Genomic DNA, 115343 nt, shown 5'->3' on the forward strand with positions numbered 1-115343 from the left:
GCTCCGTCCGTTACGACGAGCTGCTGGCGAAGAACCCCGAGAAGGCCGTCGAGAAGGCCATCAAGGGCATGATCCCCAAGAACACCCTGGGCCGTCAGGTGCTCTCGAAGCTGAAGGTCTACTCGGGCGACCAGCACCCGCACGCTGCCCAGCAGCCGGTGCCGTTCGAGATCACCCAGGTCGCGCAGTAGTTCCGGCCACCCCCTAAGACTGAACAGAATCTGAGGAGAATCGTGGCCGAGACCACCGTTGAGCAGCCGGTCGAAGAGACCGAGGTTGTCGACATCGAGAGCTACACCACCGAGTCCGAGGTCCCCGTCGAGGGCGAGTACACCTCCGAGTCGGTGGCGTCCCGCTTCGGCGAGCCGCAGCCGGCCGCCGGCCTGGGCCGTCGCAAGAACGCCATCGCCCGCGTCCGGATCGTCCCGGGCACCGGCAAGTGGAAGATCAACGGCCGCACCCTTGAGGACTACTTCCCCAACAAGGTGCACCAGCAGGAAGTCAACGAGCCCTTCAAGGTGCTCGAGCTCGAGGGCCGCTACGACGTCATCGCCCGTATCTCGGGTGGCGGTGTCTCCGGTCAGGCCGGTGCGCTCCGTCTGGGTGTCGCCCGTGCGCTGAACGAGGCCGACGTCGACAACAACCGCGGCGCGCTCAAGAAGGCCGGCTTCCTCAAGCGCGACGACCGTGCGGTCGAGCGCAAGAAGGCCGGTCTCAAGAAGGCCCGTAAGGCCCCGCAGTACAGCAAGCGCTAATCGCTGCCTGCTTCGTACGACCGTTCGCCCCGGCGGCACGCTGTGTGCCGCCGGGGCGTTCGTTTATCACGGCCAGGGGCGTATAACGACACAAGGCGCTCAAAGGCTTGCGTGATTGGATGCTTATCGAAACTGACCCTTTGTCGGTTTCCTGAGTCTCTTCAAGCCTCTTCAGGCTTCTTCGAGAATTGCGAATGTTCGGAGGACACCAGTGGGACGACTCTTCGGCACGGACGGCGTGCGCGGTGTCGCCAACGCGGATCTGACGGCTGAGCTCGCGCTCGGCCTCTCTGTCGCGGCGGCACACGTACTGGCCGAGGCGGGCACGTTCGAGGGCCACCGGCCGGTGGCGGTCGTCGGGCGGGATCCGCGCGCGTCCGGGGAGTTCCTGGAGGCCGCCGTGGTCGCGGGCCTGGCCAGCGCGGGCGTGGACGTCCTGCTTGTCGGTGTGCTGCCCACCCCCGCGGTGGCGCACCTCACCGGCGCGCTGGGCGCCGACCTCGGCGTGATGCTCTCCGCCAGCCACAACGCCATGCCGGACAACGGCATCAAGTTCTTCGCCCGTGGTGGTCACAAGCTGGCCGACGATCTCGAGGACCGGATCGAGGCCGTCTACGAGGAGCACCGCACCGGCGCTCCCTGGGACCGGCCCACCGGTGCGGGCGTCGGCCGCGTGACGTCGTACGGCGAAGGCGCCGACCAGTACGTCGCCCATCTGATGAGCGTGCTTCCGAACCGGCTCGACGGGATCAAGGTCGTCCTCGACGAGGCGCACGGTGCCGCCGCCCGGGTCTCGCCCGACGCGTTCACGCGGGCCGGGGCCGAGATCATCACGATCGGTGCCGAGCCGGACGGGCTCAACATCAACGACGGCTGCGGCTCCACGCACCTGGCGAAGCTCCGGGCCGCTGTCGTCGAGCACGGCGCCGATCTCGGTATCGCGCACGACGGTGACGCCGACCGCTGCCTCGCCGTGGACCACACTGGTGCCGAGGTGGACGGCGACCAGATCCTGGCCGTACTCGCGCTGGCGATGCGGGAGCGTTCCGCACTGCGCTCCGACACCGTTGTCGCGACGGTCATGTCCAACCTGGGCTTCAAGCTGGCCATGGAACGCGAGGGGCTGTCCTTCGTGCAGACCGCGGTCGGCGACCGCTACGTCCTGGAGGAGATGAAGGAGCACGGCTACGCCCTCGGCGGCGAGCAGTCCGGGCACGTCATCATCCTGGACCACGCGACCACCGGTGACGGCACGCTGACCGGGCTGCTGCTGGCGGCGCGGGTCGCGCAGACGGGCCGTACGCTCCAGGACCTCGCGTCCGTCATGGAGCGGCTGCCGCAGGTGCTCGTGAATGTTCCGGACGTCGACAGGGCGCGGGTGAAGACCTCCGCCGAGCTGGCCACCGCGGTGGCCGAGGCCGAGCGTGAACTGGGTGCCACCGGGCGGGTGTTGCTGCGTCCGTCGGGGACCGAGCCGCTGGTGCGGGTCATGGTGGAGGCGGCTGACATCGAGCAGGCGCGGTCGGTCGCGGGGCGGCTCGCCGACGCGGTGAAGTCCGCGCTCGGGTAGCGGCCGGGGGTTGTGCCGGTGGGGAGCCGCGGCCGTGCGTGACTGGTCGCGCGGTTCCCCGCCCCCCTCAAGGGGTGCTCGGCCGACCGGCGTTGTGGCGCTGCCGCTGCCTGGTCCAGAAGTACTTCTGGGCCAGCAGGGTGAGGGTGCCCGCGAGGACGATCCCGAGCAGGTTCAGGAGCAGTTGCTCGGTGGAGCCCCAGGCCTGGTGGTACTCGCCGTACGCGAAGGCGACCGCGGCGTTCGAGGCGGCCGGGACCGTGGTCACCGAGATCGCCACGCCGACCAGGGCCCCCGACTTCGCCGAGGTGAGGGAGAGGGTGCCGGCGACGCCCGCGAGGACGGCCACGACGAAGGAGAACGCGTCGGGCCGGTAGATGAAGTTGGTGTTCGGGCGCTCGGCGTCCAGCTTGACCGCGCTGAACAGGTCCACCGCGTCCATGAGGTACGTGAAGCCGACCGTTACCAGCAGGGCGACCGCGAAGCCCACCAGGAGCGCGACCAGCGAGCGCAGGGCGAGGCGCGGGGCCCGCTGGACCAGGGCCGTGCAGAAGCCCGCCAGCGGGCCGAACTCCGGGCCCACCGCCATCGCGCCCACGATCAGGATCGCGTTGTCGAGGACGACCCCGCAGGCCGCGATCATCGTGGCGAGCGTGAGGAAGGCGACGTACGTTATCGACAGCGTCGACTCCTCGTGCGTCGCGCCCTCCAGGTGCTCCCACAGCACCGCGTCCGCGCCCTCGCCCGGTGCCTCGTCCTCCGCGTCGGCGGCGCGCTTCGACAGCGACAGGTCGATGTTCTCGACGGCGATCGAGCCGGTCCTGTCGAGGCCCAACCGGCGGAGCCCGGCGATCAGTTCGTCGCCGGCCTCGCGGGCGACGTCGCACATCACGACATCTCCCGCGGGGTTGCGGGCGGCGCCCGGCAGCACGACCAGGTGGGTGGTGCCGACCGTGCTCTCGATCAGACGGACCACGTCGTCGGTCGTGCCGGACGGGGTGATCAGACGCAGGTGCAGCATGGCCGCAGCGTAGCCGTCACAGTTTGCGCAGGCTCAGGCGCTGCACCTTGTGGTCGGGGCCCTTGCGGACGACGAGGGCGGCCCGGCCGCGGGTCGGGGCCACGTTCTCCAGCAGGTTCACCTTGTTGATGGTCCGCCAGGTCGTGCGCGCGTAGTCGAGCGCCTCGTCCTCGGAGACCTGGGTGTACCTGCGGAAGTACGAGGACGGGTTCTGGAAGGCGGTGGCGCGCAGCTTGCGGAAGCGGTTCAGGTACCAGCGCTCGATGTCCTCGGGGCGGGCGTCGACGTACACGCTGAAGTCGAAGTAGTCGGCGAGTCCGACGCGGGTGCGGCCGTCCTTGCCCGGCAGGGCGGGCTGGAGCACGTTCAGGCCCTCGACGATCAGGATGTCCGGGCGGCGGACCGTGAGCTTCTGGCCGGGGACGATGTCGTAGATCAGGTGGGAGTAGACCGGGGCCGTCACCTCGTCCTTGCCCGCCTTGATGTCGGCGACGAAGCGGGTGAGCGCGCGGCGGTCGTACGACTCGGGGAATCCCTTCCGCGACATCAGGCCGCGGGCCTCGAGCTCCTTGGTGGGGAGGAGGAACCCGTCCGTCGTCACCAGTTCGACGCGCGGGTGTTCGGGCCAGCGGGACAGGAGGGCCTGGAGAAGGCGGGCGACGGTGGACTTCCCGACCGCCACCGAGCCGGCGACCCCGATGACGAACGGGGTGCCGGACTGGGAGCCCTGCTCGCCGAGGAAGGTGTTCAGCGCGCCGCGCAGGCCGTCGGTCGCTCCCACGTACAGATTGAGGAGGCGCGACAGCGGCAGATAGATGTCCCGTACTTCGTCGAGGTCGATGACGTCGCCCAGGCCGCGCAGCTTCTCGACCTCCTCGGCGTTCAGCGGGAGCGGCGTCTTTTCGCGCAGAGCGCTCCACTCGGCACGGGTGAGGTCGAGGTAGGGAGTCGCCTCCGGCCTGGACCGGTGGGCGCTCCGGGGTATCGAGGAGACCGGAGAGATCACAGTCCATTGTTACGGGAGTTTGAACGGAGCGGCGGGTGGGGTGCGTCACCCTCGTCTTGGTGAGAGCTGTGCGCCAGGTATGGACCGCGGTGGCGGACGGGGATAGCTTCCCGCCATCCGGGAGCGAGCCGCCTCCTGGAACGACCGGGGGGTTGGGGTGGCTTCTGCCATGCGTATCCGTGATGTGCACATCCGCGATCTGTTACGCCGTACACCCGCGTGCCCGCAGCCCGATCTCGCCGGAAAGGTGTGCAGCGAACTCGCCACCGATCTGCCGGACGAGGATCTCGGGGAGGACCTCAACGACTGTCTCGCCCTGTACGAGCTGGGCAGCAAGCCGCGCTGCGAGGAGGTCGAGTACCTCGGCATGGTGCAGGACGCGATCGACCGGATCGCGCGTGGGGACCGGGAGTGAGGCGGGTGTGAGCCGGGAGTGAGCGTGGAGCGGCTGGAAGGTCGCTCAGGAGGCTCGGGTGCCGGGGTACGGCTCGGCGGGGCGGCCGTACCCCGGTGAGAATTTCCGATTTCGGGCACGGACTGCCGTGTTCGGGCGGCTCTCGGCGCCTAGGCTGCCGCTCATGTGCGGAATCGTGGGATACGTGGGGTCGCAGTCGGCGCTCGATGTCGTGATGGCCGGACTGAAGCGGCTCGAGTACCGGGGGTACGACTCGGCGGGCGTCGCCGTGCCGGCGGACGGTGGGATGGCGGCCGCCAAGAAGGCCGGCAAGCTGGTCAATCTGGAGAAGGAACTGGTCGAACGGCCGCTGCCGGCCGGTACGACGGGCATCGGGCACACCCGGTGGGCCACGCACGGGGGGCCGACGGACGCCAACGCGCATCCGCACCTCGACAACGCGGGCCGCGTCGCCGTCGTGCACAACGGGATCATCGAGAACTTCGCCCTGCTGCGGGCCGAGTTGGCCGAGCGGGGCCACGACCTCGCCTCCGAGACGGACACCGAGGTCGTCGCGCATCTGCTCGCCGAGGAGTTCTCGGCGAGCGCCGATCTGGCGGAGGCGATGAGGCTGGTGTGCCGGCGCCTGGAGGGCGCGTTCACGCTGGTCGCGGTGCACGCCGATGAGCCGGACGTGGTCGTGGGGGCCCGGCGGAACTCGCCGCTCGTGGTGGGCGTCGGGGACGGCGAGGCCTTCCTCGCCTCGGACGTGGCCGCGTTCATCGCCCACACGCGGTCGGCGATCGAGCTGGGCCAGGACCAGGTGGTGGAGCTGCGCCGGGACGGGGTGACGGTCACCGGTTTCGACGGCCGACCCGCCGACGTGCGCTCCTATCACGTCGACTGGGACGCCTCGGCGGCGGAAAAGGGCGGCTACGACTACTTCATGCTCAAGGAGATCGCCGAGCAGCCCAAGGCGGTCGCCGACACGCTCCTGGGCCGTATCGACGCGGCCGGCTCGCTGACGCTCGACGAGCTGCGGATCTCGGCCGCCGAGCTGCGCGAGGTCGACAAGGTCGTGATCGTGGCGTGCGGTACGGCCTTCCACGCCGGGTTGATCGCCAAGTACGCCATCGAGCACTGGACGCGGATCCCGTGCGAGGTCGAGCTGGCGAGCGAGTTCCGCTACCGGGACCCGATCCTGGGCGCGCGCTCGCTGGTCATCGCCATCTCGCAGTCCGGCGAGACCATGGACACGCTGATGGCGCTCCGGCACGCCCGCGAGCAGGGCTCCAAGGTGCTGGCGATCTGCAACACCAACGGCTCGACGATCCCGCGCGAGTCGGACGCGGTGCTGTACACGCACGCCGGGCCCGAGGTCGCGGTGGCGTCCACGAAGGCGTTCCTGACGCAGCTCGTCGCCTGCTATCTGGTGGCGCTGTACCTGGGCCAGGTGCGGGGCACCAAGTGGGGCGACGAGATCCAGGCCGTGATCCGCGACCTGTCCCGGATCTCGAACGAGGTCGAGCGGGTCCTGGAGACCATGGAGCCGGTGCGGGAGCTGGCGCGCTCGCTCGCCGACAAGAAGACGGTGCTGTTCCTGGGGCGGCACGTGGGTTATCCGGTGGCCCTGGAGGGCGCCCTGAAGCTCAAGGAACTCGCCTACATGCATGCCGAGGGCTTCGCGGCGGGCGAGCTGAAGCACGGGCCGATCGCGCTGATCGAGGAGGATCTGCCGGTGGTGGTCGTGGTGCCGTCCCCGCGCGGACGGTCCGTGCTGCACGACAAGATCGTCTCCAATATCCAGGAGATCCGGGCGCGGGGTGCGCGCACGATCGTGATCGCGGAGGAGGGCGACGAGACGGTGGTGCCGTACGCCGACCATCTGATCCGGATCCCGGCGACGCCCACGCTCCTTCAGCCGCTCGTCGCCACGGTGCCGCTCCAGGTCTTCGCGTGCGAGCTGGCGACGGCGCGCGGCAACGAGGTGGACCAGCCGCGGAACCTGGCGAAGTCGGTCACCGTGGAGTGAGCGGCGGGGGCGCCGCGGTGCGGGCGGCGGTGGTCGCTGTGGCGTGTGCGGCGTGGTCGCTGTGACGTGAGCGGCGTGAGCGGCGTGAGCGGTGTGTGCGGCGAGTTCGCCGTGGCGTGAGCGGGCGGGGTCGCCCGGAAGGGCCCGTACGTCGCCGTAGGGTGCGGGCATGAGCATTATCGGGGTCGGTATCGACGTGGCGGAGATCGACCGGTTCCGGGCGTCGCTGGAACGGACGCCTGGACTGGCCGACCGCCTGTTCCTGGAACGGGAGTTGCTGCTCCCGAACGGCGAACGCCGGGGCATCGCCTCCCTCGCGGCCCGGTTCGCGGCGAAGGAGGCGGTCGCCAAGGCCCTCGGCGCCCCCGGGGGCCTGTACTGGACCGACGCGGAGGTCTGGGTCGAGGACAGCGGCCGGCCGCGGCTGCGCGTGACGGGCACGGTCGCGGCACGGGCCGCCGAACTCGGCGTGCAGTCCTGGCACGTGTCGCTGAGTCATGACGCGGGGGTGGCTTCGGCGGTGGTGGTGGCCGAGGGGTGACATCGCGCGCTTCGCCCGGCCGTGCGGGAGACTCGGGGGCATGCGTACTGCGTACAGCGTGGAGACGGTGAGGTCGGCGGAGCGTTCGCTCATGGCGAGGCTTCCGGAGGGGGCGCTGATGCAGCGCGCCGCCGCGGGACTGGCCGCGGCCTGCGCCCAGTTGCTCGGCCGGGTGTACGGGCGGCGGATCGTGCTGCTGGTGGGCAGCGGGGACAACGGCGGGGACGCCCTGTATGCCGGAGCCCGGCTGGCCCGGCGCGGAGCGGGTGTCACGGCGGTGCTGCTCGCGGCCGGGCGCGCCCACGCCTCAGGGCTGGCGGCGCTGCGCCGGGCGGGCGGCAGCGTGACGGGGACCGGCCCCGCCGAGGAGCTGATCCGGCGGGCCGACCTCGTGGTCGACGGCATCGTCGGCATCGGCGGCAAGGGCGGACTGCGGCCGGACGCCGCGCTCCTGGCCGAGTCCGTCGAGCGGTCCGGGGCGGCCGTCGTCGCCGTCGACCTGCCCAGTGGCGTCGACGCCGACACCGGCGAGGTGCCGGGCGCGGCCGTGCGGGCCGACCTGACCGTGACCTTCGGGACGCACAAGCCGGGGCTGCTCATCGATCCGGCGCGGGAGTACGCCGGTTCCGTGCGGCTCGTGGACATCGGGCTCGAACTGCCCGACGGGCCCGACCTGGAGGCGTTGCAGCACGCGGACGTGGCGCGGCTGCTGCCGGTGCCGGGGGCCGAGAGCGACAAGTACCGGCGGGGTGTCGTCGGGATCGCGGCCGGGTCGGCGCGGTACCCGGGCGCGGCCGTGCTCGCCGTGGCCGGCGCGCTGCGCGGCGGGGCGGGTGCCGTGCGGTACGTCGGGCCGGCCGGGGACGCCGTGCTCGCCCGCTTCCCGGAGACGCTCGTGTCCGACAAGGGGCCGAAGCAGGCCGGGCGGGTGCAGGCCTGGGTCGTGGGGCCCGGCGCCGGGGACGACGCGCCGGTGGTCGCGGAGGTGCTGGCGGCGGACGTGCCCGTGCTGGTGGACGCGGACGGGCTCCGGCTGGCCGGCCGGGACGCCGTACGCGGCCGTACGGCGCCCACGCTGATGACTCCGCACGCGGGGGAGGCGGCGGCGCTGCTCGGGGTGTCGCGCGAGGAGGTCGAGCGGGCACGGCTCGTCTCGGTACGGGAACTGGCGGGGCGTTATGGAGCGACGGTGCTCCTCAAGGGGTCCACGACGCTGGTGGCGGACTCGGGGGGCGGGGCCGTACGGGTGAATTCGACGGGCACGTCCTGGCTGGCCACCGCGGGGAGCGGGGACGTGCTGTCCGGGCTGGCGGGGTCGCTGCTGGCGGCGGGACTCCCGGCTCTGGACGCGGGAAGCGTGGCGGCGTACCTGCACGGGCTCGCGGGGCGGTACGCGGCGGACGGAGCCCCGATGGGGGCCCACGACCTGGCGGAGACGATCCCGGAGGCCTGGCGCGACGTGCGCGACTGACGCGACGTGCGCGACTGAGCGGGCGGCCTGGGCGGAGGCCGCGCGGTAGGCATGCCGCTGAGCGGGCGCCCTGAGCGGGGGCTGAGCGGTAGGCGGGCGGCCTGGCCGGCGGTTGCGGTGCCGGCCGGGCCGTACGTGCGTGGCTGGGCAGGCGGTTGCGGCGGTGGCCGGGCTGTACGTGCGGGGCCGTGTCGTGCGTGCGGGGCCGTGCCGTGCGTGTGGCCGACTCGGCGGCCGGGGCGTACGTACTTGGCCGCGCAGGTCGCCGGGAGCGGCGTCCGGCGGGGTGTACGGCTGCGTATGGGTGACATCGCCGCGCGGCTTCCCCCGGCGCCCCGCCCCGCCGCGTTCGCTGATTGCATGATCAGCACACGAATGGCGTGCCGCGGTGCCGCGGGACTGCTCGCGGTGGCCACCGCGCTCCCCGCACTGACCGCGTGCGGCGCCGTCGCCCAGCCGCCGCCACCCCCCGCCCCCGGCCCGGGCAGCGAACTCGCCGCACTCGTCCCGGGCGTGCCCCCGGGCCCCCAGCAGCCCTGGCAGGTCGACACGCCCGACCAGGCCCTCCCGCCCCAGGTGTACACACCCCATGCCGAAGAGGACGCCGGCGAGCCGCGGGACGCCGCCCGCGGGGCCGACGCCCTCGTCGAGTACGTCCCCCTCGGCGACGCCGTCGCGCAGCAGGCGTGCAGCAAGCGCACCGGCCCCTACCAGCGTCAGGTCGAGCGGTGGCTGAAGCTCAAGGTCGACGGGAAGCAGTCCGGCGCCGACTGCGTCGCCGTCCGCGCCTTCCAGACCCGCTACAAGATCAAGCCCGCCATCGGCTACGCCGGGCCCGTCACCTGGGCCCACATGCAGCTCCTGTCCGCCCGGAAGAACCCGAACGCCGCCGGGAAGTGCCCGGTGCGCACGTACCGCGTCGCCTGCGTCGACCTGGCGCGTCAGCTCACCTGGGTGCAGAAGGGGCAGAAGGTCGTCTACGGGCCCGTGCCGATGCGCAGCGGACGCGCCGGGTACCGCACCAGGACCGGGTGGTTCACGGTCTACTGGAAGCACAAGAACCACGTGTCCACGATCTACAACACCCCCATGCCGTACAGCCAGTTCTTCAGCGGCGGCCAGGCCTTCCACGCCGTCTACGGCGACATCTACAACCCCAACGGCTCCTGGGGCTGCGTGAACCTGCGGCTCGCCGACGCCCGCACGCTGTGGGGCGTGCTGAAGAAGAACGACCGGGTGTACGTGTGGGGGCGCAGGGCCGGCACATGAGCGGGGCGAGCGGCCGAGAGCCACGGCGCTCGGGGCCTGTCGTACCCCTCTGAGACACTGGGGGCGCGATGACGACAAGAGAGACAGCGCCCCTGCGCGCCCGCGCCGAGATCGACCTGGCGGCCCTGCGGGCCAACGTGCGGACCCTGCGCGCCCACGCGCCCGCCGCGGCCCTCATGGCCGTGGTGAAGTCCGACGCGTACGGCCATGGGGCGATTCCGTGTGCCCGCGCCGCCGTCGAGGCCGGTGCCACCTGGCTGGGCACCGCCACGCCGGAGGAGGCCCTCGCACTGCGCGCGGCCGGGCTGCCGGGGCGCATCATGTGCTGGCTCTGGGTCCCCGGCGGCCCCTGGCGCGAGGCGATCGACGCCGACATCGACCTGGGCGTCAGCGGGCTGTGGGCGCTGCGCGAGGTCGTCGAGGCGGCGGCCGGAGCGGGCGCGCCCGCGCGTGTCCAGCTGAAGGCCGACACCGGGCTCGGGCGCAACGGCTGCCAGCCGGAGGACTGGCCGGGGCTCGTCGCCGAGGCGCTGCGCGCCGAGGCCGCGGGGCTCGTCCGGGTCACCGGCCTCTGGTCGCACCTCGCCTGCGCGGACGAGCCCGGGCACCCCTCCATCGAGGCCCAACTCGCCCTGTTCCGCCAGATGGTGGCGTACGCGGAGCGGCAGGGCGTGCGCCCCGAGGTGCGGCACATCGCCAACTCGCCCGCCACGCTGACCCTGCCGGACAGTCACTTCGACCTCGTCCGTACGGGGATCGCGGTGTACGGCATCTCGCCCAGCCCCGAGCTGGGCGTCCCCGCCGACTTCGGGCTGCGCCCGGTCATGACGCTCGCCGCGTCCCTCGCGCTGGTGAAGCACGTACCGGGCGGTCACGGCGTCAGTTACGGGCATCACTACGTCACCCCGGGCGCCACCACCCTCGGCCTCGTCCCCGTCGGCTACGCGGACGGCATCCCGCGCCACGCCTCCGGTTCCGGGCCCGTCCTGATCGGCGGCAAGTGGCGGACGGTCGCGGGGCGGATCGCGATGGACCAGTTCGTGGTCGACCTGGGCGGCGACGAGCCCGGGGCGGGCGCGGAGGCGGTGCTCTTCGGCCCCGGCGACCGCGGGGAGCCCACGGCGGAGGACTGGGCGAAGGCGGCGGGCACGATCGCGTACGAAATCGTGACCCGGATCGGAACCCGCGTGCCGCGCGTCTACGTGAAGGTGAATAACCAACAAGACGGGGAAGCGAACAGGTAGTCGGTAGTCGATCACGCTGACCCGGGTCATGTGAACGACCATGTGTACACGACACGACGAGCGAAGCCGCCTGGCGAGGAGGAGCGGGACGTGAGCGAGAGCAGCGCGGAGGCCGTGGAGGTCGCGGCGGCCGTCGCGAGCGCGGCCTCGGCCGCCTCCGCCGCCGGGAACTGGCGCAGGGCCGGGATCGCGGGCGCCGCGATAGGCGTGGTGGCCGCGGGTGCCGCCGCCGGTGTCGCCATCGAGCGGCTCACCGTCGGCCGCGGCATGCGCCGCAAGGCCAGGCTCGCGCTCGACTCGGCGGCACCGTACGGCACGCTGCGCGGCACCCCCGCCAAGGCGTACGCGGACGACGGCACCGCGCTGTACTACGAGGTCGACGACGTCGAGCCGGACGCCACGCTCGCGCCGCGCCGCCGCCGGCTGTTCGGGCGCAAGGCCCCGGCCCCGGTCACCGTCGTCTTCAGTCACGGCTACTGCCTCAACCAGGACTCGTGGCACTTCCAGCGGGCCGCGTTGCAGGGTGTGGTGCGCATGGTGCACTGGGACCAGCGCAGCCACGGGCGGTCCGGGCGCGGGGTCGCCCAGGTGCAGGACGGGTCCCCCGTCACCATCGATCAGCTCGGAAACGACCTCAAGGCCGTCATCGACGCGGCCGTGCCCGAGGGGCCGATCGTGCTCGTCGGGCACTCCATGGGCGGCATGACGGTCATGGCCCTCGCCGACCGGTACCCCGAGCTGATCCGCGACCGCGTCGTCGGCGTCGCTCTCGTGGGTACGTCGTCGGGGCGGCTCGGCGAGGTCAACTTCGGGCTGCCCGTCGCGGGCGTCAACGTCGTGCGGCGCGTCCTGCCCCAGGTGCTGAAGGCGCTGGGGCAGCAGGCCGAGCTGGTGGAGCGGGGGCGGCGGGCGACGGCCGACCTGTTCGCGGGGATCATCAAGCGGTACTCGTTCGCGTCCCGGGACGTCGATCCGGCGGTCGAGCGGTTCGCCGAGCGGATGATCGAGGGCACGCCGATCGACGTGGTCGCCGAGTTCTACCCGGCGTTCACCGACCACGACAAGACGGCGGCGCTGGCCAGCTTCACGGAGCTGCCGGTGCTCGTCCTCGCCGGCGTCAAGGACCTGGTGACCCCGAGCGAGCACAGTGAGGCGATCGCCGACCTGCTGCCGGACGCGGAGCTGGTGCTCGTGCCGGACGCCGGACACCTCGTGATGCTGGAACACCCCGAGGTGGTCACGGACCGCCTCGCCGACCTCCTCATGCGCTCGGGTGCGGTCCCCGCAGGAGCTACCGTGGGTGGCTATGGAAGCACCAGCAGCAGCGCGCAACCCGGGTGAGATCGTGTCCGTCGAATTGATCGTCAACGCTCCCGACCAGATGCGGGAGCTGGGCCACCGGCTGGCCAAACTGCTGCGCGCGGGCGACCTCGTGATGCTCAACGGGGAGCTGGGCGCCGGCAAGACGACACTGACGCGCGGCCTCGGCGCGGGGCTCGGGGTCCGGGGCGCGGTCACCTCCCCGACCTTCGTGATCGCGCGTGTACACCCCTCCCTCGGTGACGGTCCGCCCCTGGTCCACGTGGACGCGTACCGCCTGGGCGGCGGACTCGACGAGATGGAGGACCTCGACCTCGACGTCTCGCTGTCCGACTCGGTGATCGTCGTGGAGTGGGGCGAGGGCAAGGTCGAGGAACTGACCGACGACCGGCTGAACGTCGTCATCCACCGTGCCGTCGGTGACACCACCGACGAGGTACGGCATGTCACGGTCACGGGGCTCGGGGAGCGGTGGGCGACCGTGGATCTGGGCGTGCTCTCCGCCTGATCGCACGGCGATCACCAGCAGTCACCAGCAGTCACCAGCAGTCACCAATAGTCATCGGAAGCCACCGGCAGTCACAGGCGCTGACTCCAGGCACTTCCGTCACTCCGGTACGCCCGGTGTTCGTATGTTCGACCTAACGTTCCGACAAGCCGTCGGCAAGATGTTGCGTGCGGCGTCCCCGGCGTGGTCACATGGTATCCAGTTCGTAGTTAGGTCTACCTAACTACGTCCGCCCCCGGCCCTCAGGAGGCGTCCATGCCGGCTTCGGAACGAGACGAGGCGCCGCCGCGCGCGAGCGCCGGGGTGTCGATGCGGGACCTGCTGGCGTCGTGCGCCGCGGCGCGGGCGGTCTCCACGCCGCCACGCGCGCCCGCACCCGTGTCCGTGTCCGCGGTGAAGCCCGTGGAGCTCCGGCGCCCCGAAGCGGCCTGACGGGCGCCGGCCCCTGGTTCCTGACGGGCGCCGGCCCCTGGTTCCTGACGGGCGCTGCTTCCTGGTTCCTGGTGGGCGCTGACCTCTAGTTGATGACGACGACCTTCTGGCTGATCGTCGCGAACTCCCACATCGCGTCGCCGTCCGCGCGGGACTCGCGGATGCCGCCCAGCTTCTTGGTGGGCACGGGCGCGGGTGTCGAGCCGTCGACCGCGGCGCTGAAGCCGATCGTGACGCCCTCGTTCGAAGCGAACCGCACGACGTGCTCGATCGGGGTGCCGTCGGAGCCGGAGACGGCGTTGGAACGGGAGGTCACCGCGTAGGTGGCGGGCAGCGGGTCCACCGTGCCCGGCGTGACCTTGAACGTGCGCTGGACCTTGTTGTTCGCGCCCACCAGCCACACCCGGTCGTCGTCGATCGAGTAGACGACCCGCTCGCCCTTGCCGGAGTCCGCGGGCAGCGCCACCGGGTTCTTCTTGTCGCGGGGTGCCTTCGACTTCACCGCCGAGGGGGACTTGGAGGTGGCCGACCTGCCCAGTGTGTCCGGCACGTTCGCCGACGCCTGAAAGGCGAGGAAGCCGACCACGGCGACGGCCGCCACGGTGAGCCCGGCCACGAATCCCGAGCTGCCCTTAGCCACCTGTGCCCACCTCTCGAACCCCTGCGCGGGTGTACTCGTACGTCTTTGCTGTGACGGTAGCAGCAGGTGTACGGCAGACCGGGTCGGCCGTGCGTTGCGCTCGGGCGCCGTAGGCTGTTTGCGTGCTCTTGCTCGCTCTGGATACCGCCACCCCCGCCGTCACCGTCGCCCTGCACGACGGGACGTCCGTCGTCGCCTCGTCGAGCCAGGTGGACGCGCGTCGGCACGGGGAACTGCTGCTGCCCGCCGTCGACCGGGTCCTCGCCGAGGCGGGCACGCGGCTCGACGCCGTCACCGGCATCGTCGTCGGCGTGGGCCCCGGCCCCTACACCGGGCTGCGCGTCGGCCTGATGACCGCCGACACCTTCGGGCTCGCCCTCGGGGTGCCCGTACATGGCCTGTGCACCCTCGACGGCCTCGCCTACGCCTCCGGCCTCGACGAGCCCTTCGTCGTGGCGACGGACGCGCGCCGCAAGGAGGTCTACTGGGCGCGCTACGACAACGCCCGCACGCGGGTCACCGAGCCCGCCGTGGACCGGCCGGGGGACCTGGACCTGCGTGGTCTGCCCGCGGTCGGCGCCGGCGCGCTGCTCTACCCCGACGCCTTCCCGGACGCCCGCGAGCCCGAGCACCTGTCGGCCGCCGCGCTGGCCTCCCTGGCCGCGGAGAAACTCGCCGCGGGCGAGGAGCTGGAGGCGCCCCGCCCCCTCTACCTGCGCCGGCCGGACGCCCAGGTGCCCAAGAACTACAAGGTGGTCACCCCGAAGTGACGGTCGTGCTGCGCGAGATGCGCTGGTGGGACATCGATCCCGTATTCGAGATGGAGAAGGACCTCTTCCCCGAGGACGCCTGGTCCCGGGGCATGTTCTGGTCCGAGCTGGCCCACTCCCGAGGGGCCGGGGCGACCCGGCGGTACGTCGTGGCCGAGGAGGACGGAAAGATCGTCGGATACGGCGGACTCGTCGCCTCCGGCGAGGTGGGCGACGTACAGACCATCGCCGTCGACCGCGACCACTGGGGCACCGGCCTCGGCGCGACCCTGCTGACCGAGCTGCTGCGGGCCGCGACCGCGTTCGAGTGCGCCGAGGTCCTGCTCGAGTGCCGCGTCGACAACGTCCGCGCCCAGAAGCTCTACGAACGCTTCGGATTCGAGCCCATCGGCTTCCGGCGCGGCTACTACCAGCCGGGGAACGTGGACGCCCTGGTGATGCGGCTCCAGGACCCCTCGACCTCCGTACAAGGAACACAAGGAACCGAGATCAATGGCTGACTCACGCGACGAGCCGCTCGTCCTGGGCATCGAGACGTCCTGCGACGAGACCGGCGTCGGCATTGTCCGCGGCACCACCCTGCTCGCGGACGCCATCGCGTCCAGCGTCGACGAGCACGCCCGCTTCGGCGGTGTGGTGCCCGAGGTCGCCTCCCGTGCGCACCTCGAGGCGATGGTGCCGACCATCCAGCGCGCCCTGAAGGAGGCGGGCGTCTCGGCGAAGGACCTGGACGGCATCGCCGTGACCGCCGGTCCCGGCCTGGCCGGCGCGCTGCTCGTCGGGGTCTCGGCGGCGAAGGCGTACGCCTACGCGCTCGGCAAGCCCCTCTACGGCGTCAACCACCTCGCCTCCCACATCTGCGTCGACCAGCTGGAGCACGGGCCGCTGCCGGAGCCGACCATGGCGCTGCTGGTGTCCGGCGGGCATTCCTCGCTGCTGCTCTCCACGGACATCACCTCCGATGTGCGGCCGATGGGCGCGACCATCGACGACGCGGCGGGCGAGGCCTTCGACAAGATCGCGCGCGTGCTGAACCTGGGCTTCCCGGGCGGTCCGGTCATCGACCGGTACGCGCGCGAGGGCGACCCGAAGGCGATCGCGTTCCCGCGCGGTCTCACCGGGCCGCGCGACCCCGCGTACGACTTCTCCTTCTCCGGTCTGAAGACCGCCGTGGCCCGCTGGATCGAGGCCAAGCGGGCCGCCGGTGAGGAGGTGCCGGTGCGTGACGTCTCCGCGTCCTTCCAGGAGGCGGTGGTGGACGTGCTGACCCGCAAGGCCGTACGCGCCTGCAAGGACGAGGGCGTCGACCACCTCATGATCGGCGGCGGCGTCGCGGCCAACTCGCGGCTGCGCGCGCTCGCCCAGGAGCGGTGCGAGGCCGCCGGGATCCGGCTGCGGGTGCCCCGCCCGAAGCTGTGCACGGACAACGGGGCGATGGTCGCGGCGCTGGGCGCGGAGATGGTGGCGCGGGGGCGTGCCGCCTCCGACTGGGACCTGTCCGCGGACTCGTCGCTGCCGGTGACGGACCCGCACGTGCCCGGGCGCGCGCACACGCATGCGCACACGCACGGCCACGATCACGTGCACGAGGTCAGCAAGGAGAACCTGTACTCGTGACCGTCGCGCTGATGTGGGAGGCCCGGGCGGTCGAGGGCCGCGGCGACGAACTGCTGGCCTGGGTCGAGAAGCAGGACCTCCCGGGACGGCCCCTGCGGCGCGAGGTCCTGCGGGCGCCGCAGGACCGGGTACTGGTGATCACGTGGTGGGATGCCGCGTACGACGCCGAACTGCCGGAACTCCCGGACCCCGACGGGGAGTTGGTGACGCGGACCGTGCACCGGTGGCGGTTCGAGTCGGTGGGTGTGAGCTGACCGGAAGCGGCCGCTGACGCCAGGTGGTACGGCCGTACTGTCGGCGGAGTACGCGGGTCCGGGGTGGACAGTACGGTATTGGTGTCGTGACTCTGGGTGCATGGCACATGACATGGGGTGGTCGGCGCAGGGTGGTGAGCCGGAGTCGTCGGACAGCATGAAGACGTTCGGCGGGTTCGTGCAGGGGCTGCGGGAGCATGCGGGGCTGAGCCGGGAGGAGTTCGGGGCGCGGGTTCATCTGTCCAAGCACTCCGTGGCGTCCATCGAGCTGGGGCGACGGCTGGCGGACGAGCGGTTCGTGGAGCTGGCGGAGGGGGCGCTGGGGGATACGGGGGCGTTGCGCAGGGCGTTTCGGTTCATGGCGCGGCAGCCGGGGTTCGCGGCGTGGTTCAAGGCGTGGGCGCGGCTTGAGCGGGAAGCGGTGAGTCTGGCCACGTACGAATGCCGTCTGGTTCCGGGGTTGTTGCAGCCCGAGCCGTACGCGCGCGTGGTGTTCGGCAACAGCATCCCGCCGCTGTCGGACGAGCAGGTGGAGGCTCAGGCCGTCGCCCGAATGGAACGGCAGCGGATGCTCCGCGAGTGCCCCAACACCTCGTTCAGCTTCGTCATCGACGAGCACATCGTGCGGCGGCGCCTCGGCGGCGTCGAGGTCACTCGGAGCTTGCTGGACCACATGCTTGGGTACGCTCAACTCCGCAACGTGGAGATCCAGATCATGCCGCTGGACTGCGAGGTTCACGCGGGGCTGGACGGTCCGCTCGCCCTGTTGGAGACTCCGGACGGCAGGCGCCTCGCCTACTCGGAGGGGCAGAAAACCGGCCGGTTGATCACCGACGCGAAAGAGGCCGCTGTCCTGCACCGCAGGTATGCAACACTCCGCTCGCAGGCTCTCAGCCCCCTGGACTCCGTCGGCCTGCTGGAGCGCATCGGAGGAGAGCTATGAGCACCACCCAACTGGCGTGGTTCAAGTCCAGCTACAGCGGCACAGAGGGCGATAACTGCATCGAAGTCGCCCTGAACTGGCGCAAGTCCACGTACAGCGGCACCCAGGGCGACAACTGCATCGAAGTCGCCCCCACCCCCACCACCATCCACATCCGCGACTCAAAAGACCTCACCCGCCCCCACCTCGCTCTCACCCCCACCGCCTGGGGCGCTTTCGTCACGCACGCCGCAGCCCAGGCGAACTGACCCTCTCCCGCCGCCCCTGTAACCTTCCCGCCGAGCCCGGTTTTCCGGAAGACTCCTGCAAGGTTTCGGCAACGGAGGTGGGCACGTGGCCCGGGAGAGCATGAAGAACAAGGTGACCATCACCGAGATCGCCCGGCAGGCCGGCGTCTCGGTGCCCACCGTGTCGCGGGTGGTCAACGGCCGCTCCGACGTGTCGCCTCAGACCCGCGCCCGGGTCGAGGACCTGCTGCGTCACCACGGCTACCAGCGCAAGTCGTCCGCCCCGGGCGACCGCGCGGCCCTCATCGACCTGGTGTTCAACGACCTCGACAGCCCCTGGGCCGTGGAGATCATCCGGGGGGTCGAGGAGATCGCGCACGCCTCGGGCGTCGGCACGGTGGTGTCGGCCATCCACGGCGCGTCCGGCTCGGCCCGGCAGTGGATGACCAATCTCCGCGCCCGCGCCTCGGACGGCGTGATCCTCGTGACGTCCGTCCTCGAACCCCGTATGCACGAGGAACTGCGCAGGCTCGGCGTCCCGCTCGTCGTCGTCGACCCGGCCGGCTCGCCCTCCCTGGACGCGCCGACCGTGGGGGCCACCAACTGGGCGGGCGGCCTGGCCGCGACCGAACACCTGCTCGGCCTCGGGCACCGGCGGATCGGGTTCATCGCGGGGCCGCCACGGCTGCTGTGCTCGCGCGCGCGGCTCGACGGCTACCGGGCCGCCCTGGAGGGCGCGGACATCGCGGTCGACGACGCCCTGATCGTGCCGGGCGACTTCTACCACGCGTCGGGATTCGACGGCTGCACCCGACTGCTCGACCTGGCCGAGCCGCCGACCGCGCTGTTCGCCGCCAGTGACCAGATGGCGCTGGGGGCGATCGAGGCGCTGCGGCGCAGGGGGCTGCGGGTGCCGGAGGACATGAGCGTCGTCGGGTTCGACGACCTGCCCGAGGTCCGCTGGTCGGCGCCGCCGCTGACGACCGTCCGTCAGCCGCTGGCGGAGATGGGCAAGCTGGCGACGCGGACGGTGCTCAGGCTCGCGGCCGGTGAGGAGCCCGCGTCGCCCAGGGTCGAGCTGGCCACCGAGCTGGTGCTGCGGGCGAGTACGGCCCCGCGCGGCTGACCTCGCCGCGGGGCCCGTCCGGGCCCCGTCCGGGCCCCGTCACGCGTCCCGTCCGGCTCTCGTCCGGCTTCCGTCCGGGTCTCGATAACACCGGTATTTGTCAGGGCCGTTGACACACCTGTCGTACACCCGTAGCTTCCGTGCGCACTCGACCGATAATTATCGGCTCTCTTCCGGAAGGTGTGCGATGCGAGCGTTGGGCAACACCTCTCTCTCCCGCCGCGGTTTCCTGGCGGCCTCCGCGGCGACCGGAGTGGGCGCGGCCGCGCTGAGCGCGTGCGGCTCCTCCGACAGCGGAAACAGCTCGGGCAAGACCACGATCGAGTGGTGGAACATCACCACCACCGAGCCCGCGAAGAAGCTGTGGGCCCAGCGCGCCAAGGAGTTCGAGGCCGCGCACCCCGACGTGAAGATCAAGATCGTGACGCTGGAGAACGAGGCGTACAAGTCCAAGATGACCGCGCAGACCGCCTCGGGGAAGCTGCCGGACATCTACCACACCTGGGGCGGCGGGGTACTCGAGCAGCAGATCGACGCGGGCCTGGTCGAGGACCTGACCGACCGGGTCTCCTCCTGGACGGACACCTACGTGCCCGCCGCGCTCGCCGCCTACCGGTTCGACAGCAGGACGTACGCCGTTCCCTTCGACATCGGCGCGGTCGGCTTCTGGTACAACAAGGCGCTCTTCAAGCAGGCGGGCATCGACACCCCGCCCACCACCTGGTCCGGCTTCCTCGACGCCGTCAGGTCCCTCAAGTCCGCCGGGATCACGCCCATCGCCCTGGCCGGCAAGGAGAAGTGGCCCGGCATGTACTACTGGGCGTACCTCTCGATGCGTGTCGCGGGGCTCGACGCGATGCACAAGGCCGCCACCGACGCCGACTTCACCGGCGACGGCTTCGTCAAGGCCGGCCAGCACCTCAAGGACCTCGTCGCGCTCCAGCCCTTCCAGAAGGGGTTCCTCGGCGCGGGCTACTCCACGCCCACCGGCGAGGCGGCCGCGATGGGCAACGGCAAGGCGGCCATGGAGCTGATGGGCCAGTGGGCGCCGGTCGTCGAGAAGGACGCGGGCAAGGGTCTCGGCAAGGACCTCGGCTTCTTCTCCTTCCCCGCCGTCGAGGGCGGAAAGGGCGCGCTCACCGAGGTGTTCGGCGGGGGCGGCGGCCACGCGGTGCGCAAGGGCGCGCCCGAGGCGGCGGTGGAGTTCCTGAAGTTCTTCGGCGAGAAGGAGTTCGCCGGAAAACTGGTCAAGGAGACCGGCCTGATACCGGTGTCCAAGGACGCGCGCGGCGCGCTGACGGACCCCAACCTCACCGCTGTGTCGGACGCGCTGAACGCGGCCACCGGCTTCCAGCTCTACCTCGACCAGGCCTACGCCCCCGCCGTCGGCCAGGAGATCAACGACAGCGTCGCCGCGCTCGTCGCCGGCTCCAAGTCCCCGCAGCAGGTGACGCGTTCGGTCACCCAGGTCGCCAAGAGCGAGAAGAGCTAGCGGACGCCGATGACGCACTCGACCCCGTCGCCGCACTCGACCTCTACCCCGTCGCCGCACTCGACCTCTACCCCGCCGGCGTACGTGCCGGACCTCGGCAAGTCCCCGGACCCCGGGCCCGTCTCCCCCCGCGCGGGCGGCCCCGCGCCCGCATCGCGCCGGCTGCGCGACTGGCTCGGCGCCTTCGTCTTCACGGTCCCGGCCCTCATCCTGTTCGGCCTGCTCGTGCTGGTCCCGATGGGCTACGCCATCTACATCAGCTTCTTCGACTGGGGCGGATTCGGCTCGCCCACGGACGTCACGGGGTTCGGCAACTACACCCGGCTCCTCAAGGACCCCGTGTTCCTCGGGGACCTGTGGCGGGGCGGGCTGCTGATCGGCTTCTCCGTCGTCCTCCAGCTGCCGTTCGCCCTCGCCATGGCCGTGCTGCTCAACCAGAAGCTGCGCGGGCGGGCCGTCTACCGGATGCTGTTCTTCGCCCCGTACATCCTGTCCGAGGTCATCACCGGCGTGCTGTTCGGCATGATCTTCGCGCCGGGGGAGGGGCTCGCCGACAAAGTCCTCGGCGCGGTCGGGCTCGACGGCCTCGGCGGGGACTGGTTCGCGGGCCGGAACACGGTTCTGCCCACCCTCTTCCTCGTCATGACCTGGAAGTACTTCGGCTTCCACATGATGCTCCACCTGGCCGGCCTCCAGGGCATCCCGGCCGAACTGCACGAGGCGGGGCGCATCGACGGCGCGGGCACCTGGCAGCGCTTCCGCCACATCACGCTGCCGCTGCTCGCGCCGACCCTGCGGATCAGCGCGTTCCTGTCCGTCGTCTTCTCCATCCAGCTCTTCGACCTGGTCTGGGTGATCACCACCGGCGGCCCCGACCACGCCTCCGAGACGATGGCGATCAGCATGGTCCAGTACGGCTTCAAGCGCTATCAGATGGGCTACGCGAGCGCCATCAGCGTCGTGATGTTCCTGATCAGCCTGGTCTTCGCCCTCGCCTACCAGCGCTTCGTGCTGCGCCGTGACACCGAAGGAGCCATCACCACCATGCGAGCGAACCGATGAGCGCGCCGACGGGACCGACGACAGGACCGACGACAGGACCGACGACGGGTCCGCCGACGAGCGTCGTACGGCGCCGGAGGCTGCGCGCCCTCCCCGTGTACGCGATCCTCTGGGTGGTCGGCGTCTTCATGGTCACCCCGCTCCTGTACGCCATCGTCTCCGGCTTCAAGTCCACCGACCAGCTCTCCGGCAACCCGTTCGGGCTGCCCTCGCCCTGGGTGACCTCGAACTACACGTCCCTGCTCGGCTCGGGGGCGTTCTGGCGGTCCATCGGCAGCAGCACGGTGATCGCGGTGGGAGCCACCCTGGTCACGGTGGTGACCGCGGCCCTCGCCGCGTTCGCCCTGGCCCGGTTCGCCTTCCGCGGGCGGGAGTTCATGTTCACCCTGTTCACGATGGGGCTGATGTTCCCGTTCGCGGTGGCGATCCTGCCGCTGTTCATCCTGCTGCGCACCTTCGGGCTCCTCGACAACCCGTGGGGCGTGATCCTGCCCGAGGCGGCCTTCGGGCTGCCGGTGACGATCATCATCCTGCGCGGCTTCTTCCGGGAGATCCCCGGCGAGCTGGAGGAGGCGGCGACCCTCGACGGCTGCTCCCCCTTCGGCTTCTTCTGGCGCGTCCTGCTGCCGCTGGCCCGGCCCGCCCTCGGCACGGTCTCCGTCCTCGCCATCGTCAGCAGCTGGAACCAGTTCCTGCTGCCGCTGCTGGTCTTCAGCGAGCCCACCTGGTGGACGATCCCGGTCGGCATCCAGCAGTTCCAGGGCCAGTACGCCTCCGACGTGGCCCGCATCTTCGCGTACCTGGTGCTCGCCATGGCGCCCGCCCTGGCCTTCTACGCCGTCGCCGAACGACAGCTGATCGGCGGCATCACGCTCGGCGCGACCAAGGGCTAGGGCCCGTCGTACCCCCGTACAGACGTGAGGAGTTACATGACCCACCCCTGGCAGGACCCCGCTCTGCCCGCAGCCGTCCGCGCCGCCGACCTGCTCGCCCGGATGACCCCCCAGGAGAAGACCGCCCAGCTCTACGGCGTCTGGCCCGGCTCCGACGAGGCACCGGGCGGGGACGTGGCACCGCTCCAGCACGCGCTGTCCGAGGGCGTGGACCTCGCCGGGCTGCTCCCGCACGGCCTCGGCCAGCTCACCCGCCCCTTCGGCACGGCGCCCGTCGACCCGGCCGAGGGCGCCGCCCGGCTCGGGTTCCTCCAGGAACGCATCCGCGCCGCGAACCGCTTCCGGCTGCCCGCCCTCGCCCACGAGGAGTGCCTCACCGGCTTCACCGCCTGGCAGGCGACCATCTTTCCGACACCGCTCGCCTGGGGCGCCAGCTTCGATCCGGACCTGGTGAAGGAGATGGCGGCCGCGATCGGCGCCTCGATGCGGGCCGTGGGCGTGCACCAGGGGCTGGCCCCCGTCCTCGACGTCGTACGGGATCCGCGCTGGGGGCGCACGGAGGAGTCGATCGGCGAGGACCCCTACCTCGTGGCCACCGTCGGCACCGCCTACGTGCAGGGCCTTCAGTCGTCCGGCGTCGTAGCCACGCTCAAGCACCTCGCGGGCTACTCGGCCTCACGCGGCGCCCGCAACCACGCGCCCGCGTCGCTCGGCCCGCGCGAACTGGCCGACGTCATCCTGCCGCCCTTCGAGATGGCGGTACGGGAGGGCGGCGCCCGGTCGGTGATGGCGGCGTACAACGACATCGACGGACTGCCCGCGCACGCGCACCACCGGCTGCTCACCCACCTGCTGCGGGACGAATGGCAGTTCACCGGCACCGTCGTCTCCGACTACTTCGGGGTCTCCTTCCTGGAGTCGGCCCACGGGCTCGCCGACTCCCCGGCCGGGGCGGCGGCGCTCGCGCTCGCGGCCGGGGTGGACGTGGAGCTGCCCGCGGTGCGGTGCTTCGGGGCCGGGCCGTTCGACGAGGAACTGGTGGACCGGGCCGCGCTGCGGGTGCTGACGCAGAAGTGCGAGCTGGGGCTGCTCGACCCGGACTGGGCGCCGCCCGCCACCGAGGCCCCGGTCGACCTGGACCCGCCCCATATGCGGGCGCTGGCACGTCAGTTGGCACAGGAGTCGGTCGTCCTGCTCGCCAACGACCGGGGCCTGCTGCCGCTCGCTCCGGGGGCCCGCCGGATCGCCGTCCTCGGGCCGCACGCCGACGACCCGGCGGCCATGCTCGGCTGCTACACCTTCCCCCGCCATGTCCTCCTGGACCGCCCCGGGGTCCCGATGGGGGTCGCCGTGCCGACGCTGCTGGAGGCGCTGCGCACGGAGCTGCCGGACGCCGAGTTCGTGACCGACCCGGCGGCGGCCGAGGTGTGTGTGGTCGCGGTCGGCGACCGGTCGGGGCTGTTCGGACGCGGCACCTCGGGGGAGGGCTGCGACGCGGCGGACCTCGAACTTCCCGACGGACAGGGCGAGGTGGTGGACCGGGCCCTCGCCTCCGGGACGCCGGTCGTCCTGGTCCTGCTGTCCGGGCGCCCGTACGCGCTCGGGCGCTGGGCGGACCGGTGCGCCGCGGTGGTGCAGGCGTTCTTCCCGGGCGAGGAAGGAGGCCCGGCCGTGGCCGGGGTGCTGTCCGGGCGGGTCAACCCGTCGGGCCGGCTGCCGGTGAGCGTGCCGCGCGGCCCGGCGGGACAGCCGTGGACGTACCTCGCCCCGCCGCTCGGCCGGCACGGCGAGGCGAGCAACCTCGACCCGACCCCCCTGTACCCCTTCGGACACGGGCTGTCGTACACGACGTACGACTGGCAGGCCCCGTCGGTCGACGACGCGTCGTTCCCCACGGACGGCGAGACGACGCTGCGCCTGACGGTCCGCAACACCGGGGAACGGCCCGGCACGGAGGTCGTCCAGCTCTACCTCCACGACCCGGTCGGCAAGGTCGCGCGGCCGGTGGTCCGCTTGGTGGGGTACGCCCGGGTGCCCCTCGAACCCGGCGCGTCGGGGGAGGTCCACTTCACGGTTCCGGCGGACCTGGCCGCGTACACGGGCCCCGACGGCGAGCGGATCGTCGAACCCGGGGCGCTGGAGCTGCGGTTGGGGGTGTCCAGCGCGGACGGGGACGTGCGGTACACGGTGCCGGTGACGCTGACCGGGCCCGAGCGGGTGGTGGGACGGGAGCGGCGGCTGCGGTGCGAGGTGCGGGTGAAGTGAGCGGGGGCGTGCCCTGCCGGGGACGGGGCGGCAGGGCACGGACAGGGGGCCATCGAATGTTTCGCGCCAATCCACGAATGTTCCGAGTGCGCGTACCGCCGCAGGGGGTCCGCCGAGCGTTCACCCAGGCCTACGATCCCGCCCATGAAGCCGGAGAAGTCCGAGAGGCCCGGGAAGCCCGGGAATCCCGAGAAACCCGAGAATCCCGAGAATCCCGTGCAGACACAGTCGATGGCCCGCTCGACCCAGACCGCCACGCTCGCCGAGATCGCCCGCGAGGCCGGCGTGTCGGCGCCGACTGTTTCGAAGGTGCTCAACGGCCGCGCCGACGTCGCCCCGGCGACCCGCGCCCGGGTCGAGGAGCTGCTCCGCTCCTACGGCTACCGCCGCCGCCGGGCCGAGGCCACCCGCTCGCCCCTGATCGACCTGGTCTTCCACGAGCTGGAGAGCGCCTGGGCGATGGAGGTCATCCGAGGGGTGGAGAACGTCGCGCGGGACGAGGGGCTGAGCGTGGTCCTGTCCGAGAGCGCTGGCCGGCTGACCCCCGGCCGGACCTGGGCCGACCAGGTCGCCGCCCGCCGCCCGCACGGTGTGATCCTGGTGCTGTCCGGGCTCGACGAGTCCCAGCGTGCGCTGCTGACCAGCAGATCCATCCCGTTCGTGGTGATGGACCCGGCCGGCGACCCGGGTGACGACGTGCCGTCGATCGGCGCCACCAACTGGCACGGCGGGCTGGCCGCGACCCGGCATCTCGTCGAACTCGGGCACACCAGGATCGGCGCGATCAGCGGGCCCTCGCGGATGATGTGCAGCCGGGCGCGGGTGGACGGCTACCGGGCGGCGCTGGAGACGGCGGGGCTGCCGGTGGATCCGGGGCTGGTCAAGGCGGGGGACTTCCACCACGAGGCCGGCTACCGGCTGGGCCTCGAACTGCTGCGGCGGCCGGACCGCCCCACGGCCGTGTTCGCCGGGAACGACCTCCAGGCGCTGGGCCTGTACGAGGCGGCGCGCGAACTGGGGCTGCGCATCCCGCAGGACCTGAGCGTGGTCGGGTTCGACGATCTGCCGGTGGCGCGCTGGGTGGGGCCGCCGCTGACGACCGTACGGCAGCCGCTGACGGAGATGGCGGAGGCGGCCGCGAAGCTGGTGCTGGAACTGGGGCGGGAGGCGGGGGCCTCGGTGGCGACCAGGGTGGAACTGGCGACGAGTCTGGTGGTGCGCAGCAGTACGGGGGCCGCGCCGGCGCCGGTGTAGGCGCAGGCGTAGGCGTAGGGAACGGACCGTGGCTTCCGCGTGCGTGGTTTCCGTATTCGCCGCTTCCGTATTCGCCGTTCCTGTATTCGCTGTTCCTGTATTCGCTGTTTCCGTATTGACGGGTGAGGCGCGCCCCTCCACACTCTCCGAAGCCAATCGGTTGCACGACCGAAACTTTCGGAGGCACCCGCCATGAGATCTCTGAAAAGATCAGGCTTATCCCCGGCGTCCTTGCTCACCGGCATCGCGGCCCTGGCCGCCCTGCTGGCCGCGGCCCCCGCCGCGCACGCCGCCGACACGCCGCTCCGTGACCTCGCCGCCGCCAAGGGCAAGGTCATCGGTACCGCGGTCACCGGCTCCAAGCTGACCGGCACGTACGGCGACATCGCCGGGGCCCAGTTCAACTCGCTGACCCCCGGCAACGCCATGAAGTGGGGCTCGGTCGAGCCCACCCAGGGCACGTACAACTGGACCGAGGCCGACCAGATCGTCGCCTTCGCGCAGGCCCACAACCAGCAGGTACGCGGGCACACCCTGGTCTGGCACAGCCAGAACCCGAGCTGGCTGACGAACGGCACCTGGACCCCGGCCCAGCTCGGCACGCTGCTCCAGAACCACATCACCACCGAAGTCACCCGCTACCAGGGCAAGCTGGCGGCCTGGGACGTGGTGAACGAGCCGTTCAACGAGGACGGCACCTACCGCTCGACCCTCTGGTACAACGGCCTCGGCTCCGATTACATCGCCCAGGCCCTGACCGCGGCGCGCGCGGCGGACCCGAGCGCGAAGCTCTACATCAACGACTACAACGTCGAGGGCGTCAACGCGAAGAGCACCGCGCTCTACAACCTGGTCAAGTCCCTCAAGGACCGCGGGGTTCCGATCGACGGGGTCGGCCTCCAGGCCCACCTCGTGCTCGGCCAGGTGCCGTCCACGCTCCAGCAGAACATCCAGCGCTTCGCCGACCTCGGGGTGGACGTGGCGATCACGGAGCTGGACATCCGTATGCAGCTGCCCGCCACGGACGCGAAGCTGACGCAGCAGGCGGCCGACTACAAGGCCGTGCTGGACGCGTGCGTGGCGGTGACCCGGTGCGTCGGCGTCACCGTCTGGGGCTTCACGGACTCCGACTCCTGGATCCCGGACGTCTTCTCCGGCTACGGCGCGGCGACGCCGTACGACGAGAACTACGCGCCGAAACCGGCGTACCACGCGATCGCGACGGCACTCGGGGGCACCTCGACACCGCCCACGGGCGCGTGCACGGCGACGTACAGCGTCACGAGCCAGTGGAACGCGGGCTTCACGGGCCAGGTGCGGATCGCCTGTTCCGGGGCCTCCCTGTCGGCGTGGAAGGTGAGCTGGACGTACGGCGCGGGCCAGCAGATCACGCAGGCGTGGAACGCGACGTGCACCCAGTCGGGGACGGCGGTGAGTTGCGCGAACGCCTCCTACAACGGCACCGTCCCGAACGGCGGTTCGGTCACCTTCGGCTTCAACGCGTCATGGAGCGGAAGCAACCCGCTGCCGACAGTGACGCTGGGGTAAGACGCGCCTGAGAAGTCTGAGATTTTCGCAAGAATGCCGGTCACACGTCCCCGCTCGTAATAATTCGGACTTATGTTCCTCCGCGTGACTGGAGAAGACGAGCGCGGGGACGACAACGGGGGCGCGGTCAGACGTCCGGGCCGGCGGTCCCGCCTGCTGAAGGGCGTCGGCATCGCGCTCGCCGGCGGCCTCGTCCTCGGCGCCGCCGGGGCGGGCTGGGCGTACTGGCGTCTGAACCACAACATCAAGAGCGTCGACATCAACAGCGCGCTCGGCGACGACCGCCCGGCGCGGTCGGTGACCTCCCCGTCTCCGGCCGCGTCGGCGTCCGCCTCGGCCACCCCCCTCCCCAGCGGCGCCCTGAACATCCTGGTCCTCGGCTCGGACTCGCGCAGCGGCAAGGCCAACGCGACGCTCGGCGGGGGCGACAGCTCGGGTGCCCGCTCCGACACCGCGATGGTCGTCCACATCGACGAGGGCCGGACGGAGGCGACGGTGGTGAGCATCCCGCGCGACACGCTGGTCACGCGCCCCTCGTGCCCGCTGACGTCGGGCGGTACGACGGCGGTGGCGTACAACGCGATGTTCAACAGCGCGTACGCGGTGGGCGGCCCGGTCTGCGCGGTGAAGACGGTCGAGTCATTGACGAACATCCGCATGGACCACTACCTGGAGATCGACTTCTCCGGCTTCGCCAAGCTGGTGAACGCGCTGGGCGGCGTCACGGTGACCACGGACGAGGACATCGACGACGACAAGAGCCATCTGCACCTCAAGGCGGGCGAGCACCACCTCACCGGCAAGCAGGCGCTGGCCCTCGCCCGCACCCGCCACGGCATAGGCGACGGCAGCGACCTGGGCCGCATAGGACTCCAGCAGAAGCTCGTGAAGGCACTCCTGGACCAGATCGCCTCGACGAACCTCCTGACCGACCCCACCGGCCTCTACAAGGTCGCGGACGCGATCACGGGCAGCCTCACCACGGACACGGGTCTCGACTCCCTGGGCGAACTGATGAACCTGGGCGAGAGCCTGAAGGGCCTGTCGTCGGAGCGGGTCAGCACGGTGATGCTGCCGGTGGCGACGGCCCCCTCGGACCCCAACCGGGTGGTGGCGAAGGAACCGGCGGCGAGCGCGTTGTGGACGTCGCTGCGCTGATCCCCTCCCGTGCGACCTGCGGAAACGCCCCGCGCGGAAAATTCTTCGAAGAATTCCGGCGGCCGTGTCGATCCGCGGGGACCCCGTTCGACGCACAGGTGAGAGGCGGGGAGAGACCCCGTCCGGCAGCCTGGACGGCGGGGACGCGCCCCGCCGTCGTGCCGCAGTCGAAGGAGTCACCATGCCGCGTTACCTGTCGCTCATCCAGATCGACGAGAGCACCGCGCCCGCCGAGGGACCGAGCCCCGAACTGATGCAGCGCATGGGGGAGCTGCTCGAGGAGATCACCAAGGCGGGCGTCATGCTCGACACCGCCGGGCTGACGCCGACCGCCCAGGGGAAGCGAGTGCACTGGGCCGGCGGAGAGCTGTCCGTCACCGACGGGCCCTTCACCGAGTCCAAGGAGGTCGTCGGCGGTTATGCGCTCATGCAGTGCAAGGACATGGCGGAGGCCCTGGAGTGGACCAAGCGGTTCCTGAAGGTGCACGAGGAGCACTGGACCGTGACCTGTGAGGTGCGGGAGATCGCCGAGGGCTGAGCCAGGCGCTGAGCCTGCGCCGGGCCAGGCGCCGAGCCGCGGCTCGAGTCGTGGCTTGGCCCGGCCGTCCCCGTGGGTGTGTGATGGTGGGTTGTGGAACAGCAGCCCACCGCCACCGCCGCCATCGAAGCCACCGTCGAAACCGTCTTCCGCATCGAGTCGCCCCGCATCATCGCCGGCGTCGCCCGGATCGTGCGGGACGTCGGTATCGCCGAGGAACTGGCGCAGGACGCGCTGGTCGCCGCCCTGGAGCAGTGGCCGAGGGACGGGGTGCCCGACAACCCCGGCGCCTGGCTCACGGCCACCGCCAAACATCGCGCCATCGACCTCGTACGCCGCCGGGAGCGCTACGCCCGCAAGCTGGAGGAGGTGGGGCGGGACCTCTCGTCGACCGCCCCGCACCACCTCGACGAGCCGGCCGACCCCGACGACATCGACGACGACCTGCTGCGGCTCGTCTTCACCGCCTGCCACCCCGTGCTGTCCGCCGAGGCCCGCATCGCGCTCACCCTGCGGCTGCTCGGCGGGCTGACCACGCCCGAGATCGCCCGCGCGTTCCTCGCGCCGGAGGCGACCGTCGCCCAGCGCATCGTGCGCGCCAAGCGGACGCTGGCGACGAAGGGGGTCGCCTTCGAGGTCCCGTACGGACCGGAACGCGAAGCCCGGCTGGGCTCGGTCCTGGAGGTCATCTACCTCATCTTCAACGAGGGGTACGCCGCCACCGCCGGCGACGACCTGCTGCGCCCCGCCCTGTGCGAGGACGCGCTCCGACTCGCCCGCGTACTCGCCGAGTTGATGCCCAAGGAGCCCGAGGTGCACGGGCTGGCGGCGCTGCTGGAGCTTCAGGAGTCGCGCGCGGGCGCCCGCACCGGACCGTCCGGCGAGCCGGTCCTCCTCAAGGACCAGAACCGGCTCCGCTGGAACCGGATGCTGATCCGCCGGGGCTTCACCGCGCTCGGACGCGCCAACGCCGTCGCCACCGGCGGCCTCGGCCCGTACGCCCTCCAGGCCGCGATCGCCGCCTGCCACGCCCGGGCCTACGCGTACGAGGACACCGACTGGGCGCAGATCGTCACGCTCTACGGACTCCTCGCGGCCCGCTCCCCGTCCCCCGTCGTCGAGTTGAACCGCGCGGTCGCCGTCTCGATGGCCGAGGGCCCCGGCCCCGCCCTGGAGATCGTCGACGCCCTCGCCGCCGAACCCTCCCTGCGTGACTACCACTTGCTGCCCAGTGTCCGCGGCGACCTGCTCGCCCGCCTCGGCCGTACGACGGAGGCCCGCGCCGAGTTCGCCCGTGCCGCCGCCCTCACCCGCAACGAACGGGAACGGGAGCTGTTGCTGGCCCGGGCGGAAGGGCGCGGGCAGTGAGCGGACAGTTGCCGGCCCGGGCGGAAGGGCGCGGACAGGGCGCGCGCGGACAGGGGGGCGGGCAGCGGAGCGGACAGGGAAGCGCCGGTGCGATGCGCGCACCCGGTTCCCGCTACGGGACCGCCGGGTGCCCGATCAGCATCGTCGGGGCGCCCGCGACCCGGGTCAGGAAGACGGTGGCCGAGTTCGGGCCGTGCGGCTTGACCTTCTTGCGCAGCTCCTCCGGTTCGACGGCCGACCCGCGCTTCTTCACGGTCAGGATCCCGACCTCCCGCTCCCGCAGCAGCACCCTCAGCTTCTTCACGTTGAAGGGGAGCTGGTCGGTGATCTCGTAGGCGGTCGCATACGGCGTCGGGCGCAGTTCGTCCGCCGTGACGTAGGCGATCGTCTCGTCGACGAGGCCGCCGTCCAGCTCCTGGGCGACCTCCGCGACGAGATGCGCCCGGATGACGGCGCCGTCGGGCTCGTACAGATACCGGCCGAGCGGGCGCACCGCGGGGTCCGGCAGGCCGCGGCCGCGCAGGACCCGCGGGCCCGGCAGCAGGGTCGCCCGCACCAGCCCCGGCTCGGTGCCGAACCACAGCACCGCCTCCTTCACGTCCCCGCCGTCCGAGATCCACTCCGCCTCGGCCTCGGCGGGGATCGCCTCGTGGGGGATGCCCGGCGCGATCTTCAGCGCGGCCCGCGGTGCCGCGAGGGCCGTACCGATCGCCCAGGAGAGCGGCGGCGAGTACGCCTCCGGGTCGAAGACACGGCCCCGGCCGCCGCGCCGCGCCGGATCCACGAAGACCGCGTCGTACGGGCCCGGGTCGACCTCCGTGACATCCGCCTCCCGCACCTCGATCAGGTCCGTCAGGCCCAGTTCCCCGGCGTTCGCGCGGGCCACCGCCGCCGTGAGCGGGTCGCGGTCCACCGCCAGGACCCGGATCCCGGCGCGGGCCAGCGCGATCGCGTCGCCGCCGATGCCGCAGCACAGATCGGCCACGGACGTCACCCCCAGCTCCCGAAGCCGCAGCGCCCGGTGCGTCGCCACCGCCGCGCGCGTCGACTGCTCGACCCCGTTCGGGGTGAAGAACATCCGCGCCGCGTCCTCGGCCGCGAACTTCGCCGCCGCCCGCTGCCGCAGCCGCGCCTGTCCGAGGGCCGCCGAGACCAGCTCCGCGGGGTGCTCGCGGCGCAGCCGGGTCGCGACGGCCAGCTCCCGCGCCGGCGCGGTGTCGCGCACCTCGTCGAGCAGGGCGCGGCCTTCAGGGGTGAGCAGGGAGGCGAAGGAGAGGTCGTTCACCCGGCCATTGTCGGCCAGTCGGTGGACGGTGTGCGTCCGGCCGAGGTGTCGGCCCGGCGCGAAGGCCCCGGGCTGCGAGGATCCGGCGCCATGCGACCCGTACGACAAAATGATGAAAAGCGCGCGAAGCGGACGGTGGCGCCCCGGGCTGCCGTCGCCGTGCTCGCCCTGGCGGCCCTCGCCTCCGGCTGCGCCGGCGCGGACAGCCCCGTGCGGCCGGCCCCCGGCCCGCAGCCGCTCAAGGCACCGCCCGCCCGCGCCCTCGACTCGTACGCCTCGAAACTGCGCCTCTCGCTCGCCGCCCGGGCCGCGGCCGCCAAGCGCTGGGGGCTGACGAAGACGCCGCTGACCGCGCCGGCACCCCCGGTCAAGAAGCCGGTGATCACGTTCCGCAAGGGCTTCGAGGTCACGGACGGGGAAGGCCTGCCGCCCGTCTTCACGACCGTCCCGACCAAGGACAAGGTCGTCTTCCTCACCATCGACGACGGCGCCGAGAAGGACCCGGCGTTCCTGCGGATGATGAGCGACCTGAAGATTCCGTACACCGCCTTCCTGAGCAACTACCTCGTCGAGGACGACTACGGGTACTTCCGGGAGATGCGCCGCCAGGGCGTCACCCTCAACAACCACACCCTCACCCACCCCTACCTGCCCGGACTGTCGTACGAGGAGCAGGAGCACGAGATCTGCGGCATGCAGGACATCATGGAGAAGCGGCTCGGCAAGCGGCCCGCGCTCTTCCGGCCGCCCTACGGCAACTACAACGGGGACACCCTGCGCGCCGCCAGGTCCTGCGGCATCAAGTACGCCCCGATCTGGAACGAAGAGGTCTTCGTCGACCACTGGGAGTACCGCGAGACGGACCAGAGCCTGCACCCCGGCGACATCGTGCTCACCCACTTCCGGGGCAAGGAGGACTGGCAGGGCACGATGCCCGACATGATCCGCCGGTTCATGGAGAAGGTCACGGACGAGGGGTACGCGGTGGCCCGCCTGGAGGACTACCTGTGACGGCGCGGCAGCTGGTCGCCGGGCTGCTCGCAGCCACGCTGCTGACCGGCTGCGCCCAGTCCGTCGACCCCATCGAACGGCTGGGCAAGAAAGCGGCGCAGAAAGTGCGCCGACCGCAGGAACCCGGCGCGCAGACATACCGCCGCTGGGGGCTCTCCGCCCCGCTCGCCCCCGCTCCCGCCCCCGACCACCCCCCGTTCCCGGTACGTACCGGCCACCGCGCCCTGCCGCCCGTCGTGGACCGCGTCGCCACCCACGACAAGGTGGTCTTCCTGACGTACGACGTGACCTACGACGGCGGCTACTACGGCGCCGAGAAGGACCCCCGGTTCACCGACATGGTCCGTGAACTGCGGCTGCCGGTCAGCGTGTTCGTCACGGACAGTGAGGTCGGACCGGGGTACGCACACGTCGCGCGCCTCAGGTCGGTCGGCGCGACGGTGCAGAACGGCACCCTCGGCGCCACCTCGCTGCGCGGACTGCCGTACGCGGGGCAGCGCGCCGGGATCTGCGGCGGGCGGGACCGGCTCAGGGCGCGCTTCGGCCGGCGCCCGTACTTCCTGCGGCCGCCGGCCGGCGCGTACGACCGTACGACGCTGCGCGCCGCCGCGGACTGCGGGGTCACGGCGGTGGTGCTGTGGCGGGCGTCGATGCGGGCGGACGGACTTTCCTACCGCGGCCGGGCCCACCGGCTGCACCGCGGTGACATCGTCCTCGCCCACCCCGGGAACCCGGACGGCGACTCCCTGACGACCCTGACGGCACGTCTGCTGCGACGCGTCCAGGCACAGGGGTTCACGGTGGGGCGGCTGGAGGACTATCTCTGATCCGGCGGCGCACAGGGGACGCCCGCCCGGGTCGGGCACGGCGGCAGCGGGGCCGGGTGGGAGAACGCGTACGCGTCGTGCCAGACGTTCAGCGTGAAAAGCAGCACGACGGCGCCGAGGGCCAGGTGCAGCGAGCCCGCGTGGTGACATGCGGCCACCGGCGATGGCATCGCCGTGCGCGAGAGCGGGCTCGGGCTGCCGGGAGTCGGGCCGGTCGTCGGAAAAGTGCGGCACACGGGAGTCGGGCCGGTCGTCGGGTGGGTGCGGCATACGGCAACCGGGGTCGCCGGACATATCCGCACGGTCGTACGGAACTTCCCGCTCCGGGGCGACGTTCTCCGAGCCGAGACCACGTCGTACGCCGCCGGAGACCGGACGGATCGGCGCGCCACGCCGCCGCAATTGGCACTCCGCTTGACCGAGTGCTAACCGCGGTCATAGTCTCAGGTCTGGCACTCCCCACTGGAGAGTGCCAGTAGCGACGGGCAGGTCCGGCACCCGCGACGACGGATCGACCTGGTCGCCACCTCAGACAGTTAACCCCGTGAGATCTCCGAAGGGGGAGGTCGGATCGTGACGACCGCCAGCTCCAAGGTTGCCATCAAGCCGCTCGAGGACCGCATTGTGGTCCAGCCGCTCGACGCCGAGCAGACCACGGCCTCTGGCCTGGTCATCCCGGACACCGCGAAGGAGAAGCCCCAGGAGGGCGTCGTCCTTGCGGTGGGCCCGGGTCGCTTCGAGGACGGTAACCGTCTTCCGCTCGACGTCACCGTCGGCGACGTAGTGCTCTACAGCAAGTACGGCGGCACCGAGGTGAAGTACAACGGCGAGGAGTACCTCGTCCTCTCGGCTCGCGACGTGCTCGCGATCGTCGAGAAGTAATTCATCTCGAAGCATGTGCTGTGAGCTGCGCCCCTGGCCCCCGCGACCATCAACAAGCCGGGCGCCCGGGGCGCAGTTCGTTTTCCCAGGCTTTCACTAGCTTTCCGCAGTTTTCCGAGAGGGCTGAATCGCTCCCATGGCGAAGATCCTGAAGTTCGACGAGGACGCCCGTCGCGCCCTCGAGCGCGGCGTCAACAAGCTTGCCGACACGGTCAAGGTGACGATCGGCCCCAAGGGCCGCAACGTCGTCATCGACAAGAAGTTCGGCGCCCCCACCATCACCAACGACGGTGTCACCATCGCCCGCGAGGTCGAGGTCGAGGACCCGTACGAGAACCTCGGCGCCCAGCTGGTGAAGGAGGTGGCGACCAAGACCAACGACATCGCGGGTGACGGTACGACCACCGCCACCGTGCTGGCCCAGGCGCTCGTCCGCGAGGGCCTGAAGAACGTCGCCGCCGGCGCGTCCCCCGCCCTCCTGAAGAAGGGCATCGACGCCGCGGTCAAGGCTGTGTCCGAGGAGCTCCTCGCGACCGCCCGCCCGATCGACGAGAAGTCCGACATCGCCGCCGTCGCCGGTCTGTCCGCCCAGGACAGCCAGGTCGGCGAGCTCATCGCCGAGGCGATGGACAAGGTCGGCAAGGACGGTGTCATCACCGTCGAGGAGTCCAACACCTTCGGTCTGGAGCTGGACTTCACCGAGGGCATGGCCTTCGACAAGGGCTACCTGTCGCCGTACTTCGTGACGGACCAGGAGCGCATGGAGGCCGTCCTCGAGGACCCGTACATCCTCATCCACCAGGGCAAGATCTCCTCCATCCAGGACCTCCTGCCGCTGCTGGAGAAGGTCATCCAGGCCAACGCCTCCAAGCCGCTGCTGATCATCGCCGAGGACGTCGAGGGCGAGGCACTGTCGACCCTGGTCGTGAACAAGATCCGCGGCACGTTCAACGCGGTCGCGGTCAAGGCCCCCGGCTTCGGTGACCGCCGCAAGGCCATGCTCGGCGACATCGCCACCCTCACCGGCGGTCAGGTCATCGCCGAGGAGGTCGGCCTCAAGCTCGACCAGGTCGGCCTGGACGTGCTGGGCACCGCCCGCCGCGTGACCGTCACCAAGGACGACACCACCATCGTCGACGGTGGCGGCAGCTCCGACGAGGTCGCCGGCCGGATCAACCAGATCAAGGCCGAGATCGAGAACACCGACTCCGACTGGGACCGCGAGAAGCTCCAGGAGCGCCTCGCGAAGCTGGCCGGCGGCGTGTGCGTCATCAAGGTCGGCGCCGCCACCGAGGTGGAGCTGAAGGAGAAGAAGCACCGTCTGGAGGACGCCATCTCCGCGACCCGCGCCGCGGTCGAGGAGGGCATCGTCTCCGGTGGTGGCTCCGCGCTCGTCCACGCCGTGAAGGTCCTGGAGGGCAACCTCGGCAAGACCGGCGACGAGGCCACGGGTGTCGCGGTCGTCCGCCGCGCCGCCGTCGAGCCGCTGCGCTGGATCGCCGAGAACGCCGGCCTCGAGGGCTACGTCATCACCTCCAAGGTCGCCGAGCTCGACAAGGGCCAGGGCTTCAACGCCGCGACCGGCGAGTACGGCGACCTGGTCAAGTCCGGTGTCATCGACCCGGTCAAGGTCACCCGCTCCGCCCTGGAGAACGCCGCGTCCATCGCGTCCCTGCTCCTGACGACCGAGACCCTGGTCGTCGAGAAGCCGGCGGAAGAGGAGGCCGACGCGGGCCACGGCCACGGTCACGGCCACTCGCACTGACGCCAGGCATCACTGACGCCGGCCGGTAAGCGTCACCGAGGCTCGGCATCCCACACGGGGTGCCGGGCCTCAGCGCTGTCCGGAACCACTGGTTCCCGGGCGCGCCGAGCACGGTCCGGGCGTCTAGCTCTCGAGCTCGTCGAGCGCGCCCAACTGGGCCAGCAGCCCCAGCCGGTCGTACTGCCACCACCCCTCGACGATCTTGCCGTCCTCGCCGCACCGGAAGACGGTCGTCCCGGTCATCGTGACCTGCTTGCCGGTCGCCAGGATCCCCATGAAGTCCCCCTTGTGGTCGCCCTTCCAGCTCCACCGGGTGCACACCCGGTCCCCCTCGGCGAGCTGGTCCTCGACGGTGAAGGCGAAGTCGAACCCACGGCGCCACATCTCGATCTCGCGCCGCATCGCGTCCAGCCCGATAGCGTCCTGCTCGTTGGCGGGGTCGTGGTCGTGGTAGTTCTCCGCCATCACGTCGTTGAGCGGCGGCAGTTCGCCCTCGGTGGCCACCTCCAGGAGGAACCTGCGGACGGTCCCCGCGTACAGCTGCTCGTCCCGCACCACGTCCAGATCGGTGAACGTGGGCATCTCGTCGCAGAGCGCCACCATCTCCCGGAAGACGCTGTCGGTCTCCGGGAGGTTCGAGTTCCGCACCGCTTCCTCGTACGACGGGAACTCCACGATCTCCACGATGTGCGACGCGTCGGACCGGTCCTTCCCGATCACGCTGTGCGACGCGGTCCGCTTCCCCTTGGTCCGCTCGACCCATGTGTCCATGAGCCGGTTCATCTCGTCGAACCGACTGGTCTTGCAGTCGATGAGCTGAAGAAATGTCATGACGTCACCTCCGGCCCCCCGGGTCCGGTCGAACACCCCCATTTTCCCACCACAGAGGTGACGCCACCTCTCACTGAGGCCCGTACTTCCGCCCCGTCTTCGAGGAGATCCCGCCCAGCAGCGCCCGCGGGGTCACCTTCACCAGTCCCATCAGCGCCTTGTAGCGCGGGTCCGGAATCGACAGCGACTTGCCCCGGGCCAGATCCGCCAGCGCCGCCGCGACCAGCTTGTCCGCGTCCAGCCACATCCACTTGGGGATGTTGTCCGTGCCCATGCCGGCCCGCTGGTGGAACTCGGTGCGCACAAAGCCGGGGCACAGCGCCATCAGGCGGACGCCGGAGCCGGCCAGGTCCTTCGCCGCGCCCTGGGTGAACTGCACGACCCACGCCTTCGACGCCCCGTAGGTGCCGCGCGGTACGAACGCGGCCACCGAGGCGACGTTCACGACCCCGCCGCGCCCCCGCTCGCGCATCGGCTCCGCCGCCGCGCTCGTCAGCCGCAGCACCGCCTCGCAGTGCACCTTGAGCATCTTCAGCTCGTCGGCCATCGACACGTCGAGGTAGCGGCCCTTGTTGCCGAAGCCCGCGTTGTTGACCAGCAGATCGACCGCGTTCTTGCGGTCGCCCAGCCGGGCGGCCACCGTCTCGATGCCGTCGTCCGTCGCCAGGTCCGCGGTCAGCACCTCCGCCTCGATGCCGTGCCGGTCGTGCAACTCCGTGGCCTGCTCACGCAGTCGCTTGGTGTCACGTGCCACCAGGACGAGGTTGTGCCCGTCCGCCGCCAGCCGCCGCGCGAACGCGGCACCGATTCCCGCGGTCGATCCCGTAATCAGAGCCGTTGTCATGGGCCAAGGTTAGTGACCCGGAGTGCGCCGGTCCGCTCTCCGGGCCCGGCCGTTCGGCAACCGTGACGCGCGGTCGGGTGGCGGGGCGGCCGGGGCTGCCGCCAAGGCCCGTTCGCGGAAGACGAGTTCCACGCCTCGTACGACTCCGCTTCCACCCCTCTTCTACGCCTCGTACTTCTCCACGTACTCCCGGGCCCGCGCGAGTGCCTCCGGATGCAGCGCTTCCGCTGCCGCCAGCAGTCGCGGCAGCAGCTCCCGTTCCGTCGTGACGGCCCGGAACTGGAGCGCCACCGTCACCTCGTGGCCGGGCCGGTGCACGATCTCGACCGGGTCGCCCGCCCGGATCTCACCCGGCTCGACCACCCGCAGATACGCGCCCGGCGCGCCCTTGTGCGTGAACCGCTTGACCCAGCCCCGCTCCCCGAGATGCTCCTGGAAGGTCCGGCACGGAATCCGCCCGGAGGTCACCTCGAGGACCACGTCGGGGCCTATGCGCCAGCGCTCACCGATCCGCGCGCCGGACACGTCGAGCCCCTCGGTGGTGAGGTTCTCGCCGAACACGCCGTTGGGCAGCGCGCGGCCCAGCTCGCGCTCCCAGCCGTCCAGGTCCTCGCGGGCGACCGCGTACACCGCCTGGTGTTCCCCGCCGTGGTGGCGGGTGTCGCACACGGCGTCCCCGGCCACGCCGCTCGCGCCGACCCCCTTGGGCCCGGGCGCCGAGATCCGCACCGGCCCGTCCACCGGGCGCTTGTCGATACCGGTCACGCCCTCCGGCTGGTCCGTGTACTCCACGGCCCGTGCCCGGCCCACGTTCAGCGACAGAAGCATCATGCCCGCACGCTAGGTGACGGGCGGTCAAAGTGTCGACGCGATATTCAGAGGTTGGCCCAAGATGCGCTTATGCTCACAGGGTGATCGAGGCCCGACATCTCCGCGTGCTGCGTGCCGTGGCCGCCACCGGCTCTTTCTCGGCGGCGGGGCGCGAGCTGGGCTGCACCCAGCCCGCCGTCAGCCAGCAGATGAAGGCGCTGGAGTCGTCGGTGGGCACACCGCTGCTGATCCGCACGGGCCGCGAAATGCGCCTGACCCAGGCCGGCGAGGCCCTGGTCCGGCACGCCGCGGGCATCATCGCCGGACTCACGGCGGCCGAGGAAGAGGTCGCCGCCATCGCGGGACTGCGCGCCGGGCGCGTACGTCTCGTCTCGTTCCCCAGCGGCAGTTCGGCGCTCGTCCCGACCGCCCTGGCCGCCCTGCGCGCCGCGCACCCCGGCACCCGGGTCTCCCTGGAGGAGGCCGAACCGCCGCGCTCGGTCGAGATGCTGCGCGAGGGCGACTGCGATGTGGCGCTCGCCTTCCGGTACGAGGGTGCGGCCGGCGCCGAGGAATGGGACGACCTGGTCGTACGCCCCCTGCTCACCGACCGTCTCGTCGGCCTGGTCCCCGAGGGGCACCGGCTGGCCCGGACCGAGTCCGTCGCCATCGCCGACCTCGCCGCGGACCCGTGGATCGCGGGATGCCCGCGCTGCCGCGGTCAGCTCGTCGAGGTGTGCGAGAGCGCCGGCTTCACTCCCCGGATCGACTTCGCGACCGACGACTACCCGGCGGTGGTCGGTCTGGTGAGCGCCGGTCTCGGCGTGGCCGTACTGCCGCAGCTCGCGATCGAGTCCGTACGTCCCAGGGGCGCGCGCACGGTGGCGGTGGAACCGCCGGTGCGGCGGGAGATCGTCGCGCTGACGCTCCCGGATCTGGCCCAGGTGCCCGCGGTGGCGGCGACACTGGACCAGCTGGCAGCGGCCGCAACTCGCTGACCTCCCTCTTCTTCGGGATCAGCGCGCTTCTTCGGGATCCGCGCCCTTCCTTGGGGGACGCCTCGGGAATGCCGCGCACCAAAAATAGGGGCACGCGTGTGCGTACCCGTGTGCAGAAACGTTCCTTCAGTTGTTCGAGGCGGTGTCGCGGCTGTTCGTCGCCGCCGACACCAGCCGGTTCCGCGCCCGCCCCATGAGTTCTTCGCGCTCGTCCTCGGTCAGTCCGCCCCACACGCCGTACGGCTCGCGCACCGCGAGCGCGTGGGCCGCGCACTGCGCGCGCACCGGACATCTCATGCAGACCTCTTTGGCCGAGTTCTCGCGAGCGCTCCGTGCCGCACCGCGCTCACCCTCCGGGTGGAAGAAGAGCGAGCTGTCGACCCCGCGGCAGGCCGCGAGGAGCTGCCAGTCCCAGAGGTCCGCGTTCGGACCGGGAAGGCGAGAGAAATCTGCCATTACGTGTCCCCTTGTCGGCGTTCTGGGCTGCTACCTGCCCACGACCGTACATCTACGATCTAAGGAGATGAAAATATGACTCATTGCGAATCTAGCCCCAGACACCAGCAAACGGGAAGAAAACCGGCTAAATGGGGCACGGGTTGTGATGAAACGTTGAGGGTCCGTCGTGCATGTCTGCACTGTGTCCGCGCCCTCACGTAGAGTGCCGAAGATGGCTCACCGCCCCGTAACTCTTTCGAGTGACCGTCGTTGAGAGTGCGAGGCGGTTGAAGGAACAAGCGCTCGGGCAGGCGGCAGTTTCCGTCGGCGAGTGTCGACCGCACCGGTGACGATTCGTAACCAGCCTGGAGGCTCAAGGTGACGCGCATCAGCTGCGGAGGGCGGCCATGACATCCGTCCTCGTCTGCGACGACTCCCCGCTTGCCCGAGAGGCGCTCCGCCGCGCGGTGGCGACCGTGCCCGGCGTCGAGCGTGTCACGACGGCGGCCAACGGCGAGGAAGTCCTCCGCCGCTGGGGTGCCGACCGTTCGGACCTGATTCTGATGGACGTACGCATGCCCGGTCTGGGCGGTGTCGAGACGGTCCGGCGGCTGCTGTCCGCCGACCCGGGTGCGCGCATCATCATGCTCACCGTCGCCGAGGACCTGGACGGGGTGGCGCTCGCCGTCGCCGCCGGTGCCCGCGGCTATCTACACAAGGACGCCTCGCGCGCCGAACTGCGGGCCACGGTGACGCAGGCGCTCGCCGACCCCACCTGGCGGCTCGCGCCACGCAGACTGCGTTCCGCCGAGATGGGCGCAGCGCCGACGCTCACCGCGCGTGAGATCCAGGTGCTGGAGGGCATGAGTCACGGCCGCTCCAACGCGGAGATCGGCCGTGAGCTGTTCCTCTCCGAGGACACCGTCAAGACGCACGCCCGGCGGCTCTTCAAGAAGCTCGGCGCCTCGGACCGCGCGCACGCCGTGGCGCTCGGTTTCCGGTGGGGCCTGGTCCGTTAGGTGAGCTGTAACGGGGGTGCGGAGATCCCCGCTCACCTCATGGTGGGCGGGGCCGGGCGACGCCGGAGAGGCCCAGGAACACCTTCGGAGCCGTTTGGCAAAGAGGCCCGCCGGGTGCCCGCTGCTCGTTTCGCCGCGGATGCCGCATCCTTGAGGTGTGGAGTTCCTTGGGGACAAGTCGGTCGAGCGGGAGGGGAGGGCGCAGGAGATGAGTTCCGGCGCACCTGCTCATAACGCTTCGGTGCACAACTATGGACGCGGTGCCACGGAGCGGTCGACGCCGAGGCACCATGGACCGATGCGTGACGACGAGACGACGGTGATCGGTGCGCTCGTTCATCGCGCGGTCGACGGCGACGAGCAGGCCACACACGACCTGCTCGCCCGCGTTCACCCATTGGCATTGCGCTACTGCCGCGCCCGTCTGTCCCGGCTTCCGGGCGACGCGCGGCACTTCCAGGAGGACCTGGCGCAGGAGGTGTGCGTCGCGGTGCTCCTGGCGCTGCCGCGCTACAAGGACACCGGCCGCCCGTTCGAGGCGTTCGTCTTCGCCATCGCCGCGCACAAGGTGGCCGACCTTCAGCGCGCCGCGATGCGCCACCCGGGTTCGACGGCCGTGCCGTCCGACGAGATGCCCGAGCGGCCGGACGACTCCCTGGGCCCGGAGGAGCGGGCCCTGCTGAGCAGCGACGCCGAATGGGCCAAGAAACTGCTGGCCAACCTCCCCGAGAACCAGCGCGAGCTGCTCCTGCTGAGGATCGCGGTGGGCCTCACGGCCGAGGAGACGGGCCAGATGTTGGGAATGTCACCCGGTGCGGTCCGGGTCGCGCAGCACAGGGCACTGAGCCGACTGCGTGCGCTGGCCGAGCAGTAGTCGGCCGAGCGGCAGCCGGGTCTCAGGGAGCTGCGCTTCTCGCCGGGGCGGCGCTGCGCCCGTCCCCCACAACGGCGAGCAGTGAGGCGGTGTGGACCGGCGGCGGCGAGCCGTCCCCGTCCGGGCTCGGCGCTTCCCCGCGCGCCGGGGTGAACGGGGGCGCCACCCATCCCGTACGAACCTACGAAGCCGCAGAGCAGTCCAAACCGTGGAATGAGAGAGCCGTGCTTCCCGTTAGCATGGACATCCGCACCGATCAAGGCCATTTGGGGAAGGTGTCATGACTGCCAACGTCGACGGAGTGCCCGCCAAATTCGCGACACTCGGGCTGACCTACGACGACGTGCTGCTGCTGCCGGGCGCGTCGGACATGGCGCCCGACCAGATCGACACCGCTTCGCACGTCTCCAAGAACGTGCGGGTGAACATCCCGCTTCTGTCCGCCGCCATGGACAAGGTCACCGAGGCCCGCATGGCGATCGCGATGGCCCGCCAGGGCGGCGTCGGCGTCCTGCACCGCAACCTGTCCATCGAGGACCAGGCCAACCAGGTCGACCTGGTGAAGCGCTCCGAGTCCGGCATGGTCACCGACCCCATCACCGTGCACCCGGACGCCACGCTCGCCGAGGCCGACGCGATCTGCGCCAAGTTCCGCATCAGCGGCGTCCCGGTCACCGACGGCAACGGCAAGCTGCTCGGCATCGTGACCAACCGCGACATGGCCTTCGAGACGGACCGCTCGCGCCAGGTCCGCGAGGTCATGACGCCGATGCCCCTGGTCACCGGCAAGGTCGGCATCTCCGGCAACGACGCGATGCAGCTGCTGCGCCGCCACAAGATCGAGAAGCTTCCGCTGGTCGACGACGCCGGCATCCTCAAGGGCCTCATCACCGTCAAGGACTTCACCAAGGCGGAGAAGTACCCGAACGCCGCGAAGGACGCCGAGGGGCGCCTGCTCGTCGGTGCGGCCGTCGGTGTGGCCGGTGACGCCTTCGAGCGCGCCCAGGCCCTCATCGAGGCGGGTGTCGACTTCATCGTCGTCGACACCGCGCACGGCCACTCCCGACTGGTCGGCGACATGGTCGCCAAGATCAAGTCCAACTCCGGCGGCGTCGACGTCATCGGCGGCAACATCGCCACCCGCGACGGCGCCCAGGCGCTCATCGACTCCGGTGTCGACGGCATCAAGGTGGGCGTCGGCCCCGGCTCCATCTGTACGACCCGGGTGGTCGCCGGTATCGGCGTACCCCAGGTGACGGCCATCTACGAGGCGTCGCTCGCCGCCAAGGAGGCCGGCGTCCCGGTCATCGGCGACGGTGGCCTCCAGTACTCCGGCGACATCGCGAAGGCCCTGGTCGCGGGCGCCGACACGGTGATGCTCGGTTCGCTGCTCGCGGGCTGCGAGGAGTCGCCGGGCGAGCTGCTGTTCATCAACGGCAAGCAGTTCAAGTCGTACCGCGGCATGGGCTCCCTGGGCGCCATGCAGTCCCGTGGTGAGCAGCGCTCCTTCTCCAAGGACCGCTACTTCCAGGAGGGCGTCGCCTCCGACGAGAAGCTCGTGCCCGAGGGCATCGAGGGCCAGGTGCCCTACCGCGGCCCGCTGTCCGCGGTCGTCCACCAGCTGGTCGGCGGTCTGCGTCAGTCGATGTTCTACGTAGGCGGCCGCACCGTGCCCGAGCTCCAGGACAACGGCCGGTTCGTACGCATCACGTCGGCGGGTCTCAAGGAGAGCCACCCGCACGACATCCAGATGACGGTCGAGGCGCCGAACTACAGCCGTAGCAAGTAGTACTCAGGTAGCAGTTCACGGTATCCACGCACGCGTGAAGCACGGACGAGGGCGGTCCCGGAAGGTTCCGGGGCCGCCCTCGTCGTGGGCGTCGGGGATACTGGGAGGCGCAGAAGCGAAGAGGGAAAGGCCTAAGACGTGACTGAGATCGAGATCGGGCGGGGCAAGCGCGGCCGCCGGGCATACGCCTTCGACGACATCGCCGTCGTCCCCAGCCGCCGTACCCGGGACCCGAAGGAGGTCTCGATCGCCTGGCAGATCGACGCCTACCGCTTCGAGCTGCCCTTCCTGGCCGCTCCCATGGACTCGGTGGTCTCCCCGGCCACGGCGATCCGCATCGGTGAGCTGGGCGGCCTGGGCGTGCTCAACCTCGAAGGCCTGTGGACGCGGTACGAGGACCCGCAGCCGCTGCTGGACGAGATCGCGGAGCTGGACGCGGACACCGCGACCCGCCGCCTCCAGGAGATCTACGCGGCTCCCATCAAGGAGGAGCTGATCGGGCAGCGCATCAAGGAGGTGCGCGACTCGGGCGTGGTCACCGCGGCGGCCCTGTCCCCGCAGCGCACGGCGCAGTTCTCCAAGGCGGTCGTCGACGCGGGCGTGGACATCTTCGTCATCCGCGGTACGACGGTGTCGGCCGAGCACGTCTCGGGTGCCGCCGAGCCGCTGAACCTGAAGCAGTTCATCTACGAGCTCGACGTCCCGGTGATCGTCGGCGGCTGCGCCACGTACACCGCGGCCCTGCACCTGATGCGCACGGGCGCGGCCGGTGTGCTGGTCGGCTTCGGCGGCGGCGCCGCGCACACCACGCGCAACGTGCTGGGCATCCAGGTCCCGATGGCCACGGCGGTCGCCGACGTCGCCGCTGCCCGCCGCGACTACATGGACGAGTCCGGCGGCCGGTACGTGCACGTGATCGCGGACGGCGGCGTCGGCTGGTCCGGCGATCTGCCCAAGGCCATCGCCTGTGGCGCCGACTCGGTGATGATGGGCTCGCCGCTCGCGCGCGCCACGGACGCGCCGGGCAGGGGCCACCACTGGGGCATGGAGGCTGTCAACGAGGAGCTGCCGCGCGGCAAGAAGGTCGACCTCGGCACCGTCGGCACCATCGAGGAGATCCTCACCGGGCCCTCGCACATCCCGGACGGCTCCATGAACATCTTCGGCGCCCTGCGCCGCGCCATGGCCACCACCGGCTACAGCGAGCTCAAGGAGTTCCAGCGCGTCGAGGTGACGGTGGCGGACGCGCAGCACAAGCGGTGACGCCGCGCTCGGCCTGAGAAACGATCGGCCTGAGAAACGAAGGGGGCCTTCACCCTAGATGGGTGAAGGCCCCCTTCGCATGCCCAAGGGCGCAGATGGGGCGCGTTGTGCGGCCGGGGGGCGCAGGGTTGCCTTCGAGGCGAAAGCGGGCCGATCGGCGGGGGTGTGAGCGATAGCGTCCGGGTCGGCGCCCCAGGTTTCTGGAGCGCCCCCTTCCAAGGACACGGTTCCGGACCCCGGCCCTCGGGGCCCGGCCCGATTTCCGACGGACCGTCCACCGGGCTACTGGGCGGTGTCGTGGAAGGGGGCGCCCATGGGACGTCATCGCAAGCCCACCCGCTGGGACCGGATCCGTCTGTGGACGGTGAAGTGCCGGAGGAGGTGGATCTTGCGGATTTTCGGATGGTGAGCGGCCACCCCTATAGAACCTAGGGGTGGACACTCCGTTCACCATTCAGGAGCCTGCCGCGGTAGCCGCCGCGGTGGGCTCCACCTGATCTTCGGCTGGTGAGCGGCCACCCCTACAAAACCTAGGGGTGGACACTCCGTTCACCATTCAGGAGCCTGCCGCAGTACCCCCTGCGGTGGGCTCCACCTGCTTTCTTACGGTACCGACGGCGAGCGCCGGACGCCACCAGCCCCCGCAGCCCGGGCCGCCCCGGGCGCCCCCCTTCACAACCGGTGCGCCGCCCCCGTCGGAGTGGCCCCCCGCGTGTCCAGCAGCAGCTGCGCCTTCACGGACAGGCCCTGGAGGTCGTACGTGCGGTGCTGCTGGAGCAGGATCGTGAGGTCTGCGTCTGCCGCCGCCTCGTAGAGGGAGTCGGCGCGCGGGATCGGGCGGTCGAGGACGCTCCAGGCAGGGACGTGCGGGTCGTGGTAGCTGACGGACGCGCCGAGTTCCATCAGACGCAGCGCGATCTCGTGGGCGGGAGAGCCCTGCTGGTCGGCGAGGTCCTGCTTGTAGGTGACGCCGAGCAACAGCACGCGCGCGCCGCGGGCCGATTTCCCGTGCTCGTTGAGGAGGGTCGCCGCGCGCTGGATGACGTACTGGGGCATGTGGTTGTTGACCTGTTGCGCCAGTTCGACCATCCGGAGGGTGCGCCCCGAGTGGCCGGTCAGGTCCTGGGGGACCGCGTGGCCGCCGACACCGGGGCCCGGGCGGAAGGCCTGGAAGCCGAACGGCTTGGTCTCGGCGCAGCGGATGACGTCCCACAGGTCGACGCCCAAGTCGTTGCAGAGGACAGCCATTTCGTTGACCAGGGCGATGTTGACGTGCCGGTAGTTGGTCTCCAGGAGCTGCACGGTCTCCGCCTCGCGGGGTCCACGCGCGCGTACCACCTTGTCGGTGAGGCGGCCGTAGAACGCGGCGGCCGACTCGGTGCACGCGGGGGTCAGACCCCCGATCACCTTGGGGGTGTTGGCGGAGCCGAAGTCACGGTTTCCCGGATCCACGCGGCTCGGTGAGTACGCGAGGTGGAAGTCACGGCCGGCCCGGAGTCCGGAACCCTCTTCGAGGAGCGGACGGAGGAATTCCTCGGTCGTCCCCGGGTGTACGGGCGATTCCAGGATCACGGTGGTGTGCGGGCGCAACCGGGCCGCGAGGGTGCGGGCGGCGGCCTCCACCTGGCTCAGCTCGAGCGCGCCGGCGGCGCCGCGCGGGGTCGGTGCGCAGATGACGGCGGTGCGTACCCGGCCGAGCTCGGCCGGGTTGGTCGTCGTCCGGAAGCCCCCCGAGAGCATCCGGCGCAGTTCGGCGGCGGTGAGGGAACCCCCCTCGGGGCCGGTCTTGTACCCGACCGTGGGGATACCGGCCGCGACGGCGGCCTGGGCCAGGGGCAGGCCGAGATGACCGAGTCCGATGACGGCGAGATCTGCGGGCATTGCGTGGGCCGTCCTTCCCAGTAGCCGAAGCGGGACAGTCGCGCAAGCCCTGTGGACAGAACGAGCGAGCGCAATGTCAGACTAGGAGTAAATATGACCGATTTGCGGGATTGGTTGGGCGAGTTTCCGTGAGTGTTGTCCACAGGCTGCGGGCGGGTGGTGGCCGAAGACGGGCAACACGGTCAGAATTTGGGCAGGGGGGATGCGAGCCGGGCCTCGCCTTACGGGTGTGGCCGGCGCGACGAACTGCGGGAGGCAGCTGTGAGGACAGCGACACTGGGGCCGGCGGAGCGCGCCGAGTCACTGGCGGGAATGGCCGAGCGCGAGCTGGACGTGCTGGTCGTGGGCGGCGGCGTGGTCGGCGCGGGTACCGCGCTGGACGCCGTGACACGCGGCCTGTCCACAGGCATCGTCGAGGCACGGGACTGGGCGTCCGGCACATCCAGCAGGTCCAGCAAGCTGATACACGGCGGCCTGCGCTATCTGGAGATGCTCGACTTCGCCCTTGTGCGCGAGGCACTCAAGGAGCGCGGGCTGCTCCTGGAGCGGCTGGCGCCGCACCTCGTGAAGCCCGTCCCGTTCCTCTACCCCTTGCAGCACAAGGGCTGGGAGCGGCTGTACGCGGGCGCCGGGGTCGCGCTGTACGACGCCATGTCGATGGCGCCCGGACACGGCCGCGGACTGCCCACGCACCGCCATCTGACCCGCAGCCACGCCCTGCGCGTCGCGCCGGCCCTGAAGAAGGAGGCGCTGGTCGGCGCGCTCCAGTACTACGACGCCCAGATGGACGACGCCCGCTATGTGGCGATGCTGGTGCGCACGGCGGCGGCGTACGGCGCGAAGGCGGCGAACCGCGCGCGCGTGACCGACTTCCTGCGCGAGGGCGAGCGCGTTGTCGGTGCCAGGGTGCAGGACGTGGAAGGCGGCGGGGAGTACGAGATCCATGCCCGGCAGGTCGTCAACGCCACGGGGGTGTGGACCGATGACACCCAGGCGATGGTCGGGGAGCGGGGGCAGTTCCACGTACGGGCGTCCAAGGGCATACATCTGGTCGTGCCGAAGGACCGGATCCACTCCACGACCGGTCTGATCCTGCGGACCGAGAAGTCCGTGCTGTTCGTGATCCCGTGGGGGCGCCACTGGATCGTCGGCACCACCGACACCCCCTGGGACCTCGACAAGGCACACCCGGCCGCCTCCAGCGCGGACATCGACTACCTGCTCGAACACGTGAACTCAGTGCTGTCGGTGCCCCTTTCGCGCGACGACGTCCAGGGCGTGTACGCGGGTCTGCGGCCGCTGCTCGCCGGAGAGTCGGACGCCACCAGCAAGCTGTCGCGCGAGCACACCGTGGCCCATCCGGTGCCGGGGCTGGTGGTCGTCGCGGGCGGCAAGTACACGACGTACCGGGTCATGGCCAAGGACGCGGTCGACGAGGCGGTGCACGGCCTCGACCAGCGCGTCGCCGACTGCGTCACCGAGGACATTCCGCTGATCGGCGCCGAGGGGTACCGGGCGCTGTGGAACGCGCGAGCGCGGATCGCGGCCCGCACCGGGCTCCATGTGGTGCGCGTGGAGCACCTGCTGAACCGTTACGGCTCGCTCGCGGAGGAACTGCTCGACCTGGTGGCGGCCGATCCCTCGCTGGGCGCGCCGCTCCAGGCCGCCGACGACTATCTGCGGGCGGAAATCGTCTATGCCGCCTCGCACGAGGGCGCGCGGCACCTGGACGACGTACTGACCCGGCGCACCCGCATCTCGATCGAGACGTTCGACCGCGGCACACGCAGCGCCCGCGAGGCCGCCGAACTGATGGCGCCGGTCCTCGGCTGGGACAAGGACCAGATCGAGCGCGAGATCGAGCACTACGAGAAGCGGGTCGAGGCGGAGCGGGAGTCGCAGCGCCAGCCGGACGACCTGACGGCGGACGCGGCGCGGCTGGGGGCGCCGGACATCGTGCCGCGGTGATCCGGCTGCCCTTCGGTGTCCGCCCCGTCCCCTCCTGAACATCACTCGAACGGGTGTAAGAGGCTGGGATCTCTGCTCGAAACCCGTCCGTTCTACGAGGTGCGGGGGCAGAACTCGGCGGCGAGCACCGCGGGTTCGAGGCCCGGTTCTGAGACCCCGTCCGTGTTCACCCGGAAGGTGAGGACACGACGGCCGTCGACGGTGGCTGCGGTGCGCACGTAGCTGCCGGAGATCCGGCCGTTGTGCCCCCACACCGTGGTGCCGCACGGCAGCTTCACGGGATAGAGGCCCATGCCGTACGAGCCGTGTGCGGTACGGGTGTCGAGCATCTCGCGCAGCCCATGCGCGGGAAGCAGTTCGCCGCCCAGCAGCGCCGCGTAGAAGCGGTCCAGGTCGGCGAGGGTGGTCACGAGCTCGCCCGCCGCGCCGGCCACGCGCGGGTCGAGTTCGGTGACGTCGGTTCCGTCGGCGGCGTACGCGCGGCCGTGCGGATCGGGAAGAGCGGTGCGGGCGCCGGGGAACGAGGTGCCCGTCAGACGGAGGGGAGTCACGATGCGGCGCTCGGCCTCGACGGCGTACGAGTGGCCGGTGACCTGCTGGACGACCATGCCGAGCAGGACGTAGTTGGTGTTGGAGTAGGCGAAGCGGCCGCGGTCGGCCGGGGGGTGGGTGAGAGCGATGCGAACGGCCTGAAGCGGAGTCACGGGGACGGTGCCTGCGGTGTCCGCGGTGAAGTCGGCCAGACCGCTGGTGTGGGTGAGCAGGGCGCGCAGCGTCACGGCCCGGCCGTCGTGTCCCGCGCCGCGCACCAGGCCGGGCAGGTGATCCTCCACGGAGTCCGACAGGGACAGCCGGTGTTCGGCGGCCAGTTGCAGCACGACCGTCGCGATGAAGGTCTTGGTGATGCTGCCGGCGCGGAAATGGTCGGCCCGGTCGATTCCCCGGCCGGCGCGGGCGAAGCGGATGCCGGACTCCTCGCGGGCCAGCAGGGCGGCAGCGGGAGCCCCGCCTCGAGTGACGAGCAGGGGGAGGAGGGCGTCCGTGGCCGGAGTCGTGGGAGCCTGAAAGCCGCCCGGGGCGAAACCGAGGAGGGCCAGGGACACGGGTATGGCCAGCAGTGTCCGAGGTGTCCGGGCTGTCCGGGGCTTCGGCATCGGCGGTCCCTCCGTGTAGCGGCCCATCATGCGGCACGTTCGGACACGGGCGGCGGGCGGTCCCCCCGCGTAGAACCACCCTGGGCGTCGGGCGGTCCTCGCGTGGGTGACAATGGAGGCTCTGTCAGGGCGGGTTGCATGAGGGGACGCATGTCGGAGGCGGAGCGGGCGGGAGCATCCCGTCAGGACAAGAGCGGACGTCTCCTCGCCGGGCGGTACCGGCTGGGAGACGTACTCGGCCGCGGCGGCATGGGCACGGTGTGGCGGGCCGAGGACGAGACCCTGGGCCGTACGGTCGCCGTGAAGGAGCTGCGGTTCCCGACGAGCATCGACGAGGACGAGAAGCGGCGGCTGATCACGCGCACGTTGCGGGAGGCCAAGGCGATCGCCCGGATCCGCAACAACAGTGCGGTGACGGTCTTCGACGTGGTCGACGAGGACAACCGGCCGTGGATCGTGATGGAGCTCGTCGAGGGCAAGTCGCTCGCCGAGGCCATCCGTGAGGACGGGCTGCTCGAGCCGAAGCGGGCTGCCGAGGTCGGGCTCGCGATCCTCGACGTACTGCGGGCCGCGCACCGCGAGGGCATTCTGCACCGTGACGTGAAGCCGTCGAACGTGCTGATCGCCGAGGACGGCCGGGTCGTGCTCACCGACTTCGGTATCGCACAGGTCGAGGGCGACCCGTCGATCACCTCGACCGGCATGCTCGTCGGCGCGCCCTCGTACATCTCGCCGGAGCGGGCGCGCGGGCACAAGCCGGGACCGGCGGCGGACCTGTGGTCGCTGGGCGGACTGCTGTACGCGTCGGTCGAGGGTGTGCCGCCGTACGACAAGGGTTCCGCGATCGCGACGCTGACCGCGGTGATGACCGAGCCGCTGGAGGAGCCGAAGAACGCGGGTCCGCTGAGGAGCGTCATCTACGGGCTGCTCGCCAAGGACCCCGAGCAGCGGCTCGACGACGCGGGCGCCCGGGCGATGCTCAACGAGGTGCTCCACGCGCCCCAGCCCAAGGAGCCGGAGCCGGTGGACGCGACGCGGGTCGTGGCGTTGCCGCCGGTGCCGGAGGAGGGCACGGGCAAGGGAAGTTCGGGCGGTTCCGGAGCCAAGCGGGGCGAGGAGGCCGCGGATCGGTTCCGCGGTGCGCTGCGCTCGGTCCGCAAGGCGGCGGGGGCGGCCACGGCTTCGGCCGCGGCACGCGCCAAGTCCGGCGGTACGGACGTCTCCGGGGGGACCGGGGCCGCGGGTGCCGGTACGTCTTCCGCGGGCTCCTCGGCGAGCGCAAGCGCGCCTGCCCCCGGTAAGCCGGGAGCCGCCGCGGTCGGTAAGCCCAACCCGTCCTCGGCCGGTAAGCCCGGCTCCTCCGCCGCGGCGACGCCGGCGGGCACGGGGAGCGGCGTCGGCCAGGGGACGGCCGTGGGGGGCGGTGGGCGCGAAAGTGCTGTCGTCGGGTCGAACTCCGGTCCGGTGAAACCCAGTTCGGGATGGCCCGTCGTGCCGGAGCCGGACCGGCCCCCCCGGTCCGTGCCCAGGGCGCCGCTCACCGACGTGGTGCCGCGGCGGACGCTGGTGATCGTCGCGGTGGTCGTGGTGCTGGCCGTGCTCGGAGTCGTGCTCGCCCTCACCCTCGGTGGCGACGACGGCAGTTCGAAGGACAACAAGGGCAGCAGCGACACCAAGGCCGCGGCATCCAGCGGGACGTCCAGCGGGACGACCGCGGGCAGCAGCGGCACGCCCAAGGCCGGCGGCAGCGGCAGCGGCAGCGGCGGTACGCACACGGACAGCGGCAGCAAGGACAACACCGGGACCGGGTCGGACGAGCAGGAGACGGACGACAGTTCGTCCGCCGGGACGGCCAGCGGGTCCGGAGGTTCGGACGACTCCGGCAGCGGGTCGGGCGACAGCTCCGTGAAGACGTACAAGAGCAGTCAGGGGTTCTCGATCGGGCTGCCGAAGGGCTGGAAGTACCAGTCCACGGGAGCCGCGGGGGCCCGTTTCACCGGTCCTGACGGGCAGAAGCTGCTCGTCGGCTGGACGACCACGCCCAAGGACGACCCGGTCGCCGACTGGAAGAACCAAGAGCAGTACATGGTGCGCTCGCAGTACAAGCGGATCCGCATAGAGCAGGTGGACTACCGCGGCTGGAACACGGCCGACTGGGAGTTCACCTACACGGAGGGCGGCACGAAGTACCGGTCGATAGACCGCGGATTCGTCGTCAACGCGCATCAGGGATACGCGCTGATGTACACCGCGAAGGCGTCGGAATGGGACAGCGATCTGCGCAAGGACACATGGCAAACGCTTGCCAAGACGTTCCAGCCGAAGTCGTGACGTACCGCGCACCGAGGTGACGTTCCGCCACGCGTGAGGGTGGTGAGATGTTGAATCCCCACATTGTGGCTTGCCTCCGGCACGTATCGTGAGTAGTTGCGGACCGTACGCATCCAGAACGGGACGCAAGGCGAACGGAACTGACCGACCGGGCGGCCGGGGGAGGCATCGTGGACGAATATGCGGGACGGGTACTCGCCGACCGTTACCGTCTGCCACTGCCGCCGTCCGACGAGTACGAACTCGCCGAGACCCGGGCCTTCGACACCTACAGCGGGCAGGAAGTCCTCGTACGGCAGGTGCCGTTGCCCGAGGTCGTCGAGGCGGAGGTGCTCGACGCCGACGGGCTGCCCGCGGGGTTCGTGGCGCGCGACGGCGGGACGCGGCGCGCCTCCGCGCGTACGGCCACGCGCCGGCCCGCCGAACCGGCCGTGCGGCGCGCGATCGAGGCCGCGCAGGCCGCCGCCCAGATACCCGACCACCCCCGGCTCGACCAGGTCTTCGACGTGTTCGCCGAGGGCGGGTCGCTGTGGATAGTGAGTGAGTTGGTGGCCGCCCGGCCGCTGGCGGCGCTGCTCGCGGACAAACCGCTGAGTCCCTACCGGGCGGCCGAGGTCGCCTCCGATGTCCTCATGGCGCTGCGGGTGCTGCATGCGCACGGCTGGGTGCACCGGAACATCACGGTGCGCACGGTGCTCGTCTGCGACGACGGCCGCGTGATGCTGACGGGCCTGGCGGCCGGGGCGGCGGAAGAGGCGTTGTGCGGGTACGACCCCGTGCCGGTCCGGGACTTCGAGCCGCGCGGGGACGACGGAGGCGACGGCACCGGTGGCAACGGCCGTGGTGCGGTGCGCGGCGCGGCGGCGGGCGGCACGCCAGGCATCGGGTCCGGCCCCGGCGCCGGCTCCGGCCGCCCCGGCATCGGCGCGGGCTCCGGTGGTCCGGTGGGCGCGGCCGGAGGTGCCGTCGGCGCGGCGGCCGGGGGCATGTCGGTCGCGGAGGCGGAAGCCGCGCGACGGGCCGCGATCGAGGCGCGGGCGGGCGGTGTGGGCCCGGTGGCGGGAACGCCCGGCGGCGAAGTACCCGCCCGAGGAGCGCGCGCCCTCGAAGGCGGCGGTGACGCGCGTGCGCAGCGGGCCGGGGCGATCGCCGCGTATCGCGCCGGGGCGCGGGCCGCGGCGCGGGTCCAGGAGGCACAGCGGGGCGGGCGGGCGGCGTTGCCCGCACCCCGGCCCGCCGACGCCGAAGGTCGGGCACCGCAGTCCCCCGGACACGGCGTGGAGCACCTCCCCGGTGCGCTGCCGGGGCAGATCGCCGACCCGTACGGCGTGGCCCGGACGAACTCCTGGCCCGGTGGGTTTCCGGGCGACGTCGGCGGAGCGAACGTCGGCGGTGCGTACGGAACCCCGGGCAACGGCAGCGGCACGTACGAGAACGGCAGCGTCCCGCACGCTCCCGCCGACGCGCCCGTCTCCACGCCCACTCCCGCCGACGCGGTGCCTCCCACCCACTGGGACCACCTGGTCTCCGGCTCGTCCGCCCCCTCCGGCCCGTCCGCCGCCTCCGTGCCCCGCCGGGGCCCCACCACCGCGCTCGCCGCCGAGCGGGCGCGACAGGCGCGGATGGCCGTCATCGGGCCCGTCACCGAGCGGTGGGCACCCGAGCAGGCCGGGCCCGTGCACGAGAACTGGCAGCTGGCGGCGCCGATCGGGCCCGCGACCGATCTGTGGGCGCTCGGCGCACTGCTGTTCAGGGCCGTGCAGGGGCATGCGCCGTATCCCGAGGAGAACACGGCCGAGCTGGTGCAGTTGGTGTGCGCCGAGCCGCCCGCGTTCGCCGAGGAGTGCGGGCCGCTGCGGCCCGTCGTGGAGTCCTTGCTGCGTCAGGACCCGACCGAACGGCTCGACTTCGAGGAGGTGCGCGGCTGGCTGCGCTCGCTCGTGCGGTCCGCCCCCGAGCCGGAGGCGGGCGCGCACGTCGTGGCGGCGCCCCCCGTCGACCCCCGTCGGCTGCCGATCGTACGGCGCCGCGGCGAGCTCGTCCGCAGGCGTCGCGCCAGGCTGCCCGCGACCACCCCGCACGCCCGTCACAAGCGCGCCAAGGACGGCCGCCCGCCCAGGCCGAAGAGGCTCGGCCGGAACCTGGTCCTGCTGATACTGCTCGTTCTCGCCGCGGCGGTCGCGTACGCGATGGTGTTCATGCCGAAGGCCTCACCGAACAGCGACAGCGGCAGTCGTTCGGACGGCGACCGGACCGGTGCCGCCGGCGGTGTCAGCCCCGCGCCCGAGCAGTCGGGCGGCGGCAGCGAGCCGCGGCCCGACCAGACTTCCCCGGGTTCGGGCAAGAGCCCCTCCGGGTCCTCGGGTTCGACGCGGGAACAGACCACCGACCCCGACGTCGCCCAGGGCTTCACCCTGCGCAAGGACCCCGAGGGCTTCCGCGTCGCGGTCGCCACCGGCTGGGACCGCGCGCCGAAGAACGGGCGCGGCCGGATCGTCTACTCCCACGGCGACTTCGAGCTCATCGTCGTACCCGGGCGGGACAGCACGGCCGACCACGGCAGCGATCCGCTGACGTACCAGCGCGAGACGGAGAGCGAGTTACAGCCGTTCCGCGACTCGACCTGGGCCACGTCCAGCGGTATGCGGCGTATCGACGTCGGCGGGCGGACCATGGCCGAGGGGCAGTTCACCTGGACCGACGGTCAGGGACGCGAGTTGTTCGTACGCAATCTCGCGATCGTCGTCGGCGGGCGCTACCACGTGGTGCAGTTACGCGGCCCGGAGGCCGAACGCGACGAGGTGACCCGGCTGTACGAGCAGGCGTCGCGGACGTATCAAGTCACCGGCTGATCCGGCTGATCCGGCTGATCGGCTGATCTGGCCGGATCCAGCGCGTCCCGCCGGATCCAGCGAATCCCGCCGGATCCAGCGAATCCCGCCGGATCCGGCGGATCCAGCGAATCCGCGAGTCCAAGTCCGAGTGAATGCGGCTGAATTCGGCTGATCCACGACGTTCGCGCGGGCGGAACGCGCTGAATGCCTGATGGTTCCCTCCCGTACAAGGAAGGGAGAACCGTCACAGTGCGGTCTCCGTACGACCGCGCCGGTTTCCAGTGCGGGGGGCTGCTCTTTAGTCTGACCTCTGTCAAGACCATTGCGGGGAAACGTGAATCAGATGCAGGGCCTGCTCCTCGCGGGCCGCTACCGGCTCGTCGACTCGATCGGCAGCGGTGGCATGGGCCGGGTGTGGCGCGCCCACGACGAGGTGCTGCACCGCGCGGTCGCGGTCAAGGAGCTGACCGCCGCGTTGTACGTCTCGGAGAGCGACCGGCCCAGGCTGCTCGCCCGGACCAACGCCGAGGCGCGGGCGGCCGCGCGGATCAACCACTCGGCCGTCGTCACGGTTCACGACGTCCTGGAGCACGACAACCGGCCGTGGATCGTGATGGAGCTGGTCGAGGGCGGCTCGCTGGCCGACGCGGTCAAGGAGCGGGGACGGGTGGAGCCCGTCGAGGCGGCCCGGATCGGACTGTGGGTGCTGCGCGGACTGCGGGCCGCGCACTCCGCCGGCGTACTGCACCGCGACGTGAAGCCCGGCAACGTACTCCTCGCCACCGACGGGCGCGTGCTGCTCACGGACTTCGGGATCGCGCAGGTCGAGGGCGACACGACCATCACGCGTACCGGGGAGATCGTCGGGTCCGTCGACTATCTGGCGCCCGAGCGGGTGCGCGGCCACGACCCCGGGCCCTCCTCCGACCTGTGGGCACTGGGGGCGACGCTGTACGCGGCGGTGGAGGGGAAGTCGCCGTTCCGGCGGACCTCGCCACTGTCGACCATGCAGGCGGTGGTGGGCGAGGAGCCCGGCGCGCCGCAGTACGCCGGTGCCCTTGCTCCCGTCATCACCGCCCTGCTGCGCAAGGAACCCGCCGAGCGCCCCGGTTCCGACGAGGCGGAGCAGATGCTCGCCGAGGCCGCGGAGGGGCGGCGGCCGCGGGCGGCGCAGGCATATGTGGGGACGCTCCATGGGGAGTTGAGACAGGGGAACACCACCACCCATGTGCCGCGGCCCCAGGGGGCGCAGGGGGTGGACCCGGCCGACGCCACCCCGCGCGAGCCGGTCACGGGCTCCGCGTTCGCGACCGCCTCGGCCGCGCCCGCCGTGCCCCGGAAACGGCGCCGAGGCCGTACGGCCGTCATCGCCCTCGTGCTCGCCGCACTCGTCGGCGGTGGCGGCGCGGCGGCGATGAAATACGCGGACGACTGGAACAAGGGCACGGGCCAGGACAAGGGCAGCGCCGCGGCGAGTACGCACCCGGAGACCACCGCCGGTGCCGTCCCCGACAACTGGGTTCCGGTGACCGACCCCGTGGGCTTCGGCCTGTCCCTGCCCAAGGGCTGGAAGCGGCAGGTCTACGGCATCCAGGGCGACCTCAAGCAGATCGACTACACGCCCGACCGCGGCAAGCACTTCATCCGCATCGCCATCGACGACTCCCCGGACTTCAGCGACCCGTACCAGCACCAGATCGACCTGGAGCAGCAGCTCCAGCGGCTGGTCGACTACAAGCGGGTGGGCATGGAGGTCAACACGTACCGTGACCGCAGGGGTTCCCTCTGGGAGTACACGTGGACGGCGCTGGCCAAGGACATAGAGTTTCCCGGACCGCGCCGCGCCATCGAGGAGACCTACGTCTCCCGGGACGGGGTCGAGTACGCGATCTACATGTCCTCGCCCGCGGAGGACTGGGCGACCACACGCAAGCAGTTCACGACCGTGCTCCAGAGCTGGCGGCCGAAGAGCGCCTGACGGGCGGTCCGCCGCCGGACGCACGGGCGCTGTCGCCGTACGCACGGGCGCGGCCGCCGGACATACGGGCTCGGCCGCCGGACACACGGGCTCGCACGGGGCGCATGAGGCGCACGGGGCGCACATGGCGCACTGACGAAACGCACCGGTCACGTCGTTTGTCGGCCACTCACCCGTCGCTACCCGGAGGGCTTTCGTCCGGTGCGGCATGATGGGGCGCATGGGGACCGAGGGGGAGAACGTCCGCGTCATCGCGGGCCGTTACCGGCTGGATGCCAGGATCGGCCGGGGCGGCATGGGCGTCGTATGGCGCGCGACCGACCAGCTGCTCGGCCGGCAGGTGGCGGTCAAGGAACTCGCCTTCGACACCTCGCTCTCCGATGAGGAGGCCCGGCTACAGCGCGAGCGCACCCTGCGCGAGGCCCGCGCGGTCGCCCAGTTGAGCCACCCGAACATCATCGTCGTCCATGACGTCGTCGTGGACGACGAACGCCCCTACATCGTGATGGAGCTGATCGGCGGAGGCTCGCTCGCCGACCGGATCTCGGCGGACGGCCCGGTCGACGCGCGCGAGGCGGCACGCATCGGCATCGACCTGCTGGGCGCGCTGGGGCGGGCGCACGGCGCGGGGGTCCTGCACCGCGACCTCAAGCCCGCCAACGTCCTTCTGGAGGCCGACAGCGACCGGGTCGTCCTCACCGACTTCGGCATCGCCCAGGTCGCGGGTGCCACGACGCTCACCGAGAGCGGGTCGTTCGTCGGGTCGCCTGAGTACACCGCGCCCGAGCGGATGTCCGGCGTCAGGACAGGGCCGGAATCCGACCTGTGGTCCCTCGGCGCGCTGCTGTGCACCGTCCTGAGCGGTGAATCGCCCTTCCGCCGCGACTCGTTGGGCGGCATCCTGCACGCGGTGGTCGTCGACGACATCCGGCCGCCGGCCCAGGCCGAACCGATCCTTCCGGTCGTACGAGGGCTGCTGGAGCGCGATCCGGACCGGCGTCTGGACGCGGCGGAGGCGGCCCGGCTGCTGCGGGAGTTTCTGGACACGGGCCGTACGCCACGGGTGCCGACGGGGGCCGGGTACACGCCGACACAGCGGGACGTGCCGCGCGCGCAGGCACTGCACGCCGACGCGCCGCCACGGCAGGAGCCGGAGGCCACGCCCACGGCGGCCACGGCGGCGCAAGCCGCCCGGCACTCCAGGCGCGGGGTGCTGATCGCGGCCGCGCTGGTCGCGGCGATGGCCGGGGCGGGCGTGTCGGCCGCCGCGCTGCTGATGCACAAGGGCGTGGACGGCGGCGGTCCCGGGCCCACGAGTTCGCGGCCGCGGACCTCGGTGAGCACCGGCCCCTCGCGGTCCGCCTAGTCCTCGGCCGGGCGGCCGTCGTCGACGCCGACCCCCGCGCCCACCGTGACCGCGACGCGTTCGTCGGACACGGCTGGCGCCCACAATGCGCCCTCAGGATACGGGCTGACCCATGACACCAACGGGTACTCGCTCGCGGTGCCCGAGGGATTCACCCGGGTACCCCAGGGGGAGCGGATCTTCTACATGTCCCCGGGGCAGATCTTCCGCATCGGCATCAGGACGGCGGACCCGGCGGTGGGCGGACCGCTCGCGGTGATGCGGCACGCGGACACCAAGGGGCCGTCCACGAACCCCGGCTACCGCGACGGCCGGGTCACCGAGACCACGCACGGCGACCACCCGGCCGCGCTCTGGGAGTTCACCTGGAACGGCTTCAGCACGGCGGAGGGGCCGCGGCACACGTACGACCTGTGCTGGGAGGAGGGCGGCCGGATGTACGACGTGTGGGTGTCGGCGCCGGTCGGCAAGGTGCGAGAGGCGAAGGAGTACTTCGACGTCGCGGTGGACACGTTCGCAGTTTCGTAATTCCGCAATGCGGGATATGCGGGCCATAAAGGGCGCTCCGCGTCACGAGTCTGTGACTGGAAACGGACGCGGCTGGCTGGCGAAGCGCTTGCCGCGATAAGCATGGAGGCATGAGCAACAACGGGGGAGTCTCCTACGGGGCCGACGAGCCGACGAGTTTCGGTCTGCAACCACCGCGTCCGGGTGTCCCGCACCCGGGAAACCCGTACGCCCAGCCGCAGCCGCAGCCGCAGCCGCAGCCGCAGCCGCAGCCGCAGCCGCAGCCGCAGCCGCAGCCGCAACCCCAGCCCCAGTCGCACGCACACGCGCATGCACACCCCACGCAGCAGATGCCCCCGCAGGCGATGCCCGAGACGCCGCCCGGCGAACCCGGCACCGGCCGCCTCATCGCCGGTCGTTACCGGCTGCTCGCCAAGCTCGGCCACGGTGGCATGGGCACGGTGTGGCGGGCCAAGGACGAGACGGTGGACCGTGAGGTCGCGGTCAAGGAGCCGCGCGTCCCGGACCACCTTCCCGAGCGTGAACGGGCCAACGTGTTCGAGCGGATGCGCCGCGAGGCACGCGCCGCGGCCCGCCTCGACCACCCGGCGGTCGTGAACGTCCATGACGTGGCGGTCGTGGACGGCCGGCCGTGGATCGTGATGGAGCTGGTGCAGGGCCGTTCGCTGGGCGCCGCGCTCCAGGAGGGCACGCTCGGGGCGCGTGAGACGGCGAAAATCGGCCTGGAGGTGCTCGGCGCGCTGGAGGCCGCGCACGCGGCGGGCATCCTGCACCGCGACGTGAAGCCGGACAACGTCCTGCTCGGCCGGCACGACCGGGTCGTCCTCACCGACTTCGGCATCGCCCAGATCGAGGGCGAGACCAATCTGACGGACACCGGCGGCTTCGTCGGCTCGCCCGAGTACATCGCGCCGGAGCGGGTGCTGGGCCAGCGCCCCGGGCCGGCGAGCGACCTGTGGTCCCTCGGCGTGGTGCTGTACGCGGCGGCGGAGGGCGTCTCGCCGTTCCGCCGCAGCAACACCCCCGCGACGCTCCAGTCCGTCCTCAACGCCACGCCGGCTGCCCCGGCCGCGGCGAAGGGAACCCTGGCGCAGGTCATCAACGGACTGCTGAACAAGGACCCGGCGCGCCGCCCGAACGCGGCCGAGGTCCGCCGCCTCCTGGAGGACGCCGCCAGGCCGCCGCAGCAGACGCAGGTCGTGCAGATCGCGGGCCCCGGCGGCAAGGGCTTCCGGGTGGGCCGCAAGGCGCTGTTCGGCCTCGGTGCGGCGGTCGTCGCGGCGGCGGTGGCGGCGTACCTGGTGATCGCGGATCCCTTCGCGGGCCCGCTGCCGGACACCTGGAAGCAGCGCGAGGTCCCGAGGCTGGACGCGACGCTGGCCGTACCGGCGGACTACCAGGTGAGCAGGCCGGAGAAGAGCGACACCGACAAGAACTGGGTGACGTACAGCGACTGGAGCGGCAGCATCTGGATCGGCCTGCACCTGGCGAAGAAGTCCGAGGACACCAGCAACCAGATCAAGGACTCCGCGGCGGCCGAGATGTACGCCGAGAACGGGGAGTTCAAGGAGAGCGGCGCGTACGAACTCTCCATGCCGGAGAAACCGAAGACGCGCACGGCCGAGACCTCGTACCAGGGCAAGAAGGCCGCCGAGAACACGGTGGTCTACACGACCACCGACAGCCAGAACCCCCGCCCGCGCGAGGTGCGGATCTTCTACTACAAGAACTCCGCGGGCAACATGTACAAACTCACGGTGAGTTATCCGGGCAAGGGCGACTTCACCGAGCGCGGCCGCGAGGTGGCGAAGACGGCGATCGCGAACCTGGACGTCGACAAGCTGTGAGCTGGGGTCCACCGGGGCGGTGGACCCCAACCCGACGGGGTTCAGCTGATCTTTGAGGTCTGGGCCGCGATGATCTCGGCCGGGATGTCGTACGCCTTCCCGGACATCATCGCCCCCAGGTTGAGCGTGTAGTACGTGGCGACGACGCTGCCGCGCCGGACGACCTCGCCGTGCACCGTGCCCGTGTCACCGTCCATGTCCCCGGTCACCGCGAACGCCACCGAATCGTCACCTTCGCCGGAGCTCTTCTCCTCGGCAACCTTGGTGAACTTCTGGCTGTCGCCGTCGGAGGAGACCTTGAACCCGTTCGCGCACGCGTCGAGTGCGTCGGAGACGGAGGTCGTGGCCTTCTCGGCGCCGTCCCCCTCGTACGAGGAGAGCGAGACGATGGTCACCGACACGCTCATTCCTTCGGTGAGGGCATCCTCGAACTCCTCTTCCGTCGCGTCTTCGGAGAGGTCCGACGCCGCGCTCGGCGCAGCCTTCTTCTCGGTGACCTGGCGGTTCACGTACGCCGTCGAGTCCCCCGGAGCGAAGCCACTCAGCACGTACGCGAGCGGCTCGCACTTCTCGTCGACGACCTTGATGTCGTCCTTGGAAGTCGTGGCCGCGTCGGCCCGGTCGGCGGACCCGACCTTGTACCCCTTGACGTCGCCCTGGGCGATGATCGACTTCGCCAACTCGGGCTTGCTCAGGGCCTTGGCCGCCCCGGTCGACCGGGAGCCCTTGCCGGAGCCGTCGTCAGCGCTGTCCGACTTGGTCCCGGAACAGCCGGTCGCCAGAGAAAGGGAAAGTATGGACGTGATGACGGCGACGGCGGCGCGGGAGCGAGCGGGTCTATGCATGGCAGTGATCTTTCTGAACAGGAGCGGTATGAGGTGAGAGAAGGTCAGCCGACTTTGAGGGCAAGGTCATTGGTGACGGTGAAGAACGGGCGGACCTGACCCGACCCGCCTGCCGGGGCGGCCGGCTCGGGCTGCCCGGACGCAGTGCCCAGGATTCAGGTCGAACTTCGCAGCGGCGTCCTTGATCCAGTCAATGGCCGAAATTGCATCGTCAGGTCGGGTCGGTCGAGCGGCATCGAAATTCGGCCGACAGTTGACCGAAAATCCCCGCCCACCTGCTGTGACGTCACCGCGGACTGCCTGGGCGCCCGCGGTGAAGAGACTATGAAGCGTAGGTCGAGCAGGCGTCAAACGCTTTAGGAATGAGGATTTCCCGGGCGGCGAGGACGCACCCTCTCCAGGTACGGAGGTACTGGTGGGGTTCCTCCTTCAATCAGGAATTTACAGGGCGGCCCGATTCCGCAGGGCGGATATCAGGGCACTGAGCTGGCGGGTGCCGGTGTTAAGGACGATCTCCGGTTCGTCGCTTTCGCGGAGGAGGATCGTTCCGGTGGGGGTGGTGGCGAGGTAGACGCAGGAAGAGGCTTCCTCGCTGTAGGTGGACTTCTGCCAGTTGAGTTCGGTCACGGGGTCGTCCTTCAAGCGGCGTGGGCGATGCGGTGGATGAGGTCGCGGGACTCATCCGGCTCAAGGGTGGCATTCTCCATGCGGTCCAGGATCAGTCGGTACTTGGTCAACTGTGCCGGGGCGTCGATGAGTTCGCTGCCGTGGGCTGCGTCGAGCTGCGCGGTGTCGAGTGCGCGAACGGGCCCGGAGGCGTAGTCGAGTCCATGGCCGACGGTGGGGAACACGGTGCCGTCGAAGGGGATGACCCGCACGGTGATGTGCGGCTGTTCGCTCACCTCGATGATGTGGTCCAGCTGAGCCCGGGACACCTCGGGGCCTCCGAACCGCATGCGCAGCGCGGCCTCGTGGACGATCGCCGTGTACGACGGTGCCTGCTCGCGGTAAAGGACGGCCTGGCGCTTGATGCGGTGGGAGATGCGGTACTCGATCTCGTGCGGGCGTAGGGCCGGGACCACCTGGCGGAAGAGAGTGCGGGCATGCTCCGGGGTCTGGAGCAGGCCGGGGATGTTGATGACCTGGGCCACCCGCAGGGCCCTGGCGTGGTGCTCCATCTCCGCGACGTCGAGGAAGCGGGGCGGGAGGGTGTCTCGGTACTCCTCCCACCAGCCGCGTTCGCGGTGGGCTGCCATGGCGACGAGGGCATCGATCAAAGGCTCGTCGGTGCAGTCGTAGTTATGGGCGAGGGTGCGAATGCGCTGCTCGCTGAGCCCGAAGCGGCCTGTCTCGATGTTGCTGATCCCGGCCTGGTTGGCGCCGATCATCTCGCCGGCCTCTCGGGCGGTGAGTCCCGCGCCCTCACGCAGCTTGCGCAGCTCAACTCCCAGACGGAGCTGGCGCGCCGTGGGTGTCTGCCGTGGCGGCATGTGTTTCCACTTCCCTTGCCATGAGCAATGCGCGGGTCACCCACACGAGTGGAACGTCGGATGCATCCGCAGATTCCGTAGAAACCATTCTACGGCCACCCTTACGGTGAGTCTCAAGCCGCTCAACTGACCCCACCGGTAAGCCGGAAGCGCACCGCCCTGCCTGCCCAAACGCACGCACGCACGCGACATGCCACCGCCCGGCCGGGGCCGGAGAGCAAACCCAAGTACCGCCACCGCAGGAGGCGTTCATGGTCACCGTATCCCCGCCGAAGTCCGAAGCGTCCCCATCTTGGGCGTACGTGCTTCAGTTGCCCCACGACCGATGTGCCCCGCGCATCGCCCGCGTCACTCTCCGGGCGGTCCTGGCCGGGCACGGGCTGACCGGGCTCACCGACACCGCCGAGCTGGTGACCTCGGAACTCGTCACCAACGCCTACCGCCACACCACCGGCCCCGCCACCCTCCGCCTCCGCGCCCTGGCCGGCGCCCGGCTCCGGGTGAGCGTCTGGGACGCCAACCCCCACATCCCGCCCCCCTTCGACAAGCGCCCGGGCCCGCCGCACCCCGTCCACCCTGCCCCCGTCGAGGCCGACGGCGGGCGTGGGTTGTTCCTCGTATGCCACTACGCGGACGCGTGGGGTGGGTACCCGCTCGGGGGCGGCCTCTTCGGGCGGGGCGGGAAGCTGCTGTGGTGCGAGATCGGACCGCCCGCCGCCGATCGAGTCGCCGCGGCGTGACCGCGCTGGAACGGCGGGCGACAGGCTCCCGCGCCCTACGATGCCCCTGACGACCGCATGACGACCGCATGATCAGGGCGTGACCGGAAGGCGAGGCGACGGCCGTGGGTGTGGTGCTGGAAGAACGGGACCATGCGGCGCAGCGGTGGGCGGCCCGGGGCTCGTTGGGCGCTGCCGTGCTCGCCGTGGTGCTGCCCGTCGTGACCGCCGGGGTCGGCAGCCTGCTGCTCGTCGGGGCCGGGCTGCTCGGCGCGGTGGTCACCGCGGCCGCGCTCTGGTGGGTGCTCACGCGCCGGGGTGTGGTCCGGGCCGCGGCCGCGGTGCTGGCCGTCGGCTCGCCCGTCGGCGTCATCGTGCTCTTCCACGCGGCGCAACTGCTGTGGGTCGTCGTCGTGTCGCTCGTGCTGTGGAGCGTGGCCGTCTGGGCCGGGAAGACCGCGCTCAGCAGTACGCGCTCGCACCACGTGCGGGTGACCGAGTACGAGACGCCCGCTCCCGAGCGGGCCTTCTTCCTGATGAACCCGCGCTCCGGCGGCGGGAAGGTCGAACGGTTCGGGCTGCGCGAGAAGGCGGAGCGGCTCGGGGCGCGCGTCCATCTGCTCGATCCCGAGAGGCCCGAACCCGAAGACGTCGCCGCGCTCGCCAGGGAAGCCGTGGCGAACGGAGCCGACCTGCTCGGCGTCGCAGGCGGAGACGGTACGCAGGCGCTCGTCGCCGCCGTCGCCGCCGAGCACGACATCCCCTTCCTGGTCGTCTCCGCCGGTACCCGCAACCACTTCGCCCTGGACCTCGGGCTCGACCGGGACGATCCTTCGACCTGCCTGGACGCACTCGCCGACGGGGTCGAACTACGGGTGGACCTCGGCTTCGCCGGAGAGCATCCGTTCGTGAACAACGCCTCGTTCGGCGCGTACGCGGCGGTCGTGCAGAGTCCCGCGTACCGCGACGACAAGGTGGGCACCACGCTCGAACTGCTGCCGGACCTGCTGACCGGGCAGCGCGGCCCGCAGCTCACCGCCCGTGCGCAGGACGCCGTGATCGAGGCGCCCCAGGCCCTGCTGATCAGCAACAACCCGTACCGCATGGACGACCCCGCCGGGCTCGGCCGACGTGAGCGCCTGGAGTCCGGGGTGCTCGGCGTCCTGGGCATCAAGGTGGAGAGCGCTGCCGAGGCCGCCGGGCTGCTGCTCGGCCGGCACGCGACCGGCCTCACGGTGCTCACCGCCCGCGAGGTCCTCGTCGACGCCGACCGCCCGCAGATCGACGTGGGCGTCGACGGGGAGGCGCTGGTCCTGCCCACGCCCGTGCGATGCCGTATCGAGCCGGGGGCCCTGCGGGTACGGGTCCCCCGTGACCGGCCCGGGGTGCCCGAGGCGAAACCCCCACTGGACTGGCGCAGACTGCGCAAGCTCGCGGCGACGGTGGGGCGCACGGCGCTGCCGAAGGGGCGCGCGCGGGGTGCGGGGACGCCTCGCTGAAAGCCGTGGTCTGTCCGGTCCCCGCCGGACAACCGTCGGAAATCACCGGCCGACCACCGGCCGACCACCGGCCATCCACCGGCCGACCACCGGCCGACCATCGGACATCCACCGGCCGGCATCGGACAACCCCCTGATCAGCCCATTCGTTGCCACTGATCACTGGCGCCATGTGCGCACTCCGTGAAAGCGCGTTACCGACGGGTACCCAAAGTCTCCGGCCGGGCATACGCTGCCGCTCATGACGGACTCGCAGGCCCCGGAAAAGACCGGCACCGACGACACGACCGGCACCAATCCCCTCGCTCCCGCCCCCGCGGGCGCCCGTACCGCCGCCGACGTGGTCACGCCGGAGCTGGTCGCCCAGCTCACCAAGGGAGTGGTCGGCTCCGGCCGTACCGCCAACCACACGCCGTTCACCGGCGAAAAGCTGGCCGACCTGCCCGAGTCCACCCCCGAGGACGTCGCGACCGCCTTCGAGCGGGCCCGTGCCGCGCAGATCGCCTGGGGCGCGACGCCCGTACGGCAGCGCGCCGCCGTCCTCCTGCGCTTCCACGACCTGGTGCTGGCCCGGCAGGCCGAGGTCCTCGACCTCATCCAGCTGGAGACGGGCAAGGCCCGGCTGCACGCCCACGAAGAGGTGCAGGCCGTCGCGGTCGCCGCCCGGCACTACGGCCGCAAGGCGCCCGCGTACCTGAAGCCCAAGCGGCACGCCGGTGCCATGCCGACGCTCACGCGCGTCACCGAACTCCGCCACCCGCGGGGGGTCGTGGGCCAGATCGCCCCTTGGAACTACCCGCTGGAGCTGTCGGTCGGCGACGCGCTGCCCGCCTTCGTCGCGGGCAACGCCCTCGTCATGAAGCCCGACACCGAGACCTGCCTCACCGCCCTGTGGGCGCGCGACCTGCTCATCGAGGCCGGGCTGCCCGCCGAGGTCTTCCAGGTCGTCATCGGCGAAGGCCCGGTCGTGGGGCCCGAGGTGGTCAAGCACGCCGACTACGTCTCCTTCACCGGCTCCACCCGCACCGGCCGCGAGGTCGCCCAGGGCGCGGCCGCCCGGCTCGTCGGCGTCTCCCTCGAACTCGGCGGCAAGAACGCCATGCTGGTCCTGGAGGACGCCGACATCGACAAGGCGGCCGCCGGCGCCGTCCGCGCCTGCTTCTCCTCCGCCGGGCAACTGTGCATCTCCATCGAGCGGCTGTACGTCCACGAGTCCGTCGCCGACGCGTTCGCGGAGCGCTTCGCCGCCCGGACCAGGGCGATGCGGCTCGGCACGTCCCTCGCGTACGGCGCCGACATGGGCTCGCTGGTCGGCGAGCGCCAGCTGGAGACCGTGACCCGGCATGTCGACGAGGCCGTCGCGAAGGGCGCGAAGCTCCTCGCGGGCGGCGTCGCGCGCCCGGACATCGGCCCCTACTTCTACGAGCCCACCATCCTCGACGGTGTCGAGGCCCCGATGTCCGTGTGCACCGAGGAGACCTTCGGCCCGGTCGTCTCCCTCTACCGCTTCAAGACCGAGGACGAGGCGGTCGAACTCGCCAACTCCACGCCGTACGGCCTCAACGCGTCCGTCTGGACGAAGGACGGCCGGCGCGGACGCGCGGTCGCGGCCCGCCTGCGCACCGGCACGGTCAACGTCAACGACGGCTACGCGCCCGCGTACGGCAGCGTCCAGTCGCCGATGGGCGGCATGAAGGACTCCGGCCTCGGCCGCCGCCACGGCTCCGAAGGCATCCTCAAGTACACCGAGGCGCAGACCGTCGCCCACCAGCGGCTGCTGCCGATGGCGCCGTCGCTCGGCATGGACGACGAGAAGTACGCGGAGTTCATGAGCCGCAGCCTCAAGGCGATGAAGGCGCTCCGGCTGCGCTAGCGCCCCGTAAGGGGCGCGGGGAACTGCGCGAGCGACCACGGACGACCCGCAGCGAGGAGAACACGTGCCACAGGAGAACTCTGCCCAACCGCCGGTGGGCTACCCGTACGACTACGACGTCATCGTCGTCGGTTCCGGCTTCGGCGGGTCGGTCACGGCCCTCAGGCTCACCGAGAAGGGCTACCGCGTAGGCGTGCTGGAGGCGGGCCGCCGCTTCACGCGCGAGTCGCTGCCCAAGAACTCCTGGGACATCAAGAACTATCTGTGGGCGCCCAGGCTCGGCATGTACGGCATCCAGCGCATCCACCTCCTGGGCAACGTCATGGTGCTGGCGGGCGCCGGGGTCGGCGGCGGCTCCCTCAACTACGCGAACACCCTCTACGTACCGCCGAAGGCCTTCTTCGACGACCCGCAGTGGAAGGACATCACCGACTGGCAGGAGGAACTGAAGCCGTACTACGACCAGGCGCGGCGCATGCTGGGCGTGCGGCTCAACCCGACCATGACGCCGTCGGACGTCCACCTCAAGGCGGCCGCCGGGCGGATGGGCGTCGGTGACACCTTCCACATGGCGCCGGTCGGTGTCTTCTTCGGCGACGGGCAGGACGCGGACGGGACGGCGAAGGCCAAGCCGGGCGGCGAAGTGGAAGACCCCTACTTCGGCGGCGCGGGGCCCGCCCGCAAGGCGTGCACCGAGTGCGGGGAGTGCATGACGGGCTGTCGCCACGGGGCGAAGAACACCCTCAACGAGAACTATCTCCACCTCGCCGAGCGGGCCGGCGCCGTCGTGCACCCGATGACGACCGTCGTCGCGGTCACCGACGACTCGCAGGGCGGGTACGCGGTCCAGACCCTGCCCACCGACGAGAAGCGCAAGGGCCGGGGCAGGACCTTCAAGGCGCGGCGGGTGGTCGTCGCCGCCGGTACGTACGGCACGCAGACCCTGCTGCACCGGATGAAGGAGGGCCGTCAACTGCCCTACCTGTCCGGCAGGCTGGGCGAGCTGACCCGTACCAACTCCGAGGCGCTGGTCGGCGCGCAGACCGACTCCCGCCGCTACCGCAAGGCGCACGGCGAGCCCACGGTCGACTTCACGCGCGGGGTCGCCATCACGTCCTCCATCCACCCCGACGCGAACACCCACATCGAGCCGGTCCGCTACGGCCGGGGCTCGAACGCGATGGGCGGCCTGTCCATCCTCCAGGTCCCCTACGCGGAGGGCTCCTCGCGGCTGCTCGCCTGGCTGGCCAACGCGGCGAAACACCCGCTGCTGGTGGCCCGCTCGCTCTCCAACCGCCGCTGGTCCGAGCGGACCATCATCGGCCTGGTGATGCAGTCGCTGGACAACTCCCTGACGACGTATCTGAAACCGAAGGGCGCGGGCAAGGGCCTGCTGACGGCACGCCAGGGGCACGGCGCGCCCAACCCCAAGCAGATCAGGGCGGCTTCGCAGGCCGCGACCGTGATCGCCGAGGAGATCAACGGATTCCCGGGCAGCAACGTGGGCGAGCTGATGGGAACACCGCTGACCGCGCACTTCCTGGGTGGCTGCCCGATCGGCGACTCGCCGGCGTCGGGGGTCATCGACCCGTACCACCGGCTGTACGGCCACCCCGGTATCTCGGTCGTCGACGGCGCCGCGGTCTCCGCGAACCTCGGCGTGAACCCGTCGCTCACCATCACGGCCCAGGCCGAGCGGGCGATGTCGTACTGGCCCAACAAGGGCGAGGCGGACCCGCGTCCGGCGCAGGGAGCGGCGTACGAACGCCTGAAGCCGGTGGAGCCGCGGCACCCGGCGGTCCCGGCGGACGCGTTCGGCGCGCTCAGGCTGCCGTTCCTGGGGATGCCGACGGTGCCGCCGAAGGAGTAGCGGCCCCTTCCCGGGCAGAAGGTCTCCGGGCAAGAAGTCCGGGCAAGAAGAAGGACCTGTGCCCCCCTCCGAGCCCAGGTCCTTCTTCTGTTTCAAGCGCCGCTGGGCACGGATGTGGCCATTGGTTCTTATGTGTGACCGGTGAGATGAGTAAAGGGTTGCCCTCCCCTTCACGGAATTCCCATGTGTCCTGAGTCACATGGGAATACGGGTCGACTCCGCCGCCGACGGCCGATGTCACGCGCCAGAAGTCTGTGCGATCCTGTCGCGCCGGGCCACGACGGGGGCCATGTCGAAGGATGCGTGAGGGTGGGAAACGTGAAGTCAAAGGTGTCGCGGATCGCGGTGGCCGTCTCGGTGGCGGCCGCGCTGGGGCTGACCGCGGCGTGCGGCGGGGGCGGCGGTGACGGCGGCAAGGGGGCGAAGCCGTCGAAGGCCAAGGGCTCGGAGGCGGCCCAGGCCGACCCGAAGGCATCGCCCGCGGGCAGCGGGGCGCTGACCCGGGCCGAGTTGGAGAAGGCGGCCCTGGCGTCCGGTGACGTCAAGGGCTACGGGGTCAAGAAGACGGCCGCGTCGGACATCGGCCTCGACTCCGTACCGGCGGACCCGGCTGCCTGCCAGCCCGTCGCGGACATGTTCCTGTTCACCAGCGACCCGGCCGCGCGGGCCGCCGTGGGCCGCAGCTTCGCCGCCAAGGACGACCTCGACGCCTCGGTCACCTCCCTGGCGCTCCTCGCGTACGGCTCCGGCGAGGCGGAGCAGGTCCTCGACGGTCTGCGCACGTCGACCGGCAAGTGCACCAAGTACGAGCACACCGGCTACCAGTACTCCGGGGTCAAGGTGCTCAAGGACCCGGGTCTCGGCGACGAGTCCGTCGCGTACCGGCTCCTCGGCTCGATCGAGGGCGCCTCGGTGCCGACGACCTTCACCGTCGTACGCGTCGGCACGACCGTCGTCACCTTCACCGCGATGAACATGCTGGACGGGGACAAGGTGAAGGTCCCGTCCGCGATCGTCGACGCCCAGCTGAAGAAGCTCAAGAAGCTGAAGAAGGCGACGGCCTGAGCGCGGGCGTCCGCCGGAGCGAGACCGGGCGAAGGGCCCCGCGGATCCGTCCGCGGGGCCCTTCTTCGTCAGCACCGACGTCAGGGCAGCGCCGGTGCCTGGGAAGCGGCGCCGGGGGGTTGCGCCGCTTGAACCCGGGTCGACCCGATCATCTCGATCACCTGGAACGGCCGCCGTCGTGCGCCCGGCGCACTCGGGGCGTGCGCATGGTGTCGACCATTGGCAGTCAGGCGGTGCGATGCGTGTGTCTGCGGTTGTCTGCTGTGGGACCGGGACCGGGACCCGGACTGGGGACGGCCCGGTTGTCGCCATGGCCGCCGGGGCTGTGCCGCCGTACGGGCTGTTCTACGCATCGTGCTGGATGGTCCGCGGCCTTCGCAACCGTCTCGACCGCCCTTGAACAGATTCCGCCGGCCGGCCCCGGGCGTCCCCGGAGCCGACCGTACTTGGGTGACCGGGCTGCTGTCCCCTGCCGTCCGGTCACAACCCTGGAGCGAGGTCCCACGACGCACAGCACGATCCGTGCGCCTCATCGCTCCATTCGGAGCCACGCGTGGTTCTTGCGAGCCCGCCCCTGGCTGGCACGGACATCGGGACCAACGAAGCCCACGCGGCCCGGTCACGCGCCGTACGGGTGAGACGGCGTACGCACCGGGTACGCCGGACACCCGTCGTACCCGGGCCCGCGCCGTTCTCAGATGCGGCCCCGGCACAGTTCGAGCAGCGTCATGGCCAGCGAGGTGCCGGGCTTGCCGAGGGCGTCCCTGAAGTGGCCGAGGACCTCCATCTCGCGGGAGAGGTTCACCCGGCGGCCGCCCGACGCGATCCGCGCCTCCTGGATGACGGCGGACACGGCCATCCGTTCCTGGACGAGCCCGATGATCCGGTCGTCGAGGGAGTCGATGCGCTCACGGGCACCGCTGATGACATCGGCGGCCTCGACGGTACGGGCGCCGGTCCTGTCGAGTACTTCGGCCATGGTGGGGCTCCTCTGTGGGAAGGGGTGCCCCGGATCGGCAGGACCCGGAAACGCCAGACGCCCCGGGCCTTGTCGGCCCGGGGCGCCTGGGAAGTCGCTTGTCAGTGGCTCAAGCAGCACGACCATGGCAGCCGGTGGGCCGGTTGCCATAGGTAAAGAGGAAGGTCGGGTGCGCGAGCATGAAGTCAGTATGCACGCGGGCCGGGAACCTTCCAAGTCCGGGCCCGCTCCGGTCGCCCGGCAGACGGGAAGGTGACGACAGGGCCTAGCGGATCCGGGGGCTGGACCCGGGCCGGGGTCGCTCGGGTTCCTCCTCAAGGAACGATTCCGCACTCGCTATGGCCTCCCGGGCCGGCAGCGTGCGGAACACCCATGTGCGGTAGGACCAGAAGCGGAAGAGCGTCGCGAGGCCGATGCCGAGGAACTTGAAGATGTTGCTCTGCAACGGGCTGTCCCAGCCGAAGCTGTACGTCGCCACGTACAGCACACCGTTCTCGATGACCAGGCCCACCGCGCTGAACAGCAGGAACAGCGTCAGTTCCTTGGTGCGGCCACTCTTGTCACGGTCCCGGTACGTGAAGTAGCGGAAGCCGATGTAGTTGCAGATGATCGCGACGATCGTGGCGATCACACTGGCGCGGACGACCTGGAGGCCGGTGACACTGCGTACCAGGTTGAACACGAGGAGGTTGACCAGCAGGCCCGCGCCACCTACCGCGCCGAACTTCGCGATCTCGCGCGTGAGCTGGTCGAACTGCCGTCGCACGGAGCCGTGGGGCTTGTCCTTGAGGCCCGTGGAGCCACTGCCCATCGTGTAGCCAGCCCCTGTCGGTCGGATGCGTCGAGCGTTTCGTCGACCCAGCCATGCTAACCAGCGACCGTGTGCCGTGCCTGTGGACCGGCACACGGCCACGCAAAGACCCACCCATGGGCGGCCCCGGAAGCGGCACCCTCAGGTACCGAAACCGGCCACTATGGCGCGGCCGATACTCTTGGAGCGTGACGTTCCCGGTAGTCGGCATGGTCGGCGGGGGTCAGCTCGCTCGTATGACACACGAGGCAGGCATCCCGCTCGGCATCAGGTTCAAGCTCCTCAGTGACACCCCTCAGGATTCCGCGGCGCAGGTCGTCGGCGATGTCGTCATAGGCGACTACCGCGACCTCGACACGCTGCGCGAGTTCGCGAAGGGGTGCGATGTGATCACCTTCGATCACGAACACGTACCCACCGAGCACCTACGGGCCCTGGAGGCGGACGGCATCCCCGTCCGCCCGGGGCCTGACGCGCTCGTGCACGCCCAGGACAAGGGCGTGATGCGGGCGAAGCTCGACGCGATCGGGGTGCCGTCCCCGCGGCACCGGATCGTGCGCGACGTCGACGACGTCGCCGCCTTCGCGGCCGAGGGCGACGGTTTCCCCGTCATCCTCAAGACCGTCCGCGGCGGCTACGACGGCAAGGGGGTGTGGTTCGTGCGCTCGGCCGAGGAGGCCGAGGACCCCTTCCGCGCGGGCGTCCCGGTCCTCGCCGAGGAGAAGGTCGACTTCGTACGGGAACTCGCGGCGAACGTCGTGCGCTCGCCGCACGGGCAGGCGGTCGCCTACCCCGTCGTCGAGTCCCAGCAGGTCGACGGCGTCTGCGACACGGTGATCGCACCCGCGCCCGGCATCTCGGACGAGCTGGCCCTCGAGGCCGAGGCGCTGGCCCTGCGCATCGCGAAGGAACTCGGCGTCGTCGGTCACCTGGCCGTCGAGCTCTTCGAGACGGTGACCGCCGAGGGCGACCACCGCATCCTCGTCAACGAACTGGCGATGCGCCCGCACAACTCGGGCCACTGGACCCAGGACGGCGCGATCACGTCCCAGTTCGCCAACCACGTCCGCGCGGTCCTCGACCTCCCCCTCGGCGACCCGCGCCCGCGCGCCACGTGGACGGTCATGGCGAACGTCCTCGGCGGCGACTACCCGGACATGTACTCCGCGTACCTGCACTGCATGGCCCGCGACCCCCAGCTCAAGATCCATATGTATGGCAAGGACGTGAAGCCCGGCCGTAAGGTCGGCCACGTGAACACCTACGGCGACGACCTGGACGACGTCCTCGAGCGCGCCCGTCACGCAGCCGGTTACCTGAGAGGCACGATCACCGAATGACCGCACCCGTAGTTGGCATCGTCATGGGGTCGGACTCCGACTGGCCCGTCATGGAGGCCGCAGCGCAGGCCCTCGACGAGTTCGAGATCCCGTACGAGGTGGACGTCGTCTCCGCGCACCGGATGCCGCACGAGATGATCGCGTACGGCGAGCAGGCGGCGGAGCGCGGGCTGAAGGCGATCATCGCGGGTGCGGGCGGCGCCGCCCATCTGCCCGGCATGCTGGCGTCCGTGACCCCGCTGCCCGTCATCGGCGTGCCCGTCCCGCTGAAGTACCTCGACGGCATGGACTCGCTGCTGTCGATCGTGCAGATGCCGGCCGGTGTCCCGGTCGCGACCGTCTCCGTCGGCGGCGCGCGCAACGCGGGCCTGCTGGCCGCGCGGATGCTGGCCGCGCACGACGCGGAACTCCTCACCCGCATGCGGGAGTTCCAGCAGGAACTGAACGACCAGGCCACCGAGAAGGGCAAGCGGCTGCGCGCCAAGGTCGACGGCGCGTCGGGCGGCTTCGGCTTCGGCTCGGGGAAGTGACGCGGATGTCCTCGCCGGAGCAGGCCTCTTTGGAGCGCGCCCGCGAACTCCTCGCCGAGTTCCCCGTCGTCGACGGCCACAACGACCTGCCCTGGGCCCTGCGCTCCCAGGTCCGCTACGACCTCGACGCCCGCGACATCGCCACCGACCAGCGCGCCCACCTGCACACCGACCTCCCGCGGCTGCGCGAGGGCGGCGTCGGCGCGCAGTACTGGTCGGTGTACGTCCGCTCGGACCTGCCCGGCGCCCTCACCGCGACGCTCGAACAGATCGACTGCGTACGGCAGTTGATCGCCCGTCACCCCGCCGATCTGCGGGGTGCGCTGACGGCGGCGGACATGGAGGCGGCGCGCGCGGAGGGCCGTATCGCGTCGCTGATGGGCGCCGAGGGCGGCCACTCCATCGACAACTCCCTGGCCGCGCTGCGGGGGTTGTACGCGCTGGGCGTGCGCTACATGACGCTGACCCACAACGACAACATCGCGTGGGCGGACTCGGCGACGGACGTGCCCGCGGTGGGCGGTCTGTCGGAGTTCGGCCGCGAGGTCGTCCGGGAGATGAACCGCGAGGGCATGCTCGTGGACCTCTCGCACGTGGCGGCGACGACCATGCGGGACGCGCTGGACACCACGGCCGCGCCCGTGATCTTCTCCCACTCCTCCGCGCGGGCGGTGTGCGACCACCCGCGCAACATCCCGGACGACGTACTGGAGCGGCTCCCCGGCAACGGGGGAGTGGCGATGGTGACGTTCGTACCGAAGTTCGTGCTCCAGGCGGCCGTCGACTGGACGGCCGCCGCGGACGGGAACATGCGGGCGAACGGCTTCCACCACCTGGACACCACACCGGAGGCCATGAAGGTCCACCGCGCCTTCGAGGAGACGCACCCGCGCCCCGTGGCCACCGTGTCGACGGTGGCGGACCACCTGGACCACATGCGCGAGGTGGCCGGCGTCGACCACATCGGCATCGGCGGCGACTACGACGGCACGGCCTTCACCCCGGAGGGCCTGAGCGACGTCTCCGGCTACCCGAACCTGCTCGCGGAGCTGCTCGACCGCGGCTGGTCGAGCACCGACCTGGCCAAGCTGACCTGGCAGAACGCGGTACGGGTGCTGGGCGCGGCCGAGGACGTGGCGCGGGACCTCCAGGCGAAGCGGGGACCGTCGAACGCGACGCTGGGGCAGCTGGACTGCTGACGCGCCGACCTGGACGGCTGAGACGGTCGAGCGGGCTCAGGACTCCTCGATCCGGCAGAGGCAGAACGGATGCCCCGCCGGATCCGCGTACACCCGGAAGTCCTTCTTGACGTCGTCCTCCAGATCCAGTGGCCGCGCGCCGAGCGCCAGCACCCTCTCGTGGGCCGCGTCGACCTCTTCCCAGGTGGCCCCGGCGTCGAGGTCGAGATGGAACTGCTGGGAGTTCCGGTCGGCCCGCGGCCACTCGGGCGGGGTGTGTCCGGGCGCCCGCTGGAAGGACAGCAGCGGACCGCCCGGGACCTGGAGCACGACCCAGTCGGGGTCCTCGTCCTCGGGTGAGCCGCCGACGATCCCGGCGTAGAAACGGGCCAGCTCCCGGGGATCGGGGCAGTCCAGCACGACGGAGCGGAAACGGGTCACAGCGGCCATCTCGTCCTCCGGCTATCGGTCAGCAGACACAGAGACAGCACGGGTGCCCCGCCGGGCCCGCGTGAACCCGATCCGGCCCGCGAGCGCCTCGTCCAGGCCCGCTACGGACGGCCGGTTGGGTGGTCGCCGCTCGCCGGGCACCCCGGTGGGGCAGAATGCAACAGACACCGGTCCGGCCGACTGAGCCTCGGCCGGACCGGTGTCCTTCGTCCGGTCCGGCCGACAGGCCCCGGCTAGGCGGTGGGGCGGCCCATCGCGCGGTACGTCCAGCCCGCCCGGCGCCACAGCTGCGGGTCGAGGGCGTTGCGCCCGTCGAGCAGGACGCGGGCCGAGGCGGCCTCGCCGAGGGCCGCCGGGTCCAGCTCACGGAACTCGCGCCACTCGGTCAGGTGCAGTACGACATCGGCGCCCCGCACGGCCCCGACCGCCGAGTCGGCGTAGCCGAGCGTCGGGAACAGCCGCCGGGCGTTGTCCATGCCCTTCGGGTCGTACACCGTGACCTGGCCGCCCTGGAGGTGGATCTGCCCGGCGACGTTCAGCGCGGGCGAGTCGCGTACGTCGTCGGAGTCGGGCTTGAAGGTGGCACCGAGGACGGCGACCCGCTTCCCCAGAAACGATCCGCCACCGAGCGCCTCGCGCGCCATCTCGACCATCTGGCCACGGCGGCGCATGTTGATCGAGTCGATCTCGCGCAGGAAGGTCAGCGCCTGGTCGGCGCCCAGCTCGCCGGCGCGCGCCATGAAGGCACGGATGTCCTTGGGCAGGCACCCGCCACCGAAGCCGATCCCGGCCCGCAGGAACTTCTTGCCGATCCGGTCGTCGTGACCGAGCGCCTCGGCCAGCTGGACGACATCGCCGCCCGCGGCCTCGCAGACCTCGGCCATCGCGTTGATGAAGGAGATCTTGGTGGCGAGGAAGGAGTTGGCGGAGGTCTTCACCAGCTCGGCGGTCGGGAAGTCGGTCACCACGAAGGGCGAGCCCTCGGCGACCGGAGTCGTGTACACCTCACGCAGCAGCTTCTCGGCGCGCTCGCTGCGCACGCCGACGACGATCCGGTCGGGGTGCAGGGTGTCCTGGACGGCGAAGCCCTCGCGCAGGAACTCGGGGTTCCAGGCGAGCTCGGCGTCCTCACCGGCGGGCGCCAGCTCCGCGAGCCGGGCCGCGAGCCGGTCCGCCGAGCCGACGGGCACGGTGGACTTGCCGACGACGAGGGCGGGGGCCTTCAGATGCGGGGCGAGTGCCTCGAAGGCGCTGTCGACGTACGACATGTCGCACGCGTACTCACCGTGCTTCTGCGGCGTGTTCACACAGACGAAGTGGACGTCGCCGAACTCCGCGACCTCGGCGAAGTCCATGGTGAAGCGCAGCCGCCCGGTGGACCCCTCGATCCCGGCGACGTGCTTGCGCAGCAGCTCCTCGAGACCGGGCTCGTACATCGGGACCTCGCCCCGCTGGAGCATCTCGATCTTCTCGGGCACGACGTCGAGACCGAGCACCTCGAAACCGAGCTCGGCCATGGCCGCGGCGTGTGTGGCGCCGAGATAGCCGGTGCCGATCACGGTGATCTTGAGGGCCATGGGTGCTCCAGAGTTCAGCGGCCGTGGGTGCGGTGCCCGAGCATAGTCGGGGCATGCCCGGCCGCTTCACCGGGCAACTTCCCCCTGTCGCCAAGCTCACGTATGCGTCCTGTGGGCAGGCCCTTAAAATTTGGGTTACTTAACGGTAATTAGCATCCTTGGAGCGTGAGAGACCTTGGCCGGATCGGCTGATTTCGACCTGTACCGCCCGTCCGAGGAGCACGACATGCTCCGGGACGCGATCCGCGCGCTGGCCGAGGCGAAGATCGCGCCGTACGCCGCCGCGGTGGACGAGGAGGCCCGCTTCCCGCAGGAGGCGCTGGACGCCCTGGTCGCCAACGACCTGCACGCCGTGCACGTACCCGAGAGCTACGGCGGCGCGGGCGCGGACGCGCTGGCCACGGTCATCGTGATCGAGGAGGTGGCCCGCGTCTGCGTGTCGTCCTCCCTGATCCCGGCCGTGAACAAGCTCGGCTCCCTGCCGGTGATCCTCTCCGGCTCCGAGGACCTGAAGAAGAGGTACCTGTCGCCGCTGGCCAAGGGCGACGCGATGTTCTCGTACGCGCTCTCCGAGCCGGACGCGGGTTCGGACGCGGCGGGGATGAAGACGCGGGCGGTCCGCGACGGCGACTCCTACGTCCTCAACGGTGTGAAGCGCTGGATCACCAACGCGGGCGTGAGCGACTACTACACGGTCATGGCGGTCACCGACCCCACGAAGCGCTCCAAGGGCATCAGCGCCTTCGTGGTCGAGAAGGCGGACGAGGGCGTCTCCTTCGGCGCCCCGGAGAAGAAGCTCGGCATCAAGGGCTCGCCGACCCGCGAGGTCTACCTCGACAACGTGCGCATCCCGGCGGACCGCATGATCGGCGAGGAGGGCACGGGCTTCGCCACGGCGATGAAGACCCTGGACCACACCCGCATCACGATCGCCGCGCAGGCCCTCGGTGTCGCCCAGGGCGCCCTCGACTACGCCAAGGGCTATGTCCAGGAGCGCAAACAGTTCGGCAAGGCGATCGCCGACTTCCAGGGCATCCAGTTCATGCTCGCGGACATGGCGATGAAGATCGAGGCCGCGCGTCAGCTGACGTACGCGGCCGCCGCCAAGTCGGAGCGCGGCGACAAGGACCTCACCTTCCAGGGCGCGGCGGCCAAGTGCTTCGCGTCGGACGTGGCGATGGAGGTCACCACGGACGCGGTCCAGCTGCTCGGCGGCTACGGCTACACCCGTGACTACCCGGTCGAGCGCATGATGCGCGACGCCAAGATCACCCAGATTTATGAGGGCACGAACCAGGTCCAGCGCATCGTCATGGCGAGGAACCTGCCCTAGCGGCAGCTCGGCGGCTTCGTTCGGCCCGCGGAGACAGCACGGCCCCCGGCAGCGCGCCGGGGGCCGTTCGCATGGGGTGGTGAGCCGGTCAGAGAAGCGGCGCCAGCGCCCGCTCCAGATCCGTCGCTTCGTGGAAGTGGACGGCGCGCAGGCCAAGGGCGGCCGCCGCGTCCACGTTCTCCCGGGTGTCGTCGACGAACAGGCACCGGTCGAGCCGTACGCCCGCCCGGGCCGCGGCGAGTTCGAAGATCCGCGGATCCGGCTTGACCAGGCCGACGCGGGCGCTGCTGACGACGTGGTCCGCGAGATCGGACAGGCCGAGGGACGCCAGGTCGGCCTCCAGCTGGACCGTCGCGTTGGTGACGAGGACCAGCGGCATCCGGGTCCGGGCGCGGCGCAGGAGCGACACGACCGTCCCGTCGGCCCCAAAAGGCAGCTCGATGAGCGCCTTCCCCAGCTCATGGGCCTGTGTCCCGGACACCAGGCCGGTGAGACCGTCCACGATCGACAGCACCCACTCCTGGGGGGTGATCCGGCCCAGCAGCACCGGCCGGACCGCCTCCGGGGCGAACGCCACCTTGGCCGTGGTGCCCTCGGCCAGCCCGACGGCGCGTTCCAGAGCGGTCAGCCCGGACGGGTCGTAGAACCGGATCACGTTGTCGACGTCGCACAGCACCGCGTCGAACGGCGGCTCGCCGAGGGCTCGGGTCGGGGCGGGTGTCATCAGTTGCCCGACACCGTCACCTTCTCGTCGTTCTTCAGCTCGTTCACCAGGGCCTTGACCTTCGCCTTGTCCCAGACGAGGTTGCCGCCCGAGGAGCCCGAGATCGGCATGTTCATGGACGTGCCGTCGCCGCCCGTGACGCCCTTCATCGCCCAGAACATGTCGGCCAGGTCGAACAGGCCCATGTCCTTGTCGACGATCAGGGTGTCGAGGCCCGAGCTCAGCGTCGGGTACAGCTTGAACGGGTTGAGGACGGTGGACGGCGTCGCCACCTGGTGGGCGAGGGCCGACAGGAACTTCTGCTGGTTCTTCGTGCGCTCCAGGTCCGAGGCCGCGAAGGCGTGCCGGGTGCGGACGAAGGCCAGCGCCTGCTCACCGTTGAGGGTCTGCTTGCCCGCCTTGAAGTCGGCGCCCGAGAACGTGTCCTTGAAGCCCTTGTCCAGGGTCATCTCCACGCCGCCGACCGAGTCGACGATGTTCGCGAAGCCGGCGAAGCCGATCTCCACGTAGTGGTCGATGTGCAGGCCGGTGTTGTACTCGATCGTGCGGACGAGCAGCTCGGGGCCGTCCTCCGCGTACGCCGCGTTCAGCTTCACGTGGCGGCCCGTGCCCGGGTAGGTCTTGCCGGACGTGGAGCCCTTGAACGTCGGTATCTCCACGTCCGAGTCACGGGGCAGGGAGACCAGCGTGGAGCCGTTGTCCCCGGTGTGCAGGATCATCATCGAGTCCGTGCGCTTGCCTTCGGCGGACCCGGTGTGCAGCTTCTTCTTCTCCTCGGCGGACATGCCCGCGCGGCTGTCGGAGCCCACGATCAGGTAGTTCGTGCCCTCGCCCGTGTCGGGCCGGTCGATGACCTTGGAGAGGTCGACCTCGCGGTTGAGCTTGGAGTCGGCCCAGAAGTAGGTGCTGACGGAGACCACGACCATCAGCGTGACCAGCGTGATCGCGGTCCACTTGATCCGCCGGCGCCAGTTCGGTGCGGGCCGCGGACCCCGCGTACCCATGCCGCCCGGTCCCTGCGGGCCGCCGCCGTTCGGCGTGCCGTAGACATGGCCCGTGTTGTAGCCGCTGTCGTATCCGTCGTCGTACCCCTGCCCGTCGACGTACGACGGCTGCTGGGGTACGCCGCCGCCGTACGGCGGCGCGGACTGGTACGGCCCCGGTCCGCCGGAGCCGCGCTGGACCTGCCGCATCACGCGCGCGCCCTCGGGCTGTGCGCCGGCGCTGCCTCGTCCGTAGCGGCCGCCACCGTTGCTGCGGTTGTCGCCGGACCTTCCCTCGGGCCAATCGTTCATGCCGCCCAGTGTGCAGTGCTGGACCACATGCCTTACAAGGGTTGCCGGAAAACCGGGTCAGTGCTGTGGCCAAGCTGACACAAAGTCTCCCGATTGTCGTCCCGGCATAAGGTGGAGGCCATGACACACCAGGCCACCGCTGCGGAATCAGAAATTCCGGGCGCACATCAGGGTGCGGCTCCGGGCGAAGGCCCGGGCGAGATCCCCGGGAAGCCCACCTCCGCCTCCCGGACCACCCTCAGCCACATCATGACCCACAACGACACGAACCTTCTGGGGACCGTGCACGGTGGCGTGATCATGAAACTCGTCGTCGACGCGGCGGGAGCCGTGGCCGGACGCCACTCCGGCGGCCCGGCCGTCACCGCCTCCATGGACGAGATGGTGTTCCTGGAGCCGGTCAGGGTCGGCGACCTCGTGCATGTGAAGGCGCAGGTCAACTGGACCGGCCGCACCTCCATGGAGGTCGGCGTACGAGTCCTGGCCGAACGCTGGAACGAGTCCGCGCCGGCCACCCAGGTCGGCTCCGCCTATCTCGTCTTCGCCGCCGTCGACGCCGACGGCAAGCCCCGCCGCGTGCCCCCGGTCCTGCCGGAGACCGAGCGCGACAAGCGCCGCTACCAGGAGGCCCAGATCCGCCGCACCCACCGTCTCGCCCGCCGCCGCGCGATCATGGATCTGCGGGAGAAGCGCGCGGCGGAGGGGCTCGACGACTGACGCGGCCGGAGCAGCCGCGTAGCCGCGGCCGGAGCAGCCGCGTAGCCACGGAGCCCGCGAAGCTACGGGCACACCACCTGGTCCCCGGTGACCACCCCGAACTCCCCCTGGTGCTGATCCGCCGCCTTCACCCGCTGCACCTTCGTGTGGTCCGCCCCGACGAGCACCTTCAGCGTGGGCCCCTGCCCGGGCACCGCGCGCAGCTCGCAGCCGGGCAGGGCGGCCGCGAGGGACCTCGCGGAGCGGTCCCAGCGGGGGTCGTAGGCCACGACCGTGCGCTTCAGGGTCTGGGCCGCCTTCGTGGGCTGCCGCGTCGTCCGGAAGCCGGTCGCGGCCAGCGCGCGGTCCATCCGGCCGCCGAGCCCCTCCGTAAGCGTCGCGTTCTCCACCTGCACCCGGATCTGCTGGGGAGCGACGTCCACCCGCAGGGTCCTGCTCCTGCTGCGGTGCTGGACGAGCGGCTGGTCGTCGCGCAGCGACTGGAAGAGCTTCTGGGCCTTGGCGTCGTCCCACTTCAGGGTGGAGCCGATGCCCTTGACGACGTGGGTCATGTCCCTGATCGGCACCGTCGTGAACTCGCTGGAGGAGGGTGAGAAGTTCCGCATCGCCCGCCCGAGGTCGAGCAGTTCGTCCGTGCCGAAGCCCCGGTCGGCCCGGACCGAGCCGAGCACGGCCCGGGTCACGTCCCGGAACTTCAGCGGGTTCAGCAGCGCCCCGGAGGACGTCGTCTGTTCGACCAGCGACGCCAGGAAGCGCTGCTGGCGCTGCATGCGGCCCAGGTCGGAGGCGCCGTCGACATGCCGGGCGCGCACGTACTGGAGCGCCTCGCCGCCCCTCAGCCGGTGCGTGCCCGCCGCCAGGTCGAGACCGGTGTACGAGTCCTTCAGCGGCTCCGGCGTGCAGATCTGTACGCCGCCGAGCACATCCACCGTCTTCATGAAGCTGGTGAAGTCGACCTCCAGATAGTGGTCGATCTTGACGTGCGTCATGTTCTCGACGGTGCGTACGGTCAGATTCGGGCCCCCCTGCGCGTACGCCGCGTTCAGCTTGATCGGCTGCGGGCGGCTCCGCCTGCCGGTGATCCCGTCGGTGTGCGTCGGCATCTCGGCGTACGAGTCGCGCGGCAGGCTCACGATGCTGGCCCGCTCCCGGTCCTCGGAGATGTGCACGATCATGATCGTGTCCGTGCAGTGGCAGGGGGCGCCGCCGAGGCGGTACTTCCGCCGTTCGGCCGCGCTGATCTTGTCCCGGCCGTCCGTGCCGACCAGCAGGACGTTCATGCCGGTGCCCGCCGCGGGGCGGTTCTTCATGTCCTTGAAGGGGTCGACCCGCGCGATGTCCGCGTCGAGGCTGGTGACCACGGCGTGGCCGATCCCCGCCGAGGCGAGGACCACCACGGACAGCGTCGTCACCATCCGCATGGACCAGCCGGGCCGCCTGGGCCGCCTGGGCCGTACGGGCGGCCGCCGGGCGGGGGAGGGCCGCGGCCGTCGTGGAGGGCGGGCGGCGGGGGAGCGGGGCGGTGTGGGCATGGGGGGACACCTCCGCGAAGGCATGGGGGTGGGGATCCGTGAGCACCGTAGGCCCATACGATCTGCGGCCCGGTCCGGTGGCCGGGCGGCGCGCGCCCGTGTCCCCCGTTCGCGGTAACGTGACGTCCGATGAGCGAGAAGTCTGACGTGCAGCCCCCCGCCGTATCTGTGATCATGCCCGTCCTCAACGAGGAGCGGCATCTGCGCGGGGCCGTCCAAGCGATCCTGGCGCAGGAGTACGACGGCGAGATGGAGGTGGTGATCGCCATCGGTCCGTCCTCGGACCGGACGGAGGAGATCGCCGCCGAACTCGTACGCGAGGACCCGAGGGTCCACACCGTGCCGAACCCGACCGGCCGCACCCCCGCCGCGCTCAACGCGGCGATCAAGGCGTCCCGGCACCCCGTCGTCGTACGCGTCGACGGGCACGGCATGCTCTCGCCGAACTACATCGCGACCGCCGTACGCCTCCTCGCGGAGACCGGCGCGCAGAACGTCGGCGGCATCATGCACGCCGAGGGCGAGAACGACTGGGAGCACGCGGTCGCCGCCGCGATGACCTCGAAGATCGGCGTCGGCAACGCCGCCTTCCACACGGGTGGGGAGGCCGGTCCCGCCGAGACCGTCTACCTCGGTGTCTTCCGGCGCGAGGCCCTCGAACAACAGGGCGGCTACAACGAGGAGTTCATCCGCGCCCAGGACTGGGAGCTGAACTTCCGGATCCGGGAGGCCGGCGGGCTCATCTGGTTCTCGCCCGAGCTGAAGGTGTCGTACCGGCCGCGCCCGAGCGTGCGGGCCCTCGCCAAGCAGTACAAGGACTACGGGCGCTGGCGGCATGTCGTCGCCCGCTACCACGAGGGCTCCATCAACCTGCGCTACCTCGCCCCGCCGACCGCGGTGTGCGCGATAGCCGCGGGGGTCGTGGTGGGGCTCGCCCTGACTCCGTGGGGTCTCGTCGTCCCCGGCGGCTATCTGGCGGCGATCGCCCTCGGCTCGCTCCCCGCGGGCAAGCGGCTGCCGCTGAAGGCCCGTCTGCAGATCCCGGTCGCCCTCGCCACCATGCACATGTCGTGGGGCTTCGGCTTCCTGACGAGCCCGAAGGCCCTGGCCAAGAAGGTCATCGCCTCGCGCCGGCCCGCGGTGCTCGGCTCCAACTGAGCCGCACAGCGGAGAAGTCGGGGCCCCTTCGGCTCGGGAGGGGGCCCGACTCCGTCATGACCAGGTGTAGTCCGGGTCCACGTGCATGCACGCCCCGGTGTCCGAACCCTTGTCCAGCTTCGCGGACGCCGGCGTCGTGTCGTCGTCCTCCGCCGCCTTGTACGTGGTGCCCGACCGCCAGTCGCCGCCCACGATCAGCGTGACCCCGGAGACGCTCGCCGACTTCTCCACCGAACTCAGCGGGACGCCGAGCGACTTGGCCACCCGCTGGGCGTCGCCCTTCAGATCCGCGCTCGGATAGCGGATGACCGTCTTGTCCTCGGAGAGCACCGTCGAGGAGTCGGCCGCCGCCCCGGTGAAGCCCTTGCCGACGAGGAGCTGCGCCATCGCGTTCGCCCGTCCGCCCACCGGCGCCAGTGCGCTGGTCCGGGTGCCGTTCTGCACCTGCACCGCGATCTTGTCGTCCGCGTGGGCGGGGGCCACCGCCTTCTGGGCCGGGGACTTCTTCTTGTCCTTGCCGTCCAGCGCGATGTCCTCGCGCAGGAGCCGGAAGACCTTCGCCGCGTCGTTCGGCTTGGGCAGGACGCGGTTGCCGTCGGACGAGTACACCCACGGCATGGTGGTCATGGTGATCCGGCTCGTCGGAACCTTCTTCAGCTCCTTGCTCAGGTCGTAGAGCTTCGACACCGTGCCCAGGCCGTCGTCGACGGTGAGCGCGTTGGTGGCGGTCTCGGCGAGCTTGCGCAGCTTGTTCGGGTTGCTCAGTGTGGCGTTCTCGCGCAGCTGGCGGACCATCGAGTTCATGTACTGGTGCTGGGCCTTGGTCCGGCCTATGTCACTGCCGTCCTCGAACCCGTACCGCGTGCGCAGCCACTGAAGGGCCTGCTTGCCCTTGATGGACGTCGTGCCGTCCTTCAGCTTCAGGCCCGAGCCGTGGCCGGTGGAGGTGTGCGAGTAGATGTTGGCGTCCACACAGACCGGGACACCGCCGATCGCGTCGGCCATCGACACCACACCCGCGAAGTCGACCATCATGAAGTGGTCGATGTGGATGTCGGTGAACTTCTCCCAGGTGGCGACGGTGCAGCCGGGTCCGCCGCGGCCGAGCGAGTTGTTCGTCATCGTCGGATACGTGATCGCCGCGTACGTGTGACTGGTCTTCGGGTCGGTGCACTTGGGGATCTCGAGCAGCGTGTCGCGCGGCATGCTGACCACCGACATGTTGCTGCGGTCCGCCGACAGGTGCAGCAGCATCTGGACGTCGGCGCGCGGTGTCCCGCCGTAGGTGTCCTTGGCGCCGCCGAGCTTCTGGTTCGCCGCGGAGTCGCGCGCGTCCGAACCGATCAGCAGGATGTTCAGCGGGGTCTGGCCCGCCGCGTTCGCCTTGGGTTTGGCCGCCCTGTCCTTGTCGTCGCCGAGGTACAGGTCGTCCTTCTTGATGTTGTCGTTGAGGTGCTGGTAGTAGAGATATCCGGCACCCGCGGTGCCAAGTATCAGGACCGCCAGAACCGTCGCCGACCAGCGCAGGACGCGGCGTCTGCGACGTGGGCGCCCCCCGCCCCCGTCCCCTTTGCCGCCGCGCCGGCGCCCGCCGCCGTGGCGGCTGTGGCCCTTCGCCTCGTCGGGTGGACCGTCGCCGTCGCCGCCGCCCTGAGCGGAGCCGCCGCCTCGACCGGAGCCGCGGCCGTCCTGAACAGGCTCGCCGTTGTCGTCGTACAGACTGTCGTCCCAGCCCGGTTCACCGGTCTGCCGGTCACGTGGTCGCGCCCCCTTTCGACGCACACTGCTCTGCACCATCTCCCTGCCCTCCCCACCCTGCGCCCGACAAACGGGTCCGTTCCGCGTCGGGGGAACGCCCCGTCGCGCCCCACCCGATCTGTCTGCCGTGCGGTGCGGCGGGACGCCTCGCGCGCCCCGCCGGTGTAGCCATGCCCAGTTGGACGCTCGGCGCGTCGTACTGGATGTACTGGATCCGCTGGAAGTACTCGTACCGGAGGTACTGGAAGCACTCGTACTGGATGTACTGGATCCACTGGGTGTATCAGCGTCCGGCCGGACGCCCGAGGCGCCCGGCCGGATGTATCGGCGCCCTGTAGGACGCAGGACGGACCCGTCAGGTCATCACGTGGAGCAGACTTGCTTGTCGGCGGTGGCCTTCTGGATGTTCTCGGGCGCCTTCGACGGCGTGGTGAGGGGCTCCCCGGCCCCCTTGAAGTCCTTGCCGAGGGTCAGCACGATCGCGGGCAGACCCTGTGCGTTCTTCTCGCTCTTGCCCGGCTTCATCTGCGCCGCCGGCAGCCCCATGAGGTCGGCCAGCTTGCGCGCCTGGTCGGCCTGGTCGGGAGAGTACTCGAGGGTCGTCTTGCTCAGCGTCTTGCCGGCGTTGCCGAGCTGACTGGACTTCGTCACGCCCTCAGTGTTCTGCAGCCAGCTGAGAGTTTCCTGTGCGGCACCGGAGGGGGCGCCGCCGTTGTAGATGTCGACGCGGACGTCGGAGGCGGCGGAGCGGGAGCCCTTGAGCCGGGCGGCGACCGCGGCCTTCTCCTTCTTCTTCTCCTGCTTGACCGCGGTGAAGGAGACGTCGTCCTTGATCATGCTGAAGACCTGGGGGGCCGTCGTCTGGTTGACGACGACCGTCGCGTGGACCTTCTCGGCGGGGTTGTCGATGACGGGGACCGTGGTGAAGGTGATGTTCTTCGGCGGCACCTTCTTGAGCTCCAGCGCCACGTCCTTGAGCGTGCTGACCTTGCCGATGCCGGTGTCCACGGTGAGCGCCTTGGTGGCGGCCTCGGCCAGGTCCAGCAGTTTCTTGGGGTTGGTGAGGGTGTCGCTGGAGGTCATCTTGCGCGACAGCGCGCCGAGGAACTGCTGCTGCACCTTGATGCGGTCGAGGTCCCCCTGGTTGCCGAAGCTGTGCCGGGTGCGCAGGAAGGCGAGGGCCTGCTCGCCCTCGAGCGTGGACTCGCCCTTGGGCAGCTTCAGGTGCGAGTCCGGGTCGTTGACCGCCTTGCCCACGCAGACCGTGACGCCGTCCACCGCGCTGGTCAGCGTCTTGACCGCGTTGAAGTCGGCCATCATGAAGTGGTCCGGCGAGATTCCGGTGACCGCCTTGACCGTGCGCATGGTGCAGCCCGCGTCGCGGCCGCCCTGGCCGAGGCTCGTGTTGAAGCGGACGTTCTGCGAGCCGCCGATGACCTTCTTGGAGCCGTCGGCCTGCTTGGTCTCGCAGTCCGGAACGTCGACGATCAGGTCACGCGGGATGCTGAGCGCCGTCGCGTTCGTACGGTCCTTGGAGACGTGCAGCAGGATGTTGGTGTCGGCGTGCCCGACGCTGCCCTTGTCGCCGTAACCCTCGTTGCCCGCACCGGTGCGCTTGTCCGTGCCGATGATCAGGATGTTGAAGGCGTCGTCCTTGCTGAAGCTGCTCTTGGCCGCGTCGCCGACGTCCGTCGTCTGGACGTTGCCCTCGAGGTGCTTGAGGTAGAGATAGCCGGCCGCCGTGACGGCGACCAGGACGAAGGCCATGGAGCCGCCCGTCCACAGCACTATCTTCTTGGTTCTGGACTTCTTCGGTTTCGTACGTCCCCGGCGCCGGCCCGGCGGCGGCTCGTCCGGCACGCCTCGACGGCGGCGCGGCCCCGGCACCAGGTCCGGGGCAGGGCTCTGCCGGGTGTCCCGGCCCGGCGCGGCTGAACGGGCGCGGCCCGCCGAGCTGCGCGAGGCGGACCTGCGCGGTCCCGGCACCGACGACTGCGGTCCGGAACTGCTCAGTCGCAGTTCGTATTCGCCGGTGTCCGGGTTCAGTACCCACTGGTCTGCGGGGTCGATGTTGTCCGCCCGCCCACGGCCTTGCGCGTCCACGGTTGTCTGAATCCTCCGTCGGGGCCACGCGGCGCCTTCCCCCTCAAAGGCGCTCGGGTCTCGGTCAAGCAGTGCGCGACCCCAGGACAGTCCTCGTGGCCGGGTGCACCGGATCGCTCACACTATCCGCCCAGTTCAGCGTCAAGCGACGGCGGTGACAAATTACACTTCCCTACAACCGGGCAATCCGCCTTATTTCCCAGAGACTTCTTAGGTTGGGCGTTCCTTGCCTTGATGTGCGCTTTACTCGCAGCCGTCCTCGGCGGCCGTGTTCCCGCGGAAAGTGGGTGTCGGATCCGGGGTGCCGGCGGGTGTGTCGAGCGGCTTTCCGCTCAGTGTTCCGTCACCGCCCGACTGCTCGTCGTAACCGGCGTAGTCCTTGGCGACCTCCAGCGGGGCGTCGGCCCGCAGCCGGGCGAAGAGTTTCTCCGCGTCGGGCTCCACGAGCTGGTCGCGATTGGCGTTGTTCACGTACGACGTGCGCGGCACCGTCAGGAACTGCACGCGTTCGGGGGGAATGTTCCGCATACCGCGCACGAGTTCGTACAGTCCGCGCAGACTCGCCAGATCCGGGTCCGTGGTGAGGGACGAGGTCGCCGCGTCGAGCACCGGATAGAGCTTCACCGGGTTCAGCAGGACGTCATTGCCCTGCACCTTGTTGACGAGCGCCCCGAGGAAGCGCTGCTGGCGGTCCATCCGGTCGGTGTCGCTGCCGTTGCCGATGCTCTTGCGGGCCCGCACATAGCCAAGGGCCTGCTCCCCGTCGAGCAACTGCTTGCCCGCCGGCAGTCGCAGCTTGGCGTCCTTGTCGTCGATCGGGTCCTTCAGGCACACCTCGACACCGTCGACCGCGTCGACCATCTCCTTGAAGCCGCTGAAGTCGACGACCATGTGGTGGTCGATCCGGACGTTCGTCAGCTTCTCGGCGGTACGGATCGTGCAGGCCGAACCGCCCGTCTCGAAGGCCTGGTTGAACATCGCGAAGGTCGGCGCGGTACGGGTGCCGTCCGGGCGGCGGCAGCTCGGTATGTCCACCATCAGATCGCGGGGCAGGGAGACCGCGGTCGCGCTGTGCCGGTTCGCGGGCAGATGCAGCAGGATCGTGGTGTCGGACCGCTCGGTCCCGGTGTCCCGCCCGTACTGGCTGTTGCCGTCCCCCGACCGCGAGTCGGACCCGATCAGCAGAATGTTCTGCGCGTCCCGCACCAGTGAGGTGGGCCGCTCCTTCTCGTACCGGGCGAGTTCGGCGGCGGCGGCCTCGTCCGCGGTGATGTTCGAGTTCAGCTTCTCGTACACGGCCCACCCGGCCCCGGCGGCACCGAGCACCAAGGCTGCGACACCGAAGGCCGTGTGCCGCAGCCAGCGCCGCCGGCGGCGTACGAGCCCGGCGCCGATGGGGGACGCTCCGCCCCCCGGTCCCGGCACGGCCGCCTGCTCAGGCCCGTCGCCGGAGGGCGTGCCCGCGGTGTCGGTCACGGCTGTCCACCCCCTCATGGCGTACGAGCGTGTGGTGCTCCTACGACCATGACCCGGGCCGCGGGCCGGGGGTGGGCGCTGATGGGCCGAACGGGTGAATCCCCGGCCCTGTGCGGTGCTCCTGCGAGGGACGCGGGGAACTGTGGGACCAGCCGCAACGGGCCTGTGGTTCACGGGCGGGCCCGCGGTCGCCGACGGGCCTGTGGTTCACGGGCGGGCCCGCAGTTCGCCGACGGACCCGCGGTTCGCCGACGGACCGCTTCTGTCAGCTCGCGTGGCGGCGCGTAGCCGTCACGCGCTCACTCTCGATCCGTTTCGCCAGCGCGTCCTCACCCAACTGCTCCAGATGCCGGCACAACACCACGGACCCGCCGCTGGCGAGCGGCGCGTACAGCCCCGCGCTCAACCCCTCCCAGGTGCCGTAACCCAGCCCCGACAGCAGACGTGACCCCGGCCCCGTCAGCCCCAGGCCGGCGGCCTCCGCGCGGGCCCGCTCGACCACCTCGGCGCCCGTGTGCTCCGCCCCGGCGACGATCAGCGCGGGCTCCTCCGGGTCGACCGGCGCGTACGGCTGGAAGCGGTCGCCCTGGCTCGGTACCTCGACGGCGTAGTCGGCGAAACCGTCCGGGGTCTTGGGGAACCGGCCGCCGAGCGGGCGCAGCGCCAGCGCGACGCGCTCGCCGGAGCAGGCGCGGGCCGCGTCGAGCGTGTCGGGTCCGCTGACGACGAGGTCGGCGGCGGCCGGGTCACCGCCCACGTCCGCGACGACGCCCGTCGAGGCGCACGCCAGCAGCCACACCGCCGTCTGCCAGTGCGCGGGCAGCAGCAGTGCGAGCCGGTCGCCGGGTTCGGCGGACAGCTCGCCCTGGAGCAGGTTGGCCGTCTTGGCCACCCAATTGGCGAAGGTGGCGACAGAGAGTTCGACGCGTTCGCCCGTGGCGTCGTCGTAGAAGGTCACCAAGGGGCGCGCGGGGTCCGCGGCGAGCGCGGATCGCAGCAGGTCGGCAGGGGTGCGGTCGGTGGCGTTCACGCGCGCAAGCGTACGCGGGGGCGGCGGTCGGGGCAGACGGGCGGGGCCACCGGTTCGGGCGAACGCGGCCTGCCGTGGGCCGACTGGCCGTCAATTCCCCGATGGACAGATTTGCGTGGCTTTGTCCAGGATCAAGGACATGCGTGATTACCTTGCTTCCTCGATCGGCGTCACCTGCGCGGCGGCCCTGGTCCTTCCACTCACCCTGACCGCTCCGGCCCAGGCGAGACCCTCGGCGTCGGCGACCGGCTCGGACCGGACGGGGGCCGCGGCGGACGTGGCGGGCCCCGCCGCGGACCGTGCGGGTCCCGCCGCGGACCCCGCGGGCTCCCCGGTGGCGACCGAGGCCACCGTCCCCGGCAGCACCCAGTCCCTCCCCCTCGCCCCCCTCTCCGGCACCCGGGCCGTCGGTGCGGCGGCCGAACAGGGGCTGACCCCCCGGAACGTACGGCGTTTCTCGCTGGTCGGCGTCGTCTGGAACGACCCGGCCACCGAACTGCACGGCCGGGTCCAGGTCCGTACCCGCGCCGAGGGCACGACCCACTGGTCCGGCTGGCAGGACGTCGAGACACACAGCCACGAACACGCGCCCGACCCGGACACCGCGGAGGGCTCCTCGCACCGGGCGCGCGGATCCACCGCGCCGCTGTGGGTGGGCGACTCGGACGGTGTCGAGGTCCGGGTGCGGGCGGAGGGGGACCGGGCCGCGGCCCCGGACACCCGGGCGCTCCCCGGCGGCCTCCGCCTCGAACTGGTCGACCCGGGCGCGCAGCCCGCGGCCGGCACCCCCAAGGGCTCCTCGCGCGCCGGTCTCGCGCCGCAGGCCGCCACCGAGATTCCGGCCCTGTCGAAGGAGCAGACCGAGCGGGAGCTGCTGGCCGAACAGGGGAGCGCGCCGCGCACACAGCCGTACATCGGCCCGCGCCCGCGCATCATCACGCGCCACGGCTGGGGCGCCGACGAAAGCCTGCGTGCGCGGAGCTTCGTCTACACGAGCAAGGTCAAGGCGGCCTTCGTGCACCACACGGCGTCGGGCAACAAGTACAGCTGCTCGCAAGCCCCTTCAGTCATCCGCGGTATCTACCGCTACCACGTCCTGAGCAGTGGCTGGCGCGACATCGGCTACAACTTCCTCGTCGACAAGTGCGGAAACATCTACGAAGGCCGGGCCGGCGGGGTGACAAAGGCCGTCATGGGCGCCCACACCCTCGGCTTCAATTCCAACAGCATGGGGATCGCGGTCCTCGGCACGTTCAGCTCCACCAAGCCGGCCGCCGCCGCGGTGAATGCCATCGCCAAGCTCACCGCCTGGAAGCTCGGCCTCTTCGGAGCCAATCCGCGCGGCAAGACATACCTGAAGTCCGCTGGTGGCAATCTCTACCGAAAAGGAAAGAACGTACGACTGAACGTGATCTCCGGCCATCGGGACGGGTTCGCCACGGAGTGCCCAGGAAAGCAGCTCTACGGCAAGCTCGGCTCGGCCCGCTCCACCTCGGCCCGCTACCAGGGCCGCTGAGGGCCGGCCGGTGGGCGCCCCGCAGTGGTACAGGCGGCCGTCGGAGCGGCCGTCGGACGGTCTTACCCGGCCTGCGGGACGGTCTTACCCGGTCTGCATACACTGGCCGGCCGAACGCGGTTCCGGCCGGCCCCAGCAGGAAGCAGAGACGACAGGTGACAGAAGCGATCCTCCTGGTCGGCGGCAGAGGCACCCGGCTTCGTCCGCTCACGGTGCACACCCCCAAGCCCATGGTCCCGGCGGCCGGGGTCCCGTTCCTCACGCATCAGCTGGCGCGGGCGAGGGCGGCGGGCGTGGACCACATCGTCCTGGCGACCTCCTATCTCGCCGAAGTCTTCGAGCCGTACTTCGGCGACGGCTCGGCTCTCGGTCTGCACCTGGAGTACGTCACGGAGGAGGAGCCCCTCGGGACGGGCGGCGCGATCCGCAACGTGGCGTCGCGCCTCCACTCCGGCCCCGACGAGCCGGTGCTGATCTTCAACGGCGACATCCTGACGGGCCTGGACATCCGTGCCCTGGTCCACACGCACGAGACGACGGCCGCGGATGTCTCCCTGCACCTCACCAAGGTGACGGACCCGAGGGCGTACGGCCTCGTCCCCACGGACGAGACGGGCCGGGTCACTGCCTTCCTGGAGAAGCCGCAGACCCCCGAGGAGATCGTCACCGACCAGATCAACGCGGGGGCGTACGTCTTCCGGCGCTCGGTCATCGACACGATCCCGGCGGGCCGCCCGGTCTCGGTGGAGCGCGAGACGTTCCCCGGCCTGCTGTCCGCCGGAGCACACCTCCAGGGCATGGTGGACTCGACGTACTGGCTGGACCTGGGCACCCCCGCGGCCTTCGTACGCGGTTCGGCGGACCTGGTTCTGGGCCGTGCCCCGTCCCCCGCGGTCCCGGGCCGCTGCGGCGACCGCCTGGTGCTGCCGACGGCTTCGGTCGCCTCCGACGCCAAGCTGACGGGCGGCACGGTGGTCGGCGAGGGCGCGTTCGTCGGCGAGGGTGCCCGCATCTTCGGCAGCACGCTCCTGTCCGGCGCGGTCGTCGAACCGGGCGCGGTCATCACGGACTCCCTGCTCGGCGCCCGCTCCCGGGTGGGCGAGCGCTCGATCCTGACGGGAGCGGTCATCGGCGACGGCGCGGTGATCGGCGCGGACAACGAACTCCGCGACGGTGTACGGGTGTGGTGCGACGCGAGGATTCCGGCGGGGGCGGTGCGGTTCTCCTCGGACCAGTAGGGGCGCTCAGCCCGCCCGGCGATTGTGCGCGTCCGGGGCTGAGCTCCCGGGGAGGGGACGGGCGGGGGCGGCGGGGGCGAGAGAACCCCGCGCCCCCCGACACGCGGTTGCCCACCCGATGTGGGGCAGCCGCGCCCGCCCCTACAACTTCCCGATGTCCGTACGCGGCATACCCGGCATCCGGCGCGGCGGCGTGCGGCCGGACAGCAGAATCAGCCGGGCCGCACGGTGCCGCTGCCCGGCATACGGTGCGAGCAGTTCCAGCATCGCGGCGTCGTCCGCGTCCCGGTCGCCCGCCAGCGCGTACCCCACGATCCGGGGCAGATGCAGATCCCCGACCGTCACCGAATCCGCCGCCCCGTGACTGCGCTGCACGGTCTCCGCCGACGTCCACGGCCCGATCCCCGACACCACCTCGAGCCGCGCCTGAGCCTGCGCCGGCTCCATCCCCATCGCCTGCTCCAGCCGCGCGGCGACCCGCACCGCCCGCAGAATCGTCGAAGCCCGCTTGTTGTCGACCCCCGCCCGATGCCACTCCCAGGACGGGATCAACGCCCACGTCCGCGGCTCGGGCATCACATGCATCCGCCCCTCCACGGGCCCGGGCGCCGGCTCCCCGAACTTCCGTACGAGCAGCCGCCATGCCCGGTACGCCTCGTCGGCCGTGACCTTCTGCTCCAGGACCGACGGGATCAGCGACTCCAGCACCAGTCCCGTACGCGTGAGCCGCAGCCCGGGCCGCCGGTGCCGGGTCACCGCGACCAGCCGGTGGCGCGGCTCGAAGGCGTCCGGGTCGTCGGCCGAGCCCAGCATCTCCGGCAACTGATGCAGCAGCCACTCCGCCCCCGGGCCCCACGCCTCGGCCTCGACCGCGCCGCCCCGCAGCGCGACCCGCAGGGTGCCGGGCCCGGCGGGCGTACGGCTGGCCCGCCACACGGCCCCGTCCGGTGTCGTACGAAACGTCGGATCGCCGGGCCCGCGCCGCAGCGGCCCGAGCACGATCCCGAGGTCGAGCGGCCAGGGCGGGGTCCACCCGCGCCGCAGCCCGGTGGCGGGAGCGGGCCGCGGCACCGCACCGGACGCCCCGGGCACCACGACATGCCCGCCGCGCACGGTCGTACGCGTGGGCCGAGGGGAGAAGCGTCCAGCCACGGATGAGGTCCTAGTGATGCTCGGGGTGCCTTACGAGGGTAGGCGGTCCCGGCCGCCCCTCGGCCGAATCGTCTCAGCGCACCTCGATGAACGCCCCGGCGTCGCGCGCGGGCCGGTCCCTGGGTTCCTCCGCCGCGTGCCCCACGGCCACGGCTCCCATCGGCTCCCAGCTCTCCGGCAGCCCCAGCGCCCGCCGTACGACATCCCGGCAGAACATCGTCGACGACACCCAGGCCGAGCCCAGCCGCTCCCCGGCGAGCGCGACGAGGAAGTTCTGCACCCCGGCGCCGGTGGCGACCACGAACATCTCCCGCTCGGCCGCGTCCCGCCGCGCGTCGCCGTAGCTGTGGGACCCGTCCATGACCATGCAGGGCACGACGAGATACGGCGCGTTGCGCAGCACGTCCCCGCGTCTGACCCGCTTGGCGATGGACTCCTCGGTCTTCCGGTCCCCGCGCAGATCCGCGATCCACGCGTCCCGCATGGCGTCCAGCAGCCGGGTGCGCGACTCCGCGGACTCCAGGAGCACAAAACGCCAGGGCGTCGTGTGGTGCGGCGCCGGCGCGGTGACGGCCGCGGCCACGGCACGCCGTACGGCACCGGGGTCGACGGGCTCGTCGGTGAAGGCCCGTACGGTACGCCGCTGGGTCACCGCCTCCCGCACGGCCTCCGACGTGCCGAGCCGGAACATGTCGTCACGTCCGCCGCGCACCATCGCGCGCGCTCCCGCTTCGTCGTCCCCGGCGATCACGTGCGGCAGCCCCCGCACGACGGCGACGGGCAGCCCGGCGGCCTTGCCCTTGACCAGGTCACCGGCGGCGGCCAGCTCGTCGGCGGTGGCGACGACGGTGGCGCTCAGCGGATTGCCGTACGCGTCCGTGCCGCCGCGCAGATCGTCGAGTACGCGCACACCGGCGGCGCCGATGGCGACATCCGTCAGACCGGTCCGCCAGGGCCGTCCGAAGGTGTCCGTGACGACGACGCCGACATCGACCCCGAGCGTGTCCCGCAGCCCGTCCCGGATCGCCCGCGCCGACGCGTCGGGATCCTCGGGGAGCAGCAGCACGGTCCCGGAAGGGGTGTTGGACGCGTCGACGCCGGCGGCGGCCATGACGAGACCCTGCCGGTTCTCGACGATCCGCAGCGCGCCCCGCCGCGCCACGACCCGTACGGTCTCGGCGTCGATGGCCGCCTCGCGGTCGTCCGCCCGCACGATCCGCCCCTCGGCCTTGGACACGATCTTCGAGGTGACGAGGAGAACGTCACCGTCGACGAGGCCGGGCTCGACGGCGGCGATGAGCTTGGCGAGATCGTCGCCGGGCGCGACCTCGGGAAGACCGGGCACGGCCCAGACCCGGAAGCCGGGCGCGTGGGCCGGGACGGCCGGGGCGGGATGCCCGGGCGTCGTGGAGGGTGCGTCGGCCGGGGCGGGATGCCCGGGCGCCGACGAGGGTGCGTCGGCCGGGACGCCCGCCGCCGCGGGGGCCGGTCCCTGTCCGTTCGCCGCCGCGGCGGCCGCTCCCTGGCCGCCGCGCGCACCGCGCCCGGCGGCCCCTGCGGGATCCCCGTGGCCCGCGAGCCCCGCTTCCCGGGGTTCCGGGGGAAGCCGTCCGCTCAAGGCGTCCGCACCTCCTCCGCCAGTGCCAGTGCCTCGCGTGCCATCTGCGCCGTCGCGTCCAGGTCGGTCATCATCAGCGGCACCGCCCGGCAGCGGATGCCCGCCGCCTCGACCCGCTCCACCACGGACGCGTCCACGGTGTCGACGAGCCAGCCGTCGAGGAGCCCCGAGCCGTAGTGCTCGGCGACCGCCGCGGCCGTCGACTCGACGCCGACCGCCGCCAGCACCTTGTCGGCCATGCCCCGCACGGGCGCGTCCCCGACGATGGGGGAGAGACCGACCACCGGCACCCCGGCCTCGGCGATGGCCTCCCGGATGCCGGGCACCGCGAGGATCGTGCCGACGGACACGACCGGGTTGGACGGCGGGAAGAGCACGACGTCCGCCTCGGCGATGGCCTCCAGCACCCCGGGCGCGGGCTTCGCCTGCTCGGCGCCGACCGGGACGACGGCCACGGCCGGCACGGAGGCCCGCAGCCGCACCCAGTACTCCTGGAAGTGGACCGCCTTGCGCTCCCCGTCCATGTCCACGGCCACGTGGGTCTCGATCCGGTCGTCGGACATCGGGATGAGCCGCACCCCCGGCTTCCACCGGTCGCAGAGCGCCTGGGTGACGGCGCTGAGCGGATACCCCGCCCCGAGCATCTGCGTCCGCACGATGTGCGTGGCGAAGTCCCGGTCGCCGAGACCGAACCACTCGGGGCCGACCCCGTACGCCGCGAGCTCCTCCTTGAGATGGAAGGTCTCGTCGGCCCGACCCCAGCCCTGTTCCTCGTTGATGCCGCCGCCGAGGGTGTACATCACCGTGTCCAGGTCCGGACAGACCTTCAGACCGAAGAGGTGGATGTCGTCCCCGGTGTTGCCGATGACGGTGATGTCCGCGTCGGGCGCGGCCCGCTGGAGACCACGCAGAAAACGAGCACCGCCGATGCCGCCTGCCAGAACCACAATGCGCATGGCGGCAAGTCTTGCAGGCGGGTACGACAACGTGTCACGCGGTCGTCGGGACGGACGCGCAATGAGCGATGGGGGTCTCCCCTGCCGAACTCGGCTCGGACCGGGGGAGCATCGGCATCTCGGTCAGCCCCGGGTAGTAGACGTGCAGGCTCACGGCCGGTTCGAGGGCGTCGTTGACGACCTCGTGGACGTACCCCGGCGCGAACACCCGCTGCGCCCCGGCGCCCAACGCGCGCGTCCCGCGCTCGGTCCGCTCGGTCAGTGCGCCCTCCAGGACGGTGAGTACGCCGGAGGAGCGGCCGTGGTCGTGCAGCCCGCTGCCCTGCCCGGGCACCCAGGAAAGGAGCCACACCTCGTAGCCGGGCCCGGTGCGCAGCCGGTGGTACCAGCGGGAGGTGGCGTCGTACTGGACGAGGTGCTCCCACTGGGAGCGGTCGGCGGCGATGGAGCGGGCGAGGCCGACGAACTCGGCCACGGTGGCGGGGTGCTCGCGCGGCGGCTGGAGAAGGTGCGGTACTTCGAGGATGTCGCCGGCGATCTGGAGGTCGCTGTCGCTGTTCATGGGTGCGGTGGTTCCTCGGCGTGGGGGTGCTGGGGTGTCGCGGACCAGGACCGTCCGGGTTGCGGACGGGGAGGGGTGCCCGGGTGGGGGCGGTCATTCGCCTCAGTGGCGGCGAGGCAGCCGGAGCGCGGTACGGCTCAACAGCTGGAACAGCAACAGCTACAGCGAGCGCGGGCAGCACCGTGGGACCCGGCGGTGCGGGTCGAGGTGAGTGCCAAGTTCGCGAGCATGCCCACAAGGACATCGGTTCACACTTCCGCTGTCAACTTGGTGTCCGGTATGTGAGAGGTGTTTCACCTCATCCGGTTCATCTCGCTGGCGAAAGGTTTGTTCAGGAGCCGCCGGGGACACATGGCGCACAACCGGGCGCGCAAACCTCGTGGCGGCTCCGTGATCCGAATGTGATCCGGTTCGCTTCGATGTTCGCGTCGGAACGAGATCGAACATACGGGCGTCCTTCCCTGTGGAGGGCTGGAGGTCCGACCTGGGCTCTTGTGGTCACCGATGGCTGTAGGCGTTTATCCCGATTTGAACACTTTCCGCATAGCCTTGGTTCCGCAGAGTGAATAAGGGGCTCAATAGCAGATCTCGGCTTGACTGGCGCGGATCGGCACACTTGTAATTTCACTCGTGTCGTTCAGCCGAAATCGGTAACGACAGCATCACGGGGACGCGAAGACAGACGAGGGGCGCACATGACCGAGCTGGTGCAGCAACTGCTGGTCGACGACGCGGACGAGGAACTCGGCTGGCAGGAGCGCGCACTGTGCGCCCAGACCGACCCCGAGTCCTTCTTTCCCGAGAAGGGCGGCTCCACCCGCGAGGCGAAGAAGGTCTGCCTCGCCTGCGAGGTCCGCTCCGAGTGCCTCGAATACGCGCTCGCCAACGACGAGCGGTTCGGCATCTGGGGCGGTCTCTCCGAGCGCGAGCGGCGTCGGCTGAAGAAGGCCGCGATCTGAGGAGCCGTCTCCCGGAGACCTTCACACGCGCGTTGTCCGCTCCGCTCCCCCATAGGCACACAACCCTTACGTAACGAACGGCCCGTCGCAGGTGGGTTATCCACAGGCGGCGGGCCGCCGTGTTGGCCAGCCGTTAGTGTGGGCCCTCGTCCGAGACGTCCCGCTGTCCCCGCCGGACACAGACGTCCACCGCAGTCCATCGAACCGGGGCCCGCACCTCGATGTCCGTGCACAGTCATACGGCAGCCCAATACGACGCCGCCACCGCGCCGTTCGACCCGGCCAGCCCGCCCGAGTTTCCGCGCCATGTGGTGACGGCGGTGCTCGTCTCCCACGACGGCGCCCGCTGGCTGCCCGACGCGCTGGCAGGCGTGCTCGGCCAGGAGCGTCCCGTGCAGAACGCCGTCGCGGCCGACACCGGCAGCGCGGACGCCTCCGCCCAGCTGCTCACCGACGCGCTCGGCGCCGACCGGGTGCTGCACCTGGCCCGGCGCACCGGCTTCGGTCAGGCCGTCGAGGAGGCCAACCGAGCCGCGGCCGTACTGACCCCGGACGACCTGCCGTACCTCAAGCGCCCCAGCGGCTGGGACCCCGTCACCCGCAGCTGGCGCGACGACGCGTACGACCTGCCGGACCTCCCGCACGGCGAGCCCGAACAGTGGCTCTGGCTGCTGCACGACGACTGTGCCCCCGACCCGGACGCCCTGGCCCACCTCCTGAGGATCGTGGAGAACGAGCAGGAGCTGGGCCGCGAGGTCGCCGTCGTCGGCCCCAAGCTCCGCGGCTGGTACGACCGCAGACAACTCCTCGAAGTCGGCGTCACCATCGCCAACAGCGGCCGCCGCTGGACCGGTCTGGACCGCCGCGAACAGGACCAGGGCCAGCACGACCACGTACGGCCGGTGCTGTCCGTCTCCACCGCCGGCATGCTGATCCGGCGCGACGTCTTCGAAGAGCTCGGCGGTTTCGACCGGCGGCTGCCCCTGATGCGCGACGACGTGGACCTGTGCTGGCGCGCCACGGCCGCGGGCCACCGCGTCCTCGTCGCCCCCGAAGCGGTCGTACGGCACGCCGAGGCCGCCTCCCGCGAGCGCCGCGCCGTCGACTGCGTGGGCCGTACCTCCGCGTCCCCGCACAAGGTGGACAAGGCGGGCGCGGTCTACACCCTCCTCGTCAACGCCCGTACGGCACAGCTGCCCTGGATCCTGATCCGGCTGGTGCTCGGCACCCTGCTGCGCACCGTCGCCTATCTCGTCGGCAAGGTCCCCGGACAGGCCGTCGACGAGATCCGCGGTCTGCTGGGCACCCTGCTGCGGCCCGAGCGGATCATCGCCGGGCGGCGCAGGCGCGGGCGCCCGCAGGTCGACAAGGGTGAACTGCGCCCGCTGTTCCCGCCGCCCGGAGCGACCGTCCGGGCCACCGTCGAGCAGTTCGCCGGCAACCTGACGGGCAACTCCGACCCCGAAGCCTCCTCGGCCGGCCGGCACGGCGGCGCGGTGGAGTCCGGACCGGGCGGCGACGACGCCGACTTCCTCCAGGTCGAACAGTTCGCCCGGCTCAAGCGCATCGCCCGCAAGCCCGGTCCGGTGCTCTTCGTCGTCCTCCTGCTCGTCTCGCTCGTCGCCTGCCGCGCACTGTTCGGCGGTGGCGCGCTCGCGGGCGGCGCACTGCTGCCCGCGCCCGCCGACGCCTCCGAGCTGTGGTCGCGCTATCTCGACGGCTGGCACCCGGTGGGCGTGGGCGGCACACAGTCCGCGCCGCCCTATCTCGCGCTCGTCGCCCTGCTCGCGAGCGTCCTGTTCGGCTCCACCGGGCTCGCGGTCACCGTGCTGCTCGTCTGCTCGGTGCCGCTGGCCGGCATCACCGCGTACTTCGCCTCGCGTCCGCTCGTCGAATCGCGGCTGCTGCGCGCGTGGGTGTCCGTCGTGTACGCCTTCCTGCCCGCCGCCACCGGCGCCCTCGCCGGCGGCCGCATCGGCACCGCGGTCCTCGCGATCCTGCTGCCGCTCATCGCGCGCGCGGGCATCGCCGCCGGCGGCCTCGCGCATGCCTCGGGCACGCGCGGCAGCTGGCGGGCCACCTGGGCCTACGCACTGCTGCTGACGTTCACCACAGCCTTCACACCGATCGTGTGGCCCATCGCGCTGGTGCTCGGTCTCGCGCTCCTCGTGGTGCGCCGCGGCGAAATCACCGCCTACGGGCTGCGGTTCATCGCCCAGTTCGGCACCCCGCTGCTCGTCCTCGCCCCCTGGTCGCTGACGCTGCTGCCGTTCGGCTTCTTCACGGAGGCCGGACTGAAGTTCGGCGCGGGCGCGGCCTCCGTGACCGACCTGCTCGGTGCGGGGCCCGGCGGTCCGGGCACCGTCAGCGGGCTCATGCTCATCGGCATCGTGCTCGCCGCGCTGGCCGCCCTGCTGCGCTCCGAACGCCAGCCGGGAATCTGGACGGCCTGGGCGGTCGCCCTGGTGGCGCTCGTCTTCGCGGTCCTGTCCAACCGCTCCGCCTGGGCCGGCCCCGCCACCCTCGTCTACGGGCTCGCCCTCCTGGCCGCCGCCGCGCTCGGCGCCGACGGGGCACGCGCGCGCGTGGCCGAGCAGAGCTTCGGCTGGCGGCAGCCGGTGGCCGCGCTCATCGCCTTCTCCTCGGCGGCCGGCCCGCTGCTCGTCGCCGCGGGGTGGATGATCGGCGGCGCCGACGGCCCCGTGGAGCGCCGTGACCCGGTCCAGGTGCCCGCGTTCGTCGCCGAGGAGAGCGGCACCCGCGACCAGGCTCGCACCCTCGTCCTCAACAGCACCTCACCGGCCCGCGTCGGCTACACCCTGGTCCGCGGCTCCGGCGCCCGGCTGGGCGATGCCGAACTCGCGGCGGCGGGCGGCGAGAACAAGCGGCTCGACAAGGTCGTCGCCAACCTCGTCGCGGGCTCCGGCGCCGACCAGGCCGACGAACTCGGCGGCTTCGCCGTGCGCTACGTCCTGGTCCGCAAGGGCGCGCCCCGCGAGGTCAGCCGCGTCCTGGACGCCACTCCCGGCCTGAGCCGGCTCAGCCAGGGGGACGGGAGCGCCCTGTGGCGCGTGGACCGGCAAGTCTCCCGCGCCGCCATCGTCACCGGCTCCGGCGAACCGGAGCCCGTCGCGGCCGGCCCCGTCGAACTGCACACCACCCTTCCCCCGGGCGCCGCGGGCCGCGTACTGCGGATCGCCGACACCGCCGACGAGGGCTGGACCGCGACCCTGGACGGCAAGCCGCTCACCCGCACCACGGTCGACGGCTGGGCCCAGGGCTTCGAACTCCCGGCCTCCGGCGGCAAGCTGGACGTCACCTTCGACGCGCCGCTCGGCCACACCGGCTGGCTGTGGGCGCAGGGCGCACTCGCCGTCGTCCTGGTGGTGCTCGCCCTGCCGGGCCGCCGCCGTGACGTGGACGACGACCTTCCCGAGGAAGAGGCGATCCCCGCCCAGGAGACCGCGGGCGAGGGCCGCCGCGCCCGCCGGCTGCGCGCCCAGGCCGAGGCGGAGGCCGAACAGGCCGCCGCGGACGGCTCCACCGCGCCCCCTTCTCCGGAGGAGGCCCCGGCCCACGCCGCGATCCCCCAGCAGCAGCCGTACGACGAGTGGGACGCGGCGAGCTACGGGGGCGCGGAGTACGGCACCTACGGCGGCGACCAGTACCAGGCCGCCCCCCAGTACCCGGCGGGCACGTACGAACAGCCGTACCAGGCGGACCCCTACCAGGGCGGCCAGTACGACCCGTACGCCTACGGGGGCACGTCCACGGCGTACGACCAGAACTACACCCAGGGCTACGACCCGACGGCGTACGACCCGGCGAACCCCCCGCACCCGCCGCATCCCCCGCACCACGGCACCGACAGTGAGCGCCCCGACGGGAGCCAGCAGTGAACCGCACCACCCTGTCCCTGATCGCCGGCGCGACCGCGCTCGCCGCCGTCACCGGATTCGCCGCGCTCAGCACACCGGACACGTCCGGCGACAGCACCGCGAAGGCGGCCGCCCAGCTGCCCGTGGAGCGCACCAGCCTGCTGTGCCCCGAGCCGAGCAGCTCAGACCTCGCCGAGACGTCGTACACGGCCTTCACGCCCGTCACCAAGGGCGCCGGCGGCAGCGGCAAGGCCGAACTCGCCGCGGCGAACGGACAGTCGGCGGACGGTTCGACCGCAGGCAAGAGCGGCAAGAGCGGCAAGAAGAACACCGGAGCGCCCGTCGTGCGGCCCAAGGAGCCCGGCAAGCCGGTCACCGGCACCGCGGAGGGCGCCGAGACGCCCGGCCTCATCGGCACCGCCACGGGCAGGTTCGCTCCCGGCTGGACCGTCCAGGAGACCACCCAGGTCGCCGCGGGCACCGGACGCGGTCTGCTCGGCACCAACTGCACCGCCCCGGACTCCGAGTTCTGGTTCCCCGGCGCCGGCACCGCCGACGGCCGTACCGACTACGTGCACCTGACGAACCCCGACGACTCCGCGGCGGTCGTCGACATCGAGCTGTACGGGAAGGACGGCGCCCTCAAGTCGACGCTGGGCGAGGGCATCACGGTCCAGCCGCACTCCAGCGAGCCGATCCTGCTGTCCACGCTCACCGACGAGACGGACACCGACGTCACCGTTCACGTGACCGTCCGCAGCGGCCGGGTCGCCGCCGCCGTCCAGGCCCTCGACGACAAGCTCGGCGGCGACTGGCTGGCCGCCTCCGCCGACCCGGCGGGCAGTCTCGTCCTGCCCGGCATCCCCAAGGACGCCACGGACGTGCGCCTGGTCGCCTTCACCCCCGGGGACTCCGACGCCGACCTGAAGCTGCGCCTCGCCTCGCCCACCGGGCAGATCACCCCCGCGGGCAACGAGACGCTGCATGTGAAGGCGGGCATGACGGCCGCCGTCGACCTCGGCGACGTCACGCGCGGCGAGGCCGGCTCCCTGCTGCTGACGCCCTCGGACACGTCGGTCCCCGTGGTGGCCGCCCTGCGGGTGGTGCGCGGCAAGGGGGACAAGCGGGAGACGGCGTTCATCCCGGCGACCGCCCCGGTGGGCACGCGCGCGACGGTCGCCGGCAACCGCTCCAAGGGCACCACGCTCGCGCTGACCGCCCCGGCCCGCACCACCCAGGTCAAGGTCACCGCATCGGCCGGCAGCGGGGGCGGTACGCCGGTGACGAAGACGTACACGATCAAGGCCGGCACGACCCAGAACGTGGACGCGCCCGTCCCGAGCGGCCTCAAGGGCACGTACGCGCTCACCGTCGAGCCGGTCTCCGCAGGCCCCGTCTACGCCGCCCGCACCCTCGAGGCGGCCGGTGAGGGCCTACCGGCGTTCACGATCCAGACCCTGCCGGACGACCGTGGGGCGGTGGCGGTACCGGAGGCGGAGCAGGATCTTTCGGTGCTGCAGAAGTAGCGATCCGCCGGGCTTTCGCGAGGGCCGACCGGTCCTCGCGTGGGAACGGGGCCGAGCCGGTGCCGGGGCCCGGGGCCCTCAGTCCTCGCCGTACCGGGGATCCACCGTCTCCGGGGTCAGCCCCAGCAGCTCGGCAACCTGCTCGACGACGACCTCGTGGACCAGCGCCGCGCGTTCGTCGCGGCCCTTGGTACGGATCTCGATCGGGCGCCGGTAGACCACCACGCGCGCGGGGTGCCCTTCGCGAGCGGCGATCGTGCCGCCCAGGGGCACCGAGTCCTCGCCCCAGCCTCCGCCCGGGCCGTCGAGACGCGGCACCTCGAGGATCAGGAAGTCGATGTCGGCGAGCTGCGCCCAGCGCCGCTCCAGACGCTCCACGGAGTCCTGCACCAGATCGGCGAACACCTCGGCGCGACTCGCGGCGAGCGGCACCTGGGGCGGCGCGATGGGGCCGCGCATGCCTCTGCCGTGGCGGTCGCGGCGGCGGGGCCCGGGTGCTGCGGCGCGGGGCGGTACGGGGTTGTCCATCACTGACGAAGCGTAGTCCTCGCCGGGGCCGCGCGCCCGGCCCCCACGCGGCGGCTCGCGCGGCCGCCCGCCCACGCCGCCCGCGCGAGGTTTGGGCGGGACCTCGGAGGGTCCTGCGTCCACCGCCTCCGCCGACGCTGCGCGGCATGTCGTTAGATGACCATTCCAGCCAAGGTTGGGCTCGATTCCGTATCCCTACGAGACCGCCGACCTCATGCCAATTGGCGTGGTTTATACCGAGAGATGACCGGATTCAGCGGCGTTCGGCATTCCGCCCGGAGCCGTCCACGCAGGTCAGTGTGGGGTGTTCGGAGGGGTGTGTGGGGCGTGTCACAGCACGACACGGTGGAGTGACCCGGGGGAGAGTCGTCGCGGCCCGCTCAAGAGTGCGGTACCGTCCAACATCGTGAGCCCTGTACGTCGCTGTTCGCGCACCGCTTGCGGCCGTCCGGCCGTTGCGACGCTGACGTACGTCTACGCCGACTCGACCGCGGTCCTCGGCCCGCTCGCCACCTACGCCGAACCCCACTGCTACGACCTGTGTGCCGAGCACTCCGAGCGCCTCACCGCGCCGCGTGGCTGGGAGGTCGTCCGGCTCCTCGACGGCTCGGCGCCCGCACGCCCCAGCGGTGACGATCTGGAAGCCCTGGCCAACGCGGTGCGCGAGGCGGCCCGCCCGCAGCAGCGCGCGGCGGACGCGGGCGGCGCGCGCAGGGCGGACCCGATGGAGGTCGCACGCCGCGGCCATCTGCGGGTGCTGCGCTCGCCGGACAACTGAGCCCGGACAGCTGAGCCCGGACACGGACGGCTGAGCCCGGCCGGCCTCTCCGGACGCTCGCCGGACAACTGACCCCGGCCGACCCCTCCGGGCTTCCCTCCCCTCTGACTCCGGCCGACTACTCCAGGCCGCCCCTCCCCGGGGCCCCGTTTCGTCGAGTGGTGCACGCCCATTGACGCGGAGTTGTTGCGGACACGACCATTCCGTCACCCGCGAGAAAACGCTTTCCGCATGGCGGAACCCGGGGAGGCGCCCGTGTACGTCCAGGAACTGGAACCCGTCGCCGGCTCACTCGGCCTGTCCGCACTCGTCGCGACCCTGCCACTCGTCATCGTCCTGGTGCTCCTCGGCGGCGTCCGCATGAAGGCGCACCGAGCGGGCCTCATCGGCCAGGCGGCCGCCGCCCTCGTCGCCCGGCTGGCGTACGGCATGCCCCTCGGCCAGACGCTCTCCAGCGCCGCCCAGGGAGCCGTCTTCGGCCTCTTCCCCATCCTGTGGATCGTCGTCAACGCCCTGTGGGTGTACCGGATGACCGTCCGCACCCGGCACTTCGACATCCTCCGCCGCTCCTTCGGGCGCCTGTCCGACGACCCGCGCATCCAGGCGCTCGTCGTCGCCTTCTGCTTCGGCGCGCTCCTTGAGGCCCTCGCGGGCTTCGGCGCGCCCGTCGCGATCTGCTCGGTGATGCTGGTCGCACTCGGCTTCGACCCGGTGCGTGCCGCCGTGGTCGCCCTGGTCGCCAACACCGCGCCGGTCGCCTTCGGCGCGATGGGCACACCGGTCGTCACGCTCGCCCAGGTCACCGGGCTGCCCCTGGACACCGTCGCCTCCGTGGTGGGCCGCCAGACGCCACTGCTGGCCCTCGTGGTGCCCCTCGTGCTGGTCGGGCTGGTGGACGGACGGCGAGGCCTGCGCGAGACCTGGGTGCCCGCCCTGGTGTGCGGAGTCGCCTTCGCCGCCGCCCAGTTCGCCGCCTCCAACTACGTGTCCGCGCAACTCGCGGACATCGGCGCGGCCCTGGCGGGAGCGGGCGCCCTGGTGGCCGTGCCGCACGCGCGCAGGCCCGCCGCCGAACCCGTACGGGCAGCGGTCCTGACCGGCGTACGCAGTGAGGACCTCGACGAGGAGGACCCGCGCCCCGAAGTCCTGCGGGCCTACGCCCCGTACGCGCTGATCGTGACGATCTTCTCCGTCGCCCAGATCCCCGTGGGCAAGGACTGGCTGGCCGGGGCGACGCGCACGTTCGACTGGCCGTTCCTGAACGTCGTCGGCCAGGACGGCAAGCCCGTCGGAGGGAACGTCTTCATCTGGCCGATCGTGTCGACCGGCGGCACGCTCGTGCTGCTCGCCGGACTGTGCACGGTGGCTGTTCTCGGGATGCACGCGCGCGTGGCGGTCGAGGAGTGGCTGGCGACAGTGCGCGAGTTGAGGTTCGCGATCCTCACCGTGACGTCGGTGCTGGCCCTCGCGTACGTCATGAACCTCTCCGGGCAGGCGGCCACGATCGGTCACTTCGTGGCGGCGGCCGGCGCGGGACTCGCCTTCCTGTCACCGGTGCTCGGCTGGTTCGGTGTCGCCGTCTCCGGTTCCGACACGTCGGCCAACGCGCTTTTCGGCGCCCTCCAGGTGAGCGCCGCCCATGAGTCGGGCCTCTCGCCGGAACTGCTCGCCGCCGCCAACAGTTCGGGCGGCGTGCTCGGCAAGATGATCTCGCCGCAGAACCTGACGATCGCGTGCGCGGCGGTCGGACTCGCGGGCCGGGAGGGCGACCTGTTGCGCAAGGTACTGCCGTGGAGTGTGGGGCTGCTGTTGGTGATGTGCCTGATCGTGGCCGGGCAGAGTTCACCGGTACTGGACTGGATGCTGCCCTGACCCGGACGGAACCGCGCCGGTCCCGGCCCCGGGGGAGGGCACGGCCGTTCCGGGCCGGTCGCGGTAGGCCGGCGCGGCCGCTTCGGCAAGGAGGCGGTAGGCCGGCGCGGCCGTTTCGGCAAGGAGGCGGCCCGGACGCCGGGGCCGATCCGGTAAGGACGCGGCCCCACCACAGCCGAGGCACCGCCGACTGTCGGTCTCAGCAGGTAGTTTGGGGGGCATCGTTGAGATTCCAGGAAGGTTGGCCGTGACTGCTGATCTGTCGCAGCTCGTAAAGGCGTACGACGTCCGCGGCGTGGTCCCGGACCAGTGGGACGAGTCGCTGGCCGAACTGTTCGGGGCGGCCTTCGCCCAGGTGACCGGCGCGCGCGCGATCGTCATCGGCCACGACATGCGGCCCTCGTCGCCCGGTCTGTCACGTGCCTTCGCGCGCGGGGCGGCGGCGCGCGGCGTGGACGTCACGGAGATCGGACTCTGCTCGACGGACCAGCTGTACTACGCGTCGGGCGCGTTCGACCTGCCGGGCGCGATGTTCACCGCCTCGCACAACCCGGCGCAGTACAACGGCATCAAGATGTGCCGCGCGGGCGCCACCCCGGTCGGCCAGGACACCGGCCTGGCCGAGATCCGCGAGCTGGTCGAGTCCTGGCTGGACTCGGGCGCCCCGGCCGCCTCGGACGCCACGCCGGGCACGATCACGCAGCGGGACACCCTGGAGGACTACGCGGCGTATCTGCGCTCCCTCGTGGACCTGACCTCCATCCGCCCCCTGAAGGTCGTCGTCGACGCGGGCAACGGCATGGGCGGCCACACCGTCCCGACCGTCTTCGCCGGACTGCCCCTGACGCTGGTCCCGATGTACTTCGAGCTGGACGGCACGTTCCCGAACCACGAGGCGAACCCGCTGGACCCGGCGAACCTCGTGGACCTCCAGGAGCGCGTGCGCGAGGAGGGCGCCGACATCGGCATCGCCTTCGACGGCGACGCCGACCGCTGCTTCGTCGTCGACGAGCACGGCAAGCCCGTCTCGCCGTCCGCGGTCACCGCCCTGGTCGCCGCCCGAGAGCTGGCCAGGCACGGCGGCAAGGGCACGGTCATCCACAACCTGATCACCTCCTGGTCGGTCCCCGAGGTCGTGCGGGAGAACGGCGGCACGCCGGTACGCACGCGCGTGGGCCACTCCTTCATCAAGGCCGAGATGGCCCGCACCGGCGCGATCTTCGGCGGCGAGCACTCCGCGCACTACTACTTCGCCGACTTCTGGAACGCGGACACGGGCATGCTGGCCGCCCTGCACGTCCTCGCGGCCCTGGGCGGCCAGGAGGGCCCGCTGCCCCAGCTGGTCGCCGAGTACGACCGCTACGCGGGCTCCGGGGAGATCAACTCCACGGTCGACGACCAGCAGGGCCGCCTGGCCGCGACCAAGGCCGCGTACGAGGGCCAGGACGGCGTCGAGCTGGACGAGCTGGACGGCCTGACGGTCTCGGCGGCCGACTGGTGGTTCAACGTCCGCCCGTCGAACACGGAACCGCTGCTCCGCCTGAACGTCGAGGCGAGGGACGAGACGAGGATGGCGAAGGTACGCGACGAAGTGCTCGCGATCATCAGGGGCTGAGTCCCGCCGACCGGGGCCGCGGGGGCCGCGACACAGCCCCCGGGAAGAGGCCGAACAGGGGCGGCGGAGGCGAGACAACACCTGCGCCACCCCCGGCCCCGGCCCCGCCCAACCCCGACACCCCGCCCCTTGCGGCGGTACCCTGACCAGGCCACATCACCGCACTACCCGCCCCCCGAAGGGACCCGACATGCCGCTCGAAGCCGGCCTCCTGGAGATCCTCGCCTGCCCGGCGTGCCACGCCCCCCTCAAGGAGGCGGAGAGCGAGCTGATCTGCACCGGCCAGGACTGCGGCCTCGCCTACCCCGTCCGGGACGGCATCCCTGTACTGCTCGTCGACGAGGCCCGCCGCCCCGCGTAACGGACCAACCGGCGATCGGAGGCTGCCGCCCATGCTCGACGAATCGCTGCTCGACGCCCCCGAGGCGCTCGCGGAGGCCGACCGGCGCGGACTGCTCCGCGGCGCCGCCGAAGCCGGCGCCCGGGTCCGCACCGCCGTCCGGCTCGCTGCCGAGGCGGGGATCACCGAGCTCAAGCCCGACGGCCGCCCCCGCGCCGTCCTCATCGCGGGCCCCGGCACCGCGCCCGCGGGCGTCGCCGACCTGCTCGGCGCCCTCGCCGGCGTCGGCTGCCCCGTCACCCGTATCCATCCCACCGGCGTCGCCCCCGCCGCCGGCGCCCTGCGCTGGGAACTGCCCGGCTGGGCCGGCCCCGTGGACCTCCTCCTGGTGGCCACCCCCGACGGCAGCGAACCCGGCCTCTCGCTCCTGGTCGACCAGGCGTACCGCCGAGGCTGCACCGTCGTCGCCGTGGCCCCCGCCCGCACTCCGATCACCGAGGCGGTGGACGGCGCCCACGGCCTGTTCGCGCCGATGGCGACCGCCCCGTACGACCAGGACGCACCCCTCGCCGCGTCCGCGCCCGGCGTCCTGTGGGCGCTGCTCACCCCGCTGCTCGCGCTCCTCGACCGGGCCGGGCTGCTCGCCGCACCGCCCGAGGCCCTGCAGAAGGTCGCCGACCGCCTCGACCACGTGGCCGAACGCTGCGGCCCGGCCATCGCGACCTACAACAACCCCGCCAAGACGCTCGCCGCCGACCTCGCCGACGCGCTCCCGGTGATCTGGACCGAGGGACCCACCGCGGGACCCGCGGGCCGCCGTTTCACCGCCGCGCTCGCGGAGCTGGCCGGCCGCCCCGCGCTCACCGCCGAACTCCCGGAGGCGCTGGCCGCGCACAGCGTCCTGCTGTCCGGTGCGCTCGCCGCGGGCGCCGACCCGGACGACTTCTTCCGTGACCGCGTGGAGGAGGCACAGGCCCTCCACGCGCGCGTGGTGCTGCTCCGCGACCGCCCGACCGGCGGCCTCAGCGCCGCCCCCGCCGCCCGTGAACTCGCCCTCAGCCACGACACGGCGATCAGCGAACTCGAACCGGAGGAGGGCGGCGAGCTGGAGACCCTCGCGGAGATGATCGCCATCACGGATTTCGCGGCCGTTTACCTGGCGCTCGCCTCAGGAGCCTGATCATGGCCCACACGGGGTGACCCACAGGGGTGACCCACCCGGGACGACCCGAGCCTGGTGACCCGCGCCCGCTGAGCAGCGTACGTACGGAGAAGACACTTCGATGGACCGCCTCGACAACACCGTCCGCCCCTACGCCTGGGGTTCGACCACCGCCATCCCGGGACTGCTCGGCGTGGAGCCGACCGGTGAGCCGCAGGCGGAGATGTGGATGGGCGCCCACCCGGGCGCACCCTCGGGCACCGCGCGCGGCCCGCTCAACGAGGTGATCGACGAGGCGCCCGAACGCGAGCTGGGCCCCGCGGCGGTTGCCAGGTTCGGCCCCCGCCTGCCCTTCCTGCTGAAGATCCTCGCCGCGGGCGCCCCCCTCTCCCTCCAGGTGCACCCCGATCTGGAGCAGGCGAGGGAGGGGTACGAGGACGAGGAGCACCGTGGCATCCCGATCGACGCGGGCCACCGCAACTACAAGGACGCCAACCACAAGCCCGAACTGATCTGCGCCCTCACCGAGTTCGACGGCCTGTGCGGTTTCCGTGCGCCCGGAGCGGCCGCCGAGCTGCTCGCGGGCCTCGACGTCGACTCCCTCAAGCCGTACGTCGACCTGCTGCACGCCCACCCCGAAGAGGCCGCCCTGCGCGAGGTGCTGACGGCCGTCCTCTCCGCGGACCGCGAGGAGATGGCCCACACGGTCACCGAGGCCGCGGCCGCCTGCGCCCGCCTCGGCGGCGACTACGCCCCGTACGCCGACATCGCCCACCACTACCCCGGCGACCCCGGCGTGATCGCGGCGATGCTCCTCAACTACGTCCAACTACAGCCCGGCGAGGCCCTCTTCCTGGGCGCCGGCGTCCCGCACGCCTACCTCAACGGCCTCGGCGTCGAAATCATGGCCAACTCCGACAACGTCCTGCGCTGCGGCCTGACCCCCAAGCACGTCGACGTGCCGGAACTCCTGCGCATCGTCCGCTTCGAGGCGAGCGACCCCGGCGTACTGCGCCCGGAGGCGTTCCCCGACGGTGAGGAGGTCTACGAGACCCCCATCGACGAGTTCCGCCTGTCCCGGTACGTCCTCCCGGAGGGCGCGACGCCGCACGACCTCACGCGCCCGACCCCGCAGATCCTGCTCTGCACGGCGGGTTCGGTGCAGGCGGGGGAACATCAGCTCGCCGCCGGCCAGTCCGTGTTCGTACCGGCGGGCGAAAAGGCCGAAGTGTCCGGGGACGGCACGATCTTCCGGGCCACGGTCGTCGCGTAGTGCTGCCCCGGCGGACGGCCTGACGCGCCGCTGTCGGACCGGGCTGCAACAATGGCCCACCGGCAAAGGACGGGCAAAGGCCTGCACGGCGTACGTACGAAGGGACATGGCGAACACATGAGCGCGTCAGGCGGCACCAGGGCGATCGTGGCGGCACTCGGCGCCAACCTCGCGATCGCGGTATCGAAGTTCGTGGCGTTCCTCTTCAGCGGTTCGTCGTCGATGCTCGCGGAGGCCGTGCACTCGCTCGCCGACTCGGGCAACCAGTTCCTGCTCCTGCTCGGCGGCAAGAAGGCCCAGCGCGAGGCGACCCCGCAGCACCCGTTCGGCTACGGCCGCGAGCGCTACATCTACGCCTTCCTCGTCTCCATCGTCCTCTTCTCGGTCGGCGGCATGTTCGCCGTCTACGAGGGCTACGAGAAGATCCGGCACCCGCACGAGCTGGAGCACTGGTACTGGCCGGTGGGTGTCCTGGTGTTCGCGATCATCGCCGAGGGCTTCTCCTTCCGCACCGCCATCAGGGAGTCCAACGAGCTGCGCGGCAAGCTGTCCTGGACGCAGTTCATCCGCCGGGCCAAGGCCCCCGAGCTGCCGGTCGTCCTCCTGGAGGACTTCGGCGCGCTCATCGGTCTCGTCCTCGCGCTCGGCGGCGTCGGCCTCGCCCTGATCACGGGCGACGGCATCTGGGACGGCATCGGCACGCTCTGCATCGGCATCCTGCTCATCCTGATCGCGCTCGTCCTGGCCGCCGAGACCAAGTCCCTCCTCCTGGGCGAGGCCGCGGGCGTCGACGACGTCAAGAAGATCGAGGCCGCCATCGTCGACGGCAACACGGTCACCGGCATCATCCACATGCGCACGCTCCACCTCGGCCCCGAGGAACTGCTGATCGCCGCGAAGATCGCAGTCCAGCACGACGACACGGCCGCCGAAGTCGCGCACGCCATCAACGCCGCCGAAGCCCGCATCCGCGAGGCGGTCCCGATCGCCCGCGTGATCTACCTGGAGCCGGACATCTACAGCGAGGCCGAAGCGGCAAAGGGCCCGGACCGCGAGGCGACGCCCGGGGGACCGGCGCCGACGCAGCCGACCGGGCACTGAAACGGCCCACTGATCCCTCGTCCGGCACGAACCCCCATACGTCCGTCGGCCGAGGGCGGCACCACAGCCGCCCTCGGCCGCACGACCCCAGGCCGCGACAAGCCAGATCGAGACCGGCCACAGCGAGGCCGACCCCGAAGATGATCGCTCCTTCCCAGCCGTAGTGAGCCGCACCCGAAACCCGGCATCCCCCGGCTCCGCCCCTCAGCCATGCATGGTCCGTCCGGCCGCATCCGCCGCGCGATCACTCGCACATCCTGAGCACGCCCCGCGCCCGCGCCCGGGCCTGCGGCAGCCGCCCGGCGTCCGCGCGGCCACCGGCCGGAAGTCGCCGGGCGTCCTCGGACGCGGACTGGGGCCCGCCGCGCCGCCGGTGTAGCTTGGAGGCCGAGCCAGACGTCGCTGCTGATGGCGGTCGGGCGGTCCCCAGCGGACCGGCCGAGGGAGAGAGGGCCTCCGACGGACTGCGCTGCGCGTACGCACGCACCGGGCATTGGTGTGTCCTCCGCGGGCACTCGAGGTGCCCGCGCCGCCGCGCAGACCAGCCGTATCCACCTCGCCCCAACCCCGAGGAGCAGCCCCCAATGACGACTGTCGACAACCGACAGGACTTCAAGGTCGCCGATCTCTCCCTGGCCGAGTTCGGCCGCAAGGAGATCACCCTCGCCGAGCACGAGATGCCCGGCCTGATGTCGATCCGCAAGGAGTACGCCGAGGCGCAGCCCCTCGCGGGCGCCCGCGTCACCGGCTCCCTGCACATGACGGTGCAGACCGCCGTACTCATCGAGACCCTGGTCGCCCTGGGCGCCGAGGTCCGCTGGGCCTCCTGCAACATCTTCTCCACCCAGGACCACGCCGCGGCCGCCATCGCGGTCGGCCCGAACGGCACGCCCGACAACCCGCAGGGCGTCCCGGTCTTCGCCTGGAAGGGCGAGACCCTGGAGGAGTACTGGTGGTGCACGGAGCAGGCCCTGACCTGGCCGAACACCCCCACCGGCGGCCCGAACATGATCCTGGACGACGGCGGTGACGCCACCCTCCTCGTCCACAAGGGCGTCGAGTACGAGAAGGACGGCAAGGTTCCGTCCGTCGACACCGCGGAGTCCGACGAGCACCGCGTCATCCTCGAACTCCTGCACCGCACCATCACCGACGGCTCGCAGAAGTGGACCCAGCTCGCCTCGGAGATCCGCGGCGTGACCGAGGAGACCACGACGGGCGTGCACCGCCTGTACGAGATGCACCGCGACGGCACCCTCCTGTTCCCGGCGATCAACGTGAACGACGCCGTCACCAAGTCGAAGTTCGACAACAAGTACGGCTGCCGCCACTCCCTGATCGACGGCATCAACCGCGCCACCGACGTCCTGATCGGCGGCAAGACCGCGGTCGTCTGCGGCTATGGCGACGTGGGCAAGGGCTGTGCGGAGTCCCTGCGCGGCCAGGGCGCCCGCGTGATCGTCACCGAGATCGACCCGATCTGCGCCCTGCAGGCGGCGATGGACGGCTACCAGGTCACGACCCTCGACGAGGTCATCGACAAGGCCGACATCTTCGTCACCACGACGGGCAACAAGGACATCATCATGGCCTCGGACATGGCCAAGATGAAGCACCAGGCGATCGTGGGCAACATCGGCCACTTCGACAACGAGATCGACATGGCCGGCCTTGCGCAGATCCCGGGCATCGTCAAGGACGAGGTCAAGCCGCAGGTCCACACCTGGAAGTTCCCCGACGGCAAGGTCCTCATCGTCCTCTCCGAGGGCCGCCTGCTGAACCTGGGCAACGCCACCGGCCACCCGTCGTTCGTGATGTCCAACTCCTTCGCGGACCAGACCCTGGCCCAGATCGAGCTGTTCACCAAGCCCGACGAGTACCCGACCGACGTCTACGTGCTGCCCAAGCACCTCGACGAGAAGGTCGCCCGCCTCCACCTCGACTCGCTCGGCGTGAAGCTGACGACGCTCCGCCCCGAGCAGGCCGCGTACATCGGCGTCGAGGTCGAGGGCCCGTTCAAGTCGGACCACTACCGCTACTGATACCGCCGCTGAGTCGGTAACCCAGCATGCGGTAGGTGCGTCCGTGCACTGACGCACCCTTCAGCAGCAGGTCCCAGGCAGGCCCCCGCACCCCCGTGCCGGGGGCCTGCCCGTTTCCGGACCAGCCCGTCAAGACCCAGGACCCCCATGCCCCGCGGCCGATATTCGCTTCACGACCCGCACGACCACACCCCCCTCGGTGAAGAGCACTTCCACTGCGCGCCCGGCCCCTCCGGCTGGCGCTACGTCTCCCAGCTGACCACCCCCTCCGGCGACCACGCCGGCTCCGTCGACCTCGCCCTCGACGACCTCGGCCGCCCCATCCGCCTTGAACTTCACGCCGCGAGCTGGCAGGTCCGCGGCGCCGCCCTCGAGGGCGTCACCTGGGTCCGCACCGACCCCACCGGCACGCATGCCACCGAAGGCAATGTCCGCGCCCACGCCTTCACCGGCACGTCCCCGGCATTCCTCGTCGCCACCGCCCGTCTCCTGCGCCTCACCCCCTCTTCCGCCGCGACCCGCGTACGCCTCGTCGCCTTCACGGACCCCGTCCTCGCCCCCCGCACCGTGGACCAGTCCTGGGCCTTGATCTCGAGAGAAGCACACGCCACTGACAACGGCCCCCTGACCGTGG

The 115343-nt window shown here is 71.4% G+C and carries 97 protein-coding genes and 1 pseudogene (2 of these 98 only partly in view); 69 read left to right on the forward strand and 29 right to left on the reverse strand.

The window, feature by feature from the left end:
• From rplM to glmM, 3 genes are all read left to right on the forward strand, one after another.
• A protein-coding gene (gene rplM, locus GTY58_RS25920; RefSeq protein WP_010986363.1) for a 50S ribosomal protein L13 crosses the window boundary here: on the forward strand, positions 1–191 show its end. It extends 253 nt beyond the left edge of the window; only the last 191 of its 444 coding nucleotides appear in the window; its start codon lies off the left edge, out of view; its stop codon occupies positions 189–191.
• Between the two features lie 42 nt (positions 192–233).
• Positions 234–755: a 30S ribosomal protein S9 gene (rpsI, locus tag GTY58_RS25925; protein WP_010986364.1), complete on the forward strand. Its 522-nt coding sequence runs from the start codon at positions 234–236 to the stop codon at positions 753–755.
• Between the two features lie 211 nt (positions 756–966).
• Positions 967–2325, forward strand: a complete 1359-nt coding sequence (glmM, locus tag GTY58_RS25930) for a phosphoglucosamine mutase (protein ID WP_010986365.1) — start codon at positions 967–969, stop codon at positions 2323–2325.
• 67 nt (positions 2326–2392) lie between these two features.
• On the opposite strand, the gene GTY58_RS25935 is transcribed toward glmM, so the two are convergent.
• Positions 2393–3346 carry a DUF389 domain-containing protein gene (locus tag GTY58_RS25935; RefSeq protein ID WP_010986366.1) on the reverse strand — a complete coding sequence of 318 codons (954 nt, stop codon included), beginning with the start codon at positions 3344–3346 and terminating at the stop codon, positions 2393–2395.
• A gap of 16 nt (positions 3347–3362) precedes the next feature.
• Complete coding sequence (gene coaA / locus GTY58_RS25940; protein ID WP_010986367.1) at positions 3363–4352, reverse strand: type I pantothenate kinase; 990 nt, start codon at positions 4350–4352, stop codon at positions 3363–3365.
• 169 nt (positions 4353–4521) lie between these two features.
• Here coaA and GTY58_RS39795 point away from each other — a divergent pair, with 169 nt between their 5' ends.
• From GTY58_RS39795 to GTY58_RS39800, 9 genes are all read left to right on the forward strand, one after another.
• On the forward strand, positions 4522–4767 hold the full coding sequence (locus GTY58_RS39795; RefSeq protein ID WP_042493562.1) for a hypothetical protein: 246 nt from the start codon (positions 4522–4524) through the stop codon (positions 4765–4767).
• 163 nt (positions 4768–4930) lie between these two features.
• On the forward strand, positions 4931–6778 hold the full coding sequence (gene glmS / locus GTY58_RS25945; RefSeq protein ID WP_010986369.1) for a glutamine--fructose-6-phosphate transaminase (isomerizing): 1848 nt from the start codon (positions 4931–4933) through the stop codon (positions 6776–6778).
• A 169-nt stretch (positions 6779–6947) separates the two neighbouring features.
• On the forward strand, positions 6948–7319 hold the full coding sequence (locus tag GTY58_RS25950) for a holo-ACP synthase (protein WP_010986370.1): 372 nt from the start codon (positions 6948–6950) through the stop codon (positions 7317–7319).
• 40 nt (positions 7320–7359) lie between these two features.
• Complete coding sequence (locus GTY58_RS25955; RefSeq protein WP_010986371.1) at positions 7360–8790, forward strand: bifunctional ADP-dependent NAD(P)H-hydrate dehydratase/NAD(P)H-hydrate epimerase; 1431 nt, start codon at positions 7360–7362, stop codon at positions 8788–8790.
• 360 nt (positions 8791–9150) lie between these two features.
• Positions 9151–10059 (forward strand): L,D-transpeptidase, encoded by a 909-nt coding sequence (locus tag GTY58_RS25960; protein WP_237528890.1) that lies wholly within the window; start codon positions 9151–9153, stop codon positions 10057–10059.
• 68 nt (positions 10060–10127) lie between these two features.
• Positions 10128–11303, forward strand: a complete 1176-nt coding sequence (alr, locus tag GTY58_RS25965; RefSeq protein ID WP_010986373.1) for an alanine racemase — start codon at positions 10128–10130, stop codon at positions 11301–11303.
• A gap of 90 nt (positions 11304–11393) precedes the next feature.
• The gene (locus tag GTY58_RS25970; RefSeq protein WP_010986374.1) at positions 11394–12644 is read left to right on the forward strand and encodes an alpha/beta hydrolase; all 1251 of its coding nucleotides are present in this window, start codon (positions 11394–11396) and stop codon (positions 12642–12644) included.
• Entirely contained in the window at positions 12610–13131 is a 522-nt protein-coding gene (gene tsaE / locus GTY58_RS25975; RefSeq protein WP_078234501.1) for a tRNA (adenosine(37)-N6)-threonylcarbamoyltransferase complex ATPase subunit type 1 TsaE, read from the forward strand. Before GTY58_RS25970 ends, tsaE begins: the two co-directional genes overlap by 35 nt.
• A gap of 255 nt (positions 13132–13386) precedes the next feature.
• On the forward strand, positions 13387–13563 hold the full coding sequence (locus GTY58_RS39800) for a hypothetical protein (protein WP_010986376.1): 177 nt from the start codon (positions 13387–13389) through the stop codon (positions 13561–13563).
• A gap of 85 nt (positions 13564–13648) precedes the next feature.
• On the opposite strand, the gene GTY58_RS25980 is transcribed toward GTY58_RS39800, so the two are convergent.
• Positions 13649–14203: a hypothetical protein gene (locus tag GTY58_RS25980; protein WP_010986377.1), complete on the reverse strand. Its 555-nt coding sequence runs from the start codon at positions 14201–14203 to the stop codon at positions 13649–13651.
• A gap of 122 nt (positions 14204–14325) precedes the next feature.
• On the opposite strand from GTY58_RS25980, the gene tsaB reads away from it, so the two are divergent.
• The 16 genes from tsaB to GTY58_RS26060 all read left to right on the forward strand — a co-directional run bounded on the left by tsaB (position 14326) and on the right by GTY58_RS26060 (position 30718).
• A complete protein-coding gene (gene tsaB / locus GTY58_RS25985; protein WP_010986378.1) occupies positions 14326–14973 on the forward strand; it encodes a tRNA (adenosine(37)-N6)-threonylcarbamoyltransferase complex dimerization subunit type 1 TsaB in 648 nt (215 codons plus the stop codon).
• A gap of 17 nt (positions 14974–14990) precedes the next feature.
• On the forward strand, positions 14991–15473 hold the full coding sequence (rimI, locus tag GTY58_RS25990; RefSeq protein ID WP_010986379.1) for a ribosomal protein S18-alanine N-acetyltransferase: 483 nt from the start codon (positions 14991–14993) through the stop codon (positions 15471–15473).
• Complete coding sequence (gene tsaD / locus GTY58_RS25995; RefSeq protein WP_010986380.1) at positions 15466–16590, forward strand: tRNA (adenosine(37)-N6)-threonylcarbamoyltransferase complex transferase subunit TsaD; 1125 nt, start codon at positions 15466–15468, stop codon at positions 16588–16590. Before rimI ends, tsaD begins: the two co-directional genes overlap by 8 nt.
• The gene (locus tag GTY58_RS26000) at positions 16587–16844 is read left to right on the forward strand and encodes a hypothetical protein (RefSeq protein ID WP_010986381.1); all 258 of its coding nucleotides are present in this window, start codon (positions 16587–16589) and stop codon (positions 16842–16844) included. Before tsaD ends, GTY58_RS26000 begins: the two co-directional genes overlap by 4 nt.
• A gap of 100 nt (positions 16845–16944) precedes the next feature.
• Positions 16945–17787 carry a helix-turn-helix transcriptional regulator gene (locus GTY58_RS26005; protein ID WP_010986382.1) on the forward strand — a complete coding sequence of 281 codons (843 nt, stop codon included), beginning with the start codon at positions 16945–16947 and terminating at the stop codon, positions 17785–17787.
• Positions 17784–18035, forward strand: a complete 252-nt coding sequence (locus tag GTY58_RS26010) for a DUF397 domain-containing protein (protein ID WP_010986383.1) — start codon at positions 17784–17786, stop codon at positions 18033–18035. The genes GTY58_RS26005 and GTY58_RS26010 overlap by 4 nt, the downstream gene beginning before the upstream one ends.
• Before the next feature lie 100 nt (positions 18036–18135).
• Positions 18136–19140, forward strand: a complete 1005-nt coding sequence (locus tag GTY58_RS26015; protein WP_037648027.1) for a LacI family DNA-binding transcriptional regulator — start codon at positions 18136–18138, stop codon at positions 19138–19140.
• A gap of 196 nt (positions 19141–19336) precedes the next feature.
• A complete protein-coding gene (locus GTY58_RS26020) occupies positions 19337–20632 on the forward strand; it encodes an extracellular solute-binding protein (RefSeq protein WP_037648026.1) in 1296 nt (431 codons plus the stop codon).
• A 9-nt stretch (positions 20633–20641) separates the two neighbouring features.
• Entirely contained in the window at positions 20642–21694 is a 1053-nt protein-coding gene (locus tag GTY58_RS26025; RefSeq protein ID WP_010986386.1) for a sugar ABC transporter permease, read from the forward strand.
• Positions 21695–21822: 128 nt separating this feature from the next.
• Positions 21823–22587 (forward strand): carbohydrate ABC transporter permease, encoded by a 765-nt coding sequence (locus GTY58_RS26030; RefSeq protein WP_237529529.1) that lies wholly within the window; start codon positions 21823–21825, stop codon positions 22585–22587.
• A gap of 36 nt (positions 22588–22623) precedes the next feature.
• Positions 22624–24852, forward strand: a complete 2229-nt coding sequence (locus tag GTY58_RS26035) for a glycoside hydrolase family 3 N-terminal domain-containing protein (RefSeq protein WP_010986388.1) — start codon at positions 22624–22626, stop codon at positions 24850–24852.
• Between the two features lie 231 nt (positions 24853–25083).
• Positions 25084–26106, forward strand: a complete 1023-nt coding sequence (locus GTY58_RS26040) for a LacI family DNA-binding transcriptional regulator (protein ID WP_042494514.1) — start codon at positions 25084–25086, stop codon at positions 26104–26106.
• A gap of 192 nt (positions 26107–26298) precedes the next feature.
• Positions 26299–27654 (forward strand): endo-1,4-beta-xylanase, encoded by a 1356-nt coding sequence (locus tag GTY58_RS26045; protein WP_010986390.1) that lies wholly within the window; start codon positions 26299–26301, stop codon positions 27652–27654.
• Positions 27655–27738: 84 nt separating this feature from the next.
• Positions 27739–28812 (forward strand): LCP family protein, encoded by a 1074-nt coding sequence (locus GTY58_RS26050; RefSeq protein WP_242432177.1) that lies wholly within the window; start codon positions 27739–27741, stop codon positions 28810–28812.
• Positions 28813–28993: 181 nt separating this feature from the next.
• Positions 28994–29350 (forward strand): YciI family protein, encoded by a 357-nt coding sequence (locus tag GTY58_RS26055; protein ID WP_010986392.1) that lies wholly within the window; start codon positions 28994–28996, stop codon positions 29348–29350.
• Positions 29351–29443: 93 nt separating this feature from the next.
• Positions 29444–30718, forward strand: coding sequence for a DUF6596 domain-containing protein (locus tag GTY58_RS26060; protein WP_010986393.1), 1275 nt, complete (start codon positions 29444–29446; stop codon positions 30716–30718).
• Positions 30719–30830: 112 nt separating this feature from the next.
• Here GTY58_RS26060 and GTY58_RS26065 read toward each other — a convergent pair whose 3' ends face one another.
• Positions 30831–32111, reverse strand: coding sequence for a methyltransferase domain-containing protein (locus GTY58_RS26065; protein ID WP_078234504.1), 1281 nt, complete (start codon positions 32109–32111; stop codon positions 30831–30833).
• On the opposite strand from GTY58_RS26065, the gene GTY58_RS26070 reads away from it, so the two are divergent.
• The 4 genes from GTY58_RS26070 (at position 32094) to groL (ending at position 36488) form a co-directional block, all read left to right on the forward strand.
• Positions 32094–33014: a polysaccharide deacetylase family protein gene (locus tag GTY58_RS26070; RefSeq protein ID WP_037648021.1), complete on the forward strand. Its 921-nt coding sequence runs from the start codon at positions 32094–32096 to the stop codon at positions 33012–33014. The genes GTY58_RS26065 and GTY58_RS26070 overlap by 18 nt on opposite strands.
• The gene (locus tag GTY58_RS26075; protein ID WP_010986396.1) at positions 33011–33841 is read left to right on the forward strand and encodes a polysaccharide deacetylase family protein; all 831 of its coding nucleotides are present in this window, start codon (positions 33011–33013) and stop codon (positions 33839–33841) included. Before GTY58_RS26070 ends, GTY58_RS26075 begins: the two co-directional genes overlap by 4 nt.
• Positions 33842–34414: 573 nt before the next feature.
• Entirely contained in the window at positions 34415–34723 is a 309-nt protein-coding gene (groES, locus tag GTY58_RS26080; protein WP_010986397.1) for a co-chaperone GroES, read from the forward strand.
• Between the two features lie 136 nt (positions 34724–34859).
• Positions 34860–36488 carry a chaperonin GroEL gene (gene groL, locus GTY58_RS26085; protein ID WP_010986398.1) on the forward strand — a complete coding sequence of 543 codons (1629 nt, stop codon included), beginning with the start codon at positions 34860–34862 and terminating at the stop codon, positions 36486–36488.
• A gap of 123 nt (positions 36489–36611) precedes the next feature.
• Here groL and GTY58_RS26090 read toward each other — a convergent pair whose 3' ends face one another.
• The 3 genes from GTY58_RS26090 to GTY58_RS26100 form a co-directional block, all read right to left on the reverse strand.
• Entirely contained in the window at positions 36612–37319 is a 708-nt protein-coding gene (locus tag GTY58_RS26090) for an ester cyclase (RefSeq protein ID WP_037648020.1), read from the reverse strand.
• Between the two features lie 70 nt (positions 37320–37389).
• Positions 37390–38163: an SDR family oxidoreductase gene (locus GTY58_RS26095; RefSeq protein WP_010986400.1), complete on the reverse strand. Its 774-nt coding sequence runs from the start codon at positions 38161–38163 to the stop codon at positions 37390–37392.
• Between the two features lie 162 nt (positions 38164–38325).
• A complete protein-coding gene (locus GTY58_RS26100) occupies positions 38326–38994 on the reverse strand; it encodes an MOSC domain-containing protein (protein WP_010986401.1) in 669 nt (222 codons plus the stop codon).
• A gap of 80 nt (positions 38995–39074) precedes the next feature.
• Between GTY58_RS26100 and GTY58_RS26105 the strand changes: the two genes are divergently transcribed.
• Complete coding sequence (locus GTY58_RS26105) at positions 39075–39971, forward strand: LysR family transcriptional regulator (RefSeq protein ID WP_010986402.1); 897 nt, start codon at positions 39075–39077, stop codon at positions 39969–39971.
• Positions 39972–40097: 126 nt separating this feature from the next.
• Here the strand turns inward: GTY58_RS26105 and GTY58_RS26110 are convergent, their stop codons facing one another.
• Positions 40098–40427, reverse strand: a complete 330-nt coding sequence (locus GTY58_RS26110; RefSeq protein ID WP_010986403.1) for a WhiB family transcriptional regulator — start codon at positions 40425–40427, stop codon at positions 40098–40100.
• Between the two features lie 389 nt (positions 40428–40816).
• Here GTY58_RS26110 and GTY58_RS26115 point away from each other — a divergent pair, with 389 nt between their 5' ends.
• The 4 genes from GTY58_RS26115 (at position 40817) to GTY58_RS26130 (ending at position 45354) form a co-directional block, all read left to right on the forward strand.
• Positions 40817–41428: a response regulator transcription factor gene (locus GTY58_RS26115; RefSeq protein ID WP_003948568.1), complete on the forward strand. Its 612-nt coding sequence runs from the start codon at positions 40817–40819 to the stop codon at positions 41426–41428.
• 298 nt (positions 41429–41726) lie between these two features.
• Entirely contained in the window at positions 41727–42302 is a 576-nt protein-coding gene (locus GTY58_RS26120; protein ID WP_010986404.1) for a sigma-70 family RNA polymerase sigma factor, read from the forward strand.
• Positions 42303–42582: 280 nt separating this feature from the next.
• Positions 42583–44091 (forward strand): IMP dehydrogenase, encoded by a 1509-nt coding sequence (gene guaB, locus GTY58_RS26125; protein WP_010986405.1) that lies wholly within the window; start codon positions 42583–42585, stop codon positions 44089–44091.
• Positions 44092–44229: 138 nt separating this feature from the next.
• Positions 44230–45354, forward strand: coding sequence for a GuaB3 family IMP dehydrogenase-related protein (locus GTY58_RS26130; RefSeq protein ID WP_010986406.1), 1125 nt, complete (start codon positions 44230–44232; stop codon positions 45352–45354).
• Between the two features lie 672 nt (positions 45355–46026).
• Here GTY58_RS26130 and GTY58_RS26135 read toward each other — a convergent pair.
• Positions 46027–47235: a nucleotide sugar dehydrogenase gene (locus GTY58_RS26135; RefSeq protein WP_010986407.1), complete on the reverse strand. Its 1209-nt coding sequence runs from the start codon at positions 47233–47235 to the stop codon at positions 46027–46029.
• Between the two features lie 261 nt (positions 47236–47496).
• On the opposite strand from GTY58_RS26135, the gene GTY58_RS26140 reads away from it, so the two are divergent.
• Positions 47497–49203: a glycerol-3-phosphate dehydrogenase/oxidase gene (locus tag GTY58_RS26140; protein ID WP_010986408.1), complete on the forward strand. Its 1707-nt coding sequence runs from the start codon at positions 47497–47499 to the stop codon at positions 49201–49203.
• Positions 49204–49295: 92 nt separating this feature from the next.
• Here GTY58_RS26140 and GTY58_RS26145 read toward each other — a convergent pair whose 3' ends face one another.
• Positions 49296–50357, reverse strand: coding sequence for a serine hydrolase domain-containing protein (locus GTY58_RS26145; RefSeq protein WP_010986409.1), 1062 nt, complete (start codon positions 50355–50357; stop codon positions 49296–49298).
• 150 nt (positions 50358–50507) lie between these two features.
• On the opposite strand from GTY58_RS26145, the gene GTY58_RS26150 reads away from it, so the two are divergent.
• The 5 genes and pseudogenes from GTY58_RS26150 (at position 50508) to GTY58_RS26170 (ending at position 61241) form a co-directional block, all read left to right on the forward strand.
• Positions 50508–52688: a serine/threonine-protein kinase gene (locus tag GTY58_RS26150; protein ID WP_010986410.1), complete on the forward strand. Its 2181-nt coding sequence runs from the start codon at positions 50508–50510 to the stop codon at positions 52686–52688.
• Between the two features lie 170 nt (positions 52689–52858).
• Positions 52859–55540 (forward strand): protein kinase, encoded by a 2682-nt coding sequence (locus GTY58_RS26155; protein WP_010986411.1) that lies wholly within the window; start codon positions 52859–52861, stop codon positions 55538–55540.
• 325 nt (positions 55541–55865) lie between these two features.
• A complete protein-coding gene (locus tag GTY58_RS26160; protein ID WP_037647899.1) occupies positions 55866–57500 on the forward strand; it encodes a serine/threonine-protein kinase in 1635 nt (544 codons plus the stop codon).
• A 220-nt stretch (positions 57501–57720) separates the two neighbouring features.
• A pseudogene (locus GTY58_RS26165) lies at positions 57721–59394 on the forward strand (serine/threonine-protein kinase).
• A 110-nt stretch (positions 59395–59504) separates the two neighbouring features.
• Positions 59505–61241, forward strand: coding sequence for a serine/threonine-protein kinase (locus GTY58_RS26170; protein ID WP_010986415.1), 1737 nt, complete (start codon positions 59505–59507; stop codon positions 61239–61241).
• 41 nt (positions 61242–61282) lie between these two features.
• Here the strand turns inward: GTY58_RS26170 and GTY58_RS26175 are convergent, their stop codons facing one another.
• The 3 genes from GTY58_RS26175 to GTY58_RS26185 all read right to left on the reverse strand — a co-directional run bounded on the left by GTY58_RS26175 (position 61283) and on the right by GTY58_RS26185 (position 63576).
• The gene (locus tag GTY58_RS26175) at positions 61283–62086 is read right to left on the reverse strand and encodes a hypothetical protein (RefSeq protein ID WP_010986416.1); all 804 of its coding nucleotides are present in this window, start codon (positions 62084–62086) and stop codon (positions 61283–61285) included.
• 441 nt (positions 62087–62527) lie between these two features.
• Positions 62528–62713 (reverse strand): DUF397 domain-containing protein, encoded by a 186-nt coding sequence (locus GTY58_RS26180; protein ID WP_010986417.1) that lies wholly within the window; start codon positions 62711–62713, stop codon positions 62528–62530.
• An 11-nt stretch (positions 62714–62724) separates the two neighbouring features.
• Complete coding sequence (locus GTY58_RS26185) at positions 62725–63576, reverse strand: helix-turn-helix transcriptional regulator (RefSeq protein WP_010986418.1); 852 nt, start codon at positions 63574–63576, stop codon at positions 62725–62727.
• A gap of 251 nt (positions 63577–63827) precedes the next feature.
• On the opposite strand from GTY58_RS26185, the gene GTY58_RS26190 reads away from it, so the two are divergent.
• The 5 genes from GTY58_RS26190 (at position 63828) to GTY58_RS26210 (ending at position 70602) form a co-directional block, all read left to right on the forward strand.
• A complete protein-coding gene (locus tag GTY58_RS26190; RefSeq protein WP_010986419.1) occupies positions 63828–64316 on the forward strand; it encodes an ATP-binding protein in 489 nt (162 codons plus the stop codon).
• A gap of 104 nt (positions 64317–64420) precedes the next feature.
• Positions 64421–65794 (forward strand): diacylglycerol kinase family protein, encoded by a 1374-nt coding sequence (locus GTY58_RS26195; protein WP_010986420.1) that lies wholly within the window; start codon positions 64421–64423, stop codon positions 65792–65794.
• A gap of 241 nt (positions 65795–66035) precedes the next feature.
• Complete coding sequence (locus GTY58_RS26200) at positions 66036–67667, forward strand: succinic semialdehyde dehydrogenase (protein ID WP_010986421.1); 1632 nt, start codon at positions 66036–66038, stop codon at positions 67665–67667.
• A gap of 64 nt (positions 67668–67731) precedes the next feature.
• The gene (locus tag GTY58_RS26205; protein WP_010986422.1) at positions 67732–69537 is read left to right on the forward strand and encodes a GMC family oxidoreductase; all 1806 of its coding nucleotides are present in this window, start codon (positions 67732–67734) and stop codon (positions 69535–69537) included.
• A gap of 318 nt (positions 69538–69855) precedes the next feature.
• Positions 69856–70602 (forward strand): hypothetical protein, encoded by a 747-nt coding sequence (locus GTY58_RS26210; protein ID WP_242432176.1) that lies wholly within the window; start codon positions 69856–69858, stop codon positions 70600–70602.
• Between the two features lie 694 nt (positions 70603–71296).
• On the opposite strand, the gene GTY58_RS26215 is transcribed toward GTY58_RS26210, so the two are convergent.
• Both GTY58_RS26215 and GTY58_RS26220 read right to left on the reverse strand, forming a co-directional pair.
• Positions 71297–71581: a chorismate mutase gene (locus tag GTY58_RS26215; RefSeq protein WP_010986424.1), complete on the reverse strand. Its 285-nt coding sequence runs from the start codon at positions 71579–71581 to the stop codon at positions 71297–71299.
• Positions 71582–71846: 265 nt separating this feature from the next.
• Positions 71847–72392, reverse strand: a complete 546-nt coding sequence (locus GTY58_RS26220) for a GtrA family protein (protein ID WP_010986425.1) — start codon at positions 72390–72392, stop codon at positions 71847–71849.
• A gap of 188 nt (positions 72393–72580) precedes the next feature.
• On the opposite strand from GTY58_RS26220, the gene GTY58_RS26225 reads away from it, so the two are divergent.
• Genes GTY58_RS26225 through GTY58_RS26235 form a run of 3 tightly spaced genes read left to right on the forward strand, consistent with a single transcriptional unit; the run spans position 72581 to position 75461 of the window.
• Entirely contained in the window at positions 72581–73732 is a 1152-nt protein-coding gene (locus GTY58_RS26225; RefSeq protein ID WP_037647894.1) for a 5-(carboxyamino)imidazole ribonucleotide synthase, read from the forward strand.
• On the forward strand, positions 73729–74262 hold the full coding sequence (gene purE, locus GTY58_RS26230) for a 5-(carboxyamino)imidazole ribonucleotide mutase (protein WP_010986427.1): 534 nt from the start codon (positions 73729–73731) through the stop codon (positions 74260–74262). The genes GTY58_RS26225 and purE overlap by 4 nt, the downstream gene beginning before the upstream one ends.
• 5 nt (positions 74263–74267) lie before the next feature.
• On the forward strand, positions 74268–75461 hold the full coding sequence (locus GTY58_RS26235) for a dipeptidase (protein WP_010986428.1): 1194 nt from the start codon (positions 74268–74270) through the stop codon (positions 75459–75461).
• A gap of 36 nt (positions 75462–75497) precedes the next feature.
• On the opposite strand, the gene GTY58_RS26240 is transcribed toward GTY58_RS26235, so the two are convergent.
• Together GTY58_RS26240 and GTY58_RS26245 are read right to left on the reverse strand one after the other, a co-directional pair.
• Entirely contained in the window at positions 75498–75890 is a 393-nt protein-coding gene (locus GTY58_RS26240) for a VOC family protein (RefSeq protein ID WP_010986429.1), read from the reverse strand.
• A 233-nt stretch (positions 75891–76123) separates the two neighbouring features.
• Positions 76124–77467, reverse strand: a complete 1344-nt coding sequence (locus GTY58_RS26245; RefSeq protein ID WP_010986430.1) for a UDP-glucose/GDP-mannose dehydrogenase family protein — start codon at positions 77465–77467, stop codon at positions 76124–76126.
• A 175-nt stretch (positions 77468–77642) separates the two neighbouring features.
• On the opposite strand from GTY58_RS26245, the gene GTY58_RS26250 reads away from it, so the two are divergent.
• Positions 77643–78800, forward strand: coding sequence for an acyl-CoA dehydrogenase family protein (locus tag GTY58_RS26250; protein ID WP_010986431.1), 1158 nt, complete (start codon positions 77643–77645; stop codon positions 78798–78800).
• A gap of 88 nt (positions 78801–78888) precedes the next feature.
• On the opposite strand, the gene GTY58_RS26255 is transcribed toward GTY58_RS26250, so the two are convergent.
• Together GTY58_RS26255 and GTY58_RS26260 are read right to left on the reverse strand one after the other, a co-directional pair.
• Positions 78889–79524: an HAD-IA family hydrolase gene (locus tag GTY58_RS26255; RefSeq protein ID WP_010986432.1), complete on the reverse strand. Its 636-nt coding sequence runs from the start codon at positions 79522–79524 to the stop codon at positions 78889–78891.
• Entirely contained in the window at positions 79524–80819 is a 1296-nt protein-coding gene (locus GTY58_RS26260; RefSeq protein ID WP_037648016.1) for an LCP family protein, read from the reverse strand. Before GTY58_RS26260 ends, GTY58_RS26255 begins: the two co-directional genes overlap by 1 nt.
• A gap of 120 nt (positions 80820–80939) precedes the next feature.
• Here GTY58_RS26260 and GTY58_RS26265 point away from each other — a divergent pair, with 120 nt between their 5' ends.
• Positions 80940–81536 (forward strand): acyl-CoA thioesterase, encoded by a 597-nt coding sequence (locus GTY58_RS26265; protein WP_037647887.1) that lies wholly within the window; start codon positions 80940–80942, stop codon positions 81534–81536.
• A 62-nt stretch (positions 81537–81598) separates the two neighbouring features.
• Here the strand turns inward: GTY58_RS26265 and GTY58_RS26270 are convergent, their stop codons facing one another.
• On the reverse strand, positions 81599–83068 hold the full coding sequence (locus GTY58_RS26270; RefSeq protein ID WP_107083058.1) for an LCP family protein: 1470 nt from the start codon (positions 83066–83068) through the stop codon (positions 81599–81601).
• A gap of 129 nt (positions 83069–83197) precedes the next feature.
• On the opposite strand from GTY58_RS26270, the gene GTY58_RS26275 reads away from it, so the two are divergent.
• Entirely contained in the window at positions 83198–84226 is a 1029-nt protein-coding gene (locus tag GTY58_RS26275) for a glycosyltransferase family 2 protein (RefSeq protein ID WP_010986436.1), read from the forward strand.
• 54 nt (positions 84227–84280) lie between these two features.
• On the opposite strand, the gene GTY58_RS26280 is transcribed toward GTY58_RS26275, so the two are convergent.
• Positions 84281–86023 carry an LCP family protein gene (locus GTY58_RS26280; RefSeq protein ID WP_010986437.1) on the reverse strand — a complete coding sequence of 581 codons (1743 nt, stop codon included), beginning with the start codon at positions 86021–86023 and terminating at the stop codon, positions 84281–84283.
• Between the two features lie 131 nt (positions 86024–86154).
• Between GTY58_RS26280 and GTY58_RS26285 the strand changes: the two genes are divergently transcribed.
• Positions 86155–86322, forward strand: coding sequence for a hypothetical protein (locus tag GTY58_RS26285; RefSeq protein WP_154696734.1), 168 nt, complete (start codon positions 86155–86157; stop codon positions 86320–86322).
• A 25-nt stretch (positions 86323–86347) separates the two neighbouring features.
• Here GTY58_RS26285 and GTY58_RS26290 read toward each other — a convergent pair whose 3' ends face one another.
• From GTY58_RS26290 to GTY58_RS26300, 3 genes are all read right to left on the reverse strand, one after another.
• Positions 86348–88087, reverse strand: coding sequence for an LCP family protein (locus tag GTY58_RS26290; protein WP_037647884.1), 1740 nt, complete (start codon positions 88085–88087; stop codon positions 86348–86350).
• Positions 88088–88330: 243 nt separating this feature from the next.
• Positions 88331–89563 (reverse strand): LCP family protein, encoded by a 1233-nt coding sequence (locus GTY58_RS26295; RefSeq protein ID WP_037647880.1) that lies wholly within the window; start codon positions 89561–89563, stop codon positions 88331–88333.
• A gap of 265 nt (positions 89564–89828) precedes the next feature.
• On the reverse strand, positions 89829–90593 hold the full coding sequence (locus GTY58_RS26300) for a TIGR03089 family protein (RefSeq protein ID WP_010986440.1): 765 nt from the start codon (positions 90591–90593) through the stop codon (positions 89829–89831).
• 139 nt (positions 90594–90732) lie between these two features.
• Here GTY58_RS26300 and GTY58_RS26305 point away from each other — a divergent pair, with 139 nt between their 5' ends.
• Both GTY58_RS26305 and GTY58_RS26310 read left to right on the forward strand, forming a co-directional pair.
• Positions 90733–92109 (forward strand): N-acetylmuramoyl-L-alanine amidase, encoded by a 1377-nt coding sequence (locus GTY58_RS26305; protein WP_010986441.1) that lies wholly within the window; start codon positions 90733–90735, stop codon positions 92107–92109.
• Positions 92110–92264: 155 nt separating this feature from the next.
• The gene (locus GTY58_RS26310; protein WP_010986442.1) at positions 92265–93347 is read left to right on the forward strand and encodes an NDP-sugar synthase; all 1083 of its coding nucleotides are present in this window, start codon (positions 92265–92267) and stop codon (positions 93345–93347) included.
• Positions 93348–93488: 141 nt separating this feature from the next.
• On the opposite strand, the gene GTY58_RS26315 is transcribed toward GTY58_RS26310, so the two are convergent.
• The 4 genes from GTY58_RS26315 to GTY58_RS26330 form a co-directional block, all read right to left on the reverse strand.
• Positions 93489–94499 (reverse strand): 3-methyladenine DNA glycosylase, encoded by a 1011-nt coding sequence (locus tag GTY58_RS26315; protein ID WP_010986443.1) that lies wholly within the window; start codon positions 94497–94499, stop codon positions 93489–93491.
• A gap of 73 nt (positions 94500–94572) precedes the next feature.
• Positions 94573–96117 carry a coenzyme F420-0:L-glutamate ligase gene (locus GTY58_RS26320; RefSeq protein WP_237528892.1) on the reverse strand — a complete coding sequence of 515 codons (1545 nt, stop codon included), beginning with the start codon at positions 96115–96117 and terminating at the stop codon, positions 94573–94575.
• Entirely contained in the window at positions 96114–97073 is a 960-nt protein-coding gene (gene cofD, locus GTY58_RS26325; protein ID WP_010986445.1) for a 2-phospho-L-lactate transferase, read from the reverse strand. Before cofD ends, GTY58_RS26320 begins: the two co-directional genes overlap by 4 nt.
• Before the next feature lie 34 nt (positions 97074–97107).
• Positions 97108–97635, reverse strand: a complete 528-nt coding sequence (locus tag GTY58_RS26330) for a cysteine dioxygenase family protein (RefSeq protein ID WP_010986446.1) — start codon at positions 97633–97635, stop codon at positions 97108–97110.
• A 695-nt stretch (positions 97636–98330) separates the two neighbouring features.
• Between GTY58_RS26330 and GTY58_RS26335 the strand changes: the two genes are divergently transcribed.
• The 3 genes from GTY58_RS26335 to GTY58_RS26345 all read left to right on the forward strand — a co-directional run bounded on the left by GTY58_RS26335 (position 98331) and on the right by GTY58_RS26345 (position 103998).
• Positions 98331–98594, forward strand: coding sequence for a WhiB family transcriptional regulator (locus GTY58_RS26335; protein WP_010986447.1), 264 nt, complete (start codon positions 98331–98333; stop codon positions 98592–98594).
• Between the two features lie 221 nt (positions 98595–98815).
• Positions 98816–102493 carry a glycosyltransferase family 2 protein gene (locus GTY58_RS26340; protein WP_010986448.1) on the forward strand — a complete coding sequence of 1226 codons (3678 nt, stop codon included), beginning with the start codon at positions 98816–98818 and terminating at the stop codon, positions 102491–102493.
• A complete protein-coding gene (locus GTY58_RS26345) occupies positions 102490–103998 on the forward strand; it encodes a DUF5719 family protein (protein ID WP_010986449.1) in 1509 nt (502 codons plus the stop codon). The genes GTY58_RS26340 and GTY58_RS26345 overlap by 4 nt, the downstream gene beginning before the upstream one ends.
• A gap of 78 nt (positions 103999–104076) precedes the next feature.
• On the opposite strand, the gene GTY58_RS26350 is transcribed toward GTY58_RS26345, so the two are convergent.
• A complete protein-coding gene (locus GTY58_RS26350) occupies positions 104077–104526 on the reverse strand; it encodes a metallopeptidase family protein (RefSeq protein WP_037647876.1) in 450 nt (149 codons plus the stop codon).
• A gap of 406 nt (positions 104527–104932) precedes the next feature.
• Between GTY58_RS26350 and GTY58_RS26355 the strand changes: the two genes are divergently transcribed.
• The 9 genes from GTY58_RS26355 to GTY58_RS26400 all read left to right on the forward strand — a co-directional run.
• Complete coding sequence (locus GTY58_RS26355; protein WP_037647874.1) at positions 104933–105304, forward strand: DUF3499 domain-containing protein; 372 nt, start codon at positions 104933–104935, stop codon at positions 105302–105304.
• A 255-nt stretch (positions 105305–105559) separates the two neighbouring features.
• Positions 105560–107176, forward strand: a complete 1617-nt coding sequence (locus GTY58_RS26360) for an L-lactate permease (RefSeq protein ID WP_010986452.1) — start codon at positions 105560–105562, stop codon at positions 107174–107176.
• Positions 107177–107423: 247 nt separating this feature from the next.
• The gene (locus GTY58_RS26365) at positions 107424–108791 is read left to right on the forward strand and encodes a phosphomannomutase/phosphoglucomutase (protein ID WP_010986453.1); all 1368 of its coding nucleotides are present in this window, start codon (positions 107424–107426) and stop codon (positions 108789–108791) included.
• A 190-nt stretch (positions 108792–108981) separates the two neighbouring features.
• The gene (locus GTY58_RS26370; RefSeq protein WP_010986454.1) at positions 108982–109152 is read left to right on the forward strand and encodes a Trm112 family protein; all 171 of its coding nucleotides are present in this window, start codon (positions 108982–108984) and stop codon (positions 109150–109152) included.
• A gap of 31 nt (positions 109153–109183) precedes the next feature.
• Positions 109184–110311: an SIS domain-containing protein gene (locus tag GTY58_RS26375; protein ID WP_010986455.1), complete on the forward strand. Its 1128-nt coding sequence runs from the start codon at positions 109184–109186 to the stop codon at positions 110309–110311.
• A gap of 103 nt (positions 110312–110414) precedes the next feature.
• Complete coding sequence (gene manA / locus GTY58_RS26380; RefSeq protein ID WP_010986456.1) at positions 110415–111566, forward strand: mannose-6-phosphate isomerase, class I; 1152 nt, start codon at positions 110415–110417, stop codon at positions 111564–111566.
• A gap of 117 nt (positions 111567–111683) precedes the next feature.
• On the forward strand, positions 111684–112667 hold the full coding sequence (locus GTY58_RS26385; protein ID WP_010986457.1) for a cation diffusion facilitator family transporter: 984 nt from the start codon (positions 111684–111686) through the stop codon (positions 112665–112667).
• Positions 112668–113251: 584 nt separating this feature from the next.
• The gene (gene ahcY / locus GTY58_RS26395) at positions 113252–114709 is read left to right on the forward strand and encodes an adenosylhomocysteinase (protein WP_010986458.1); all 1458 of its coding nucleotides are present in this window, start codon (positions 113252–113254) and stop codon (positions 114707–114709) included.
• A gap of 147 nt (positions 114710–114856) precedes the next feature.
• Positions 114857–115343 carry the 5' portion of a hypothetical protein gene (locus GTY58_RS26400; protein ID WP_010986459.1) on the forward strand. 128 nt of this gene lie beyond the right edge of the window, so the window shows 487 of its 615 coding nt (coding positions 1–487); its start codon is at positions 114857–114859; its stop codon lies off the right edge, out of view.

Origin of the sequence: Streptomyces sp. SID5469, from assembly GCF_009862865.1 — a bacterium.
Taxonomy (GTDB): Bacteria; Actinomycetota; Actinomycetes; order Streptomycetales; family Streptomycetaceae; genus Streptomyces; species Streptomyces avermitilis.

Excerpts from the sequence above, each read along its gene's own strand:
- GTY58_RS26120 (WP_010986404.1), top strand. The coding sequence starts at position 41,727 with ATGCGTGACGACGAGACGACGGTGATCGGTGCGCTCGTTCATCGCGCG.
- glmS (WP_010986369.1), top strand. The coding sequence starts at position 4,931 with ATGTGCGGAATCGTGGGATACGTGGGGTCGCAGTCGGCGCTCGATGTC.
- GTY58_RS25955 (WP_010986371.1), top strand. The coding sequence starts at position 7,360 with ATGCGTACTGCGTACAGCGTGGAGACGGTGAGGTCGGCGGAGCGTTCG.
- GTY58_RS26095 (WP_010986400.1), bottom strand. The coding sequence starts at position 38,163 with ATGACAACGGCTCTGATTACGGGATCGACCGCGGGAATCGGTGCCGCG.
- GTY58_RS26280 (WP_010986437.1), bottom strand. The coding sequence starts at position 86,023 with ATGGTGCAGAGCAGTGTGCGTCGAAAGGGGGCGCGACCACGTGACCGG.
- GTY58_RS26285 (WP_154696734.1), top strand. The coding sequence starts at position 86,155 with ATGCCCAGTTGGACGCTCGGCGCGTCGTACTGGATGTACTGGATCCGC.
- groL (WP_010986398.1), top strand. The coding sequence starts at position 34,860 with ATGGCGAAGATCCTGAAGTTCGACGAGGACGCCCGTCGCGCCCTCGAG.
- GTY58_RS26055 (WP_010986392.1), top strand. The coding sequence starts at position 28,994 with ATGCCGCGTTACCTGTCGCTCATCCAGATCGACGAGAGCACCGCGCCC.
- GTY58_RS39795 (WP_042493562.1), top strand. The coding sequence starts at position 4,522 with ATGCGTATCCGTGATGTGCACATCCGCGATCTGTTACGCCGTACACCC.
- GTY58_RS26375 (WP_010986455.1), top strand. The coding sequence starts at position 109,184 with ATGCTCGACGAATCGCTGCTCGACGCCCCCGAGGCGCTCGCGGAGGCC.
- GTY58_RS26370 (WP_010986454.1), top strand. The coding sequence starts at position 108,982 with ATGCCGCTCGAAGCCGGCCTCCTGGAGATCCTCGCCTGCCCGGCGTGC.
- GTY58_RS26045 (WP_010986390.1), top strand. The coding sequence starts at position 26,299 with ATGAGATCTCTGAAAAGATCAGGCTTATCCCCGGCGTCCTTGCTCACC.
- rimI (WP_010986379.1), top strand. The coding sequence starts at position 14,991 with ATGCGCTGGTGGGACATCGATCCCGTATTCGAGATGGAGAAGGACCTC.
- GTY58_RS26015 (WP_037648027.1), top strand. The coding sequence starts at position 18,136 with ATGAAGAACAAGGTGACCATCACCGAGATCGCCCGGCAGGCCGGCGTC.
- GTY58_RS26240 (WP_010986429.1), bottom strand. The coding sequence starts at position 75,890 with ATGGCCGCTGTGACCCGTTTCCGCTCCGTCGTGCTGGACTGCCCCGAT.
- GTY58_RS26145 (WP_010986409.1), bottom strand. The coding sequence starts at position 50,357 with ATGCCGAAGCCCCGGACAGCCCGGACACCTCGGACACTGCTGGCCATA.
- manA (WP_010986456.1), top strand. The coding sequence starts at position 110,415 with ATGGACCGCCTCGACAACACCGTCCGCCCCTACGCCTGGGGTTCGACC.
- cofD (WP_010986445.1), bottom strand. The coding sequence starts at position 97,073 with ATGCGCATTGTGGTTCTGGCAGGCGGCATCGGCGGTGCTCGTTTTCTG.
- GTY58_RS26270 (WP_107083058.1), bottom strand. The coding sequence starts at position 83,068 with ATGCCCACACCGCCCCGCTCCCCCGCCGCCCGCCCTCCACGACGGCCG.
- GTY58_RS26190 (WP_010986419.1), top strand. The coding sequence starts at position 63,828 with ATGGTCACCGTATCCCCGCCGAAGTCCGAAGCGTCCCCATCTTGGGCG.
- GTY58_RS26265 (WP_037647887.1), top strand. The coding sequence starts at position 80,940 with ATGACACACCAGGCCACCGCTGCGGAATCAGAAATTCCGGGCGCACAT.
- GTY58_RS26255 (WP_010986432.1), bottom strand. The coding sequence starts at position 79,524 with ATGACACCCGCCCCGACCCGAGCCCTCGGCGAGCCGCCGTTCGACGCG.
- GTY58_RS26220 (WP_010986425.1), bottom strand. The coding sequence starts at position 72,392 with ATGGGCAGTGGCTCCACGGGCCTCAAGGACAAGCCCCACGGCTCCGTG.
- GTY58_RS26135 (WP_010986407.1), bottom strand. The coding sequence starts at position 47,235 with ATGCCCGCAGATCTCGCCGTCATCGGACTCGGTCATCTCGGCCTGCCC.
- GTY58_RS26260 (WP_037648016.1), bottom strand. The coding sequence starts at position 80,819 with ATGAACGATTGGCCCGAGGGAAGGTCCGGCGACAACCGCAGCAACGGT.
- GTY58_RS26200 (WP_010986421.1), top strand. The coding sequence starts at position 66,036 with ATGACGGACTCGCAGGCCCCGGAAAAGACCGGCACCGACGACACGACC.
- GTY58_RS26245 (WP_010986430.1), bottom strand. The coding sequence starts at position 77,467 with ATGGCCCTCAAGATCACCGTGATCGGCACCGGCTATCTCGGCGCCACA.
- GTY58_RS26110 (WP_010986403.1), bottom strand. The coding sequence starts at position 40,427 with ATGGCAGATTTCTCTCGCCTTCCCGGTCCGAACGCGGACCTCTGGGAC.
- GTY58_RS26005 (WP_010986382.1), top strand. The coding sequence starts at position 16,945 with ATGGCACATGACATGGGGTGGTCGGCGCAGGGTGGTGAGCCGGAGTCG.
- GTY58_RS26215 (WP_010986424.1), bottom strand. The coding sequence starts at position 71,581 with ATGGCCGAAGTACTCGACAGGACCGGCGCCCGTACCGTCGAGGCCGCC.
- GTY58_RS26350 (WP_037647876.1), bottom strand. The coding sequence starts at position 104,526 with ATGGACAACCCCGTACCGCCCCGCGCCGCAGCACCCGGGCCCCGCCGC.
- GTY58_RS26115 (WP_003948568.1), top strand. The coding sequence starts at position 40,817 with ATGACATCCGTCCTCGTCTGCGACGACTCCCCGCTTGCCCGAGAGGCG.
- GTY58_RS26090 (WP_037648020.1), bottom strand. The coding sequence starts at position 37,319 with ATGACATTTCTTCAGCTCATCGACTGCAAGACCAGTCGGTTCGACGAG.
- GTY58_RS26010 (WP_010986383.1), top strand. The coding sequence starts at position 17,784 with ATGAGCACCACCCAACTGGCGTGGTTCAAGTCCAGCTACAGCGGCACA.
- GTY58_RS26305 (WP_010986441.1), top strand. The coding sequence starts at position 90,733 with ATGCGTGATTACCTTGCTTCCTCGATCGGCGTCACCTGCGCGGCGGCC.
- GTY58_RS26150 (WP_010986410.1), top strand. The coding sequence starts at position 50,508 with ATGTCGGAGGCGGAGCGGGCGGGAGCATCCCGTCAGGACAAGAGCGGA.
- GTY58_RS26335 (WP_010986447.1), top strand. The coding sequence starts at position 98,331 with ATGACCGAGCTGGTGCAGCAACTGCTGGTCGACGACGCGGACGAGGAA.
- GTY58_RS26175 (WP_010986416.1), bottom strand. The coding sequence starts at position 62,086 with ATGCATAGACCCGCTCGCTCCCGCGCCGCCGTCGCCGTCATCACGTCC.
- alr (WP_010986373.1), top strand. The coding sequence starts at position 10,128 with ATGACGACAAGAGAGACAGCGCCCCTGCGCGCCCGCGCCGAGATCGAC.
- GTY58_RS26100 (WP_010986401.1), bottom strand. The coding sequence starts at position 38,994 with ATGATGCTTCTGTCGCTGAACGTGGGCCGGGCACGGGCCGTGGAGTAC.
- GTY58_RS26040 (WP_042494514.1), top strand. The coding sequence starts at position 25,084 with ATGGCCCGCTCGACCCAGACCGCCACGCTCGCCGAGATCGCCCGCGAG.
- tsaD (WP_010986380.1), top strand. The coding sequence starts at position 15,466 with ATGGCTGACTCACGCGACGAGCCGCTCGTCCTGGGCATCGAGACGTCC.
- GTY58_RS26385 (WP_010986457.1), top strand. The coding sequence starts at position 111,684 with ATGAGCGCGTCAGGCGGCACCAGGGCGATCGTGGCGGCACTCGGCGCC.
- GTY58_RS39800 (WP_010986376.1), top strand. The coding sequence starts at position 13,387 with ATGCCGGCTTCGGAACGAGACGAGGCGCCGCCGCGCGCGAGCGCCGGG.
- GTY58_RS26275 (WP_010986436.1), top strand. The coding sequence starts at position 83,198 with ATGAGCGAGAAGTCTGACGTGCAGCCCCCCGCCGTATCTGTGATCATG.
- GTY58_RS26170 (WP_010986415.1), top strand. The coding sequence starts at position 59,505 with ATGAGCAACAACGGGGGAGTCTCCTACGGGGCCGACGAGCCGACGAGT.
- GTY58_RS26035 (WP_010986388.1), top strand. The coding sequence starts at position 22,624 with ATGACCCACCCCTGGCAGGACCCCGCTCTGCCCGCAGCCGTCCGCGCC.
- GTY58_RS25935 (WP_010986366.1), bottom strand. The coding sequence starts at position 3,346 with ATGCTGCACCTGCGTCTGATCACCCCGTCCGGCACGACCGACGACGTG.
- GTY58_RS26340 (WP_010986448.1), top strand. The coding sequence starts at position 98,816 with ATGTCCGTGCACAGTCATACGGCAGCCCAATACGACGCCGCCACCGCG.
- GTY58_RS25960 (WP_237528890.1), top strand. The coding sequence starts at position 9,151 with ATGATCAGCACACGAATGGCGTGCCGCGGTGCCGCGGGACTGCTCGCG.
- GTY58_RS26070 (WP_037648021.1), top strand. The coding sequence starts at position 32,094 with ATGCGACCCGTACGACAAAATGATGAAAAGCGCGCGAAGCGGACGGTG.
- GTY58_RS26160 (WP_037647899.1), top strand. The coding sequence starts at position 55,866 with ATGCAGGGCCTGCTCCTCGCGGGCCGCTACCGGCTCGTCGACTCGATC.
- GTY58_RS26025 (WP_010986386.1), top strand. The coding sequence starts at position 20,642 with ATGACGCACTCGACCCCGTCGCCGCACTCGACCTCTACCCCGTCGCCG.
- guaB (WP_010986405.1), top strand. The coding sequence starts at position 42,583 with ATGACTGCCAACGTCGACGGAGTGCCCGCCAAATTCGCGACACTCGGG.
- GTY58_RS26030 (WP_237529529.1), top strand. The coding sequence starts at position 21,823 with ATGGTCACCCCGCTCCTGTACGCCATCGTCTCCGGCTTCAAGTCCACC.
- purE (WP_010986427.1), top strand. The coding sequence starts at position 73,729 with ATGACCGCACCCGTAGTTGGCATCGTCATGGGGTCGGACTCCGACTGG.
- GTY58_RS26330 (WP_010986446.1), bottom strand. The coding sequence starts at position 97,635 with ATGAACAGCGACAGCGACCTCCAGATCGCCGGCGACATCCTCGAAGTA.
- GTY58_RS26185 (WP_010986418.1), bottom strand. The coding sequence starts at position 63,576 with ATGCCGCCACGGCAGACACCCACGGCGCGCCAGCTCCGTCTGGGAGTT.
- GTY58_RS26235 (WP_010986428.1), top strand. The coding sequence starts at position 74,268 with ATGTCCTCGCCGGAGCAGGCCTCTTTGGAGCGCGCCCGCGAACTCCTC.
- tsaE (WP_078234501.1), top strand. The coding sequence starts at position 12,610 with ATGGAAGCACCAGCAGCAGCGCGCAACCCGGGTGAGATCGTGTCCGTC.
- ahcY (WP_010986458.1), top strand. The coding sequence starts at position 113,252 with ATGACGACTGTCGACAACCGACAGGACTTCAAGGTCGCCGATCTCTCC.
- GTY58_RS25950 (WP_010986370.1), top strand. The coding sequence starts at position 6,948 with ATGAGCATTATCGGGGTCGGTATCGACGTGGCGGAGATCGACCGGTTC.